A 115,343-nucleotide genomic window follows, 5' to 3' on the forward strand; every position below is an offset into this window, starting at 1 on the left:
GACGGGCGCGAAGTGGCCCCGCGTTGCTTCGTGGGTGTTGGTGGCCGGGAGTCAGCCGGCGTAGAACGCGCTGAGTTCGGCGATGAGCTTGTCCGGTGCCTTGTTGACGCCGTCGTGGCCCATGCCCGGCAGGATCGTGTAGCTGGATCCGGAGAGGACGTCGTGGATCTGGGCGCAGGCCACACCGAAGTAGGCAGGGCTCTTTTCGCCGACGATGATCAGCGTCTCCAGCGGCAGTTCCAGGAACGGCTCCGCCGGCATGTCCGCCGCGATGATCGCCTTGATCTCCCGCACACCGGTCTGCATAAGGTCGCGCAGCTGCTTGCCGATCGGGGTGCCCGCCGAAAGCTTGTTCGCCAGCGTCAGCATGGACAACGGCATCCGGGACAGGGCGCTCCCGGTCTCCAAGCCCTTGAGCAGGACGGCAAGGGCGCGGTCGTCGTCGCCGGCCGCCGTCGCCCGCTCGTACTCTGGCGTCCAGTCCGCCGTGACGCTGTGGTTGACCGACACGGCGGGGTCGTAGACCGCCAGGCGTTCCACCGGCAGGGTGCGGGCCGCGTGCAGGGCCACCGCACCGCCGAAGCTGTGGCCGAAGACGTCCGTGCTGGACGTGTGCTTCATGACGGCGTCGAGGTCGTGGATGTCCACGTCCAGGGTGTAGTCCTCCGGCTGCGGGGATGACGAGCCGCGTCCGCGCCGGTTGAAGGTGTGCACCGGCCGGCCCAGCGATGCGCTGAGCTTCTGCGCGAAACGCGTGTAATCGGCGGCCGTCACCATCGAGGCCGGCACGACGACGATGCCCGAGCCCGCCGAGGCGAGCTCGGCGCCCGTGCTGAAAAGCTCGATCGTTCCGCCGTCGGGGGTTCTGATGTTCTCGCGGGTCATGCTCCGAGCCTAGCCGAGCACACGCCGCCATGCAGTAGACGGTGCACTAAGTCCCGGTGCTAGTTGCCCAGCCGGCCGCCGGAGACCTCCAGGTAGCAGGCGCCGCAGAGCGACTCGTACCAGACGTCCTGGCCGTCGATCGCCACCTGGTCGCCGTCGAAAACCACATGGTCCCCGATCCGGCGGGTGTTGAAGATGGCCTTGCGTCCGCAGCGGCAGATGGTCTTGAGCTCTTCGAGGGTGTGCGCAATTTCCAGCAGCCGCAGCGAACCGGGGAAAGCCCGGGTCCGGAAGTCGGTGCGGATGCCGTACGCCAGCACGGGGACGTTGTCCAGGACAGCAATGCGGAAGAGGTCGTCCACCTGCGCCGGTTCCAGGAACTGCGCCTCGTCCACCAGCAGGCAGGCCACGGGCGAGGTCTCCACGTGCTGCAGCAGGGCATCGGGATCGTCCCCATGGGCCTGGGCCGTAAAGAGGTCGCGGGCTGACGCGCCGGCGGGGATCAGGAAGTCCACCGAACGGGTCATGCCGAGGCGGGACACGACGTCGGCGTCGCCCTTGGTGTCCACGTCCGGCTTGGCCAGAAGCACCCGCTGTCCGCGTTCTTCATAGTTGAACGCCGCCTGCAGCAGCCCCGTGGATTTGCCGGAGTTCATGGCGCCGTAGCGGAAATAAAGCTTGGCCAAGGGGGTCCTTTCGAAAGGGTCGCCCCCGATTCTAACGGCAGGCCGCGCTAGCGGCCCGTCAGCGGTCCGGCCCGGGTCGCCGCGTTCGGCCGGGGATCCGCCGGGGGATGCGCCCGTAGATGCCGGGCATGCCGCCAGCCATTGTTCCGGTAGTGCTGCCTATCCCTCGGCCCGTAGCCGTGGACGCAGCACCGGGCCCGCCGAGGAGGAACCGCGCTGCCCGCAGGGCCAGCCTGTTGCCGGGCCGGATGGGGCCCTCGTGGAGCTGCCCGGGAACGACGGCGAAGGTCAGCGCGGGGACGGCGGCGGCGAGTTGGCGGCCCGTCTCGGCGAAGTACGCCGGGCTCCAGCCGCCGCTGAGCATCAGCGTGGGGGTGGTGATGGAGGTGAAATCGGCGACCTCGGCGTCGGCATCCAGCACGGCCCGCATCTCGGCGACGGCCGTGGGCAGGAGTTCCCGCATTTCGGCGCCCAGGCTGGTCCTCGCCGAGACGATGCTCAGCATGCGCAGCGCGCCCAGCGGCAGCCGGGACACCGGGCCGGCCGTCTCCAGGCCCTGCACCAAATGGGCCCAGGCCTCGTCAAGCTTGCCGGCAGCCACCGACCGCTCAAGCTCGGGCCGCCAGCGCCGGCTGAGGTTCCCCGAAAGGCTGACGGCCGCGTCATAGGTCACCATCCTGCGGATAGGCAGGCTCCGGGCGGCCTGGAGGGCCACAAACCCGCCATAGCTGTGGGCCACGACGTCGCTGGCGCCGGTCTCGCGCAGCACCGCTGCGAGGTCGGCCACCTCCGTGGCCGCCGAATAGTCTGCCGGCTGGGGGGAGGAACCGGCGCGCCCCCGCCGGTTGTAGCAGTGCACCGGCCGGCCCAGCAGCCGGCTGAGCTTTCGGGCAAAGGGCCGGTAGAGCGCATCGGTCACCAGCGTCCCGTGCACGACGACGACGCCGGATCCAGCGCCGGTTGTGGCGCCCGCGGCGGCCGATCCGCCCGGCCCGGGCGTCTCCGGCCGGAACGTATGCAGCTCGAGGTGTCCCTCGCCGTCGTCGGTCTTCACGGTCCACGTCTCCACAGCCCTGAGTCTATTCCCGCACCCGGACTGCGCAGTCAACGCCCGGCCGAACTTGCCGGGACCTGTCCGGGACCTGACCGGGACCTGACCGGGTGGAAATCGACGGTAAACTTGGGGATTGTGACTTCCCAAAACACCCCTGCCCCGCACAACGCCGCCGAGCCGCACGATGCCAGCGAACAGACGCGCATCCGCATGGAGAAGCGCGCCAAGCTGATCGAACGCGGCGTCGAGGCTTATCCGGTGGGTGTCGAGCGTACGCACTCGCTCACGGAAATCCGCGAGAAATACGCCCACCTGCAGGCCGACGAAACCACCGGCGACGTCGTCGGCGTGACCGGCCGCATTGTCTTCGTCCGCAACACGGGCAAGCTCTGCTTCGCCACCCTCCAGGAGGGCGGACTGGACGGCAAGGCGGTCCGGCTGCAGGTCATGCTGAGCCTGGCCAACATCGGTGAGGAGGCGCTCGCGGACTGGAAGTCCCTCGTGGACCTCGGCGACCACGTCTTCATCACCGGCGAGGTCATCTCCTCACGCCGCGGCGAGCTGTCCGTCATGGCGGACTCCTGGACCATGGCCTCGAAGGCGCTGCGCCCGCTGCCCGTGCTGCACGCGGGGCTGAACGAGGAAACCCGTGTCCGCCAGCGCTACGTGGACCTCATTGTCCGTGACGAAGCCCGCGAGATGGTTTACACCCGCGCCGCGATCACACGCTCCATCCGCGAAACCCTGCACCGTCAGGGCTACGTCGAGGTGGAAACCCCCATGCTGCAACTGGTTCACGGCGGCGCCACGGCCCGTCCCTTCGAGACGCACATGAACGCCTTCGACCAGAAGATGACCCTGCGTATCGCCACCGAGCTCTACCTCAAGCGCACGGTGGTCGGCGGGATCGACCGCGTCTATGACATGGGCCGGGTCTTCCGCAACGAAGGCGTCGACTCCACCCACAGCCCCGAGTTCACCACCTTGGAGTCCTACGAGGCCTGGGCCGACCAGTTCGTCATGGCGGACCGGATCAAGGAGATCATCCTGGACGCCGCCGACGCCGCCGGCGTGGGCCGGGTCCTGCAGACGGAAGCGGGGGAGATCAACCTCGACGGCGACTGGGCCTGGATGGCGGTTTACCCGGGGCTCTCCGAATTCGTCGGCCAGGAAGTCACCCCCGACACCACGGTCTCTGAACTGCTGGAACTGGCCGCCAAGCACGAGGTCAAGGTGGACGCCGCCTGGGACGCCGAGAAACTGGTCGTCGAACTCTTCGGCGAGCTGGTGGAGCCCACTCTGCTCAACCCCACGTTCGTCTACGACTATCCGCCGTCCGCCCAGCCGCTGGCCCGCCATCACCGCGAGGACGGCCGCTTGATCGAGGCCTGGGACCTCATCATCGGCGGCATGGAGCGCGGCACGGCCTTCTCCGAACTGATCGACCCTGTGATCCAGCGAGAACGCCTCACCGAACAGTCCCGCCGCTCCGCCGCGGGCGATGTCGAGGCCATGCAGCTGGATGAAGACTTCCTCCGCGCGCTCGAGTACGGCGCGCCGCCCATGGGCGGGATCGGCCTGGGCATCGACCGCCTCGTCATGCTCTTCACCGGCGCCGGCATCCGCGAGACCATCCTCTTCCCCCTGTTGAAGCCTGAAGGGCACTGAGCATGGACTACATCGCCGTATTGGTGCCCCCCATCGTGGTGGGCCTGCTTTTCTGGTTTGCCATGAAATCCATATTCAATGCCGATAAATCGGAGCGCCAGGCAGAAGCCCGCGCTCAGGCCGAAGCGGACGCTCGAGCGGAAGCTCAAAACCCGGGACGGGAATCCGGGCCCGCCAGGGGCTAATTCCCCTGAATGGAGCAATAGTCCCTATTGCTGTGAGCGGGTTTCCTTTGACCGGAGTTATACGCTTTGACTCTCTGCTGTAACCCGGAGGATACTTTTTACAGATACATCCTGCTTTTCTAAACGCTCGTCCTTTTGGAAAGAGAGTCATTTATGGCACAGAAAGTGAAAATCATCCTCGTTGATGATCTGGATGGGGGATCCGCTGACGAAACTGTCCGGTTTGGCCTGGACGGCGTGAGCTATGAAATAGACCTGTCGTCCGGCAATGCGTCAGACCTGCGCTCCGCGTTGGAGCGGTTTGTGGGGCATGCACGCAAGACATCAAGTGGCCGCGCCACGCGCACCAAAATTTCAAGCGGGCGGAATCAGGACTCTGCCCAGATCCGTCAGTGGGCACGGGACAACGGCTATGCGGTAAACAGCCGCGGTCGTATCCAGGCTGAAATTCAGGAAGCCTACCAAAAGGCTAATTCCTAGTCCGGGCCTCCGTGCCAGGGCCAGTATCAATGGCCCTATCAAGTCTGCGCATCAAATGCTAATGCCCCCGTTATCTGACGGGGGCATTGCTATGCCGGCGGCGGCATGCGCGGAACGGCGGCGCGGGCGCTCCCGGCGGGGCGACCGGCGCCGCTGCGAGGGTGCCGCCGGACTGTCTCCCGGGTCCCGCGCCTGCGCTCGTCCGGACGGCTGCAGGCGGGATCCGTGTGGCATCCGGACAGCGTCCGGGCCGGGGAGCGCAACCCTTCGGTTTCCCCTGTGGCGAACAAGCCCCAAATCTGGAACCCGGGCACGTAGCATCAAAGTACGTCGTAGCTAGGAGTGTGGCGAAATGTTTGAGCGATTTACGGACCGTGCCCGTCGCGTAGTTGTGCTTGCCCAAGAAGAGGCACGCATGCTGAACCACAATTACATTGGTACCGAACACATCCTCTTGGGTCTGATCCATGAGGGTGAAGGTGTTGCTGCCAAAGCCCTTGAATCCTTGAGCATTTCGCTCGACGGTGTCCGCGAGCAGGTGCAGGAGATCATCGGCCAGGGCCAGCAGGCCCCGTCCGGACACATCCCCTTCACCCCGCGCGCCAAGAAGGTCCTGGAGCTCTCGCTGCGCGAGGCCCTGCAGCTGGGCCATAACTACATCGGAACCGAGCACATCCTCCTCGGCCTCATCCGCGAGGGTGAAGGTGTGGCCGCCCAGGTGCTCGTCAAGCTCGGCGCCGACCTCAACCGGGTCCGCCAGCAGGTCATCCAGCTGCTGTCCGGCTACCAGGGCAAGGAATCCACCGGAGCCGGCGTCGGTTCCAGCCAGGCCGAGGGCACCCCCGCGGGCTCCGTCGTCCTGGACCAGTTCGGGCGCAACCTGACCCAGGCGGCGCGCGAGAACAAGCTGGACCCGGTGATCGGCCGCGAGCAGGAAATGGAACGCGTCATGCAGGTCCTTTCCCGCCGCACCAAGAACAACCCGGTGCTGATCGGCGAGCCCGGCGTCGGCAAGACCGCCGTCGTCGAAGGCCTCGCCCAGGCGATCGTCCGTGGCGATGTCCCGGAGACCATCAAGGACAAGCAGCTGTACACCCTGGACCTCGGGTCCCTCGTGGCCGGCTCCCGCTACCGCGGTGACTTCGAAGAGCGCCTCAAGAAGGTTCTCAAGGAGATCCGCACCCGCGGCGACATCATCCTGTTCATCGATGAGATCCACACCCTGGTGGGTGCCGGTGCCGCCGAAGGCGCCATCGATGCGGCCTCGATCCTGAAGCCCATGCTGGCCCGCGGCGAGCTCCAGACCATCGGTGCCACCACGCTGGACGAATACCGCAAGCACATCGAAAAAGATGCAGCGCTGGAGCGCCGCTTCCAGCCGATCCAGGTCAAGGAACCCTCCGTTGCACACGCGATCGAGATCCTCAAGGGCCTCCGCGACCGGTACGAGGCGCACCACCGCGTCACCATTACCGACGGCGCCCTCGCCTCGGCCGCGGCCCTGTCCGAGCGCTACATCTCGGACCGCTTCCTGCCGGACAAGGCGATCGACCTGATCGACGAGGCCGGTGCGCGGCTGCGCATCCGCCGCATGACCGCTCCGCCGGAGCTCAAGGTCATGGACGAGAAGATCGCCGCCATGAAGCTGGAGAAGGAATCCGCCATTGACGCGCAGGACTTCGAAGGTGCCGCGTCACTGCGTGACAAGGAGCAGAAGCTCATTGCCGAACGCGCCGAGAAGGAACGCCAGTGGAAGACCGGCGGCATGGACGACATCTCCGAGGTTGATGAGGATCTCATCGCCGAGGTGCTTGCGAACTCCACCGGCATCCCGGTCTTCAAGCTGACCGAGGAAGAGTCCTCGCGCCTGCTGAAGATGGAGGACGAGCTGCACAAGCGTGTGGTCGGCCAGAACGAGGCCATCAAGGCCCTGTCCCAGGCGATCCGGCGCACCCGTGCAGGCCTGAAGGACCCCAAGCGTCCGGGCGGTTCGTTCATCTTCGCCGGCCCCACCGGCGTCGGCAAGACCGAGCTCGCCAAGGCTCTCGCGGAGTTCCTGTTCGGCGAGGAAGACGCGCTGATCACGCTGGACATGTCCGAGTACTCGGAGAAGCACACCGTGTCGCGGCTCTTCGGCGCCCCTCCGGGCTACGTGGGCTACGAAGAGGGAGGGCAGCTGACCGAGAAGGTCCGCCGTCGTCCGTTCTCCGTGGTCCTGTTCGACGAAGTGGAGAAGGCACACGCCGATCTCTTCAACTCGCTGCTGCAGATCCTGGAAGACGGCCGACTGACCGACTCGCAGGGCCGAGTGGTGGACTTCAAGAACACCGTGATCATCATGACCACCAACCTCGGCACCCGGGACATCTCCAAGAGCGTTGCCACCGGCTTCCAGTCGGGCACGGACACGCAGACCGGCTACAACCGGATGCGCGCCCGCGTCACCGAGGAGCTCAAGCAGCACTTCCGCCCCGAGTTCCTCAACCGTGTTGACGACGTTGTGGTCTTCCCGCAGCTGACCCAGGACGAGATCATCGAAATCGTGGACATGTTCGTGGCCCGGCTCGAGAAGCGACTCAAGGACAAGGACATGGGCATCGAGCTCACGCCCGCGGCCAAGATCCTGCTCGCGACCCGCGGCTACGATCCCGCGATGGGTGCCCGGCCGCTGCGCCGCACCATCCAGCGCGAGATCGAGGACCAGCTCTCCGAGAAGATCCTCTTTGGCGAGCTGCACGCCGGAGACATCGTGGTGGTGGATGTCGAAGGCGAGGGCGACGACGCGAAGTTCACGTTCGCGGGCAACGCCAAGCCGCGCATCCCGGAGATCGCTCCGAGCGTCTAAGCAGCAATTCCAAAGGCGCGATAACTCAACGCCACACAGCAAGAGGCCCCGTCCGCTCCCGAAAGAGAGTGGGCGGGGCCTCTTGCTGTGTGATGCCAGCAGGGCGCCAACGGGCGCCCGGCGGTGGCCGTCAGGCGGTGACGGTGATCCAGTCCCCGTCGATGGCGGCGGTCAGGGGCGCGAGGGGGCTGCGCGCCGGACCCGTTATGACACTTCCGTCCGCGCCCTTGAAGGCGGAGCCGTGGCACGGGCATTCGAAATTCTGGCCGGACGGGGCCACCGGGCAGCCGGCGTGGGTGCACGTCGCGTCATAAGCCAGGACCTTCTGGTCCGCGGACCGGAAAATGACGACTGTCTTTCCGTTGGCGGTCCCGGTGGCAGTGGCGCCCACTTTAACCTCGCTGAGCTTGCCGACCCGGACAGGCGTGCCCGCAGGCGCCGATGCGTCGGCGGCCGTCGAGGGGGCCGCGCTGTCCGAGGGTTGGGCGGCGCACGCGGAAAGGGCCAGGCCGCCACCAACCGTGGCGGCCGCACCGAGCAACATGGAGCGTCTGGGCAGGGACTTTTCAGGGTTCATGGACCCATCATGCCAAGCCCCCCTGAAAGGACGCTGCGATTCCGGCGGCAGGCCGACCGGCCGGTGTGTCCCGGAAGGACCCGGGCACTTTGAAACGGCCGGTTCACTCTCAGTGAACTTTTTGTGATCGACGCCACAGGAGGTGTTGAATCGGTGCATGGCTGCCAAGGACTCAGTGACCCTGAGCGAACAACCCGAGACCCCTTTCCATGACCTGGACCATTACCTCGCAATTCCCCGAGTGAGCGGTCTGGCACTGAGCCCCGACGGCGGGCGGCTGGTTACCACAGTGGCCACGCTTAACGCCAAGGGCACCGAATACTGCGCCGCGCTGTGGGAAGTTGACCCGAATGGGTCCAGGCAGGCCCGCCGGATCACGCGCAGCGCCAAGGGGGAAGCGGGCGCGGTTTTTGCAGCCAACGGGGACCTCTACTTCACCTCCGCCCGTCCCGATCCGGAGAGCCCCGAGGCCGACCCCGTCAATGCCCTCTGGATGCTCCCGTCCGGCGGCGGCGAAGCCCGGGTGGCCTTTTCCCGCGCCGGCGGGATCAGCAGCGTCCTGGCAGCCGCGGATGCGGACACCCTGGCGGTCGCGGCCCCGGTCCTCGCCGGCTCCACCGACGAGGACAACGACGAGGAGCGCCGCAAGGCCCGCAAGGACAACAAGGTCGCGGCGATCCTGCACAGCGGCTACCCCGTCCGCTACTGGGACGCCGACCTCGGCCCGGCGCAGCCGCGGCTGTTCGCCGTCGAACCCGGAGAGCCACTGGAGTCCGGAAAGCCGACGACGGTCGACGCCGCGCCGCCGCTGAAGCTCCGCAACCTGACGCCCGACGCCGGCAACAGGCTCAGGGACGCCCAGACGGTGATCAGCCCGGACGGCAGGACCATTTACAGCAGCTTCACGAAGCCGCTGGCGAACGCCGATTCGCGCTCCGTGCTGGTGGCGATCGACGTCGCCACCGGCACCCGGACGGCTCTGCTGGACACGGACGGGATGCACTATTACCCGGGACCTGTCAGCCCGGACAACCGGAGCCTCGTGGTGGTCAGTGAAAGCGATACCACCCCGTTTGCGGCCCCGCAGATCAAGCTCCACCTTCTCGACGTCGCCGTACCGGCAGGCGGGGGCGCGCTGACGCCCCTTGCCCACGACTGGGACCGCTGGGCCCGCCCCGCCGCCTGGCTGCCGGACGGATCGGCCTTGCTGGTCACCGCGGACGAGGACGGCGCCGCGCCGGTCTTCCGGATCCCGGTCGCAGGACCGGGCCAGGCTGCCCAGGTGTCCCGCCTGACAGCCGACGACGCCGCGTACACCGACGTCGTGGTCGCACCGGACGGGCATAGCGCCTACGCCCTGCGCAGCTCCTACGAATTTCCCGCCGAACCCGTGCGGATCGACCTCGCCTCCGGCGGCGTCGTCCCCTTGCAGGCGCCGTCCGAGCGACCGCAGTTCAAGGGGACCCTCGAACGCGTGGAGACGACGGCGGCCGACGGCGCCCGGGTGCCCGCCTACCTGGCCCTTCCGGAGGGCGCGTCCGCCGCGAACCCGGCCCCGCTGCTGCTCTGGATCCACGGCGGCCCGCTGGGAACCTGGAACGCCTGGACCTGGCGCTGGAACCCCTGGCTGCTGGTAGCCCGCGGCTACGCGGTGCTGTTGCCGGACCCGGCCCTCTCCACCGGCTACGGCCAGGACCACATCCAGCGCGGCTGGGGCGAATGGGGCAAGGCACCGTACACGGACCTGATGGCCGTGACCGACGCCGTCGTGCAGCGCCCCGACATCGACCAGGAGCGCACGGCCGCCATGGGCGGGTCCTTCGGCGGCTACATGGCCAACTGGGTAGCCGGGCACACGGACCGTTTCAAGGCCATCATCACGCACGCCAGCCTCTGGGCCCTGGACCAGTTCGGGCCCACCACGGACGCTGCGCAGTACTGGCTCAAGGAAATGACGGCGGAGATGGCGATGGAGAACTCCCCGCATCTGCACGTCGACAACATCCGGACTCCCATGCTGGTCATCCACGGCGACAAGGACTACCGCGTGCCGATCGGCGAGGGGCTCCGGCTCTGGTACGAACTGCTGGCCAAGTCACAGCTCGCGGCCGACGCGAACGGCGAAACCGACCACCGCTTCCTGTACTTCCCGGACGAGAACCACTGGATCCTGCAGCCGCAGCACGCCAAGGTCTGGTACGGCGTCGTGGAGCACTTCCTCGCCCGCCACCTGCTGGACAAGGACCTCCCCGTCCCTGACGAACTGGGTCTCTGACGCCGCGGACCCGGGGGCCGGCCGCGGGCCGGCCCCCGGGGCACCCGTAAGATTGGGCTGTGACTGAGACGATCCGTATCCGCCCTGCCCGCACCGGCGACGTCGCCGCCATCAAGACCTTGGTTGCGCCGCTGGCCGAACAGCGGATCCTCATGGCCAAGGAAACCGTGGCCTACTACGAAAGCCTGCAGGAATTCCGGATTGCCGAGTCGGACGACGGCGAGGTGATCGGCTGCGGGGCGCTGCACGTAATGTGGGAGGACCTCGCCGAGGTGCGCACCCTCGCGGCCTCCGATGCCTGGCGCGGCAGGGGCGTGGGGCACGCGCTCGTGGAGCGCCTGCTGGAGGACGCCCGGGACCTGGGCGTGTCGCGCGTCTTCTGCCTGACATTTGAAGTGGATTTCTTCAAGAAGCACGGCTTTGAAGTCATGGCTGACCAGACCGCCGTCGACCCTGTGGTGTATTCCGAGCTCCTGCGCTCCCATGACGAAGGCGTCGCCGAATTCCTGGACCTGGCGCGGGTCAAGCCGAACACGCTGGGCAACACCCGGATGATCAAGGAGCTGTAGGGCGCGCCCAAAATGCCTGATTTGTAGATCTTCCGATATATCCACTCGATCTATAAACTTCTAAGAGCTCGCTGGGGAGCGATCCGCCTAGCTGAAAGTACCCCATGCACCCTCAGGCATCCGCTCACGAAAGAACCTCCCTCCAACTGCGCGTCCGCGGACTCGTCTACCTCCCCGGAGACTCCGCCTATGACCAGGAAACCGCGGCCTTCAACCTCGCCACCCGCCACACCCCCGACCTGGTCCTCGCCGCTGCCGACGCCGACGACGTCGCAGCAGCCGTCCGCTGGGCCGCCGAACGCGGCATGTCGATTTCGGTCCAAGCCACGGGGCACGGTGCCGCCAACGCCATCACGGACGGGCTCCTGGTCAGCACCCGCAGGCTCCTGGACCTCGACATCGACCCGGACGAGCGCACGGCCCGGGTCGGCGCCGGCATCCGCTGGCGCGAGGTCGTGGCCGCCGCCGCACCCTACGGGCTGATGGGCCTGCACGGATCCGCCACCGACGTCGGCGTCGTGGGCTACACCGTGGGCGGAGGGTTGCCGCTGCTCGGCCGAAAGTATGGCTTCGCGTCAGACCATGTGCTGGCCGTTGAGGTCGTGACGCCCGACGGCGTCCAGCACCGCGTGGACCAGTACAACAACCCCCGGCTGTTTGCGCTCCTGCGTGGCGGCAAGGGCAACTTCGGCATCGTCACCGCCATGGAGTTCAGGCTCTTCCCGGCCGGCGAGCTCTACGCGGGCGGAATCTTCTATCCCGGGGAACGGGCCCGGGAAGTCCTCGCGGCCTTCCGTGAATGGGCGCCGGCGCTTCCTGCGGACGCCTCGGCTTCGCTCGCCTTCCTGCGGCTGCCCGAACTCGAGGACATCCCGGAGTTGCTGCGTGGGCGCTTCGTGATGCACCTGCGGTTCGCGTGGCAAGGGACTGCCGCTGAGGGCCAACGCCTCCTTGACCCGATGCGCGGCGTGGCCCCGGTCCTGGCCGACCTCTCCGGTCCGCTGCCATTCACGCAGGTCGATGCGGTGCACCTGGATCCGGAGAATCCCGTCCCGGTGCGCGAAGGCGGCATGCTGCTAAATGAACTGGACGAGGCACTCGCGGAGGCCCTTCTGGAAGTCGCCGGCCCGGACAGCAACGCACCCCTCCTCCTGGCTGAGATCCGGCTGATGGGCGGAGCCCTCGCAGCCCCGGCGGCGCCTTCGAGCCACGGCGACCACGTGGCCGGGCGGGACGCCGCGTGGTCGTTCTTCGCGGTGGGCGTCATGATGCCCGAGAGCGCCGACGTTGTCCCGGCAGCCATCGCGGCCGCCCGCCGGACGCTGGCACCGTTTGGAACCGGCGGCACCGCCGTGAACATGCACGGCCACGTCGAATCCGCCGACGACGCCGCCAGGGCCTGGCCGGAAGGCTCCCGCCGCCGGCTCAGCGAAGCCAAAGCAGAATTGGATCCGCAGAATCTGTTCCGGCATGGCCACGCGATTGCCCCGGCAGTTCCGGGGCCGGCCCGGGCGTTCTAGGGCCGGCGGCGGGCAGTCGCCGCACCCCGCAGTGCCTCGCCGCACCCCGCGGCGCCTCGCAGGACGGGGGCTTCCATTCAATAAATTTGGTGGATAAACTGATGCCGGCCCAGGGGGTGGGCCGCCATACTTCCGGAGGCAAAAAATTGCATAACGACGTGATTTTTCCCGATTTCTCCGCTTCGCCCAGCAAAGATATGCGCAGGACAGCCGCCAGCGCCCCGGCAGCGCCGCGGGTCCACTCGCTCGATACGCCGGACCAGCCATCGCCGGAACCTGCGAATCAGTTGTCGCCCGATGCCGATGCGCCCGTAGGCGGACGACGGGCTGGCCCCGGATCCGCCTCCGGGCCGCCGGCCGCGTCCCGCACCCGCAAGGGCCGTCTCGCCGCGCCGCCGTTTTCCTGGTTGGGCGGCGATGCCTGGCCGCACTTTCCGGCATGGGCCGACACGCAAGTCTGAATCGTCGTCGGAGCCCAAGAGCCCGCCGCGGCACCGTCCCGCCGGCACGGGCGCTCGCAGCCCCGGCGGGAAGCCTCACAAGGGGAAACGGGAGCCTACCGCCGGCCGTGCCCCGGTAGTAGGGTCTAAGCAAGCAGCCAGGACACCATCCAGGGAGCACCGCCATGAAGAAACTCATCAATGATCCCAAAGCCGTGGTCGACGAGTCAGTGGAAGGGTTCGGGCTTGCACATGCCGACCTCGTGACCGTTTTTGCCGACCCCAAGTACATCGTGCGCAAGGACGCGCCGGTGGCCGGGAAGGTCGGACTCGTCTCCGGCGGCGGCAGCGGACACGAGCCGCTGCACGGCGGCTATGTGGGAATGGGCATGCTCGACGCCGCCGTTCCCGGCGCCGTCTTCACTTCGCCCACGCCCGACCAGATCCTGCCGGCCACGCTGGCCGTGAACTCCGGCGCCGGCGTTGTGCATATCGTGAAGAACTACACCGGCGACGTCCTCAACTTCGAGACCGCCGCCGAACTAGCGCAGGCCGAAGGCGTCGAGGTCCGTACCGTTCTGGTCAACGACGACGTCGCCGTGCAGGACTCGTTGTACACCGCGGGCCGCCGCGGCGTCGGCGGCACGGTCCTGGTCGAGAAGATCGCCGGCGCCGCCGCCGAGCGCGGCGATAACCTGGACGCCGTCGCCGCGATCGGTGACCGCGTCAACCAGAACGTGCGCAGCATGGGCGTGGCATTGTCCGCCTGCACCGTTCCGCACGCGGGCGTCCCCAGTTTCGAGCTCGAGGAGAACGAGATCGAGATCGGGATCGGCATCCACGGCGAGCCGGGACGGCACAAAATCCCCATGGAAAACGCCGACGGCATCACCGACCGGCTTCTGGACCCCGTGGTCAGCGACCTCGGACTGAGTTCCGGGGACAAGGTGCTTTTGTTCGTCAATGGCATGGGCGGCACCCCGGCGAGCGAGCTGTATATCGTTTACCGCCGGGCCGCACAGAGGCTGGCGGAGCAGGGTGTCACTGTGGCCCGCTCGCTCGTGGGCAACTACATCACCTCCCTGGAGATGCAGGGCTGCTCCATCACGGTCCTGCGCCTCGATGACGAAATGACGTCGCTCTGGGACGCTCCCGTGCACACCGCGGCCCTCCGCTGGGGCGTCTGACCGTGGGGCTGGATGTCGGCTGGGCCGTGCGCTGGCTGACCCTGTCAGCGCAGGCCATGGCGGAGCACCGGGTTGAGCTGATCGAGCTGGACCGGCCAATCGGGGACTCGGATCACGGCGAGAACATGGACCGCGGCTTCAAGGCCGTAATGGTTAAGCTCGCCGAGGCGCCGCCGGAAACCCCGGGCGCGGCCCTGAAACTGACCGCCATGACGCTGATGTCCAAGGTCGGCGGGGCCGCCGGCCCGCTGTACGGCACGGCATTCCTGCGGGCCGCCACCGCGCTGGGAGACACTTCCGACGTCGACGCCGCCACCCTGGCCACGGCACTGCAGGCCGCCCGCGACGGAATCGTCGCCCGCGGAAAGGCCGAGTCCGGGGACAAGACCATGGTTGACGCATGGACGCCCGCGATCGAGGCGGCCGCTGCCGCGGCAGGGGACGGCGACGTCCGGAAAGTCCTCGTGTCCGCGGCGGAAGCGGCCGAGGCAGGGGCCGTTTCCACGGATCCGATGCTCGCCCGCAAGGGCCGTGCCAGCTACCTGGGGGAGCGCAGTATCGGCCACCGCGACCCCGGAGCGGTCTCCAGCGCACTGATCCTGCGCGCCGCGGCCGGAGCAGCCGAATGACAGTCCGGCTTGTCGTCGTCTCGCACAGTGCAAAAATCGCGGACGGCGCCGCCGAACTCGCCGCGCAAATGGCGCCTGACGTCCTCATCCTCCCCGCCGGAGGCACCGACGACGGCCGGATCGGCACCAGCCTGGAGAAGGTCATGGCGGCCCTCGAACAGGCCGCCGGTGACGGCGTCGTGGTGCTCACCGACCTCGGATCCGCCGTGATGACGGCCGAGTCCGCAGCGGAGTTCGCGGCGGATCCGGAATCCGTGCTGCTCGCGGACGCACCCCTGGTCGAAGGACTCGTGGCCGCAGCGGTGGCGGCACAGACGGGGGCCGACGCAGCGGCGGTGAAGGACGCCGCCGAAGCCGTCTACCGGCCCCCGGTCCACCCCGCGGAGGCTGAACACGTGCACCAGCAGCCGCCGGACGCCACGGGGGACTTCGAGCTCGTCAACCTGGCCGGCATGCATGCCCGGCCGGCAGCCAAGATCGCCGGGGGACTGTCCGCCATGGATGCCGACGTCACCGTCAACGGGGCGGATGGGGCCTCCATGACGGAGCTCATGATGCTTGCCGCCGGCAAGGGAACCGTCCTGCACGTGGAGGCCAGCGGCCCGGACGCCGCCAAAGCGGTGGGCTATCTGGAGCGCCTCGTCAGCTCGGGGTTCGGCGAGCCGTAGCCGTTGTCAGGCCGGGCGTAGCCCGGGCGCGGAGAGATGTCCGGGCCGGGCACCTCGGAGTCCGGGGAATATGAGCTAGGGCGACGGCCGAAGGCCGGCCGCGTCGAGCACCACGTGGGCCGTGATGAAGCTTCCGCACTGCTCTCCAAACGGATGCGCCACCCGGGGTGTGAAAGCCGCAGTCCGTGCCGGCAGTGGGGCCTCGGTGTTGGACGTGCCCGTGGCCGTCACCTCGATCCGGTTGGCGGTCAACGTCTCCATCATCAGCATCCCGGTCAGGGTGCCGTCGGGGGAAGACGTGGCCGAACAGACGCCGTCGAGGCCCGAGGGGCCCGGTTTGCAGCCCTGGTCCACGGCGACGCTCCCCGGGACCAGTTCCAGGTCCGCTTCCTTACAGCGGCCGTCCTGGCAGGCCAACAGGTGGATGGTCTTCACGGACGGGGCGTACTCCCGGTCCACGGTCAACGACACCACCGGCGCCTGCGCGATCGCCGGACAAACGGCCTCCGGCCGGCACGAGGTGACCAGGACGGCGGTGAGGGCCAGAGCGGCCACAGCCGCCAGCTTGCGCATGCTCCAGCGTAGATCCTCAGGCAGGGAGCCGGAAGCCGCCCTGGTGCAGTTCCGCGAGCCCGTCTCCCAGCAGGCCGGCCAGCGCGCGTTCCAGCTGTTCGGGAGCCGCATTGAGCCGGTGCAGGGCAGCGAGCGGAATCCCGATTCCATCCGGTTCGAAGCCCAGGTCCGCCGGGGCCCGGTGGAACAGTTCCGGCGCCACGGGGTCCTCGGCCACCCGCAGGACAGCCATCACAGCGCCGCGCACCTGCCGGTCCGTGCCATGCCATGACTGGCCCTTTGGCGTGTACGTCGGCGGCGGCTCGCCGGCGGCAAGCCAGGCGCAGGAGTCACGGACCGGGCACTGCCCGCACTTGGGGGCCCGGGCCGTGCAGACCATCGCGCCGAGTTCCATGACGGAGGCGTTCCAGCGGACCGAGGCGGCCGGGTCTTCCGGGAGCAGCGATGCCGCCAGCCGCATTTCGGCTGCGGTCAGGGCCTGCGACGGCAGCGCCGAGCCCGAGACCAGGCGTGCATGGACCCGGCGGATGTTGGTGTCCACCACCGTTTCCCGGCGGCCAAAGGCGAAGGCGGCAACGGCGGCTGCTGTGTAGCTGCCCACGCCCGGGAGTTCCAGGAGTTCGGTGTAGGCGCCGGGGACCGTCCCGGCGTGGCTGTCCCTGATGGCGACGGCGGCCGCGTGCAGGCGCAGCGCGCGCCGCGGATACCCCAGCCGGCCCCAGGACCGGACGGCTTCCCCTGCGGGCTCCGCGGCGAGGGCGGACGGCTCCGGCCAGCGGCGCAGCCACTGCTCCCAGACCGGCAGGACCCGGACCACCGGTGTCTGCTGGAGCATGACCTCGCTGACCAGCACGCCCCAAGGCGTGCACTCCGCCGCCCGCCACGGCAGCTCCCTGGCGTTGGACGCGAACCAGTCATCCAGCGCGGTGTGGAGGGCGGGCAGATCCGCGGCAACGGCCAGCCCGCCGGCGGCAAGCTCGCCGGAGGGAAGCGGCCCGGCGGCCCGGGATCCGGGTGGCGCCACGGCATCGACGGAAGGGGTGTGGGTTAGAGTTTCGATCCATTCAGCGTAATAGATCCGGCGAACCGATCCGGACGGCTGCGGGTCCCGCGGCGTGGTCGGACGCCATAGCCCGCAGGGTTCTCTAGGCTAGAAGAATGGTCAGGCAAGGCAGTTCAGCAACGGGTGGTTCACGGCCGAAAGGACCCGGCGGAGGCCAATCCGCCGGAAGGCCCGGACGGCGTCCGCTCAGCCCGGTGTACCGCCGACGTCGGCTGTTTGCGGGCGTGGTCCTGCTAATCGTCCTCGCCGTCGCCTTCGGCGGCTTTGCCGCTGTCTCCAACGCCCTGGGCGGAGGTCAGCCTTCCGGAGCGGGAACGGCGCCGTCGGGCGAGCCGTCCGGGGCAGGTGCCGCGGCGTCGAACCAGCCAACAGCCTCAGCGTCGGGGAGCCCCGGGGCTTCGGAGGACCCGTCGGCCACTCCCACCCCCACAACATCGGGCGATGGCTGCGAGCAGAATCTGCTGATCGTCACGGCCGCCACCGACCAACAGGTCTATGCCGCGGGGGAGAAGCCGCTGCTAACCCTCAAAGTGACCAACAACAACAAGGTGCCGTGCACGGTCAACATCGGGACGTCGCAGATGGAATACATGATCACCAGCGGTTCGGACCGGATCTTCTCGTCCAAGGATTGCCAGGCGGAGAGCACTGACCTGATGAAGACCATCGCGCCGGGCAAGAGCGAGACCGCGAACTTCCCGTGGCAGCGCAACCGCACGGTGCAGGGCTGCGAACCCGTCGCCGCCAAGCCCGGAGCCGGCGGCGCCTACTACGTCTTCACGGCCCGGCTGGCGAACAAGACCAGCGACAAGGCCGTATTCCAGCTCAACTAGTTCCCGTCGACGGGTGTTGGACGGGTGTTTGGGCGGGCTAGAGGAAGCGGTCCAGCAGGCTGGCCTCGGCCATGCGGCTCAGGCCCTCCCGGACGGTCCTGGCCCGCTGGTCACCGATCCCGTCCACGGTCATGAGGTCATCGATCGTTGCCGCCATCAGGAACTGCAGGCCGCCAAAGTGGTCCACCAGGCGGTCGGCGACAGCCTTCGGCACGGCCTTGAGGCCGGAGAGCAGGCGGTAGCCGCGCGGCTGCACGACGGCGTCGAGGTTCGCTTCGCCGCCGGCGAAGCCGACGATACCTGCGATCTTGCCCAGATCGATCAGCTCGGTGGGGCCCAGGCTCACGAGGGCCTTGACCGCCTTCTCAATGTCCTCGGCGGTTGCCGCCGGGCCGGAGTAGTCGCGGATGATCACGTCGCTGCCCGGGCCCCGTCCCACGGTGAGCTCGTCGAGCTGCAGCGAGAGCAGGCGGCCGTCCTCGCCCAGTTCCAGGACGTACTGGGAGATTTCCTCGGAGATCCTGCGTACCATTTCCTGGCGCTGCAGCGTGACCGCGACGTCTCGGACCGTCACCATGGCCTCGATTTCCAGGGCTGAGAGCGAGCTGGTCACCTGGTCCAGGCGCGAGCGGTAGCGTTCCAGGGTTGCCAGGGCCTGGTTGGCGCGGGCCAGGACCTTCTCCGAGCCCTCCAGGACATGCCGCAGCCCGTTCACGTACAGTGCGATGATCTGCATCGACTGGCTGACCGAAATGACAGGGACTCCGGTCTGGATGGCCACCCGCTCCGCGGTCCGGTGCCGGGTGCCCGATTCCTGGGTTTCGATGCTCGAGTCCGGGACGAGCTGGACCGCCGCGCGCAGGATATTGCTGGCATCTTTGTCGCAGACAATGGCGCCGTCCATTTTGGCCAGTTCGCGCAGCCGCGTGGGGGAGAAATCGATACCGATCTCGAAGCCGCCCGAGCAGATGGACTCGATGGTCCGGTCGATGCCGAGCACAATCAGCGCGCCGGTGCGTCCGCGGAGAATGCGTTCCAGACCGTCTCGTAGGGCGGTGCCCGGTGCCACTCTGGCCAGAGTCGCCTTGAGCGAATCTTCAGGGCTCCGAGCCATAGATTTCCCTTCAAAGGTGCGGGCACTGGCCCGCAGGTACGCCGGTTTCCAGGGTCCACCGGCAGGATCAAAAGTACTCAGTTCCCCGCTCTCCCCATGATAGGGGTAAAGCAGAGCCACTTCCGCACAGGCAAGCCTTAAAGTGGTCCATTGCGACGTGCGCGCGAAGCCCCCGGAATGGCTGTCGCGGGTCCCGTCGGCGGCGGCACTTTGGTCCAGCCGGGCGGCCGCCGCGCGTGGTGCCCTGCGCGGTGTTGGTACAGGTGTTTGGCCGCCACTTCGTGCGGGTCCACGGCCTGCGATAAACTTGGATCCTTGGGTGTACCGCGGGCTCTCCGCGCCGTGACCCGTCCACAGCCGCAGCGAAAGTAGCATCGTGTCTCAAGAAGTCCTCAGCCCCGCCCGAGTCCAGGAGATTCACAAGCAGGCGGCCCGGCGCCGGACTTTCGCGGTCATTTCGCACCCCGACGCCGGCAAATCCACCCTCACGGAGGCCCTCGCGCTGCACGCCAAGGTGATCGGCACGGCCGGTGCCTCCAGCGGCAAGGCCAACCGCAAGGAGACGGTCTCGGACTGGATGCAGATGGAAAAGGACCGCGGCATCTCCATCAGCTCGGCCGCGCTGCAGTTCGCCTACCGGGACACCGTCATCAACCTCCTGGACACTCCCGGCCACGCCGACTTCTCGGAAGACACCTACCGTGTGCTGGCAGCCGTGGACTGCGCCGTCATGCTGGTCGACGCCGCGAAGGGCCTGGAAACCCAGACGATGAAGCTCTTCGAGGTCTGCAAGCAGCGGAACCTGCCCATCATCACCGTCATCAACAAATGGGACCGGCCGGGCCTGGACGCTCTGGCCCTCATGGATGAGATCACCGAGCGCACCGGGCTGCAGCCGATGCCGCTGACCTGGGCCGTGGGCATCTCCGGCGACTTCCGCGGCGTCTGGGACCTGCGCAACGACCGTTTCGCGCAGTTCAAGCGCAACAACGCCGGTGCCAACATCGCCCTCACCGAGTACTTCACCCCGGACGAGGCCGCCGCCAGCCAGGGCGACGACTGGTCCAACGCGGTGGACGAGGCAGGACTGGTCATCGAATCCAACCTCGCGTTCGACGTCGAGGCCTTCCATGCCGGCAAAGCGACGCCGATCCTCTTCAGCTCTGCAGCCCTCAACTTCGGCGTGAAGGAAATCCTCGACGCCCTTGTCGACTTCGCCCCGCCGGCCGCGCCGCGGCCCGACGTCGACGGCGAGCCCCGCCCCGTCGATGCCCCCTTCGCCGGGTTCGTCTTCAAGGTTCAGGCCGGCATGAACAAGGCCCACCGCGACCACGTGGCCTTCATCCGGGTCTGCTCCGGCATGTTCGAGCGAGGCATGGTGGTCACCCAGGGCCGGACGGGAAAGTCCTTCGCCACCAAGTACGCCCAGCAGGTCTTCGGCCGTGAACGCGAGGTTATCGATGAAGCCTTCCCGGGCGACGTCGTGGGCCTCGTCAACGCCTCCTCCCTCCGCGTGGGGGACAGCCTGTTCCTGGACCAGCCCGTGGAGTTCCCCGCGATCCCGCTGTTCGCCCCGGAACACTTCCAGGTGGCGCGCTCCAAGGACCCCAGCCGGTTCAAGCAGTTCCGCCGCGGCATCGAACAGCTCGAGCACGAGGGCGTCATCCAGGTGCTCCGCTCCGACATCCGCGGCGACCAGGCGCCCGTTCTGGCCGCCGTCGGCCCCATGCAGTTCGAGGTGGTTGAAGACCGCATGGCGCACGACTTCAGCGCGCCCATGCGGCTGGAGCGGCTCCCGTATACCCTGGCCCGGATTTCGACGGCGGATGCGATGCCTGCGCTGGCCAACGTGCCCGGCGCGGAGGTTCTCTTGCGGTCCGACGGGGAATACCTGGCCCTGTTCAACGACGTCTGGGCCCTGCGCCGGATCGAAAAGAACCACCCGGACCTCACCCTGGTTCCGATCGGCACGCACAACCCCGCCAAATAGCGGCAACGCGCCGGTGCCGGAAGATTCCCTGGAGAGTCTTCCGGAATCCGGTTTCCGCGTTATCATAAGTAACCTTGCTAATGATGCGGGCGCCGGGTCGGTTTCCGGCTTTGGACTGATCCGCCCGATACTCACCGGCGGGCCCCATTAGAGGGACCACGTAAACCTTTGACAATAACCATGGACCCCGGTTTTCTGCTGAGCGGGCGTTACCGGATCGAAGAACTCATTGGCCGGGGCAGCCAATCGAGCGTGTACCGTGCCACGGACGAGGTCCTGGGACGCGAAGTGGCAGTCAAGCTCTTCAAAGACGGCGCCGTGTACGAAAATGCGGTGGAGGAGGAACGCATCCGCCGGCAAAACGACGAAGTGCGGATCCTCGCCGGGATGGCCCACCATGCCCTCGTGACGCTGTTCGATGCCGGGACGGATCTGAGCAACCCCGACCGCAAGCTCAGCTACCTCGTGATGGAACTCGTCCGCGGCCCCGACCTCCGCCGCCGCTCGGCCGAGGGACCGCTGTCCGCAGCCCACATGGCGCTGATCGGACACGATCTCGCCGACGGACTGGCACACATCCACCACCACGGCATCATCCACCGGGACGTCAAACCGGCCAACATCCTCCTTGTGGACTACAGCGTGGAGGACCGACGTCCGCGCGCCAAACTCAGCGACTTCGGCGTGGCGATCACCATCCGCAAAGGCCACCACGGAGACCCGGACGACAGCTCAGGCACCCCCGCCTACCTGAGCCCCGAACAGGCCGCCGGAGAACCGGCCGGCCCCGCCAGCGACGTCTATTCGCTGGGGCTGGTCCTGCTGGAAGGCCTGACCGGGAAGATGGCCTACCCCGGCGCGCCGGTCCAGTCCGCGCTGGCCCGCCTACTCAACGACCCGGACATCCCCGAAGGGCTCGCGCCCATGTGGGTGGCCCTGCTGACCTCCATGCTGGACAGGGATCCGGCGGCCCGCCCGCCGGCCCGGGAAGTGTCCCTGGCCCTGCGGCAGGAAGTCATCAACGGCGCCGGGCGCCACCGCCGGGACGCGGCTCCTCTGCTGACCGATGAAGACGGGCGCATGCAGGCGGTCGAGCGGTACCGGATCCTGGACACCCCGGCAGACGGAGCCTTCAACCGCATCGCGGCGCTCGCCGCACGCATGTTCTCGGTGCCCGTGGCGATTGTCAGCGTGGTGGACTATGACCGTATCTGGTTCAAGGCCCACCACGGCACGGATGTCAGCGAAATCGGCCGCGATCCCGGACTGTGCGCCTCCGCAGTCCTGCAGGGCGATGCCTGGATTGTCCAGGATGCCACCAAGGATCCCCGGACGCTGTCCAATCCGCTCGTGGCGGGCGATTTCGGCCTGCAGTTCTACGCCGGGGTGCCGCTGCGCACTCCGGACGGCTACAACCTGGGCACCTTCTGCATCCTGGACCGTGAGCCCCGCGAGTTCAGCGATGAGGACACCTCCGCGCTGGAGGACCTGGCGGCGCTCGTGATGCATGACCTGGAACTGCGGCTCCACAGCCGGCAGGCGCTCGCCGGGTAAGCGGCCTACCGCCGGCCGGCGTGCAGGGCCAGCTCAAGCTCGAAGCGCGCCGTCGGGTCCTCGAGGGCGTCGCCAAAGAGCTCGCGCAACTGCGCCGCCCGGTAACCGACGGTCTGCGGATGGATCCCGAGTTCGGCGGCCACGGGGGCCCGCTGGCCCCAGTGGCGCAGCCAGGAGAGCAGGGTTTCGGCAAGCCGCTCCCGCTGCGCCGGCCGGAGTCCTTCCAGCGGTGCCAGACGGCGGTTGGCCAGCTCGGTAATCGCCGAGGGCTCCGCTGCGAGAACCACCTGCGCCAGGTGCTCGTCAGCCCAGATCGGTGGGTCCTCGGGCCCCTCGCGCGGCGGCAGCGCCGCGGCAGCCAGCACGGCCAGCCGCAGTGAATCCGGGACCTTTTCCCAGCCACCGGAGGGCCCCACGGAGGCTCCGCGCCCCTTCAGGGCGCGGTCCAGCTCCTCCCGGGCAGACTGCGACTTCCGCGCCGGCACCAGGGCCACGACGTCGGTCTCGCGTTCAATCACCAAGGCTCCTGGGCCGAGCCGCAGCCGCAGCCCGGCTGCCCGGTCCAGCGGAAGGGTCACCACCGCCATGCGCTGGGGCAGGGACCAGTCCGCCATCGCCGCCGTCTGGCGCAGGGCCGCCTCGTCGGCCTGGCCGAGCAGGAGCAGGTCCAGCAGTTCGGTGCGCCGGCGGTCCACCGCTCCGGCGCGTTCGGACTGTTCGAAGGCGTAGGCCTCGGCGCTCACGGCCGAGAGCTCGTCGATGTAGGCGAGGATCGATTCCCCCAGGTCCACCACGACGCCCTGGCCCAGATGGTGCTCCACCGAGACCCGGGACATTTCCCGGAAGGTCACGCGGGCACCCATGCGGTAGGCGCTCAGCAGGGCGTCCATGCTCCGCCCCTGCCGGAATTCCCCGCTGCCCAGCCCGGCCACCAGATCCCGGCTTTCCTGGGACAGCGCCGGCAGCCGGGTCCCGGGCAGCTGCAGGAACCGGTCCAGCGCCGCGGCCACACCCCTCCTCAGGCCGCGGCCGAACCGCCCCTCAATCGGCCTGGCATACGCCGGAACAAGCTGCGGGACGGCCTCGATGATGGCCTCGACGATGCCGGGCATCCTGGGCCGCAGCATGTCGCTGACCTCCCGGGGCAGCGCCAGCCACGGCGGATCGTAGGCGGGAGCGGAGCCGGCGGGCTCCCGGACAGGGGAGGCGTTCATAGACAATCCAACGAGTTGTTGCGGCGGGATAGTTTTCTACAGTCGATCGTATGCCTTGGGTGAAGAAGTATGGCGCAAACTGACATATGGTTAATGAATGATCCGGCTCCGTAAGCTGGCGCGCGCCGCATCTCTACTGACCACCCCCCTAGCTCCAGAAGACATTCTGTCGCTGTTCAACCCTGTGTTCTCCGCACGCCAATTGCGTGGCGTAGTCACCCGGGTGGTTCCAGAAACGGCCGATTCCGCCACCATTTTCTTCCACCCCGGCCGCGGCTGGCAAGCGCACCTTGCCGGCCAGTGGGCCCGAATCGGCGTCGAGCTCGACGGTGTCCGCCACTGGCGGTCGTATTCGCTCAGCGCCCCCGCCGGGCAGGATCCGGCCATCACGGTTACCGACATGGGAGCCGTTTCCGGCGCTCTTGTCCGCGGCACCAAACCCGGCGACATCCTGTTCCTGGCGCCCCCGCAGGGCGACTTTGTCCTGCCGGAACACCCGCGCCCGCTGCTCATGCTCACCGCGGGCAGCGGAATCACCCCCGTGATGTCGATGATCCGCACCCTCGTGCCGCACCGTCCCGACTCCGACGTCGTCCTCATCCACACGGCCCGCACCGCCGCGGACGCCATCTTCCGTGAGGAACTCGCCGAGCTCGCAGACCAGTTCCCCAACTTCCGCGTCACGCACTGGTTCACCGGGGACCGCGGACGGCTGGACTTCACCTCCGCCGCCGATCTGGACCGGTTGTGCCCGGACTGGCGCCAGCGCGCCGCCTACGCGTGCGGTCCGGAGGATTTCCTCAACGACACCGAGGCGCTCTGGGAGGCCGAAGCCGAGGACGCCGCGCCGGCCGCGGCAGTCCGGCCGGGCACCCTGACCATCGAACGCTTCACCACCAGCCTCGCCGCCGGTGCCGGGCACGACGGCGGCCTGGTCACCTTCGAGGCCTCCGACCGCGAAGTCGAGGCCGACGGCGACACCCCGCTGCTTGATGTCGGCGAGGACGCCGGAGTCCTGATGCCCAGCGGCTGCCGCATGGGCATCTGCCACAGCTGCCTCATCCCGCTGCGGGCCGGCCACGTCCGCGACCTTCGCACAGGCGAAGTGCACGGCGAACCGGGCCAACTAATCCAGACGTGCGTGTCGGCAGCCGCCGGCCCCGTTAACCTCGACCTCTGAGGAGTATTACCGTATGACGATTGTTTCCAACACGCCTGATCTATCCGACGCCGACACCCCCGACGCGAACACCCCCGCCGTAGGCGGTTCAGCCGTCGATGTCGCGGCAGCAAAGGTGCGCACGGCCGCGAAGAAGCGGCCAGGCGCCCTTGCCGAGTCCGGCAGTCCGCTGGTGCGTCCGCCGGCTGCCGCGCACCTCTCTGACGAGCAGGTAGCGGAGCTGGGCCGCGAACTTGACGCCATCAAGGACGACATCCTCGCCAAACGCGGATCCTCCGACGCCGCCTACATCCGCCGCATGATCAAAATCCAGCGAGGCCTGGAAATCTCCGGCCGCGCCGCACTGCTGGTCAGCAAGAACAAGACCGCCTGGGTCGCCGGCACCTCCCTGCTGAGCCTCGCCAAGATCCTGGAAAACATGGAACTCGGGCACAACATCCTGCACGGCCAGTGGGACTGGATGCGGGACCCGGACATCCACTCCACGACGTGGGAGTGGGACTTCGTCACCCCCGCGCGCTCCTGGCAGCACACCCACAACGATCTCCACCACCGCTGGACGAACGTGATCGGCAAGGACAACGACGTCGGATACAACCTGCTGCGCATGGATCCCCAGCAGAAGTGGACGCCGTTCAACCTGGGCAATCCGGTCTACAACGCGCTCCTGGCCCCCGTCTTCGAGTGGGGCATCGCGATCTACGACCTCGAACTCCAGGACTTCAAGGAGGGCAGGAAATCCAAGGAAGCCCTCGTCCGGGACCTGAAGGCCCTCGGCCGCAAGGCTCTCAAGCAGTTCACCAAGGACTACGCCGCCACGCCCGCCGTCGCCATGCTCACCGGTTCAGGCAAGCAGGCCCTCTACGGCACACTGACAGCCAACGCCGTCCGCAATGTGTGGGCGCACGCGGTGATCTTCTGCGGCCACTTCCCCGAAGGTACTGACACCTTCACCGAGGAAATGGTCGAGGGCGAGACCCGCGGTGACTGGTACGTGCGGCAGATGATCGGCTCGGCCAACATCTCCGGTTCCAAGTTCATGCACCTCATGACCGGCAACCTCTCGCACCAGATCGAGCACCACCTGTTCCCGGACCTGCCGTCCAACCGCTATGGGGAAGTCGCGCCCAAGGTGCAGGAGATCTGCCGGCGTTACGGACTGCCGTACACCACGGGCCCGCTCCTGAAGCAGGTCGGCTCCACATGGGCCAAGATCTTCAAGCTGGCCCTGCCTCCCAAAAAGGCCTAGCCACCAAGGCCGGGTCCGCCCGGAGAGCATCGCCGAAAGGGGCGTCCGCCATAGTGGCGGACGTCCCTTTCGCGTGGCGCGTCCTTTTGCGTGCCGTCCCGGGAATGTTGGGCCGGGAACATTGAGCCCGGAACGCGTGGCGGGAGGTTGGGACGGAGACGCTCTGGACGGAACGGAACGGAACGGCACGCCGGCGGCGGGCTCAGGCTTTGCTCGCCGCCCCAAGGACGTGGGCCAGCCGCGGGTTGCCGGGGAGGGCCGAAAAGCCGAAGCGCTCCAGGCCCTCCACGGTGAGGCCGGCCACGGCGATCGCGGCCGCGGTGTCCCGGTTCGGGTGGCATCCGATGCCACGCGGCTCCACAACGGTGTGAGCAGGTCTTCGGCGGCCCCCAGCACCCGGTGCGCCGAACGGACATGTTCATAGAACAGCAGCACGCCGCCGGGCCGCAGGACCCGGACCACTTCCGCCAGGGCGGCCGCCTGGTCCGCCACGCTGCACAGCACCAAACTGGAGACGACCACGTCCACCGAGGCGTCCGCCGCCGGCAGCGCTTCCGCCACGCCGTCCTGTACGGTGACGGGCACCGGCGCCTTGCTGGCAGCAGCGCGGGCCAACCCCCGGAGCGTGGGATCAGGTTCGAGGGCCAGCACGCCCGTTACCGCGGAAGGGTAGAACGGGAAGGTGGCCCCGTAGCCCGCTCCGATTTCGACGACGACGCCGTACGCCGCTTCCACGAGGCGCCGACGGTGCTCCGCCGCCCCACGGGCGTCCATCCGCGGGCCCACGCGGGCAAAGGATCGCCCGAATGATGAATCGCGGGGGTTCGTCTCCGGCATGCCTGGCTTCTTCCGCTCAGCCGGCCGCAGCCGGATTGAGCTTGAGCCTGCGCAGCAATTGCGCGTTCAGGGCCACCACAATTGTCGACGCCGACATCATCACGGCGCCCGCGGCGGGGGAGAGGACGATCCCCGCGAAGGCCAGAACCCCGGCCGCCAGCGGCACCGAGATGATGTTGTACCCGGTGGCCCAAACGAGGTTTTGCCACATCTTCCGGTAACTCGCCTTGGACAGGTCGAGCATCGACAGCACGGCCCGGGGGTCGTTGCCGGCCAGGACCACACCGGCGGATTCCACGGCCACATCCGTGCCGCCGCCGATCGCAATCCCCACCTCCGCCCGTGCCAGCGCGGGGGAATCGTTGACGCCGTCGCCCACCATGGCCACTCTCAGCCCCCGGCCCTGTAGTTCGGCCACCTTCTTGTCCTTGTCCGCGGGCAGGACCTCGGCAAACACTTCGTCGATGGCGAGTTCGGCGGCGACGGCCTGCGCGACCTGCCGGGCGTCGCCGGTGATCATGGCCACCTTGATGCCGCGGGCCTGGAGGGCCCGGACGGCCTGGCGGGACTCGGGCCGTACGGCATCCTCGAGGCTGACAGCGCCCAGCACGGTGCCGCCGTCCACCACGTGGAGCACAGCTGCGCCGCGCTCCAGCCAGGCCCCGGTGGCGGCGGCCAAAGCCGGGGGCTCCTGCAGACCCAGTTCCCGGAGCAGTGCCGGGCCGCCCACGTAAACGGTGCGGCCACCGATCGTGGCACGGACTCCGCGGCCGGTCAGCGAGGTGAACCCGTCCGCCGTCGGAATCTCCAACCCCCGTTCCCGGGCGGCGGCGACGATGGAACGGGCTACGGGATGTTCACTGTCGGCTTCCACGGCGGCCGCGAGGGCCAGGACTGCGTCCTGGCCGGTTGCCGTGCCGGCGCCTGCGGCGCTCACGACTCCCTTGAGCTCCGGCTCGCCCCGGGTCAGGGTTCCGGTCTTGTCGAAGAGCACGACGTCGACCGTCCGCATCCGCTCCAGCGCCATCCGGTTCTTGATCAGGACGCCCGCCCGGGCTGCCCGCTCGGTGGAGATCGCGATGACGAGCGGGATGGCAAGGCCCAGGGCGTGGGGGCAGGCGATCACGAGGACGGTCACGGTGCGGGTGACGGCGTCGGTGACGCTGCCCATCAAGGTCCAGAAGACGAAGGTGAGGAGGCCGGTTCCGGCGGCGAAGTAGAAGAGGAACGCGGCCGCCCTGTCGGCGAGGGCCTGGGCCCGGGAGGACGATGCCTGCGCCTCGGCCACCAAACGCTGGATCCCGGCGAGGGCGGTGTCCTCGCCGATGGCTGACACCCGGACCCGCACGGAGTTGTCCGTTGCGATGGTGCCGGCCACCACGGGATCCCCCGGTGCTCGCAGGACAGTTTTCGATTCGCCGGTGATCATGGATTCGTCGAATTCGGCCTGGCCGTCGCTGACCGTACCGTCGGCCGGCATCCGGCCGCCGGGGCGGACTAGGATGGTGTCTCCGGCGCGGAGCTCGGAGACGCTGACAGTCTCCGTCCCGGCGCCGGTGACGCGTTCGGCTTCGTCGGGCAGAAGAGCTGCCAGGGCATCCAGTGCGCCTTGGGCGGAGCCGAGGGCGCGCATCTCGATCCAGTGGCCCAGCAACATGATGGGGACCAGTAGCGCCAGCTCCCACCAGAAGTCTAGGTCGAAACCGCCCAGGCCCAGGCTGGTCACCCAGGAGGCGATGAAGGCAACGCTGATGGCCATCGCGATCAGCAGCATCATTCCCGGCTTGCGCGTCCTCAGCTCACTGAGGCCGCCCTTGAGGAAAGGCCGGCCGCCGTAAATGAAGATCGCCGTGCCGAACACCGGGGGAATCCAGGCCGAGCCGGGAAAGACGGGCGGCTCGTAGCCGAGGAGATCCGCGAACATGGGGCTGAAGAAGACCACCGGAACGGCCAGGGCCAGGCTCAGCCAGAACCTGTCCCTGAACATCGCGACGCTGTGCCCGGCATGCTGTCCCTGACTGTGCACCATGTGGCTGTCCCCGGCGGGGCCTGCCGTGGCGGGGGCGGCCGCATGCACCCCGTGGCCACCGTGCGGCGTCCCGTGCGGGCCGTGGCTGCGGGTGTGTGGGTCGACACTCTTGTCAACGCCGGGGCCGGTGTGCCGGTGTTCCATGATGCATGCTCCTGAAGGGTGCTCAGTCATTGATGGCTACGCCCCAACATACCCCGGGGGGGTATTTCGCGCAAGAGGTCGAGTGATTCAGCGGACCTCGATGGCGCCCATCATCCCGAGGTCCTCGTGGTCCAGGATGTGGCAGTGATACGCGGATCGTCCGGTGAAGTCCCTGAACGCAATCCGGACGGTCACGCGTCCGTTCGCGGGCACATTGACCACGTCCTGCCAGGCAGGGGAGGCGGGGGCTGCGCCATCGACCGAGATGAGCTGCATCGGCCAGACGTGCAGGTGGAACGGGTGGTCCATGGGACTGGTGTTGACCACGGTCCACTCCTCCACGGTGCCGGCCGCTACGGTGGTGTCCGTCCTGGCCTCGTCGAATTCCCGGCCGTTGATGGTGAAGGCCATCATCCCGGTGCCGCCTCCGCCCATGCTCCCTGCGCCCATGCCGGCTGCCAGCAGGAATTGCCGGTGCGCGGCGACAGGTGCCTGGCGCAGATCCGCGGGGGCAGGTTGGGGCGGCACCCCGGAGGGGCCGGGGACGGATTCGCCCGCTACCTGGAGCGTCGCCAGGGAGATGCCCTGGGAAGGGTCCCCCTGGGCCCGTCCGGCAGGACCCCGGCCCATCATGCCGGGCATGCTGCCACGGTCATAGTAAGCGGACCGGAGAACGGACTCGCCGGCCATCGTCGTCACGAGAAGGTCGGCCCGGTTCCCCGGCGCCAGGAGCACCTCCTCCACGGCTGCCGGCGACTGGAATCGCCCGGAGTCCATGCCGAGCAGCTGCATGCTCTGTCCGTCCAGCTGCAGCCGCAGGTAGCGGGCAGCGCAGGCGTTGACTAGCCGCCACCGCTCCCGTTGCCCGGGAAGGGCGCTGAGCAGAGGGTTGCTTTGGCCATTGACGAGCACCAGCCCGCCTTCCCGGCCGGCCATGCGTTCTGATGGCGGAACGTCCCGGACGTTTCCGGCGGCGTCCAGGTCCGTGTCGGACACCACCAGGACGCGGTCCATGGACACCGGAAGGGGGGCGGCGTCCTCGACGACGATCGCGCCGAAAAGGCCGCCGAAGATCTGCTCCGCGACCATGCCGTGGTGGTGGGGGTGGTACCAGTAGACGCCGGGCGGGTGGTCGGCCGGCAGCCGGTATTCGTAATCAAAGCTGCCGCCGGGGTCCACCGCGACAAACACGTTGTCCCCAGCCCCCGCCGGGGACACATGGAGCCCGTGCACGTGAAGGTTGGTGGGTTCAGCCAAGCGGTTGGTCAGCCGGATGCTGAGCACGTCACCTGCGCGCAGGCGCAGCGTGGGGCCGGGGCTGGTCCCGTTGTAGCCAAGGGCCGTGGCCTGGCGGCCGGCAAGCTGCACGGGACCCCGGGCCGCCTCCAGCTCGAGCGCGAGGCTGCCGCCAGCGCTGCGAAGTTCGGCCGGGTGCGTCAGGGCAGCCCCGGTAACCGGCGCGCTGAGGGACGTCAGCGTCCAGGCGAGCCCCGCTGCTCCGGCCGCGGTTCCGGCCACGCCAAGGCCGCCCAGGAGCAGGGCGCTGCGGCGGCTGAGCGGCTGCACTAGGACTCCTCACCCAGCACCTTCAGGCTCTCGCGGTACTCCTCTGCGGAGAGCTCGCCCCGGGCAAAGCGTTCGTCAAGGATCAGGCGGGCCTGGGACCGTCCGGGCGGCGGGGAAACAGGTCCGTTGGGAGGAGGAAAAGAACCGGGAGGGGTGACCGGCCCCGGCGGCGGATACTGCCCGGGACCATGCGGGCCCGGGCCCGGCGCCACGCCCCCGCCGTTATGGCGAACCCCGCCTGTCGCGAGCCGGATGGCCAGGATGACCAGCACCGCAATCCCGGCGAGCAGCAACACGCCCCAAAGCCACATCCAGCCGATCTGGTACCCGTAACCCCACATCATGACGCATCCCTTCGCCGCGGTCGCGCCGGCCGGGCCGGCCGGCCGCATCCCGTGCGACCGTCCCTGGCCACAATCCAATCGTGCGTCTGTGGGGGCTCCAGTGCTAGGGCCCTAAGTCGTCTTTGTGCCTGTCGCCGGAGGCTCCGGTTGCGGGCGCCACGTTCCAGGGCTGCCCGGGCTTCAGCTGATCAGCAGCCCCAGTGCCTCGGCCAGGTGGCCGACCTCCCGGACCGTGAATCCCGCGGGCACGGGGCCGTGCCCGTTGGGGCTGGACGGCACCACGGCATGGGTGAAGCCGAGCCGGTGTGCTTCCTGGATGCGCTGGTTGATGCCGGGGACTGGACGGACTTCGCCTGCCAGGCCTACCTCGCCGAAGGCGATCAGGCGCTGGGGGAGGGGCTTCTTGGCCTTCGCGGAAGCCACGGCCAAGGCCACGGCCAGGTCCGTGGCGGGCTCGCTGAGCTTGACTCCGCCGACCGTTGCCACATAGGAGTCATCCTTGTTCAGCAGGCAGCCCGCGCGCTGCTGCAGGACGGCGAGCAGCATCGCGACGCGCGAGCTGTCCAGCCCGCTGGTGGCGCGGCGGGGCTGCGAGCTGGCGCTCTCGGCGAGCAGCGCCTGGACTTCGGCGAGCAGCGGCCGGCGGCCCTCGAGCGTCACCGTGATACAGGTTCCGGACACCGGGTCCTTCGTCCGCGAGACGAACAGGCCGCTGGGATCGGCGAGGCCCTCGATGCCGTCCTCGTTCAAGTCGAAGCAGCCGACGTCGTCGGTAGGTCCGTAGCGGTTCTTGACGGCGCGCAGCAGGCGCAGCCGCGAGTGCCGTTCGCCCTCGAACTGGCAGACCACATCCACGAGGTGTTCCAGCAGGCGGGGCCCGGCAATGGAGCCGTCCTTGGTCACGTGTCCTACCAGCAGCGTGGTCATGTTCCGGCGCTTGGCCGCGGCGATCAGGGAGGCAGCAACCTCGCGCACCTGGGACACCCCGCCGGCGCTTCCCTCGACGTCGGCGCTGCTCAGGGTCTGCACCGAATCCACCACGAGCAGTCGCGGTTCGAGTTTTTCCACCTGCCCCAGAGCCTGCCCGAGGTCCGTTTCGGCCGACAAATACAAGGATTCGGCGACGGCGTCGATCCGGTCCGCGCGGAGCTTGACCTGGGCGGCGGATTCCTCGCCGGTGATGTACAGGACGTCCTGCGCGGTGCGGGCGAACTTCGCGGCAACGTCCAGCAGGAGGGTGGACTTGCCCACCCCGGGTTCGCCCGCGAGCAGGATCACGGCGCCGGGCACCAGCCCGCCGCCGAGCACGCGGTCGAGTTCGTCCACGCCGGTGGGCAGGAAGGCCGCCGTGGTGGCGTCGACGTCGGCGATCCGGCGGGCAGGTTCAAGGACCGTGGTGGCCGCCGTCGTCCGGGCGACGGCGGTGCCGGTCTCCTCGACGCTGCCCCACGCCTGGCATTCGCCGCAGCGGCCCACCCACTTGACGGTCGTCCAGCCGCATTCGGCGCATTTGTAGCCCGGTGCCTTCGGCCCCCGGGAAGTCTTTGTAGCCATTGGTCCACACTATCCGGGGGCAGCGACAACGAACGGCGCGGCCGGGGTGAGGGGCCGTGCTTAGAGCGGGGGAAGGATGTCCCGGGCTTCCCCGGAATCCACGCCGGCGGCCTCAAGTAGATCCACCATGAGCGGCCGGAACAGCATGACCACCGTTTCGCCCTCGAGCCGGTGAACGTCCAGGATCCGGGGATGCAGGCGCCCGGCGATCTGCCGCAGCTCGGAGCGGGCCGTGCGCAGGTGGGCGCGGCGGGTGCCGTCGTGCACCTCGGCCAGGCCCAGCGACAGTTCGTCGACGGCGGCGGCCGTCTCCTGCAGGACCTCGGCGATGTTCTGGGTGGCCTCGTCCGAGAGCGCCGCATGGTTGATGGCGCTGGTCAGCCGGCGGGCAAAGACCCGGCTGTTGCGAAGCGCGAGATCTATATAGTCGAGCGACTGATCCATCTGGTCCAGCTCGTCCCGGTGCCGCCGGTAGGCGGGTGCCAGGGTGGCCACCTCGCCGGAAGCGCGCAGCGACTGCCGCATGGCGTCGATGAGTGGCTGGCAGTTCCGCCCGCGGATGAGCGCATGCCAGGCCTGGGTGGCGTCGCTGTAGCTCAGCGCCGAGGCGCATTCCCGCAGCACCTCGGCGAGCTCGTGCAGGAGCTTCTTGACGTCATTGCGGGGTTCACGCCGGGGGTCCTTGGGCACGAGGATGGTCACGAGCAGCGCGAACACTCCGCCCACCACGGCATCGATGCTCCGGGTGAACGGGCCCCCGGCCGGCGCGGGCAGGAGCACCACGAGTACTGACTGCAGACCCAGCTGGGTGGTGAAGATGGTCCCGCTGTCCAGGAACCGGGCCAGCAGGATGGAAAACAGGAGAACGACGGCGGCCTGCCAGATCCCGGAGCCCAGCCAGTGCAGCAGCAAGTCCCCGACCACGATCCCGAGGGTGCAGCCCAGACCCACCTCGATGACGCGGCGAAGCCTGGGGTCGCGGGAGAAACCGAGGGCAATCAGGGATGAGGTGGCAGCGAACAACGGCCCGCTATGCCCCAGGACGTATTCGGCGAACGCGTAGGCGCCCACGGCGCACGCGGTCATCTGGATGGCCGGCATGAGGGAGTTCCGGCTCCGGACAAAGCCGGTGCGGACCCGGCCGCGCAGGAATCGTGCGCTTGCAGAGAGTCCAGTCGCGGAGGCCATGCCCTCCAGTCTATTTGCTGCCCCGCGCCGGCCGTTCACGGCCTTGTCGCGGCCCGGTCACAGCCTTGTCACGGGCCGGGACGGCACAATCGCGGACGCAACGGGCAGGCGCGGCAGTCCGGCACGGCGGGTCTGTCCCAAGGGTCCTTCTTGGGGTTTCACCGATACGACCGTGACGCACAGAACACAATGGAGACCCGGCAGATGTAAACCAATAGTCCGGCGTCGTTAACCAGCCGTTCACCTTGGACCGCAATTCTCTTCATCTGGGCGACCTACCTTCGGTAAAGGTACAAACCGTACGCATCCTTGCGGGCCTTCTCCGGCCCGGCACGCAAAGCCCTGGAAGGGGTACATCTAAGTGAAGGCACTCCGCTTCGGCCGCAACGCGGCTATCGCTGTCATCGCCGTTGGCGCGCTCGCGCTGACCGCTTGCGGTTCGGACAACGCAACCAACGCGGCTACGTCCGCCGCGCCGTCCGCCTCGGGTCCCGCTGTCACCGGCACCCTGACCGGCGTCGGCTCCACCGCCCAGGGCGCGGCCATGGATGTCTGGAAGACCAACTTCGCCTCCGCGAACCCGGGTGCCACCGTGCAGTACTCCCCGGACGGTTCCGGCGCCGGACGCAAGGCGATCCTCGACGGCTCGGCCCAGTTCGCCGGCTCCGATGCTTACCTCAAAGACGACGAGCTCGCCAGCTCCAAGGCCAAGTGCGGCCCCGATGGAGCTCTCGACATCCCGGTCTACATTTCCCCGATCGCCGTGGCGTTCAACGTGCCGGGCATTACGGACCTGAAGCTCGACGCCGCCACCATTGCCAAGATCTTCCGCGGCCAGGTGGCCAACTGGAACGACCCCGCCATTGCGGCCCTGAACCCGGGCGTCCAGCTGCCGGACCTCAAGGTCACCCCGGTGAACCGCTCGGATGACTCGGGCACCACCACGAACTTCACCGACTACCTGGCCGCCGTCGCCCCCGACGTCTGGACCGACAAGGCCGCCGGCGTCTGGCCCGCGAGCCTGAAGGGCGAGAACGCCAAGGGCACCTCCGGCGTCGTCAAGACCGTCACCGACACCCCGGGCGCCGTGACCTACGCCGACGACTCCGCAGTCAGCGGCAAGCTCGGCACCGCGCAGGTCAAGGTCGGCGACTCCTTCACGAAGATCTCCCCCGAGGCTGCTTCCAAGGCAGTCGACCAGGGCAAGCCGGTCGAGGGCCGCAACGCCAACGACCTCGCCATCAAGCTGGACCGCACCACCACGGTTGCGGGCGCCTACCCGATCGTCCTGGTGTCCTACCACATCGTCTGCACCACCTATGACACGAAGGCCACCGCCGACCTCGTCAAGGCGTTTGTGAACTACGCAGCGTCCGACGCCGGCCAGAAGGCCGCTGCCGATTCCGCCAAGTCGGCACCGCTCTCCGCGGCCCTCCAGGGCAAGGTCAAGACGGCCCTCGAGGCAGTCAAGGGCAAGGCCTAGGGAAACGTTGCGCTCAAAGGCATAGTGGAAACACCAGCCTGACGAAGGTTCCCTGTTCCGAAACGGCCGCCACCGGCGGCCGCGACGGGGCAGGGAACCGACGCATTTGTTCGAAGAACCAGGATTTGCCGGACCCCGGCCGCGGAAGCGTCCGCAGCCGTAGCCCGGATTCCCACCCAAACCGAAGGACCATGAAGTGACCACCACCTCCCTGACCAAGTCCCGGGGCGCAGGCCACACCGGTGACAAAGTCTTTTCCGCCGCCACCTTGGCGGCAGGGTGTCTGATCCTCGCCGTGCTCTTCGGCGTGGCACTGTTCCTGGTCGTCCAGGCGATCCCGGCCCTCGTGGCTCCGGCCGACCAGATCCAGGGCGGTGAAGGATTCTTCACCTATATCTGGCCGCTCGTCATCGGCACCCTCATCGCCGCCGTGATCGCCCTGGTGATTGCCACCCCGCTCGCCATCGGTGTGGCGCTCTTCATCTCGCACTTCGCCCCGCGGAACCTCGCCTCCGGCCTCGGCTACGTGGTCGACCTGCTCGCCGCCATCCCCTCCGTGGTCTATGGCGCCTGGGGTGTTGCGTTCCTCGCCAAGGAAATCTCCCCGTCCTACGACTGGCTGGCCAAGAACATGGGCTGGCTGCCGATCTTCCAGGGCCCGGCCTCGGCCACCGGCAAGACCATCCTCACCGCTGGAATCGTCCTCGCCGTCATGGTCCTGCCGATCATCACCTCCCTGACCCGCGAGATCTTCCTGCAGACCCCCAAGCTGCATGAAGAGGCCGCGCTGGCACTCGGCGCCACCCGCTGGGAGATGATCCGGATGACCGTGCTGCCCTTCGGCCGGCCCGGAATCATCAGCGCCGTGATGCTGGGACTGGGCCGGGCACTAGGAGAGACCATGGCCGTCGCGCTGGTCCTTTCCTCCGGCGCCCTCACCGCCAGCCTGATCCAGACCGGAAACCAGACCATCGCCGCCGAAATCGCCCTGAACTTCCCCGAGGCCAGCGGTCTCAAGGTCAACACGCTGATCGCCGCCGGCCTGGTGCTGTTCGTCATCACCCTCGGCGTGAATGTGATCGCCCGCGGCATCATTAGCCGGCACAAAGAATTCTCGGGAGCCAACTAAATGACCTCCACCCTGACCCCGGTCCGGAAGCGCTCGGCCCTCACCAAAGGCCAGCTGCCCAAGACCGCACCGTATATCGTCCTGGCCGTTGCCTTAATCCTCGGCGCCGCTATCCTGGCGCTGATCGGATTCAACGCCTTCGGCTGGGGACTCGTCTCCGCCATCCTCTTCGCCGCCGGCCTGGTGGGCTGGAGCCTCGTTGTGGAAGGCTCGCGCAAGGCCAAGGACAAGCTGGCGACCTGCCTCGTCGTGGGTTCCTTCCTGATTGCCCTGCTGCCCCTGGTGTCGGTGATCTGGACCGTGCTGGTGAACGGGCTCCCCGGGCTCCTGGATCCCGGCTTCCTCACCACCTCCATGAACGGCGTTACCGGCGCCTTCGACAACAAGACCGTGGAACAAGGCGCCCCGTTGCTGGGCGGCATCTACCACGCGATCGTGGGCACTTTGCTGATCACGGTGCTCGCGACCCTCATCTCGGTCCCTGTGGGACTGCTGACCGCGATTTATCTCGTGGAATACGGGCAGGACCGCGCTCTGGCCCGTGCCATCACCTTCTTCGTGGACGTCATGACCGGCATCCCCTCGATTGTGGCCGGCCTGTTCGCCGCGGCCGCCTTCTTCGCCGTGGTCGGCCCGGGCACCAAGACCGGTGCCGTCGCCGCCGTCGCACTCTCCGTGCTGATGATCCCGGTGGTGGTCCGCTCCAGCGAGGAAATGCTGAAGATTGTCCCCAACGAGCTCCGCGAGGCAGCCTATGCCCTTGGCGTCCGCAAATGGCGGACCATCCTCAAGGTGGTCCTTCCGACGGCGATCTCCGGCATCGCATCCGGCATCACCCTCGCGATCGCCCGCGTAATCGGCGAAACCGCACCGATCCTGGTCACCGCCGGCTTCGCAACCACCATCAACACCAACGTGTTCAGCGGCTGGATGGCCTCGCTGCCCACCTTCATCTACACCCAGATCCTGAACCCCACCTCACCGTCCAACCCGGACCCGTCCTCCGAGCGGGCCTGGGGCGCGGCCTTGGTGCTCATCATCCTGGTGATGCTGCTCAATCTGGGCGCCCGCCTGGTTGCAAGCCTCTTCGCCCCAAAGACCGGCCGCTAGGCCAGCGCCGCGCCCGCCGTCAATACCTCCAGCAAGTGAAGGAACACCATGTCTAAGCGCATCGACGTCAAGGACCTGAACGTCTACTACGGCAAATTCCTGGCCGTCGAAGACGTCAACATCAACATCGACGCCAAGTCGGTCACGGCCTTCATCGGCCCCTCGGGCTGCGGCAAGTCCACCTTCCTGCGCACCCTGAACCGCATGCACGAGGTCATTCCCGGCGCGCGGGTTGAAGGTGAGGTGCTGCTGGACGGCGACAACCTTTACGGCCCCGGCGTTGACCCGGTCACGGTCCGCTCCCAGATCGGCATGGTGTTCCAGCGCCCCAACCCGTTCCCCACCATGTCCATCCGGGACAATGTGCTGGCCGGCGTGAAGCTGAACAACAAGAAGATCTCCAAGGGCGAGGCTGATGTCCTGGTGGAGCGTTCCCTGCAGGGCGCGAATCTGTGGAACGAGGTCAAGGACCGCCTGTCCAAGCCGGGCTCGGGCCTGTCCGGCGGCCAGCAGCAGCGCCTGTGCATTGCCCGTGCCATCGCCGTGGAGCCCCAGGTGATCCTCATGGACGAGCCCTGCTCGGCCCTGGACCCGATCTCGACGCTCGCCATTGAGGACCTCATCAACGAGCTCAAGGACCAGTACACGGTGGTCATCGTGACGCACAACATGCAGCAGGCGGCCCGCGTGTCCGACAAGACGGCTTTCTTCAACATTGCCGGTACCGGCAAGCCGGGCAAGCTGATCGAGTTCGGCGACACCCCGACCATCTTCAGCAACCCCACCGAGAAGGCCACCGAGGACTACGTCTCCGGCCGCTTCGGATAGACCAACCCGCTCGTCGATTGCTCCGCAGGTGCCGTTTTGTGCCCTCAAAAGGGCACCTGCGGAGCAATCGAGGAGTCCTACAGCCCTGCCAGCGGCGAGAGCGCCAGCTGAAGGACGAACGCGGCGGCGGCGGTGGCAACCGGGGTCAGGGCCCAGAGCGCCAGGATGCGGATCACCAGCTTGCGGTTGGTGCCCGGGAAGCTCTGGTTGGCGCCGGCGCCAAGGGCTGCCGACGTCACGGTGTGCGTTGTGGAGACGGGCCAATGCAACCCGATCGCGCCCACGAGCAGCATCACCGAGCTGTACATTTGCGAGACAAATCCGCGCAGGGGGTCGATCCGGGTCAGCCGGTAGCCGATCGTGTAGGAAATCCGCCAGCCTCCGGCCAGCGTTCCGGCCGACAGCAGGACGGCGGTCAGCACGGCCACCCACACCGGCACGGAACCGCCGTCGGAGAGCCCGGCCGCTACCAGCGCGAGGATCACCACAGCGCTGGTGCGCTGGCCGTCCTGCAGCCCGTGGCCGAAGGCAACGGCGCCCGCGGCGATGGCCTGGGCGCGCCGCGACCGGGAGTTGACCACGTTGGGCGGCGTGTAACGGGCGGCCCAGCTGGCGGGCCAGACCAGCAGGTACGCCCCGATATAAGCGATCACCGGTGAGAGCAGCAGAGGGAGCGCCACCTGGTACACGAGGGAAGCGTCAACACCGGTGACGGGATGACCGCCGACGGCGACGCTCCCGACCCCTGCCCCGGCGAGACCGCCGACCAGGGCGTGCGTGGAGGAAGTCGGAATCCCGCGCCACCACATGTAGATGCCCCAAAGAATGGCGCTGAGCAGCCCGGCCAGCAGGATCGTAAGGCCGTTCGTGCCTGGCGGAAGCGACACCCACGCCTGGCTGACAGCCAGCGCCAGGGCGGCGCTCAGCCCGGCGCCGATGAAGTTGAACAGGGCGGCCAGCAGGACCGCCACGGTGGGGGTCAGCGCCCGTGTCCGCACGGCCAGGGCCACCGACGAGGACGCGTCCCTGAAGCCGTTGAGGAACGCGAACGCCCCGGCGCAGATCAGCACCAGGGCAAAGAAGAAGATCATCACCTCAGGATTCCTTGACGATGATGCTGCCTACTTGGGTGGCGATCCGGCGCATGTCCTTCGTGACTTCCACGAGCTGGTTCGCGATGTCGCGGTTGCGCGCGTACTGCGTCGACTTCATCTCGCGGAGCATGTCCGCAACCCAGACCCTGTGCGTGCGTTCCGCACGTTTGGCCAGGCGCAGGATCTCGATCCAGTAGTCCTCAAGGTCGTCCAGGTTGTTCAGCTTCCGCATGGCGTCGACGGTGAGCTCGGCCTGCCGGCTGATGATTTCCAGCTGGTCCGCAGCGCGTTTGGGCAGCCGTTCCAGCTTGTAGAGGGAGACGAGCTCGGCGGCGGCATCGAGCTTCTCGATCGCTTCGTTGAGATACCGGGACAGCGCGTACATGTCCTCGCGGGGCAGCGGGTTCACGAAACTGGTCCGCATGTGGGTCAGGAGCGCAAAGTGCAGCTCCGCCGATTTAGCTTCATGGTTGTGCATGTCCTCCACCAGCCGGGCATGCTCACTGGCCGGGACGCCGAGGATCTCCGACAGGGTTCCGGTTGCCAGCACGATCTGGCGCGCCATTTGGGAGAGCAGGTTCAGCCCGGCGGATTCCTGCGGGAACAGGCGCAGCTTCACGTGGTGTCACCGGTCTTCCGGGGAGAGGTTCGCGGGTGGACTCGGCCGGCCGTGTGACTTGACGGAGACCAGCGCATACGCATTACTTTACCGTCCGCCCCGGCCCGGACCGTCCGGACGCGGCGTATGTCGGCGCAGGCAACGCCGCAGTTTGAACCGCAGGCAAAACAGCAGTCAAAGCCGTAGGGAAAGTCACCGTCAAAAGGGCATAAAAATGGTGCCGAACCGGATACGCCTCTCGGCGGTAGGCCGCTCTAGGCGGCTAAATGTTGAAGCCCGGGGGTTTCGCGGTTCGGCACCGCTTTTAGTTTTCTACGTAGGTTCAATCAAGTCAACATTGACAGCCTGCCCCCGCCGTGCGTGCCCGTCGCGGCGCCGGAACTCTGTCCGCAGGCGCACCGCAGCCAGGCAGGCCCGGCTGGCCGCCCTCTAGTCCAGTTCGCCGAGCCGCCACGCGTTGGCGGCGTGTTCGAGGTCCTCCGCCGTCTTGACCAGGAGGTGGGAGTTGCGGGTGAGCTTGCTGGCATGGTTCTCGTTGCTGTGCTCGGCGCCGTCGGCCAGGGTTGCCTGGCCCAGAGCCACAACGCGGCAGAACGCGGCAGAGCGTTCCAGCGCGACGTCGAAGTCGCCGTCGAAGGCTCCGGAGAGGATGGCGTCCGCCATGGATTTCATCTCGTCCGCTCCCGGCGGCTCGGCAGCGCCGGCCACCACATGGGACACCTGGGCCGTGTCCTTTCCCGCCTTGAAGTACACGGAAATCCGCTCCGGATCCTGGATCGTGGCGGCCCGCAGGGCATACAGGCGCCACAGGGCACCGGGGAGTGAGCGTGCGGGGCTCTCGGCCCACATTTCGGCGATCGCTTCCAGGCCCTGCTCGTCGGCGAGCTTCACGAGCCGCTTGGTGACCTTGGGGTCATCGCTGTCGCGGCCGCGGCGCACGAGCGCCTGGGCGGCCAGATGGGCCGCCTCCGAAACGCGGGCGGGATCAGCCCCGCCGGCGAACGGTTCAAAATCGATCGGCGCGAAAGGTTTCGGCTTGTGGTGCCGCGGGCCGGGGGCGCTGGATCCTGCTTGCTCGCTCATGCCACCACGCTACTCCAGTGCCGCCGGGTAATCGAGGATCGGCCGGCGGTCCCCCCGGTGACGGCCGATGCCGGTCCCGCCACGGTGAAAAGCCGGCCCGGGTCTGGGGTACAGTATTAATCGTTCAGAAATGGACTGGGCTGAAACGCGCCGCAGCTACGGATTTGTCCGCTGGCTTGGGCGCTTTTGGCTGGGGCCTTTAGCTCAGTTGGTAGAGCATCGGACTTTTAATCCGTGGGTCGTGGGTTCGATCCCCACAGGGCCCACTCTTTCTCGTGAAGAGTGGAAAATCCCCGGTTTCCTGGCAACAGGAGGCCGGGGATTTTTGCGTGCGCGGCCCCGGACGCACCCGCCAGGGCAGGAAGGGCTTCGGGGCCCGGCACCTCAACGAGGCATCCTGGATTGTACGGCAGGCTAGTTACCAGTTCCGCTAGGATTGCCGGATGGACTCCCACGGCACGCCGGCCTCCGGATATTGGTACGGCCCCGATGACAGGCTGGATCCCCCCGCGGCCATCCTGCAGGCCCTCCGCGACTACAGGGCCTCGGAGGTGGCGACCCGGCGGTCCACCCGCGACTCGATGGGCATGGGCGAGACCGACCTCCTGGCCCTGCGCTACCTGCTGCGGGCCAAGTCCGCCGGCGAGCGGGCGGGCCCCAAGGATCTCAGCCGCGTCCTGGGGATCACCACCGCGTCCACCACCTCACTGATCGACCGGCTGGTTGCCAGTGGACATGTGCGGCGCGAGCCGCACCCCACGGACCGGCGCTCGCTCGTGATTGTGCCGACGGTCGCGACAGACTCCGAGGTCCGCGCCACCCTTGGGCAGATGCACCGCCGGATGATGGAAGTTGCCGAGTCCATGAGCGCTGAAGAGGCTCGGGTTGTCATCACGTTCCTGCGGCGGATGAGCTCGGCCATTAGTGAGGAGCGGCACCAGCCCTAGCCCCCTGGCGAAAACTAGTACGCCAAACTAGTTAGCCGGACTAGTTATATGTATGCTTACTACTTGTTCCTCACCATCGAATGAGAGTAGGCGTCGTGACTGAATCCGCAACTCCCAACGGGGGAGCCGGCGACGGTTCCCTGTCCGCCGGGCACGTGGCCCTGGCCGACGCGGATATGGCGCTGCCCGAGATGAGGTTGGCGCACACGGTTCGGCCCTGGGTGGCGGACAGCCAGGCCCCCCGGCACTGCGGAACTCCCATGGAATGGCGGTCCCCGGAACCGGGTGCGATGGCCTCCTACTCGTTCGAGCCCGCCGGCCACTCCGCGGCCCTGCCCGCCCTGTGGCGCTGCCGCTGCGGCTTCCAGCTGGACGGCGTCGACCAGCGTGGCGCGTCGCTTGCCGCGGCCTACTGGCACAGCCGGTGACCGCTCCGGCGGCGGCCCGCCCGGTGCTCGCGGGCAGCGTCCTTCCGGCACGCCGGCCCACGGGCGAGCCGGGATCCTTCCTGATCCACGAACTCCTGGGCAGGGGGGCCACCGCCACCGTTTTCCGCGGAACTGATCTCGCGAACCAGCGCCCCGTGGCCGTCAAGGTGGCCGAGGGACCCGACGGCCGGCACGCGCGCAGGATCCATGAAGAAGCCCGCATCCTGTCCGGGCTGGATCATCCGGCCGTGGTCGCGTTCGCAGGTGAGGGCCGCGTTCCGGACGGAAGCCCGTGGGCCGGCCGCCCCTTCCTGGTGGAGGAATTCGCCTTTGGCGGCAATCTGGCGGAACGGATCCACGCAGGCCCGGGGGACCCCGGGGAAGTCGCCGGCTGGGCCGCGGCGGCCCTGTCCGGGCTCGGCCACGTGCATGCGCTCGGACTCGTCCACCAGGACATCAAGCCCGCCAACATTCTGCTGAGTTCCCTGCGCAGGTCCCCGGTGCGGATTGCGGACTTCGGCATTGCGGCCCCCGCGGGGACCGTGCTCGAGCCGGGAATGTCGTCCGGCACCGTGCACTACATGAGCCCGCAGCAGGCCAACGGGGGCCCGGCTGATCCGGCGACGGACGTCTATGCCCTGGGCCTGGTTCTCTTAGAGTGCCTGACGGCGGCCAGGGCATTTCCCGGGACGCATGTGGAGTCGCTGGTGGCGCGCACCTTGAGAGGGCCCGCAATTCCGCAGGGACTGGGGCCGCGCTGGGTGTCGCTCCTGGCGGCCATGACGGCCATGGAGGCCGCTGACCGGCCCTCGGCCGAAGAGGCTTCCGCGGCGGCCGCCGCCATGGTGCAGCGGCCTGTACCGCCGCTGCGGGACTACGCCGCCGGGCTGTTCGCCGGCGGGTGGAGGGCGGCTCCTCCCGCTTCCAGACGCCGGCCGCTCACTCCCGTGGCGTGAGCCGGGCCCGGGCCGGCACCAGCGCGGTGGGTGACGCCACTCGCAGCCGGCCCGAGGGGGAGCCCGGCAGCCCGGTTTCCGGGTCCAAGGGGTAGGTCACGACGTCGCCGGACCGTTCGTGGGCCACGTGCAGCCATCCGTCGCGGACCAGGTGATGGCGGGGCCAGTCCCCGCCGCTGGGCACATCGGCCACCGGCCGCAGCGCCGCGCCGCCGGCCTCAACCTCCAGCGCACTGATCCGGTTCGAGCCGCGCACGCCCACGTAGGCGTGCCCGGCGTCGGGCGCCAGCGCGATCTCGGCCGCGGAATCTCCCGGCAGCGCCCCGCCGGCCGTGGCCGGTCCAACGAAGCCGAGCCGGAAGTCCCCCGAGCCCGGCGACATTGCCGCCACGGCCACCTCAATTGAATACTCGGTCACCACAAAGACATGCCCGCCCGGGTGCTGAACCAGGTGCCTGGGACCGCTGCCCTGCGGCAGGACCACCTCGTGGTCCAGAACCAGCCCGGGCACCGGCCCGGGGCGGACGTTCCAGATCCGCAGAAGGTCGTGACCGAGGTCCGTGGTCATCACCCGGCCGTCCGCAAGCATGAGCGCGGCATGGGCACGGCTGGGCCGCTGTGCGCCCCCGGAAGCGTCTCGATAGGGATCTCGGGACCCCGCGGCGGCGGCCCGGTCCATGATCCCGCCGTCGGCGTCGAGCTCGTAATACAGCACCTGGCCGTCGCCCCAGCAGCAGACCACCAGGAATCGGCCGGAGGGCTCGACGGCGACATGGCAGGCCGCGTCGCCGGCCGGCCACGCAGGGCCGGCCGGCTCCAGGCCAAACGCGCCGGCCCTGCGGTAGGCCCTGACCGTCCGAGCGTGCTCGGCAACGGCGTAGACCACAGGAAGTAAGGGGTGGGCGGCCAGGAAGGACGGAGAGTCAGCCGCCGCCGCAACACCCAGCCAGCGCAGGGTGCCGTCCTCCGCCGCGGCCACTGCGCCGATCCCCGTGCCGGTGCCGCCGGAGTCTGCCGTGTAAGAGCCGGTCCAGATGAGGTCGTGTGCCGGGAAGGAGTCCATGGTGACATCCTGCCAGCCCGGACCGGGAAGCCGCGGTCAACCGCCGTCACAAACCCTGGACCCAATGCCGCCGGATTAATCACCGCGCGAAGGTCTGTCCTTGGGTAGCATGGGGGAGTTCGAGCAACTGCAGCAAAAGGAGGTGGGTCCCGTTTACACAAGTTCAGACAGGGTGCCCTCCTGGCGCTGCCGGCCTGCCGGCCGCGGCTAGCTCACGGTGAGGGCGTCTGAGATCAGACCGAAGGGCGCTCCCATGCCAGTAATCCGCCACCATTCCCCGCACGGCACCCTCACAGCCAGGCTCCGGGCCGCCGGCTGTGTTTTCGCCGAGGACGAAGCCCGACTGCTCCTCGACGCAGCTCCGACGCCTGAAGCACTCGAAGCGATGGCACGCCGGAGGATAGCCGGCCTGCCGCTGGAACACATTCTTGGCTGGGCCGAATTCTGCGGACGCCGCATCGCCGTCGGCCCCGGGGTGTTCGTCCCGCGGCGCCGGACGGAATTCCTCGTCCGGGAGGCTGCCGCGCTCTTGACCGAGTGGCGTCTGGAACCGCACGGGGCCGCCCGCCCGGCACCCGTTGTGATCGATCTCTGCTGCGGTTCCGGCGCCGTCGGGGCCGCGCTTTCGGCGCTCGGCGGCCCACTCGAACTCCACAGCGCCGACATCGACCCCGCAGCCGTGGCGTGTGCACGCACCAACGTCGGGCCGCTGGGCGGGGAGGTCTACGAGGGTGATCTCTATGCTCCGCTCCCGGCAGGACTCCGTGGCCGCGTCCGGGTGTTGGCGGTCAACGCCCCCTACGTGCCATCAGCGGAGATTGAAACCATGCCCCAGGAAGCGCGCCTGCATGAACCGCGGACCTGCCTGGACGGCGGTGCCGACGGGCTTCACGTGCAGCGCAGGGTGGCCGCCGGGGCGCTGCAATGGCTGGCGCCTGGCGGCCACGTGCTCATCGAGACCAGCCGCCGGCAGGCCGCGCAGACGGCGGGGATCTTTCGCCGCCACGGCCTGACGGCCCGGGTGCTGGTCTCTGAGGAGCTCGGCGCTACCGTGGTGGCCGGTACCCTGGCGCCTCCCGGTTGAGGGCGGTGCCCTCAACCGGGAGGCGCTGCAGCTGCCTAGGGCAGTTTGTCCGCCTCGACGCTGGTGGCGGGACCGGCAGGGGTGGCGCCGCCTTCATCAGACCAGTCCTGTCCGTCCTGGTCAGTGAGCGCCGGGTCGGATTGGACATCGGCGGCCACCGGCGCTGACATTTCCGGGCCCGCGTCGCGGTGGACGGCTGAGCCAATGACCGTCCCTGCGCGGCGGGCGGCCTCGGTGAGCTGTCCGGAGACCTCGGGGGCCTTATCCTTGACCGTCTCGGCTGCCGCCGTGAGCTTGTCCTGGACCGGTTTGCTGTGCCAGAGGTCGGTGGTCCGGGACTTGAGCTTTTCGTAGGCTTCGCGGCCGGACCGCGAGCCCAGGACATAGCCTGCGGCCAGTCCGGCGCCGAAAAGAAGTTTGCCCTTCATGCTGTACTCCTGTTCGTTAGGGACGTATGAGAACGGTCGTGCGTGAAGAAGTGGAGGTTCCCGGGAAATGGCCGTGCCGCCGAAATGTACGGTCGTGACGCCATTGCGTCCGGCCAAAATTGTGCGAAAAAACCGGCCCCGGGGATCACCCGGGACCGGTTTCCGTTCAGTTTCCGCGTTAGCGGACTGAACGCTTGCTGATCATGCCGTAAACGAGCAGGACGATGATCGCACCGCCGATGGCCAGCAGCCAGGTCGACAGCGAGAAGAACTCGTTGATGCCAACACCGAACAGTGCACTGCCGATGAATCCGCCCAGGAGAGCGCCGACGACGCCCAGGATCAGGGTGATCACGATGCCACCGCCCTGACGTCCCGGGAGGATTGCCTTAGCGATTGCGCCGGCGATGAGGCCCAGAATCAGAAATGCGAAAAAACCCATTTTATCGTTCCTTCTTCTTTCATTGAGGAGGCACCCGGATCGCCGGGTGCGCTTCATCCTTCTGCCCTAATACTAATCATGCTTAGTATAAAAGAGCCACCCGACTACCGGCAGGCTTCGCCGGCAGGTGGCGGAAACGCCTGAAAATGGCTGGAAGGTTCACTCGGGATTCATCCCGGATTAGGAAATCGTTCCAGTGCCCACAGCGTTCCCAGAGGCTGCCACGGCCTACCAGGCGTAGTCTTCGGGTGCCGTGCGGTGTCCCGGGAAGATCTCGTCGAGGCGCTTGAGCGCGTCGGCGTCGAGCTTCAATTTCTGCGCCCGGATGGCACCTTCGAGGTGCTCGAGCGTGCGCGGGCCGATAATCGGAGCGGTGACTGCCGGCTGGTGGAGCAGCCACGCGAGCGCCACATCGCCAGGCTCCTGGCCCAGTTCGTCGGCAAAGTCCTCGTAGCGTCGGATCTGTTTCTGGTGTGCCTTGAGCGCCTCGTGGGCGCGGCCGGCGACGCGGCGGACGCCGTCGCGCTCCTTCTTCAGCACCCCGCCCAGCAGGCCGCCCTGCAGCGGCGACCACGGCAGGAGCCCCAGGCCGTACTGCTGCGCGGCCGGAATCACTTCCCGTTCCACGTCCCGGGTCAACAGGTTGTAGATCGACTGCTCACTGACCAGCCCGTTGTAGTTCCGGCGTGCCGCTGTTTCCTGCGCGCGGGCAATGTGCCAGCCGGCGAAGTTGCTGCTGCCGCTGTACAGGATTTTGCCTTGCTGCACGGCGACCTCGACGGCCTGCCAGATCTCCTCCCACGGCGTGTTCCGGTCCACGTGATGGAACTGGTAGAGATCGATGTAGTCCGTCTGCAGCCGTTTCAGGCTGGCGTCCAGCGCCCGGCGGATGTGGAGCGCCGAGAGCTTGGACTCGTTGGGCCTGTCCGTCATGGTGCCGAACAGCTTGGTGGCGAGCACCGTGCGCTCACGGCGCTCGCCCCCCTGGGCAAACCAGCGGCCGAGGATTTCCTCGGTCCAGCCGCGGTGGCTCGACCCGCCGTACACATTGGCGGTATCGACGAAATTGATGCCGGCTGCCTGCGCGGTGTCCAGGATGGCGAAAGCCTCCGCCTCCCCGGTCTGCGGGCCGAAGTTCATGGTGCCCAGGCACAGACGCGAGACTGTCAGGCCGGAGCGGCCCAGATGCGTATAGCGCATGAAGCGTTCCTCTCCGTCCTGACCTCCTCCGCCCTGACGCGTTGCGGGTTGGCTCCGAAGGCGGCCCGGTGCGCGCCGCTGCCGCTCCGAAGCGGGGTCAGCGTTCCAGTCGGAACCCGAGCTTGATGGTGACCTGCCAGTCGGCGACCTGACCGTTCTCAAGGTGGCCGCGGATTTCCTTGACTTCGAACCAGTCAAGGTTCCGCAGAGTCTTGGCGGCTTCGGCAATGCCGTTCCGGACGGCCGCATCGACACCCTCGTTCGAGGTTCCGACAATTTCAGAAATGCTGTAGGTGTGATTAGACAACTTCGCTCCTCGTGATCGCCATCGATGCCCGGCTGTGGGCCGTTCCTGCAGACTAGCCCACGGAACCCGGCCGGACTAGGGGTGCGGGGCCCGGGCTCCGGGACCCGGGGGGCGGCCCCGGCAGCGGGCGCTTGGCCTGGCGGGGTAGGGTGTCGGCCCGCGGCCTGATCCGGCTCACCATCCAGGGCAACATGTAGTGCGCCATCCAGGCGAGGTCCCCGGCTCTGGTTTCCCGCCAGTTGCCGGGCGGCATGGGCTTGGGTTCCAGCGGCCGCAGCCGGTGCGGCACGCTGAGCGTGTCCAGGACCATGGCGGCAATGGTGTGGTGCCCCAGCGGCGAAAAGTGAAGGCGGTCAGGGTCCCACATCCGGGGATCGCTCAGTTGCCGCAGCGCCCACAGATCGGCGATGACCCCGTCATGCCGGGCGGCGATGACGCGGATATTCTCGTTGAACACCGCGACCTTGCCGCGGATGTGCCCAAACACGGGTGTCTCGCCCCAGTCCGGGCCGGTAAACAGGACCACCGTCGCCCCGGTGGCGGAGAGCGCGGCCACGGCATCGTCAAGGGCGGCGGCCATCCGGTCCGGATCGCCGCGATGGAACACGAGATCGTTCCCGCCGGCCGAGAGGGTGACGAGGTCCGGCTTCAGGTTCAAGGCCGGCCCGAGTTGCTGGTCAAGGATGTCGCGAAGGACCAGGCCGCTGATGGCCAGGTTGGCGTAGCCGAACTCGCGACCCTCGCCGAGTTCTTCGGCAATGCGGTCGGCCCACCCGCGCATGCCGCCGGGGCTCAGCGGTTCCGGGTCGCCGACGCCTGCCGTGAATGAATCCCCCAGGGCGACGTACCGGCTCCACGGCTGTGAATGCCAGGCGCCGTACTGCCCCCGTGCTGAGCCCTGTTTCCCCGGCGGCCATGGCCCCGGGGAGGGGGTGTTGGAGCCGGTATGGCCGGCGTCCGGCTCGGGGAACCTGGCGGCGTTCACATCACCAGCAATACGCCGATAATGCATGCCGCACAAGGTACTTATGCCCCTAGCGACCCGTCGTGGAGACGCTCCCATGGCCGCTCCGGAGCCTGTCCCGGAGCCCGCGTCGCTGTGAGTCTTGACAGTGGCTGGTCCGGGACTGGCTGGCAGGATGGGTGCAGGCCGTTCCGCCCCGTGGATGTGACTCACCGCACAACTGACCCGCACGGTGTCTTTAAGTAGATTTGTCGGTCCATTGGGTGGTCCGGCCGGCACCTGTCCGGCCCACCTCGGTAGCTTGATCAGAAGATTGTCCACCCCTTTTGCGGGCGTGACCCCTCACAGTGCTGTTCCTTGGTGACCTATACCCGGGCTGGCGCCGGCCAGCGACGGCCATGACCGTGTCCGTGAAGAGGAAAGGTACCAATGACCGCCATGTCTATCGTCGCGCATACCCATCCATTCGTCGTCGGTGTCGACACGCACGCCCGCAACCACGTCTACGCGATCCTCGCCGCGAATACCGGCGCCTTGCTGGAATCCCGGGATTTTCCCGCCACTGGTGCCGGGATCAACCGCGCAATAGACTGGGTCGCCCGCCGCACCGATGGTAGTGCCGATACTCTCTGGGTGATCGAAGGTGCCGCATCCTACGGGGCGATCCTTGCCGGCACCGTGGCCACCCACGGTTTCCCTGTGGCCGAGGCACCGCGCATGGATGCCAGGAAGCGCCGTGGAGTGGGCAAGACCGATGCCCCGGACGCCCACCAGATCGCCATCTCGACCCTGCCCCTGCCGGTGGACAAGCTGCGCCGCCCCCGCCTGCATGACGGGATCCGCCAAGGCGTGAGGATTCTGATTACGGCCCGGGGATCCATGAGCAAGGACCGCACCCGGTCGATCAACGCGCTCAACGCCCTGGTGCGCGGCAATGACCTGGGCATCGACGGCCGGAACAAGCTCACCAGCACCCAAATCACTGAGGTCTCAAAGTGGCGGTCCCGCGAGGAAGAACTCTCCTTGTCCATCGCCCGCACCGAGGCCGTGCGGCTGGCTAGACACATCCTGCTTCTCGACGAGCAGCTCACGGCCAACGAGAACCAGCTCGATGAGTTGGTCAAGGTCAGTGAGGCCGCACCCTTGCTGGAGGAAACAGGGTTCGCAGCCATCAGCGCCGCGAAGTGCCTCGCTGCCTGGTCACACGAAGGAAGAGTCCGTAACGAGGCGGCGTTCGCATCCCTGGCCGGGGTGAGTCCCATACCCGCATCATCCGGGAACACGGTCAGGCACCGACTGAACCGGGGCGGAGACAGATCCCTGAACAGTGCCCTGCACATGGTCGCGGTCACCAAAATGACCCATGACACCAAAACCCGCGAGTACGCCGAAAAACGACGCGCCCAAGGGAGAACCAACAAGGAAATACGCCGCTGCATCAAGCGCTACCTCGCACGCCATATCTACCGCACGCTCAACGCCTCAGCAACACAAACGCCTTTGGCTATGGCAGCGTGATTCAGGACCGGTGTGGCGTTGCGACGACAGCTCTCCTTAATCCGGTAGCAGCAGCGTCATCTCCACATTCCGCGTTCTGTGTGCCCGGTAAATGATCCGTCACCGGGCGCTACGAGGTCACATCATGGTCCGGGCGTGGTGCCCATTAAAGGATCCCTAACCGGACTCCAGCTGCGTCGTCCGATATACCCAGCGGAGTGCGGCTAGGCCGGGATCTCGAGGAGCTCCAACGGCCGTCCTGTTAGGACCGGGATGTCCTGGAGTGTCGGATAGAAGTGTGGATCAGTGATGTGACCGTCGAACATAACCGGATTACTGCCCGCATCTGTCAGTACTTCCGCCATGCAGGCTGCGACGTCCTGCCGCGCGGAAGCACTGGTTGGATCGAGGGACTCGCAGATTGCCTCGACTTCGGGATCCTGGTCCGTACCAAACACAAAGCACGCCGCTGTAATCCGGTTGTCCCTCAGGACGAAGACGCTCCGGGACTGGTCCAGTTCTTCTTTGATCATTGGACCAAATTCCGCGAGGAGCGTTTGTCGTCGAGCGGTGGGCGACCAGGTGGCGTGCACGACTGCATACATGTCCGTCCATGCCTCCGTCAGCTGCGGGAGTGTGAAGCGATCGCCCGCACAGACAGCTTCGCCGCGGTTTTCGCTTGCCCAAAGGCGCACCTCCGCATGTGAGGCATCGATCCGCTCGGGCGGGCACAACTGGTAACGCACCGCACCGAGTGATTTGTAGAAGGAATGAGCCACTGTGCCGGGATGGGCCTTGACCGAGAGCGGCACTCCTCTTCGGGTTTTCACGGCATTCACCAGTGCAGTCCCAACACCCTGACGCCGGAATTTGTCGGGAACGAACATGAAAACGAGGTCACGCGTCGGATGAATGGCGTTCGTGGCGGTGACAACGATTCCTGCCAGCTCGTCGCGTACCTTTGCCACCAGCGAGGATCCTCCAGCGCGCCATCCGTCCGCGCGTGCCCATGGCGCGTCGCCTAACAAGCTGTCCGCATCAGCGATGGAGGCCGCCATCAGGCTCAGGCCTGCTGGCGGAGACGCAACCGTCGTCATGGGACCTACCCTAGCTCCCACGACAGGACGCACGGCTCGATCCTTGATGTCACGTCCGTTCAGGGAACCCTCTGCGGGACTCCTCTGTGTAGGGAACTGAGAATACTGCCGTCAGGTGTTTGATGTCCCAGCATGATCACGTTGATCATGCTCGAGTAGGTGGGACTGTCCAGGATTTCAGGATGCCGTCCCAGACCAATTGGCCCCGACCTATAGGATCGAGACCATGAAAATCCGTTCGCTGGCAGCAACCCTAACGGGATGTGTTTTTCTACTTCTCTTGGCTTTATTCCTCAGCGCCTGTACGAGCGGACCGGCACCTGATCCCGGTAAACGCGATGCGGCGGTCGCATCGGTTATGCAGGCACTGAAGGCTCAAGACAAAGAGCAATTGGTCAAGCTTGCACAACCCGGCCCGCAGACTGCGGACTCTAACGCCCAGCTGATGCTTTCGCAGTGGGGCGGGGTCAAGGACTCTGGATACACCATTGCCTATTCTTCGGACTCGCCCCCTGACATCGCTGGGGTGCGAGTAAACACCAAGGACCGGTCCGGAAACCCTGTGGACGTTCAATTTTCACTCAGGTGGAATGACAATTCCTGGTTGTTGAACCTCGGCCCCGATTTCCGCGGATGAAGTGACCAGGCGCTAGCGCCGGCCCTTGACGGAACCAATGGGGCTCCTTCGGATTTCCCGCGGGATACTCCGAGTGATCCCGCTGCCACTTGTAGGAACGGGTGGCACTCCGACCCCGTCCGGTAGAGGGTCGCTCACCGCTCTGCACATTCCAACTTCGGTGTCCGGCTCCCCACCAATAGGGCAATGTACGTTTACCCCGCACGGTGAGCATGCACGCTGAACGGGGGTCAACTGCAACTGTCTGTTCCGTCTCATATCCCTTGGGATACGAGAGGTCTCACAGGCTTGCCCCGCGGGAGTATGTTCCTGTCTAATCCCGGCACTTGCCCAAGGGTAGACAGGCCTCCGTCGGACACAACTCCGCAAGCTTCGCCAGCAACCAAAACAACGGGGAGAAAAAAGCTGGTTGGCAGACTGCCAAGCCTGACTCCTACCGCTTGACAAGACATAGAAGCGTCTACTTATGCCCCTAGCGACCCGTCGTGGAGACGCTCCCATGGCCGCTCCGGAGCCTGTCCCGGAGCCCGCGTCGCCGTCGCGGCGACGAGGTCCTCCAAATACTCAGGGGGGTATGATATAAAAGCTGACGCATCGAACCCGGAGGAACAAATGGAACTCGATCCCACAGACATGAAGCCTGTCATCAACCGGCTTCGCCGCGCCCAGGGCCAGCTTGCCGCGGTCACCCGGATGATCGAGGAGGGCCGTGACTGCAAGAGCGTCGTGACCCAGCTGGCTGCCGTATCGAGCGCCCTGGACAAAGCCGGATTCTCCATCATCGCCACGGGCCTGCAGCAGTGCATGCAACAGGAGGACCCAAGCCTGGGCCGGGCCGAACTGGAGAAGCTCTTCCTCTCGCTCGCCTGAGTGCTTCCACCGGGCGCGTCCGCTGTGGCCCGCCCGGACCGGTGCGTCGGTGTCAGGCGGTACCGTCGCCCAGGACATAGGTCTTCAAGTCATCCAGGGTCTGCTGCATGTGCGCGTCCATGGCATCGCGGGCGCGGTGCGGATCCCGTGAGGCCAGGGCATCCGCGATGTTCTGGTGGTGTCCGATTGCATGCTCCTGGATGTCCGGCACCTTGGACGTTTCCGTCCGCCGCTTCTCCAGGACGCGGTGCAGCGGCTCGAACAACACAGCGACGAAGACGTTGTCCGACGCCTGCAGGATGAGGTCGTGGAAGGCCAGATCCGCCTCCACGAAGGCCGCCAGGTCGTTGCGCTCGTGCGCCAGCCGCATCTTTTCCACGTGCGCGCGGAGGGTCTGGATGTCCGAATCCGCCATCCGTCCGGCGGCCAGCTCGCAGGCGCCCGTCTCCAGCATCCGGCGCAGCTCGATGAGCTGAATAGCGGCGGAGGCGTCGTTGGTGCCTTCCGAGGCCGCCCGCAGCACCGCGTCGAGGGAGCCCCAGCGGTTTACCGGGTTCACGAACGTGCCCCGGCCGCGTTCCACGCTGAGAATCCGCTGGGCTTCGAGGGTCTTCATGGCCTCGCGGACCGTCATTCGGCTGACCTCGTGCCGGGAGCTGAGCTCCAGTTCGCCGGGGACGCTCGCGCCGGGCGGAAATTCGCCGGCAATGATCCGGTCCAGCAGTTCATCGGCCACTACGCCGACCAGCGATTTCCTAGCCAATTCTCCCCGTCCAGCGACTCCGCTTTGCCTGAAGCTCTGCCTGATGTTTTGTCTCACGGCATGTTCCCTGATGGCCAAGTCTACTTGCGCGTCGTTGTGCCATATGCCACACTAACACTCGGAAATAAGATGTCTGACATCTTACATTTAGCCTCAACTCCGGTTCCCTCCCGGGCCGTAGCTTTTCACCGATAGATCCCCACACAATGGAGTGCATAGTGCCCCTCGAAGCAGACGTGCTGGCCGCTTTCCCCGCGGAAGTACAGATCCCCGCCCGGCTAGTGGCAGACAGCGTGGCCGCCTCGTCCGAGGCGTCCCCCCGCGTCCTGGTAGTGCTCGACGACGACCCCACCGGCACCCAGTCCGTGGCGAACCTGCCGGTTCTCACGCGCTGGGACGTGGCGGACTTCGCCTGGGCCTTCGGCTACGAAGTCAACGGCCAGCGCCAGCGCGCGGTCTACGTGCTGACCAACACCCGCAGCCTTGACCCGGCAGAGGCGGCGTCCCGCAACGAGGAGATCGTCCGGAACGCCCTCGCGGCCGCCGCATCGGCTGATCCGGCACTGCGGCTTAGCTTCGTCAGTCGCAGCGATTCCACCCTCCGCGGCCACTACCCGCTCGAACCCGACGTCATCGCCGCCACCGTCACCGCCGTCAACGGCGAGACGACGGACGGCGTCGTGATTGTTCCCGCGTTCCCCGATGCCGGCCGCGTGACCATCGGCGGCGTGCACTTCATGCGCGGCACGGGCGAGGACGCCGGACAGCTCACCCCCGTGGCCGAAACCGAATTCGCCCGGGACGCCAGCTTCGGTTTCGCCAATTCGGAGATGGCCAAGTACGTCGAGGAAAAGTCGAAGGGCCGGTTCCCCGCGGATTCGGTGATCGTGCTGGATCTGGACATCATCCGTGCCTCAAATGATCCGCTGATCTCCGCCAAGGCCATTGCCGACGCCATCGAACCGGCCACCGACTCCACGCCGATCGTGGCGGACATCGTCACCGAAAACGATCTCCGCGCCCTGGCCCTGGGCCTGGAAGAAGCAGAGCGCCGCGGCAAGAAACTGCTCTACCGCGTAGGGCCGCCCTTTGTCCGGGCACGGATCGGCCAGGAAATCCGCACCGAACTCAGCGGAGACGAAGCATATGCCGGCAACACGCCGTCGGAGGCCGGCGGCCTGATCGTCGTCGGCTCCCATGTCGGCGTCACCACCCGCCAGCTCAACGCACTCACCGAGCAGCACAGCGCGGCGCGGATCGTGGAGATCGACGTCGAACAGCTGCTCGGCGACAACGCGGGGGCGTACCTCGACGAAACCGTCGGCACGGTGGTCGCTGCCCTCCGCGCCGGCGACGTGATCGTCCACACCAGCCGGCTGCTGATCAAGACCTCCGACGCCGCCGAAAGCCTGCGGATCGCCCGCACCGTCTCAGCCGCCGTCGTCGCCGTGGTGAACCGCACACTCAAGACCTTCCCGCCCCGCTTCGTGATCGCCAAGGGCGGCATCACGTCCTCGGACGTCGCCGCGCACGGCCTGGAAATCCGCCACGCAATCGTCCGCGGACCCATGCTGCCGGGCATCGTGAGCCTCTGGGAGCCGATGGACGGCCCGGCCAAGGGCATCCCGTACATCGTCTTCGCCGGCAACGTCGGCGACGACCAGTCCTTGGCCCAGGTCACCCGCAAGCTCAGCAGCACCTTCTGAACCCCCGCTTTCCTTCCGCCTCTTTCCCCGCTTCAATTTCAATGGAGAAGATCATGACCACCGATTACAAAGTCACCGTTCTGGGCCTGGGCGCCATGGGACTGCCCATGGCCGCGCGCCTCGCCACCCGGCTGACCGTCCACGGCTTCGACATCGCCGAGCCCCGCCTCGCGCTCGCCCAGGAAGCAGGGGTCCGCACCTTCGGATCCGCCCGCGAAGCCGCCGAGGGCGCCGACGCCCTGCTGCTGGCGGTGCGCAACGGCGAACAGCTGGACGACGTCCTCTTCGGCGAGCACGGCGTGGCCGCCGTCCTGAAGCCGGGCGCCGTCGTGATCCTTGGCAGCACCGTGGGCACCGAAGCCATCCCGGCCACCGTTGCCCGCCTCGCCGAGCACGGCGTGGCCCTGGTTGACGCACCGCTCTCCGGCGGCCCGAAGCGCGCCGGGGAAGGCGACCTCCTGATCGTCGTCGGCGCCGAGCCGGCCGCCCTCGAAACCGCCCGCCCCGTCCTGGAGCTCCTCGCCTCCACCCTGACCGTGGTGGGTGACAAGCCCGGCGACGGCCAGGCTCTCAAGACCGTCAACCAGCTGCTCTGCGGCGTCCACATCGCCGCCGCTGCCGAGGCAATGGCGCTGGCAGACGCCCTGGGCCTGGATCAGGCCAAGACACTCGCTGCCCTCGAGGCCGGCGCGGCGGGCTCCTTCATGCTCTCCAACCGCGGCCCGCGCATCCTGGAGGCCTACACCGAGGACGGCGCCGAGGTTCTCAGCCGCCTGGACATCTTCGTCAAGGACATGGGGATTGTCGGCAAGGCCACCCGCGCCGCCGGCCTCGCCGCCCCCGTGGCCGCCGCCGCCGAGCAGCTCTACCTCCTCGGCCAGGCCCAGGGCCTCGCCGCCGCTGACGACTCCGCCGTCATCAAGGTCGTCGCACCCAGCAAGCGCACCGCCTAGACAGCCCTTCATCAGCCGGCGAGGGCGGATCCCCTCCGCCGTCACCGGCCCCCTCCCCGCCACTTTTCCCGACGACGTATCGACGACCTTCCTGTCAAAGGAGACACTCCCTCATGACCCCCCTGCTCAATTTCCTGATGGTGCGCGCCGCCGACGCGCCCGTCATCAAGCCGGCCGTGCAGCTGGGAACTCCGCTGCTGCTGACCATCGCGGCTGCCGGCGTCGCCCTGCTGCTGATCATGATCATCCGCTTCAAGATCCAGGCCTTCGTGGCCCTGCTGACCGTCAGCATCCTGGTGGCCGTCGCCGCGCAGATCCCGCTCAAAGACGTCTTCACCGTGGTGGCCAACGGCGTGGGAAGCACCATGGGCAAGGTCGCGCTCCTCATCGCCCTCGGCGCCATCCTGGGGCGCATGATCGAAATCTCCGGCGGCGTGCAGTCCCTCGCCGACCACTTCACCGCCAAGCTCGGCGCCAGGCGCGTGGCCGTGGCCCTCACCGCCGTGGGCTTCCTCGTCGCGATTCCGGTGTTCTTCGAAGTCGGCATCATCGTGCTGGTGCCGATCGTCTACGCGTTCGCCAAGATCGCCAACGTCCACCCGGTCAAGTTCGGCCTGCCCATGGCCGGCATCATGCTGGCCATCCACGTGGCCGTGCCGCCGCACCCGGGCATTGTGGCCGGTGCCGGCGTGCTCGGCGCCGACATCGGACTGATCGCCCTGATCTCGCTGACGATCTGTGTCCCGCTGGGCTTCCTGTCCTACTGGGTTGCGTCCATCATGAACCGCAAGAACTACGATCTGCTGCCCACCGTCAAAGCCCAGGTGGACGAGTTCGGCTCCGATTCCCTGGTCCGCGTCGGCCACGAGGGCCCGGGCAGCAAAGCCATGGCCGCGCCCCGCCCCGGACTGATCATCTTCCTCATCGCCACCCCCATCGTGCTGATCCTCCTCGGCACCGTCGGAACCCTCGTGATCGACAAGAACAACTTCTGGTACGGCGTCTCTGCCTTCGTCGGCAACCCCGTCTTCGCCCTCCTCGTCGCTGTGGCGCTCTGCTTCTTCCTCCTGGCCGTCCGCCGCCGGTGGTCGCTGACAGCAACCGGAGAAATCTTCGAAGGCGCCCTGCCCCCGATCGCCTCCATCCTCATGGTGGTCGCCGCCGGCGGCGTCTTCGGCAGCGTCCTGCAGGTGAGCGGCATCGGGGCGGCGCTCTCCGAGTCCCTCGACACCCTCGGGGTTCCGCTGCTGCTGCTCGGCTTCATCATCTCGCTTGCCCTCCGCGCCGCCCAGGGCTCGGCCACGGTAGCGATCGTCACCACGGCCGGCCTGCTCTCCTCGGCCGTCGCCGGCGGCGGCTACACCCCGGCCCAGATTGCCGTGATCGTGATCGCCATCGGCTTCGGCGCCCTCGGTCTGTCCCACGTGACCGACGCCGGCTTCTGGGTGGTTGTGCGGTACTACGGCCTGACCGTCGCCGACGGCCTCAGGACCTGGACCGTGCTCACCACCGTGCTGGGACTGGCAGGGTTCGCCCTGACGTTCGTGGCCTGGATGCTGGTGGGAGGCCTGAGCGCCTGATGCGTACCCGACTCGACGCCCTGGTCAGTGCCGCCCTGCAGCAGGGCTCGGCCGTGCCGGCGTTCACCTGCTACGACTTCACCACCGCGCTCGCCGTTGTGGCGGCGGCCGAAGAGGCCGGCCGGGGCGCCATCCTGCTTGTCGCGCCGAAGACCGCGGCCACGCCCAACGGGCTGCGGCTGATCGCCGCCCTCCGCGGGCTCGCCGACGCGGCCGGAGTACCGGTTGCGGTGCAGCTGGACCACGCCACCGATCCCCAGGTGATCGCCGAAGCCGTCACCGCGGGCGCCGACTCGGTGCTGATCGACGGATCCTCGCTGCCTTACGAGGAGAACATCGCCCTGGTCCGCGGCGTCCGAGCGGACCTCGCCGCGCAGGGCAATGCCGACGTCGTGATTGAAGCAGAACTCGGCGGACTGGCCGGGGACGAGGACCGGGCCTTCGGTACCGGCGCCGCAGACGGCGCAGGCAGCGCCTCAGGGGAAGACCCCTCCGGCCTCACCGACTCCGCCCAGGTGGAGGACTTCGTGGCCCGCACGGGGGCGCAGCTGCTCGCCGTGGCCGTGGGCAACGTCCATGGAAAGTACAAGGGGGAACCCCGGCTGCGCTGGGACGTGCTGCAGGACATCGCCGTGCGGACCCGGATCCCGCTGGTCCTGCATGGCGCCTCGGGCATCCCGGCGGCGGAACTGGTCAAGGCCGCGGCCATGAACGTGGGCAAGGTCAACTTCAACACCGAGCTGCGCACTGGCGTCCTGGCCGTCCTCGAGGAACAGACCGCCGCCCACAGGGCCGACGGCGAGAACCTCCAGGCATTGCTGGGCCTGTGGGATGCCTCCGCCCGGGGTTTCGCGGCCACCGCCCTCGCGACGCTCTCGCGCTGAGCACGCCGGCAGCGCGCCACGGCGTGCGCGACGCCACTGCCCGTCGTCGTCCCGGCCCCCGGGTCCGCACCGCCTGATCGCCGGTGCGGAACCGGGCCGTAGGACCCCTCGCCGATAGGCCTCCCAAGGCCGACAATGGAGGCAACACAGCAGGCCTTCCCAGGGGGCGCCATGGTTCCACAGCAGCGGGCAACCGGCGGCCCGGCCCCGATGCCGGTCCGCGACCCGGTGATTGACCTTGCCAGGTTCTTCTGCCTGACACTTGTGGTGGTCGGACACACCATGATGGTGAGTCCCGTCCTGCACGCTGACGGCACTGTGACCAGCGAAAACACCCTGGGCAATGAGCACTGGTTCGAACCCGTCGTGTGGGTCCTTCAGATCATGCCGCTGTTCTTTGTGGCCGGCGGAATCACCGGGCTGCAGTCCTGGCGGCGGCTGCGGGCCAGGGGCGGCAGCGCCTTCGATTTCATGCAGATGCGGCTGCTGCGGCTGATCCGTCCTGCTGCCGTACTGCTGGCCGTTATGTTCACCGGCCTGTCGCTGGCCCTGCTTTCGGGGGTTGACCCTCAGGTGATCCAGTTACTCACCAGCGGGGCGGGAATGCCGTTGTGGTTCCTCGCCGCGTACCTCGCCGCGCAACTCAACCTTCCCTGGCTGGCGGGCCTGCATGCGCGCGCGCCCTGGCTGACCCTCGCCGGGCTGATTTCCCTGGTGGTGACGGTCGACTGCCTGCGGGGGGTGCTGCCGCAACTTGCCTACCTCAATATGGTGTTCGTGTGGTGCGCTGTCCAGCAGCTCGGATTCATCGTGGCCGACACTCGAGGGCCGAAGCCGGGCGGGCTGGCATTGTTTGGCCTCATGGTCGCCTGCAACCTGCTGCTGGGACTTCTCGTGCTGCTGGGGCTGTACTCCGGGAACATGCTGGTGAACCTCAACCCGCCCAATCTGACGCTGGTGCTCCTAGGGATCTCGCAAGCCGCCGCACTCCAGCTCTTCCGGCCGGTGCTGTCCCGAATCGCGTCCCTGGCCTGGGTGGGCCGGCTGGTGGGCGTGGCTGGCAGTCGATCCATGACGGTCTACCTGTGGCACCTGCCCCTGCTGGCGGCGATGTCCGGGGTGTTGCTGCTGACAGATTTTCCCCAGCCGGCCGGCGGATCCGCGGCATGGTGGTGGGGGCGTCCGCTGGTGCTGATGACCGTCATCGCGCTGTTGCTGCCGATTGTGGCGCTGTTCGGCCGGCTGGAGAATCGGCCGACGTCGTCCGGCCCGTCACCGAGCCGCCCGGCGGCGGCTGTGCTGCTGGCCGCCGTCGCCGTTTTTGTTCCGGCGGTCCAAGCGGCGCTCAACGGGCTCACGCTGGGGCTCCTGGGCGGCGGCGCCGGGTGCTTCGCGCTCGCGGTCGTGCTGCTGGGACGGATTCCGGCCCGGCTCATTACGCCGGCCGAACGGTCCGGCGGACCAGAACCGCCATTGCCACACCCGCCATTAAGTGCCAATGTCGAACCATGACGGAGAACTCGGCAGCCACGGAAGACCCCTTCAGCCCGGACGTTGCCACCACCCGCAACGACGAGCTGCACCGCTACGAGCTCCACGTCGGCGGCAAGCTCGCCGTCCAGGTGCGCTTCATCGACCGGCCGGGTCACATCGACTTCATCCACACGGACACGTCACCGCAGTTCCAGGGCCAGGGGCTCGCGAAAGTGCTGGCGCATTTCGCCCTCGACGACGTGGTGGCCTCCGGCAAGCGGATCATCCCCAATTGCCCGTTCATGTACCGTTATCTGCGCAGGCATGAGACGTACCACCAGTACGTGGACTGGCCGGAACGGGCACCCGAGGGAGCCTAGCCCCTCGGGCAGGGCGGCCCAGGCTGGCAGGGGCCCGGAACTGCCATGGGCGTCGGGCCCGGCTTGTGAGCCGGACAACAACCTCGTAAGGTTTGAGCAGAGTTATGCAGTTGGCTCTTGGACAGGTCCCTTTGGAGAACCCCATGAACCATAAACTGCGTGTGCTTGTCCGTGTCGACGTCGATCCCGCACATGTCACCCTCGAAGTCACCGGCTGCGTTACCCAGTCTGATTCCGCTGCGCTCCTGCATATCGTGCGCCGCGCGTGCCGTCTCGGAGCGGGAGCCGAGGTGGTGATCAACCTCCACGGCGCCTCCCACCTGGATCCGGAAGTGCTGCTTGACCTTCGGCGGCTCGCGGACAGCGGACCCTTGCCGGCCCCTGACGCCAGGGACTCGGCCGTGCCCGTGCTGGTCCGACTCACCCTCGACGAGCCGGCCGTTTTGCCCATCTGCCTCCTGCACGTGGGACCCGACGCCGAAGTCCTCGCCGGACTCGAGACCGATTTCCGAGCGGGCCCTGTCACCGTCTCGGCCGGCACCAGCGAACCGGCCGGACTGCTCGACGTCGGGTTCGGTTCCGGACCCGATTCCGGGCCGGGGGATGCCAACAGCCCGCTGGCCGCGGAAACCGGCGGAGTCAATGACTTCGGCACCATCAACGGGCTGGCGCTCTCGGAGTACTTCGAAGGCACGCTCGATCCAGCCGCCACGGTCCGTGCCTTGTCCGACACCGCGCTGTGCCGCCTCGCGGACGCCCTCTACCGTCACCTCGACACCAGCAGCCCGTCATTTGGCGCGCATACCTGGTACGAGCTCGCGGCCGAAGAGCTCCAGAACCGCCACCTGACGGAGGGGGAAGGCCCCGAGGAGGAAGAACTGGCGTCGGACACGGCCTTGGCCTGAGCCTGCACGAGGCTAGGCTGTCGCTATGAACCCACACACAGCGTCCACACCGGGCAGCACCGCTCTCATCACGGGCGCAACAGCTGGCCTCGGCGCCGAGTTCGCCCGCCAGCTTGCAGAGCAGGGCCACCGCGTCGTGCTCGTGGCCCGCGACGCCGGTCGCCTCGCGGCCACTGCCGCGGAGCTGGAGAACCGGTACGGGTCCCCGGCGGAGACGATCGCCGCGGACCTGACGGACGACGCCGGGATCGCCGCCGTCGTCGCGCGCCTCGCTGATCCCGCCCGGCCCGTGGAAATCCTGGTCAACAACGCGGGAATCGGGTTGCTGCGGTCGTTCGAGGACAACGACATTGCCGAGGAGAAGCGGCACCTGAAACTTCATGTTGAAACCGCCATGGAGCTGACCCATGCCGCCCTGCAGGGCATGCTCGCCCGGCAGTCCGGCAGGATCATCAACGTCGCCAGCGTGGCGGCCTTCCTGCCCCGCGGCACATACTCGGCGGCGAAGGCGTGGCTGCTGAGTTTCTCGCGCTGGGCCAATATGGCCTACGCGGCGCGCGGGGTGCAGGTCACTGCCGTGTGCCCCGGCTTCACCCACACGGAGTTCCACGACCGGATGGGGATGGACAAGACCGTGGCGCCGCGCTGGATGTGGCTCGAGGCCCGCCAGGTGGTCAGCGAGGCCCTGGCCGATAACGCCAAGGGCAAGGCCGTCTCGATTCCCAGCAGGCGCTACAAGGTCCTGACATCGGTTTCGCGGGTGCTCCCGTCGCGGCTCGTCGCCGGACCGCCGCGCCGCGCGAAGTAAGAGCGGCGGGTTCCTCCGGGGCCGGCCGCGCGACCGTGCCGGATCAGTCTGGGCCGGATCAGTCCGGGCCGGATCAGTACGACGACGAGGATCCCGACGGCAGCGCCCACCAGCGTCTCGACGGCCCGTTCGGACACCAGGACCTGCGGGTCGGCCGGCGCCGCAAGCTGTCCGATGAGCAGGATCACCGGGGTGAAGGAGATCATGGCGAGGCCGTAGTGCCGGGTCATGAACAGCTCCGTGCTGAACTGCAGGACGATCACGAGGCAGGCCATGACGGCAGCCGCCTGGCCGGGGAAGGCCTGCAGCGGTGATCCCGGCCAGGGGAACAAGACGGCTGCCACCACCACGAGGCCCAGGAGTGTGCCGACGATCCTGTGGATGCCGCGGTACACGCTGCTGGGCAGATCCGCCCCGGCAAGCGGCACCGCGGCGGCGGCCATGGCCCAGTGCGGGTGGCCGCTGCCGCTGAGGACACCGATGGCCCCGGCTGCGCCGACGGCGCTGACGTAGCGGGCGGCGTGAAGCCACGCGGCCCGGCGGCGTTCCCCGCGCAGTACCGTGACATCCCGCCGCCGGCCGCGCTGCCAGGTCCGGCCCCGGAACCAGCCGACAAAGCCGACGGCGATCGAGAACGCGGCCGACCCGGCGGCGATGAGGACGGCGGCATGCCAGGGGACGGTGGCGGGAACGGACGCGCACGCCCCCAGCGCCAGGATCCCGAAGAAGGGCCCGGCCGGTTTCAGGGTGGTCCTGTCCGCGAACAGCGACCCGGCGCCGGCGAACACGGCCTCCGTGATCACCAGCGCCCACGAGTGGATGTGATGGACCGAGAGAAGGACTCCCGTTCCTACGCCGGTGAGCAGCAGGACAGCCGCCTGGCCTTGGTGCCGCAGCCGGAGCTGATGGGGCTCGGTGCGGCCGTACATGCCGGTCAGTGCGCCGAAGACGGCGTAGGCGATCAGCTCCGGGCGCCCGCTTGCCAGCAGCGCGAGGGACGGCACGGCGACGCTGATCGCCACCCGCCACGCCGACACGTGGTCTTTGTTGGCCGGGGCCAGGCTGTGCAGCGAACGCACGTGGCGCTGCAGGGACATGAGACTGCCTCTCGGCTTTCTCCGGGGTTTCCCCGGGTTCTCCGGGATTCCCCGGGGGTTGATCGGAGGGCGGACACGCCTAAGGCCTGTTCCGTATGGATCCCCAACGGGTAAGCATACGGAACAGGCCTCAAAGGGCGGGGCTGTTACGGAGTCCGGACTAATGCTGCCGGCCCGGGGCGGGCCGGACTAGGCCCGAGCCGGGACTTTCCCGGCGTCGACGCGCCCTGCTGCCGAGTCTGCGGCCGGGGCCGGGACCATCGGCATGTCCATGTGCTCGAGGTCGATCAGCGGGTTTTCGTCCTGTGTCGCGACCAGTTCGCGGGCCTCGGCCTGGGTGTCCACGCTCGGCATGGAGCCCGGGAGCGGCATCTGGGCGGACTCCTTGAGGAAGTAGATCGCCACTGCGCCGATCGCCGAGGTGGCCATCAGGTAGTAGGCCGGCATCATGTCGTTGCCGGTTGCATTGATGAGGGCGGCCACGATGAACGGCGTGGTGCCGCCGAAGATGGCCACGGAGAAGTTGTACGCGATGCCCATGGCGCCGTAGCGGCTGGCCGTCGGGAACTGGGCCGGCAGGGCAGAGGCCAGGTTGGCCACGTAGAAGGTCACCGGGAAGGCAATCAGGGAGAGGCCGGCCAGGGTGGACCAGATTTCGCCGATGCCGATGAGCAGGAACGCCGGGGTAGCCAGGACAACCGTGCTGATGGCACCGATCCACAGCACGGGGCGGCGGCCGATCCGGTCAGAGAGCTTGCCGGTCAGCGGGATGCACAGGCTCATGATGACCAGTACGGGGATGGTCAGCAGCGTGCCGTGCAGCTCGTCGTAGCCCTTGGACTCCGTGAGGTACGTCGGCATGTAGGAGGTCAGGGCGTAGCCGGCGGTGTTTGCCGCCGCGACCAGGATCATCGCCACGATCAGGGAGCGCCAGTACGCCTTCACGATGCCCACCGGGCCCTTGGAGGCTGCGGCGTCCGAGGCGGTGGCGTCCTTGGCCAGGTTTTCCTGGGCATCCAGGGTGGCCTGGAACTGCGGGGATTCCTCGATCTTGCTCCGGAAGTACACGGCGATCAGGCCGAGCGGACCGGCAAGCAGGAACGGAATGCGCCAGCCCCACTGCTCCATGGTGTCCTGGCCGAGGGTCAGTTGCAGCACCGAAACGAGTGCCGCGCCAAGGGCGAAGCCGAGGTAGCTGCCCATGTCCAGGAAGCTGGCGAAGAATCCGCGCCGCTTGTCCGGGGCGTACTCGCTGACGAAGGTGGTGGCACCGGCGTATTCGCCGCCGGTGGAAAAGCCCTGGATGACCTTGAACAGGACCAGCAGGACCGCGGCCCAGATGCCGATCTGGGCATAGCCGGGCAGGAGCCCGACGGCGAAGGTGCTGGCGGCCATGATCATCAGGGTCGCGGCGAGCACCTTCTGGCGGCCTACCTTGTCGCCGAGCCAGCCGAACACGACGCCGCCGAGGGGGCGGGCGATGAAGGTGGCGGCAAAGGTTCCCAGCAGGAACAGGGTCTGGACGGACTTGTCCGCGTCCGGCAGGAACACCGGTCCCATGGTGGTGATCAGGTAGCCGAACACGCCGACGTCGTACCATTCCATGGTGTTACCCACGATGGTGCCGCCGAGCGCTTTCTTGAGCATCGGCTGGTCGACAACGTTGACGTCGGACTCACGGAGTCGACGGCGACGCAGCTTTGGTTTCTTCGCACCGTTGGGTGCCACTTGGTTGGTTCCGCTGGCGTTCAAAACGCCTGCTGAAGAGTCGGTCATGCTTCGGTCTGTGGGCATTTGGGCCACTCCTATGGAGGTCATTTGCTTGCGACTTGTAGCTGCCCCGCTCTGGGCAGGCTTTCAATTTTACGGGATTTCTCTGGAGTTTCCGAGTTCGGTGCCGTATCATCCGGCATTTGAGGTTCTATTTGGGGGCAATTGTCCATATTCTTTTGCCCTGTTTCACCGCGCGGTTACTGGGAACCGGCACTGCCCGCGGTGCCGCGGCCAAAATTTTCCTCACCACCCCCCGCAAACGCTTGTTCTTGGGCCGGATTCAGGCCGAAGGAAAGTCCGCCGGCACCTGCTACAGACATCTCATCCCTGCAGTCCTACGATTGATGAACACTTCATTTCACAGCGGTTATATGCAGCGGAAAGGAAGATCGATGGCGGATCATCAGTTCGGAGAAGAAATCGAGCCCGAGGTTGCGAGCCATCTGGCGCAGTCGATGGATGAGGCTCCCGGACCGGAGGCCTTGCACCACGTTCCCCCGGCGGCAGCGCAAGGACAGCAATGGCCGGACGGCAGCGGCAAACACCGTCATCCCAAGGACCGTGACACCACTCGCGGACGGCAAGGCCAGCAAGTGGCCGACGCGGCAATCCACCGGCAGAGCCGTCCGCAGATGCCCCACCACGACTAAGGTCCCGCGGCAGGACCGGCGACAGGTTCGACCACGACGTCGGCTGGCGTCTTATCCAGGCGCCAGCCGCGCCACACCGGGTGCCGCAGCTTCCCGCCCCCGGTCCAATCCCCGTAGCTGACCTCGCCGACGAGTTTTGCACTCACCCAATGCGCGTCTGCGGCATCGGCGTCCGGCACCTCCCGGAACGGGGATGTCTTCCGGGGCAGGGCGTCCAGTTGTTGCCGGAGTTCCTTCAGCTCGCGGGTGCTGAAGCCGCTGCCCACGCGCCCCACGTACCGGAGCTTCGAGCCATCCGGGATCCCCAGCAGCAACGAGCCCACGGATTCCCGACGCTCGCCGTTTCCGGTCCGCCAGCCGCCCACCACCACTTCCTGGGTCCGCTCAAGCTTGAGCTTGAGCCAGGACCGGCTACGCTGGCCGACATAGCGGCCGTCCGTGCGCTTGGCCATGACCCCCTCCAGTCCCAGCTCAGCGACGCTTTCCAGGATGTGCCTGACGCTGATTTTGTGCGCGTCGCCGGCGTCGATCACGCCGGAGAGCTCGATGTGGGCGCCGGAGGGGCGGAAGAAGCGCTCGAGCCGGAGCCGGCGCTCGCTGAGCGGCAGGGGCCGCAGGTCCTCGCCGGCGTCGAAGAGGAGATCGAACAACATCAGCCGCACCGGAGTCGAGTCCTGCGCTTTTGCGACGTCGGCGGCCTTCGTCAGTTTCATGCGGCCCTGCAGCAGGCCGAAGTCCGGCCGGCCCGTGCGCCCGACGGCTATGATCTCGCCGTCCGCGACGAAGTCCTGTTCCGGCCAGAGGGGCCGGTCCGTCAGTTCCGGGTAGCTCGCGGACATGTCGTTGCCGTTGCGGCTGACGAGCCTGACGGTCGTGGCATCGCCGATGACCAGGGCCCGGACGCCATCCCACTTGAGCTCAACCTGCCAGTCCTTGTCGGCGAGGTCGGCAGCGGTCCCGGCGCTGGCCAGCATGGGGCTGAAGCCGGAGACATCGGGTGCCGGTGCAGGGTCCGGGACCTGTGCCCGGCCTGGTGGCGGATCAAGTCCCGGGGCCGCCGGCTGCCCGGGGGAGCCGCCGGGCGCAGCCTCCTGCCCGCCGTCGGGCGCGGCGTCCTGTCCTGTCTCTTGGTCTGCGGGCGCTGCTGTCCGGTGCCCCGTGTGCGGCCCCGCCGGGTCCATCAGGTGGATGAGCCACTGGTCGTCGGCCTGGCCGGTGTGAATCAGGGCGAACCTGCGGGTGCCGCCGAGGCCGCCGCCTTCCGCGCCGGTCAGCGTGGCAATGACCTCCTTGCCGGCGATCCACTTTTCGCAGTCGTAGTAGCCGCGGTCCCAGACGCTGACCGTCCCGGCGCCGTACTGGCCTTTGGGAATGACACCCTCGAAGTCCGCGTAGTCCAGCGGATGGTCCTCGGTCTGGACCGCGAGGTGGTTGGTGGCCTTGCTGGTGGGGACGCCCTTGGGCAACGCCCAGGACACCAGCACGCCGTCGCGTTCAAGGCGGAAGTCGTAGTGCAGCCGGCTGGCGTGGTGCTCCTGGATGACAAACGACTCCCGCAGCGGACCGGCGCCAGCGACGGTGCCGGCGGCGCGGGCGTCCGCCGCGAAGGGTTCGGGGGTGGAGTTCGCGTCCCGCTTCGCGCGGTAAGACTCAAGCCGGGGATCGGCGGCGCTGCCGCCTGAGACCGCGGCGAACGGGTCCTTGCCGGACTGCACGCGCTTCATGACCTCGTGGTAGTCCAGCTGGCGCAGGGACGCCGAGCTGAGCTCCCGCCAGGTCCGCGGCGCCGCCACGGTGGGCCGCAGCCGCCCGCGCAGCGAATAGGGCGCGATCGTCGTCTTCGCCGCGCTGTTCTGGCTCCAGTCGACCAGGACCTTCCCGGTGCGAAGGGTCTTTTTCATGTCGCTGACCACCAGGTCCGGATGGTCCGCTTCCAGGGCGCGGGCCAGTTCATGGGCGAAGTCCGAGATCTGCTCAGAGCCCCGGGTTCCGTCCAGCGCGGCGTAGAGATGGATGCCCTTGCTTCCGCTGGTCACGGGGACGGGGTCCAGGCCGACGTCCTGCAGGATGGCGCGGGCCAGTTTGGCCACTTCCGCGCATTCGGCCAGCCCGGCCCCGTCGCCGGGGTCCAGGTCCAGCACCATCCGGTCCGGCGGCAGGGCTCGGCCGTGCGAATCCACCCGCCACTGGGGGACATGGATTTCGAGGGCGGCGATCTGGGCGAGCCAGGCGAGGGTGGCGGCATCGTTGACCAGGGGGTACTGGTTCGTGTGCTCTTTGTGCTTGATGGCCGCCCGGGAAATCCAGCCGGGTGCCGATTCGTCCAGATTTTTCTGGAAGAACACTTGCCCCGGCTCCTCGGCCGTTCCCACGCCGTGGACCCAGCGTTTCCGGGTGGCCGGCCGGTTCCGGACCGCCGGGATCAGCACCGGCGCGACGGCGGCGTAGTAGGCCAGAACGTCTGCCTTGGTGGTGCCGGTTTCCGGGTACATGACCTTGTCCAGATTGGTCAGGACGAGCTCGCGGCCCTCCACGAGGACCCGTTGCCGGCCGTTTGCCGGGGGCGTGTTTTCCCGCTGGGCATCCCGCCCGGCGGCCGGCTGCTCGTCCGGCTGCGTGGTTCGCTCAGCCAACAGTCTTCACCTCCGAACCGCTCTGGTGTTCACTAGTCCCATGAGAGCCATCTGGAAGGGCGCGATCGCATTCGGGCTGGTCAACGTCCCCGTCAAGGTCTACAGCGCCACTGAGGACCACGACATCAGCCTGCACCAAGTCCACAACGCCGACGGCGGACGGATCCGCTACCAGCGCCGCTGCGAGGTCTGCAGCAAGATCATCGACTACGAGGACATCGACAAGGCCTATGAAGACGACGGCCGCACAGTGATCCTGACCCGGGAGGAACTGAAATCCATCCCCGCGGAGAACAGCCACGAGATCGACGTCGTGCAGTTCGTCCCGGCGGACCAGCTCGATCCCATCATGTTCGAGAAGAGCTACTACCTGGAACCGGACTCCAAGTCGCCCAAGGCCTATGTGCTGTTGCGCCGGGCCCTCGAGGACACCGACCGGGTGGCGATCGTCCAGTTTGCGCTGCGGGAAAAGACCAGGCTGGGGGCCCTGCGGATCCGCGGCGACATCCTGATGCTGCAGTCGCTGCTCTGGGCCGACGAAGTGCGCGAGGCCAGCTTCCCGGCCCTCGAAACCTCGATCCGCATCTCCGCCCAGGAACGCGAAATGTCCGCCGCCCTGGTGGATTCGATGGCCGCGGACTTTGACCCCGAACAGTTCACGGACGACTACCAGCTCCAGCTCCGCCAGCTCATCGACGCGAAGCTGGAGAAGGGGGAGTCCCTGGACACCGAAGAAACGTTTGGCGCCGCCGCTGCCGAAACCGGCACCGGCGAAGTGATTGACCTGATGGAGGCCCTCAAACGGAGCCTGGAGAAGAAGCGCGGAGGTGGTACGGCGGCTACCGGGAGCGGGTCGAAGACCGCGGTCGAGGCGCCGGCCAAGGCACCGGCCGGGGCCGTCTCCAAGGCTGCCGCCCCCAAGGCTGCCGCCAAGAAGACCCGCGAAGGCGGCGCCACTGAAAGCAGCGCCGGCGAAAGCCGGGCCGCCACTGCGAAGGGCGCGGCGCCTAAGGCGGCTCCCAAAGCGACACCATCCAAGACCACGGCGGCAAGGGCGCGCAAGGGCGCCTGAGACCGTGGACAGGGATGCCGCGGCCATCAGACTCAGGAGTTCCGCAGGGCGGAGATGAGCTCGCTCTTCTTCTTGGCCGAGTAGCCCTTGAGGCCGATCTCCTTGGCCCGTTCCTTGAGCTGCGGGACCGTCCAGTCCTCGTAGTCCCCGGCCTTGCCGCCCTTGCGGCCCACCGCGGACCGGCCGCGCTTCGCCGCCGCATTGGAGATCCGGGCGGCCTTCTGTTTTGATGCGCCGTCCTCGACCAGCTTCTCGAAGAGCTCGGGGTCCTTGATGCTCGGGCTCTCTGAACCGCGGGGTTCGCCCTTCTTCGTCGGCATGGCTACCGCTCCCGGGTCTCGTCAGCGGCCGGTCCGGCGGCGATCTCCCTGAACGGCGGCCGCCGGCGTCGGGTGGCCGGCGCAGCAACGTCCGCCCCGATGCTCTTTTGCACGCGTGTCACGCGATCATCTCCTTCGGCTGGGAACCATTCCGCGACGGCCCGCGGACGCTGCCGCCGCGGATTCCAAACTAGCCGCGCCGCAAGGCGGTGACAAGCACTTACTAAGCCCGCTGACAACGATCGCGGATAGCGCACAGGGCCCCGGCGATGCCCGGGAACACGAAGGCCCGGCGCGCCCCCTCGTCGGGGGCGGCCGGGCCTTCTGATGCTGCTTGTTACTGCCGGGTGTCCGGGCGCAGGCGCCGGACGGTGCGGCTATTCGGCGTCGTGATCCGTCTCAAGGATCTGCACGAGGCGATCCAGGGCGGCGTCGGCGCCTTCGCCCTCGGCACGCAACACCACAACCTCGCCGTGCGAAGCGCCCAGGCTCATCAGCGACAGGATGCTGGCGGCGTCCATGGCCTCGTCCTCCGGCTCGCCCAGGCGGGCGATCGTGATCTCGAGGTGGTCGAACTCGCCCGCAGCCTCGGCGAAGATGGCGGCCGGGCGGGCGTGCAGCCCGACGCGGCTGGCAATGGTGGCGTTACGTTCGGTCATTTCTGCTCCTTGAAGTCAGCTTGGGTGTTTATCAGCTGTGAATATCTGCTTGGAAAGTCGCCCTGGACTGGCTTAGGCGGCTACGGGAACCGTTTCCACCGTATCAACCGGCTTCTTGACTGCCCAGCGCTTGAGCCCGATCACGGCGAAGGCACTCACGACCGTACCGGCCGCGATCGCGACGACGAACATCAGGAAGGGATCGATCGCGAAGAAGACGAAGATTCCGCCGTGCGGGGCCTTCGATCCCACCCCTGCTGCCATCGAGATGGCACCGGTCACGGCACCGCCCAGCATGCTGGCGGGGATGACGCGGAGCGGGTCGGCGGCGGCGAAGGGGATGGCGCCTTCGGAGATGAACGAGGCTCCCAGCAGCCAGGCGGCCTTGCCGTTTTCCTGTTCCGCCAGGCTGAAGAGTCGCTTGTTCAGCACGGTCGAGGCCAGCGCCATGGCCAGCGGCGGGACCATGCCGGAGGCCATGACGGCCGCCATGATCTGCCACGGTGCCTGGTTCGTGATGGACGCGGCTCCCAGGCCGGCGACGGCGAAGGAGTAAGCCACCTTGTTGACCGGACCGCCGAGGTCGAAGCACATCATCAGACCCAGGACAATGCCCAGGGCGATGGCGCTGGCGCCGGTCAGGCCGGCCAGGAAGTTGTTGAGCCCGGTGGTGACGGCGGCGACGTACCTGCCGAGGAAAATGAACAGAATGCCCGATGAAACGAGCGACGCCACGAGCGGGATGATAACCACCGGCATCAGGCCGCGCAGCCAGCGGGCCACGTTGAGCTTGCCGATCGAATGCGCCACGTAGCCGGCGAGCAGGCCGCCCACAATGCCGCCGAGGAAGCCTGCGCCCATGAAGACGGCTACGGCGCCGGACACGAAGCCCGGGGCGATGCCGGGCCGGTCAGCGATGCCGTAAGCGATGTAGCCGGCCAGTGCGGGCACGAGGAAGCCTAGGGACAGGGCGCCGATCTTGAAGAACACGGCACCCAGGTACGCGCCCATCGGGCCCCACGCCAGTTCCGGGTACACGGTGGGCAGATTGAAGAGGCTGTTCTCTGCCAGGATCTTGTCCGCGAAGCCGGTGATGGTGTAGCCGCCCAACAGGAAGCCGAGGGCGATCAGCAGACCGCCGCCTGCCACGAACGGGATCATGTAGCTGACACCTGTGAGCAGCGCCTTCTTCAGCTTCGTGCCGATGTGCTCGCCCTTTTCCTCGGCGTTGTGTTCGGCCTGGTCCTCAGCGAAGTGCGGGACGCGGCGGGCGTGCGGGTTGTCCGCGGCCGCCAGTGCTTCCGCAACCATCTTGTCCGGTTCGTCGATGCCGCGCTTGACCGGTGCGTTGATCACCGGCATGCCGGCGAAGCGCTCCTTGCCGCGCACGTCCACGTCCACCGCGAAGATCACGGCGTCGGCGGCGGCGATCACGGCGGGGTCAAGGGCCTTGGCGCCGGAGGCCCCCTGGGTTTCCACCTGCAGGTCCACGCCGACTTCCTTGGCCGCGGCGACCAGCGAGTCGGCGGCCATGTAGGTGTGGGCGATGCCGGTGGGGCAGGCCGTCACGGCGACGAGGCGCTTGGGGCCTTTGGCCTTCGCCGTGCCCGTGCCTTCCCCGGCAGTGCCAGCTGCGGCCCCAGTGGCTGCGCCAGTGCCAGTGCCAGCGCCAGCGCCTGCGGCGGCAGCGGCCGGCGCGGCAGCGGCGTGGGCGGAGGGCTTGTCCGCCAGTGCGGCTTCGACGAGCTCGACAATCTCCGCCGGGGAGGTCGCGGTGCGCAGGCTGGCCGTGAAGTCCTTCTTGATCAGGGACCGGGCCAGCTTCGACAACAGCTTCAGGTGCTCCTGGTCCGCGCCCTCAGGAGCGGCAATGAAGAAGATCAGGTCCGCGGGCCCGTCCTTGGCGCCGAAGTCGACCGGCTGGGACAGCCGCGCCATCGCCAGGGTGGGCTCGGTGACCGCCGTCGAGCGGCAGTGCGGGATTGCGATGCCGCCCGGGACACCCGTGGCGGTCTTGGACTCCCGGGCGAAGGCGTCGGCGAAGAGGCCTTCGACCTCGGTGGCGCGTCCGTTGGCCGCAACTCTGCCTGCCAGGTGCCGGATCACGTCCTCGGGCGAACTGCCCAGGTTCTGGTCGAGCTCGACCAGTTCGGTGGTAATGAGCTGAGTCACTGTCAATCCTTCCGGAGGGCCGTGATGGTTACGGCATCAGGGGTGGTTTGGTTGACTGCCGGGACAGTGGAGCCCGGCAGGGAAGCGGCGGCGGCACCATGGGCCACCGCCTGACGGAGGCAATCGACCGGGGCGGCGCCCTGGCTGGAGGCGAGCAGGTATCCGGCCAGCGACGAATCGCCGGCGCCGACAGTGCTGACCGCGGTGACCGGCGGATGCGTGGCCAGCCACGCGCCGTCGGCCGTTACAAGAACGGCACCCTTGGAGCCGAGGGTGGCCAGTACGGCACCCACTCCGGAGCGCACGACGGCGGCGGCTGCTGCTGCTGCAGCCTCCGGGTCCGCTTCGAGCTCCTCGGCGGATTTGTGCGTGGCGAAGCCGGCTGCCGCAGCCAGTTCTGCCAGTTCCTCGGCGTTGGGTTTCAAGAGGTCCGGCATTCCCGAGGCGTCGCCGGAGACCGCTGCGGCGAGAGGTTCGCCGGAGGAGTCGACGGCGACCCGGGGTGCGGCCTCGCCATCAAACAGGGAACGCAGCCGCCGGATGACGGTGGCGTAGAAGTCGGCCGGAACTCCGGGTGGGAGCGAGCCGGCCAGGACAACCCAGGCGGCACCGCGGGCGTGGTCCAGCAACAGGCTGATCAGGGCCTCCTGCTGGTCCTCGCTGAGGACCGGTCCGGGTTCGTTGATCTTGGTGGTGACGCCGCCGGGCTCAGTGAGGGCCACGTTGCTGCGCAGCGGTTCGCCGATCGGGAGGGCAGCGAACGGCACCTCCGTGTCCCGCAGGCCGGCGAGGACAGGGTCGGCCTCGGCGCCGGGAAGGACCGCGATGGTCTTGAGCCCCGAGGCCACGAGGGCGCGGGAGACATTGACTCCCTTGCCCCCGGATTCCTGGCGGACGGAGACGGCCCGCTGCACTTCCCCGCGGAGGAGGGGGCCGGGTAACGCCACGGTGCGGTCCAGGCTGGGGTTGGCGGTGAGGGTGACAATCACGCGACCACCACCTCCACTCCGGCTTCCGCAAGGGCGTCGGCGAGTTCCCGGCTAGGTTGCGTGTCTGTGATCACGGTGTCCAGATCTTTCAACGAGGCGAACTGGACCAGCGTCTCTGCATCCAGCTTGGAGGAATCAGCCAGCACCACAATGCGGCGCGCTGATTGGACGAAGGCCGCCTTGACGGCGGCTTCTTCAGGATCGGGTGTGCTCAGCCCGAAGGCTGCATGGATGCCGTTGGTGCCGATGAACGCGATGTCCGGGCGGATCCGGCGCGCGGCCTCCACCGTGGACTGGCCGACCGCGGCCTGGGTCAGCCCGCGGACCTTGCCGCCGAGCAGGTGCAGGGCGATGCCCGGTTCGCCGGACAGCCGGGAGGCGATGGGCAGGGAGTGGGTGATGACGACGAGTTCGGCCTCGGGCCCGGTCGCCGGGAGGCCGCCCGTTGCTGCGACCCCGGCGGCCCGGGCGGCCAGGAGTTCGGCGAGGGCCTCCGTGGTCGAGCCGGCGTCGATCAGGATGCTGCCGCTGAGGCTCTGGGGAATCAGGGCCAGGGCGGCCTCGGCAATGCGAGTCTTTTCGGGCTGCCGCTGGACGGTCCGCTCCAGGATGCTTTCTTCCGTGGTGCTGAAGCGGTCCGGGGAAACCGCGCCGCCGTGCACCCGGCGGACGCTGCCGGCAGCTTCCAGGGCGGCGAGGTCCCGGCGGATGGTCTCGGTGGTGATGCTGAAGCGTTCGGCCAGGTCCGTGACGCTGGCCCGGCCGCTGGCGTAGATGAGCCCCACGATCAGCTGCTGGCGTTCTTCGGCGAACACTTACCCTCCATTGCGTACTGCGTCTGACTTGGTTGTTGTTCTGCGTTCTTAGGGCTTCAGTGACTCCCATCACATGAAGTGGAATTGTTTGACTTTATCTTTGTTCTTGTTGGTTTGTCAATGAAAAACAACATGAACGCAGAAGTGACGCGCGGCCCCTGCGGGACATGTCCAGTGCTCGCGCCGAGGGGTGGGCAGGATGGGAGTATGTCCACTCTTCGCCCCGGGGGCTGGGCATGTGCTGCACTCGGGCCGGGCTCCGGGGGACATGTCCAGTGATGGTGCCGAGGGTTGGGCGTGTGCACTCTGGGCTGACGTTCGGGCTGGGCGTGCGGCCTGGAGATGCCGGGGGACATGTCCAGTGGTCGGGCTTGGCGGTGGGCAATTTGGGAATATGTCCGTTGCTCGCGTCGGGGGCTGGGTATGTGCTGCGCTCGGGCCGGGCCTGCGGGCGGGAGATCCGGGGGACATGTCCAGTGATGGCGCCGAGGGTTGGGCATGTGCGGTCTGGGCGGCTGCTTGGTGAGAAACATGGCGGAAGCCGGGCCCGACATTGAAGTCCGGCCCGGCTTCCGGGTCGTTGGATTCCGCGCCGTGCAGGGTGCGCGGGTAGGGCTCAGATGCCGGCGTCGCGGCTCTCATTGCGGGTGATGGTCTCGCCGGTGTTGGGGTCCACAACCGTGCGGCTTTCGCTGACGCGGCGGGTGCGGCCGCGTCCGGGGGAGGCGAGGACGAGTGATGCGATGAGTCCGATAACTCCCACCACCATCAGGATGTAGCCGATCATGGCCTGGTTCACATTGGGAATCAGTCCCGGGGTGACGGCCCAGGCGAGGATGGCGCCGAGGGCGATGAGGAAGATTGCGGAACCGATTCTCATGGAGTGCTCCTTGGTGCCCTGTGGGGCGGATGGGGGATGATAAGCATGCTGTCCAGCGTCACGCTACAACCCCGCCCCGGCTGTTTCAATGAAACGCAGTCCGCCTCGCCGGGAATTTTCCGCACCGTTTCCGGACCACCGCGCCGCTTTCGGGAGGCCGCACCGCGGATCAGGGGTGCGAGAATCCGGTTTCGTAGCGGAAACCCCTGCAGGTCAGATATCCGAGGAAGTGTCGGCCCCGATCCTCAGGGGCGGGCCCCGGGCCCGGAGCGAGCGGCAGGTCTGGATAGGCTGAGCCCATGGAGACGGTCGTCTGGTCAAAGCCTGAACACGAACGCGCCGGCACGCCGTTGCTGGTGATGCTGCACGGCTACGGCACGGACGAATCCCGCATGGCCAAGCTGTTCGGTGCCCTGCCGCCGGAGTTTAGCTGCGCCGCCCTGCGCGGGCCCAAGGACATCGGAGACTACTACGGCTGGTTCCTGCTGGACTACTTCCTCACGCATGACTTTGCCGACGTCATCGCCTCCACGAACTCGGTGTTCGCATGGATCGAATCGGTCAAGGCCCGGCACAGCAGTGTCAGCCTGCTCGGATTTTCGCAGGGCATGGCCATGGCCAGCACGCTTCTGCGGCTCCGGCCGGAACAGTTCCGCGCGGTCGTGGGCCTCTCGGGCTTTGTCCTGGACAACGAACTCCTAGCCATGAGCGAATCCTTTACCTCCCGGCCGCCGTTCTTTTGGGGCCGGGACAGGGGCGATGTCGTCATCAACGACGCCGCCACCGAACACACCGAGGAGTGGCTCCACCGGAACACCCAGCTCACGGCCCGGACCTATCCCGGCATGGGCCATTCGATTTCGAAGGCCGAGCTCGTGGATGTCGGTGCGTTCCTGCGCCACTACGTCCTGCGCTGACCGGGCCGCTGACCTGAGCTGACCGGGCCGCTGACCTGAGCTGACCGGTCCGCTGACCTGAGCTGATCCGTCCGCTGACCATCCGTCGGGCAGTCCGGATCGTCCACTTGCATGCCAAATTTGTAAGCGTTTACAATCGACCTCGGCCATGAACACCGGGCCCACTACTTCAGGGGGAAGAAAGGGCTGAGCCCGTGCCGCAGGCCAAGACCTCGCGCGTGACCATCCAGGACGTCGCCGCGCTCTCCGGGCTCTCCATCTGCACCGTCTCCCGCGCGCTCCGGCAGCTCCCCAACGTCTCCGAACACGCCAGGGCGCGGGTCAATGACGCGGCGGCCCGGCTCGGCTACAAAGCATCGTCCGCAGCATCCCGGCTCGCCGGCGGAAGCACCGGCTCCGTGGCCATCATCGCCCCGACCGCCACAGCCTGGTTCTTTGCCCGGGCGGTGGAAGCTGCCGAGGAAGTCTTTGCCGACGGCGGCTACGACACCGTCCTGATCAGCCTCAGGAACCGGCCCACTGTGCAGCAGAAACTCTTCGGCGACCTAGCCGGCCTGGCGCAGCGCGTGGACGGCGTCCTGCTGCTCAACATTGCCCTCGGTGAGGCCGAAATGGCCGCTCTCGCGGCATCGGGCCTCGCCGTGGCCAGCGTCGGGATGCACGACGTCCCGTGGGACAACGTGGGCATCGACAACGAGGACGCCGCCCGCGCGGCCACGAACCACCTGCTGGGATTAGGCCACACGGACCTTGCCATCCTCGCCGGCAGCGAAACCGGCGCGCCCTCCCTGGTGACCGCCAGCGAACGGCGCAGGGGCTTCGAACTGGCCCTTTCCGACCACGGCCTCACAGCCGATCCGGACCTTGTGGTCGACGCCGGTTCCAGCATCGAGGGCGGCCGGCTGGCCATGGTGGAGCTCATGGAGAACCGCCGGATGCCGTCCGCGATCTTCGCCGGTTGCGACGAAACAGCGTTCGGCGCGCTCATGGCCTTGCGGGAGTTCGGTTTGTCAGCGCCGGAAAACGTGTCCATCATGGGAATAGACGATCACCAGATGAGTTGGTTCCTGGGCCTGACCACAATGGCCCAGCCCGTGGCCGACCAGGGCGCTTTCGCGGCCAGCCTGCTGATTGACAGGCTTCATCGCTCGGGCCTCCCCAATCCGCCACCGGCCGGGCCGCCGTCGAGCCATCTGCTGGAAACGAAACTGGTAGAGCGCACGAGCACAATCCCCCGCTGAACCGAATGAACCGGCTGAACCGGCTGAACCCGCTGAACCCGGGCCAACCGGATGGCTCCCGGCGCCGGAGGCCCGGTGCCCCCGGCAGAGCACCACAGGCAACGGCCGCCGTCGCGCCGGATGACCTCAAACAACCGGTCTCAGCCAACGCCCGTGAACCGGGCACCTCAAGAGTTTTGAACAAGACCGTCGTGCATGCCCGCCGTCTGAAAGGACTATGACCCATGACTTCAGTTCCCGATACCTCCGGCCTCGCCGGTGCGCTTTCCGGCGCTTCCGCCATTCTTTTTGACCTCGACGGCGTCCTGACGCCCACCGCGGTGGTGCACGAGCATGCCTGGAAACAACTTTTCGACGGTTTCCTGGCCTCGGTTCCCGACGCCGCCCCGTACCGGGAGAGCGACTACTTCGACCACATCGACGGCAAGCCGCGGTTCGACGGCGTCCGGGACTTCCTGGCCTCCCGCGGGATTGTGCTGCCCGAGGGCCCGGCGGACGACGACCCCGCCCACGACACCGTCCACGGACTCGGCAACCGCAAGAACAAGGTCTTCAACGACATCGTCGAAGCCGGCGGGGTCCAGCCGTACGAGGGCTCCGTCCGCTTTGTCGACGCCGCACTGGTCCGCGGGCTCAAGCTCGCCGTCGTCTCCTCCTCCCGCAATGCCCCGGCCGTGCTCAAGGCGGCCGGATTGTCCGACTACTTCCCGGTGGTGGTCGACGGCGTCGTCGCGGTCACCGAGGGCCTGCCCGGCAAGCCCAGCCCGGCCACCTATGAATACGCCGCACGCCTCCTGGGACTGCCGAGCGATCAGTGCGTCGTGGTGGAGGACGCCGTCTCCGGCGTCCAGGCCGGCAGCGCGGGAGACTTCCGCTCGGTGATCGGCGTCGACCGAGGCGCCGGCCGGCAGACCCTGCTCGACGCCGGCGCCACGGTAGTGGTCAACGACCTCGCCGAACTGCTCTAGCCCGGCGCCCGTTCCCGGCCGCCCGCACCGCCTGCCCGCGGCATCCTCCCGCACCGCTCACCCCGTTCACCCCCGAAGGAACCCCTCAACCATGGCTCTCATCACCTCGGACCGCGCCCGGTTCCCCAACGATCCCTGGCAGCTGGTCGAGACCGTCCACCTTCCCGGCAATGCCGGCACCCTGGAGACCCTGTTCAGCCTGGGTAACGGGCATCTGGGGATCCGCGGCGCGCATTGGGCCGCCGCCGATGCCGAGCTTCCGGGCAGTTTCATCAACGGCTTCCATGAGACCTGGGACATCAAGCATGCGGAGAACGCCTACGGGTTCGCCCGGACCGGGCAGCGGATCCTGTACGTCCCGGACGCCAACAACTTCACAGTGATCGTCGACGGCGAGCCGCTGAGCCTGGAGGAGTCCACGGTGCTGGACTACCGCCGCAGCGTGGACTTCGCCACCGGCCTGTACGAATGCCGGATCACGTGGCAGTGCCGCTCCGGCGCCACCGTGACCACCACCGAGCGCCGGGCCGTCGGCTACGAATCCCGCGGCGCGCTGGGCATCAGCCTCGAGGTGGCGGCCGACCGAGACATCTCCGCGGACGTGACGTCCTCGGTGATCAACCGCCAGGACCAGCCGGTGGAGGACCACTCCGCCCACGACCCGCGCCGCGCCGGCCGCCACGCCGGGCGGGTGCTGCTGCCGTTGCGGCTCGACGGCGGCGACGGTTCCCTGCGCCTGTCCTGGGAGGCCGCGGAATCCAAGCAGCGGCTCGGGATGGCGGTGGATCACTGGACCTCGGCCGGGGTGCAGCCGTTCGACACCCTGGTGGACCAGGACGACAGCAGCGTCCGCTACGTCCTCGCCGTCAGCGCGGAGGAGCCGTTCGTGCTGGAGAAGAGCGTCAGCTACGCCGTGGGCCAGGCCGCCGAGGACCTCGCGGACAACGCCGAAGCCGGCCTCAAGCCGGTTAGCGAGATTTTCGCCCAGAGCGAGGCCCACTACCGCGCCTACTGGACGACGAGCGACATCGTGGTGGCGGGCCAGTCCGAGCTTCAGCAGGCCGTCCGCTGGAACCTGTTCCAGCTCGCCCAGGCCACCGCCTGCGCCGATGTGGCCGGCATCCCGGCCAAGGGCGTGTCCGGCTCCGGCTATGACGGCCACTACTTCTGGGACCAGGAGGTGTACCTGCTGCCTTACCTGACCTACACCAACCCGGGCAACGCCCGGCAGGTCCTGGAATTCCGCCACGACCTCCTGCCCGAGGCCAAGATCCGGGCCAAGGAGCTCAGCGTCGACGGCGCCCTGTTCCCGTGGCGGACCATCAACGGGCTTGAGGCCAGCGCCTACTACGCGGCCGGGACCGCCCAGTTCCACATCGCCGCAGCAATCGCCTTCGCGACCAACCGGTACATCTGGGCCAGCGGGGACCGGGCCTTCGAAGAAACCCTCGGCGCCGAACTACTGATCGAAACCGCCCGGATGTGGGTGTCCCTGGGCTTCTTCGGCAAGGACGGGCTCTTCCACATCCACGGCGTCACCGGCCCGGACGAATACACCGCGGTGGTCAACGACAACCTCTACACCAACGTCATGGCCCGCTTTAACCTCCGCGCCGCCGCCGCCCTGGACCACCCCGAGATCGGCGACGCCGAACGCGAGCTCTGGGAACAGGCCGCGAACCGGATGCAGCTGCCCTACGACGAGGACCTTCAGGTCCACTCCCAGGACAACGACTTCATGACCCTGGAGCCGTGGGACTGGACCACGCCCCGGTCCAAGTACCCGCTCCTGCTGCACTTCCACCCGCTGGTCATCTACCGGCACCAGGTCCTGAAACAGGCCGACACAGTGCTGGCCATGTTCCTGCAGTGGCAGGACTTCACGGCCGAGGAAAAGCGCCGCGCCTTCGATTTCTACGACCCCATCACCACCGGCGACTCCACCCTGTCCGCCTGCGTCCAGGGGATCATGGCCGCCGAGGTCGGCTACGGCAAGGCCGCGCTGGACCACTTCACCCACGCTCTGTTCATCGACCTCGACGACACCCACGGCAATACGATCGACGGCGTGCACATCGCCTCCACCGGCGGCGTGTGGAGCTCGCTGGTCAGCGGCTTCGCCGGCCTCCGGGACCAGGGCGCCGTGCCGTACTTCGACCCGCGCCTGCCCGCCGAATGGGACGGACTCGAGTTCTGCCTGAAGATCCAGGGCCGGCTCCTGCACGTCGGGCTCGATCAGGGCTCCATCACCCTGACCGTCCGGGACGGCGCACCGCTTGACGTCGACGTGCGCGGGGAACTGCTCACCGTGGGCACCGAAACCGTCCGGGTTCCGCTGGCCCCGGTCGCGGCCCCCGAGCCCACCATCTTCCCTAGCGGCCTCCCGACGGCGTCGATCCCGGTGGTGCGGGCCGCGGTCTGAGCCGCCGCCACCCGGGCGGTGCGCCCGGGTGGCGTTGCGCCGCCGTGCCGTGAGCGTCGTCTCTCACGGAATAGTCAGCGCGGCGTCGGGGTTGCCGCCTAACGGGACCGGTTCTGCTCATGAGGCAGGCTGGCCCCGTGCACTGGGCGGAGACGGACGCCGGCGCCGTACGGGCGCCCCGACGGACTGCGCCTGATTCGGCTCGACTAGCCACGAAACGGAGATGGTGGATCAATGACTGCCTGCAAGACAGTGAACCCCGCAACCGGAGAAACGCTGAGGGAATTCCCGGTTGCAACCGCAGCCGAGGTGGAGCAGGCGCTCGCCGCCTCGCAGGAGGCCTTCCGCGCCTGGCGCTCCGGCCCTGCCGAAGACAGGGCGAAGATTCTGGCGCGCGTCGCCGAGCTGTACCTGGAACGCCAGGACGAATTGGCCCGGCTGATCAGCACCGAAATGGGCAAGCCGCTGGCCCAGTCCCGCGGTGAAGTGAAGCTTGTTGCCGATATCTTTTCCTACTACGCCACCGAGGGCCCCGGATTCCTCAAGGACGAGCCGCTGAACGTCAGGGGCGGCGGCGAGGCCGTGGTCCGCTCCGCTCCGGTGGGACCGCTGCTGGGCATCATGCCGTGGAATTACCCCTACTACCAGGTGGCACGGTTTGCCGCTCCGAACCTGGTCCTTGGCAACACGATCCTGCTCAAGCACGCCGGAAGCTGCCCGCAGTCCGCCCTGGCGATCGAACAGATCTTCAAAGACGCCGGTCTCCCGGACGGCGCTTACGTCAACCTGTTCCTGACCAACGAGCAGGTCGCGGAAATCATCGCGGATGACCGTCTCCAGGGTGTTTCGCTCACCGGGAGCGAGCGGGCCGGTTCCGCTGTTGCCGAGGTGGCCGGGCGGAACCTGAAAAAGTATGTCCTGGAACTCGGCGGTAGCGACCCGTTCATCGTGCTTGATTCCGAGGACCTGGACGCCACCGTCAAGGCGGCCGTCGGCGGCCGCATGGGTAACGCCGGGCAGGCGTGCACGGCGTCCAAGCGGTTCATTGTGGTGGAGGACCTCTACGACGCCTTTGTGGAGAAGTTCACGGCACGGATGGCCAGGATCAAGCCGGGGGACCCGCTGCAGGCCGACACGACGTTCGGCCCCCTGTCCTCCCAAAGCGCTGCCGACGGCTTCATCGAGCAGATTCAGGACGCCGTGGACAAGGGCGCCAGCCTCCGGACGGGCGGACACCACGTGGACGGTCCGGGAGCGTTCGTTGAACCGACCGTTCTGACCGACGTGACGCCGGACATGCGCGCGTTCTCCGAGGAACTCTTCGGTCCCGCCGCGGTCATCTACAAGGTGGCGAATGCGGCCGAGGCGATCGAACTGGCCAACGGCTCCCCGTACGGCCTGGGCGGCTCGGTGTTCAGCGCCGACGTGACCAGGGCCCAGGAGGTCGCGGACCAGCTGGATACCGGCATGGTGTTCATCAACTCCGTGGCCCAGACCCAGGCGGACCTGCCGTTCGGGGGCGTCAAGCGCTCCGGCGTCGGCCGTGAACTGGGCCGGTTCGGCATGGACGAGTTCGTCAACAAGAAGCTCATCCGCACTCCGCGCTAGCCACCCGGGCCGTCCGCCGCCGGCGGGGCCGGGTCTGCCCGGCGCGTGCCCTAGTGTTAAGTGAACTTACTTTTACGGTTCCGACGAGAGGCGATCATGGCCAAGCGCAGCAACCCGGCAATGAAGATTGCCCAGGAAACAGCCCACAGCGCGATGTTCGACGCCGCCGGCCAGCCCCGGCCCGGCCTTCACAATGTGCTCCTGCGCGCTGTTGAAGTCCAGCGCCCGCTGGTGCTGGCCAATATCCGCAGGCTCCAGCGCAGGCACCCGCAGGCCTCGTCGGCGCAGCTCGCCGCGATCCTGGAGCGCGATTACCTGCTGGCCGTCACCGGTGGCGGGGCGCTGGTCGGCGGAGCGGCTGTGATCCCGGGCGTCGGCACCGCGGCAGCACTGGGACTCTCGGCCGCCGCGGCCGTCGGCTTCCTGGAGGCCACCGCCCTGTACTCCACGGCGCTGGCCGAACTGCACGGCGTGCGGATGGTGGATCCGGACCGGGCGAGCACGCTCGTCATGGCGATCATGCTGGGCGAGGAAGGCACCGAGCTGCTGAGCTCGCTGAGCGGACAGGCAGCCGGCCGGGGCAAGGGCCCGTCCCAGGCCTGGACCGCCGCCTTCACCCGCCGCGTTCCCCTCGCCGGCTTCGGCACCGTGCGCGAGCGGATCCAGACGATGTTCCTGCGCTCCCTGCTGAAAAAGCAGGGCACGGCCTGGTTGGGCCGCGCCCTGCCCTTCGGCGTCGGCGCCGTCGTGGGCGGCGTCGGCAACCGGCTGATGGCCCGCGCGGTCGTCGCCAACGCCAAGGAAGCGTTCGGTCCCATACCGGACACGATTCCGGGAGAACTGCGGGCCCTGGCGCAAACTTCCGGGCCGGCCGCGCTGTACGACGCGCCGGACGATTACCGGGACACGCCGCAGGCCAGCGGCGCCCGGAACGTCTCAGAGAAGGCTTCAACGAAGGATGGCGGCACGTTTTGGATCTGAACGCTGACCTGGGAGACTCCTTCGGGACCTGGACCATGGGTGACGACGCCGCCATGTTCCCGCTTGTCACGAGCGCCAGCGTGGCCTGCGGCATGCACGCCGGCGACCCCGTGACCATGCTGGACACCTGCCGGGCCGCGTACGAGCTCGACGTCCGGGTGGGGGCCCACATCGGGTACCCGGACCTGGCCGGGTTCGGCCTCCGCGCCCTGGACATGACCTTCGATGATCTCTTCGGTGCCGTGCTGTACCAGCTCGGCGCCCTCGACGGCGTGGCGCACGCGGTCGGCGCCTCGGTGGACTACGTCAAGATGCACGGGGCGCTGTATGACCGCACCGTGCGCGACGCCGAACAGTCGTCCGCCGTGATCGCCGCCATCCAGGCCTATGATCCCGGACTGCCCGTTCTCGGCTTCCCGGGCTCCGCGCTGCTCGGCATCGCCAAGGAAGCCGGCCACCCCGTGTTCTCCGAAGCCTTCGCCGACCGCGCCTACCTCCCGGACGGCACCCTGGTGCCGCGCTCACAGGACGGTGCCGTGCTGGACGACGCCGGCCGGATCGCCGAGCGGGCGGTGCGCCTGGCCACGACGGGCGAAGTCGAGGCCGTGGACGGCACCGTGCTCCGGTTGGCGCCGGACTCGCTGTGCCTGCACGGCGACACGCCGGGATCCCTGGCCGCGGCCACCGCGGTGCGTGCGGCGCTGCAGGCGGCCGGCGTCGAACTAGAGAGTTTCGCCTGAACAGCAAGCCCTGAACAGCGAGCCTGAGCGGGACGCCTCCCACAACGTTCCCTGACCTGCGGCGCAGACCGGGCAGCTCCGGCCCGACACCGCTCTGGCGGTGCGGCCCAGTGTCCTAAGGCCCTATCCGGGCCAGATGCTGCACCCTAGCTTGAGGGCATGACTGCCGGAGGCTCCGCGGGGTTGGACGGACCCGCCTCGGATGCAATGTTGAAGCTGGGCCGATTCTTCACGAAATGGGACCAGACCGACGACGGCAGGGCGGTGTTCCGGGAGGGCGGCCGCAAGGGCGACATCTTCTACCGGGACCGCTGGAGCCACGACAAGGTGGTCCGGTCCACCCACGGGGTGAACTGCACCGGCTCCTGCTCGTGGAAGGTGTACGTCAAGGACGGCATCATCACGTGGGAATCGCAGCAGACCGACTACCCCTCCGTGGGCCCGGACAGCCCGGAATATGAGCCGCGGGGCTGCCCGCGCGGGGCCGCCTTCTCCTGGTACACCTACTCGCCCACACGCGTGCGGTTCCCCTATGCCCGGGGTGTCCTCGTGGAGATGTACCGCGAGGCCAAGGCCCGGCTGGGGGACCCGGTGCTGGCCTTTGCCGACGTCGTGGGTGACCCCGAACGGCGCCGCCGCTACCAGCAGGCGCGCGGCAAGGGCGGCCTGGTCCGCGTCTCCTGGCAGGAAGCGATCGAAATCGCCGCCGCCGCGCACGTGAACACCATCAAGGCCTACGGCCCGGACCGCTGTGCCGGTTTCTCGCCCATCCCGGCGATGTCCATGGTCTCGCACGCCGTCGGGACCCGTTTCATCCAGCTGATCGGCGGGGTGATGACGTCCTTCTACGACTGGTACGCCGACCTCCCCGTGGCCAGCCCCCAGGTGTTCGGGGACCAGACCGACGTCCCGGAATCCGGGGACTGGTGGGACGCGCGGTACCTCATGATGTGGGGCTCCAACGTCCCCGTGACCCGCACCCCCGACGCGCACTGGATGGCCGAGGTCCGGTACCGCGGCACCAAGGTGGTGACGGTCAGTCCGGACTATGCGGACAGCACGAAGTTCGCCGATGAGTGGCTCCCAGCCCAGGCCGGAACGGACGCGGCGCTGGCGATGGCCATGGGGCACGTCATGCTCAAGGAATTCTTCGTCGACCGCGACGTGCCGTTCTTTTCCGACTACGTCCGCCAGTACACCGACCTGCCGTTCCTGGTCCGGCTCGAACGGCGCGACGACGGCTCCCTCACCCCGTCCAAGTTCCTCACCGCCCGCGACCTCCCGGCCGAAGCCGGGGCGGAGGACGCGGCCTTCCGCACCGTGCTGTTCGACAAGAAGGCCGGGCGCCCTGCGGTGCCCAACGGCTCCATGGGGTTCCGCTATTCCGGCAGCGGCGAGGGCAAATGGAACCTGGACCTCGAAGGGATCGAACCGGCGCTGTCGCTGCGCGAGGTCTCCGGGGCGAGCGCCGAGATCCTGCTGCCGTGCTTCGAGGCGGCGGACGGCACCGGCAGCGTGCTCCGGCGTGGGGTGCCCGTCCTGGAGGTGGAGGGCCAGCTGGTCACCACCGTGTTTGATCTCATGCTGGCCCAGTACGGGGTGGGCCGCGACGGGCTTCCGGGGGCGTGGGCCGCCGGCTATGACGACGCCGCGACGCCGTACACCCCGGCCTGGCAGGAGGAGATCACCTCCGTCCCGGCGCAGGCGTGCATCCGGGTGGCGCGGGAGTTCGCCCGGAATGCCGAGCAGTCCAAGGGCCGGTCCATGATCATCATGGGCGCCGGGATCTGCCAGTGGTTCCACGGCGACGCCACCTACCGGGCGGTCCTGGCCCTCGTGATGCTGACAGGTTGCATGGGCCGCAACGGCGGCGGCTGGGCGCACTACGTCGGCCAGGAAAAGACGCGCCCCGCCACCGGATGGGTGTCGCTGGCGAACGCGCTGGACTGGGCCCGGCCGCCGCGGACCATGATCGGCACCGGGTACTGGTACATGCACACGGACCAGTGGCGGCAGGACGGCTACTCCGCGGACGCGCTGAAATCCCCACTCTCCACCGGCGCGTTGGACGGGATGCACACCGCGGACGCCCTGGCGCAGTCCGCCCGGCTCGGCTGGATGCCGTTCTACCCGCAGTTCGACCGGAACCCGCTGGACGTGGCGGACGAGGCGGAGGCTGCCGTCGCCGCCGGAACGGCGAAGGACACCCCGGGCTACATCGCCGACGCCCTGAAAAACCGCACCCTCAACCCTGCGATCGAGGACGTCGACGCCCCGGAAAACTGGCCCCGGACCCTCGTGCTGTGGCGCTCCAACCTGTTCGGCTCCTCGGCCAAGGGCAACGAGTACTTCCTGCGGAACCTGCTGGGTACCCACAACAACGTCCTGGGCAACGACCACGCCGAGGGGCTCAAACCGCGGGACGTGAAATGGCACGAGCAGGCGCCGGAAGGGAAACTGGACCTCCTGGTTTCAGCGGACTTCCGGATGACCTCCACCACGCTGCTGTCCGACGTTGTGTTCCCGGCCGCCACCTGGTACGAGAAACACGATCTGTCCTCCACCGACATGCACCCCTTCGTGCATGCCTTCACCCCCGCGATCGACCCGCCGTGGGAGACCAAAACGGACTTCGACGCCTTCCACCTGCTGGCCCGGGAGTTCTCCCGGCAGGCCAAAACCCACCTGGGCATCCGCCGGGACCTGGTGAGCGTGCCGCTGCAGCACGACACCCCCGGCCAGCTCGCCCAGCCCGGCGGCATCGTGCGGGACTGGCGGGACACGTCCATCCCCGCGGTCCCGGGGCAGAACATGCCCGTTTTTTCCGTAGTGGAACGGGACTACACCGCCATCGCGGACAAGCTCGCCGCCGTCGGGCCGCTGGCCGACAAACTCGGCTTCACGGTCAAGAATGTCACCTACAAACTCGCCGGTCCGCTGGACCGGCTCAGCCGCTCCAACGGGGTGATGCTCGGCGGCGCGGCGGACGGCCGCCCCGCGATCGACACCGACGCGAAAATGGCCGAGGCCATCCTGGCCTTCTCCGGCACCACCAACGGGGCGCTGTCCGTGCAGGGCTTCAAGGACCTGGAAGTCCGCACGGGCCGGAAACTGGCGGACCTGTCCGAGGGCTCCGAGGAAAAGTTCATCACCTTCTCCCAGACCCAGGCCGGCCCGGTTCCGGTGATCACCTCGCCGGAATGGTCCGGCTCCGAGACCGGCGGCCGGCGCTACGCCCCCTTCACCATCAACGTGGAGCGGCTCAAGCCGTGGCACACCCTGACCGGGCGCATGCATTTCTTCCTAGACCACGACTGGATGATCGACATCGGCGAGGCCCTGCCGATCTACCGGCCGCCGCTGGACATGCACCGGCTCTTCGGCGAGCCCAAACTCGGCCGGGACGGGAAACTGGAGGTCGTGGTCCGCTACCTGACCCCGCACTCCAAGTGGTCCATCCACTCTGAATACCAGGACAACCTGCTGATGCTCTCGCTTTCCCGAGGCGGCCCGACCGTCTGGATGAGCCCGGCCGACGCGGCGGCCATCGAGGTCAAGGACAACGACTGGGTGGAGTGCCTGAACATCAACGGCGTCCTGGTGGCCCGGGCCATCGTCAGCCACCGGATGCCGGCGGGCGTGGTCTATGTGCACCACGCGCAGGAACGCACCATCGACGTGCCCAAATCCGAGGCCACCGGACGGCGCGGCGGCATCCACAATTCGGTGACCCGGTTGCTGGTCAAGCCCTCGCACCTGATCGGCGGCTACGCCCAGCTCGCCTACGCGTTCAACTACCTTGGTCCCACCGGAAACCAGCGCGACATGGTGGCCACCGTCCGCCGTCGTTCCCAGGAGGTGCAGTACTGATGCGAGTCATGGCTCAAATGGGCATGGTCATGAACCTGGACAAATGCATCGGCTGCCACACCTGCTCCGTGACCTGCAAGCAGGCCTGGACCAACCGTGCGGGCACCGAATACGTCTGGTTCAACAACGTGGAAACCCGGCCCGGCCAGGGGTATCCGCGCCGCTACGAGGACCAGGAGAAGTGGCGCGGCGGCTGGGTGCTGAACAAGCACGGCAAGCTGGTCCTCAAGGCCGGCGGCCGGGTCAAGAAGCTCTTCGGGATCTTCGCCAGCCCGGTCCAGCCCGAGCTCAAGGACTACTACGAACCGTGGACCTACGACTACAAGACCCTTGTGGACGCGCCCCTGGGCGACGACTTCCCCGTGGCCCGGCCCAAGTCCCTGATCACCGGTGAGGACACCAAGATCACCTGGTCCGCGAACTGGGATGATGACCTGGGCGGTTCCCCGGAGAACGGCCACCTGGACCCGATCGTGGAGAAAGTCCGCCGGGACTCCGAAGACAAGATCAAGTTCGCCTACGAACAGACCTTCATGTTCTACCTGCCGCGGATCTGCGAGCACTGCCTGAACCCGTCCTGCATGGCCTCCTGCCCCTCCGGCGCGATCTACAAGCGGGTCGAGGACGGGATTGTCCTGGTGGACCAGGACAAATGCCGCGGCTGGCGCCAATGCGTCACGGGCTGCCCCTATAAGAAGATCTATTTCAACCACAAGACCGGCAAGGCCGAGAAGTGCACGTTCTGCTACCCGCGGGTGGAGGTGGGGCTGCCGACCGTCTGCTCGGAAACCTGCGTGGGCCGGTTGCGGTATCTGGGGCTTTTCCTGTACGACGCCGACGCGGTCACCGCGGCGGCCTCGGTCACCGACCCCCGGGAACTGTACGACGCGCAGATGGACGTGCTGCTGGACCCGGATGACCCCGCAGTCCGGGCCGAGGCCCGGGCCCAGGGCATCCCGGAGGATTGGATCGACGCCGCCCGGCGCTCGCCGGTCTACGCACTGGCCAAGGTCTACAAGGTGGCGCTGCCGCTGCACCCGGAATACCGGACCATGCCGATGGTCTGGTACGTGCCGCCGCTCTCACCCGTGGTGGACCTGCTGCGGGACCAGGGGCACGACGGCGAGGACGCCGGCAACCTCTTCGGCGCCATCGACGCCCTGCGCATCCCGGTGGAATACCTCGCCGAGCTCTTCACCGCCGGCGACGCCGACCGGGTCACCGCGGTGCTGAAAAAGCTTGCGGCGATGCGCTCCTTCATGCGCGGCATCAGCCTCGGCAATGACCCCGACGACTCCATCCCCGAAGCCGTGGGGATGGACAGCCAGACCATGTACGAGATGTACCGGCTGATGGCCATCGCCAAATATGAGGAGCGATATGTCATCCCGAAGGCCCACGTCGAGCAGGCGCACGACCTCGAGGAGATGGGCTGCTCGCTCGATTTCGAGGGAGGCCCCGGCATGCAGGATTCCGCCCCGTTCGGCGAAGCCAGCGGCAGGCCCGTCCCGGTGGCGGTGGAAACCTTCAACGCCCTCCGCGACCGGCAGACCTCCGGCTCCGCGCCCGGCGAAACCACCCTGCGCGGCAGGGTGAACCTGCTCAACTGGGACGGCACCGGAGCACCCTCCGGGCTCTTTCCGGAAAAGCCCAGCCCGCCGGCGGAGGGGCCTCCCGGCTCCGCGGCGGCCCCTCCGCCGGGGGAGCAACCATGAGCCGCCGCCAGCAGGTCGTATACCTCGCCGCGGCGTGGTGCCTGTCCTACCCGGACGAGGAATTGATCGGGAGGGTGCCGCTGATGCGTGCCGCGCTCGCCGAATTTCCCGGCGCCGTGGCGGACTTCGCCGAGGTCCTGGACCGGCTGGAATCCACCCCGCCGATGGAAAGCCAGGCCCACTACGTGCGCGAGTTCGACCTCGGCAAGCGGCACGCCCTGCACCTGTCCTACTGGACCGACGGGGACACCCGGCGCCGCGGCGAAGTGCTGGGCAACTTCAAGAAGACCTACCGGCAAAGTGACGTCCTGGTGGACACCCACGGGGAACTGCCCGACTACCTGCCGATGGTCCTCGAATACGCCGCCCTGGTGGACCTCGGGGCCGGACGCGAATTGCTGACCCGCTTCCGGGCAAGCCTGGAGATGCTCCGGTTCGGGCTGCTCCGGGACGAGCTTCCGCACGCCCGGATCCTGCAGGCCGTCTGCGCCACGCTGCCCGGGAAGTCGCCCGCGGATGAGCAGGCCGTGATGCGGATGGCCGGCTACGGGCCGCCGACCGAAGCGGTGGGCCTGGACCCGTATGATCCGCGCCTGCTGCCCGTGAAGGGGGCCTGAGATGGAAATCCTCGCAGGGGACAGTACTGCACAGGACAACACCGCACTTGACATCGTGCTCTGGGGCGTACTGCCCTACGTCATGGTCGTGGTGCTGGTGGGCGGCCTTATCTGGCGCTACAAGTACGACCAGTTCGGCTGGACCACCAGGTCCTCCCAGCTCTACGAGTCCAGGCTGCTGCGGATCGCCTCTCCGCTGTTCCATTTTGGCCTGCTCGCCGTGATCGCCGGGCACTTCTTCGGCCTGGTCATCCCGATGGCATGGACCCAGGCGGCCGGGATGAGCCAGGAGTTCTACCATTTCAACGCCCTGCTGGTCGGCGGGATCGCCGGAGTGGGAACCCTGGGCGGGATCCTCCTGCTGATCTACCGCCGCCGGACCACCGGGCCCGTCTTCATGGCCACCACCAACAACGACAAAACCATGTATCTGGTGCTCACCGCGGCCATTGTGTTCGGGCTGTGGACCACCCTGGCGGGCGTCTTCGAGGGCGAGCACGGGCACAACTACCGCGAGACCGTGGCTCCATGGTTCCGCTCCCTGTTCGTCTTCCAGCCCGACGTCGGGGCCATGGCCGCCGCGCCCTTTTCCTTCCACCTGCACACCCTCGTGGGCATGGCGCTGTTCGTGATCTGGCCGTTCACCCGCCTGGTCCACGCTTTCACGGCGCCGTTCCACTACCTCTTCCGCCCCTACATCGTCTACCGTTCGCGGGACCGGGACACCGGAGGGGCCGGAGCCAAAGGGACAGCCGGCACCGCTGGCGCCCGCAGCTCCACCGTCGCCACGCGGCGGGGCTGGTCCGCCGTCGGAACCCGGGACCGGGACACCAAGAACCGGTGAACCGGCGCACGGCTGTCCTGTCGAACTGCGTCCCTGACCTGCATTGCCCACTTGCGTTGCTGATCTGAAAAGGAGGCCACCGTGGCCGGAGCAGTGTCCCCGTCCGTCACCGCCCCAGCGGGCCGGGCGCTCAATCTGGCGCTGGCTACCTCGACCTCGGTGGTGTGCTTCTGGGCCTGGAACTCCATCGCCACGCTGAGCGCGTTCTACACCCAGCACCTGCACCTCAACCCGGCCGCCACGGGAGTGCTCGTGGCCATGCCCGTCTTCGTCGGCTCGCTCGGGCGGATCGTCGTCGGTGCCCTGACGGACAAGTACGGCGGGCGCGCCATGTTCACCTTTGTCCTGCTGGCCTCCATCGTCCCGATCCTGCTCGTGGCCGTCGGCGGCAGCCTCGACTCGTTCGCGCTGGTGCTGGGTGCCGGCGTGCTGCTGGGGGTCGCCGGAACTGTCTTCGCCGTCGGGATCCCCTTCGTCAGCGCCTGGTACGAGCCCGCCCGGCGGGGTTTCGCCACCGGCGTCTTCGGTGCGGGCATGGGCGGAACGGCCCTGGCGGCCTTCCTGAACCCGCGGCTGGTCGCCGGAATCGGCTACGTTCCCACCCACCTGCTGATCGCCGCGATCCTCGCGGTCATGGCCGTCATCATCTGGTTCCGGCTGAAGGAGGCACCGGGCTGGACCCGCAGCAACGCACCGGTGGTGCCCAAGCTGCTCGACGCCGCGAAGACCCTGGTCACCTGGAAGTTGTGCTTCCTCTACGCCGTCCTGTTCGGGGGTTTCGTTTCCTTCGCCACGTATCTGCCCACGTACCTGCGGGATGTCTACGCCTTCGATCCCAGCGCGGCCGGCGCCCGCACCGCGGGGTTTGCGCTCGCCGCCGTGCTGGCGAGGCCCGTGGGCGGGGTGCTGGCCGACAAGGTCGGCCCTAAGCCTGTGGTGATCGTCGCGCTCGCCGGCGTCGCCGTGCTTGCCTGGGTGGTGAACCTGCAGCCCGACGGCGACGTCCCCGCCGGCCTGACGTTTGTCGCCATGGCTGCGGCGCTGGGCCTGGGCACGGGCGGGGTGTTCGCCTGGGTGGGCGTGCTCGCGCCGCAGGGCAAAGTCGGCAGCATCAGCGGTGTGGTCAGCGCGGCCGGCGGCCTGGGCGGCTACTTCCCGCCGCTGATCATGGGTGCCACGTACGACGCCGCAACGCACAGCTACTCGATCGGTCTGTTGCTGCTCGTGGCCACAGCGCTCGCGGCGCTGGTCTTCACGATCTTCGCCATGCAGGGCCGGACCAAGGTGAAGGTCGCGCCCGCCTAGCCTGAACCGCGGGCCGGGGCATGCGCGCCGGAACCGACGCCCGGGGGTGCCAGCAGAGGCGCTTGCTAGCCGAACAGCAGGGTCGCCACGGTGAAGATGGCCAGCCCGGCCAGGGCACCCACCACCGTGCCGTTGATGCGGATGAACTGCAGGTCCTTGCCCACCTGCAGCTCAATCTTCTGGGAGGTTTCCTCGGCGTCCCAGCGGGCCACGGTGTCCGTGATGACGCCGGCGATGTCCGAGCGGTAGGTCTTCACCAGGTAGGCCGCGGCGTCGCCGATCCAGGCGTTCACCTTGCCGGCGAGCTCGGGATCGACCACCAGCCGGGTGCCGAAGTCATGGACGGCCGCCTTGAACTTGATGGTCAGTTCGCTGTGCGGATCATCGACGGCGGTGAGCAGCGCCGTCTTGATGGTGTCCCAGGTGCGGGAGGCGAGCTCCCGGACCTCGGGGTCGCCGAGCACCTGGGCCTTGATGCCCTCGGCCCGGGCGATCATGACGGGATCGTGCTGCAGGTCCTGCGCGAGTTCCTTGAGGTATTTGTCGATCGACAGGCGCACCTGGTGCTGCGGATCGGACTGCACGGCGCGGGTGAACTTGAGGATCTCCACGTACACTTTGTCGCCTACCAGCCCGTCCACGAACGACGGCACCCAGGTCGGGGAACGGTCGGTGACCAGCCTGTTGACCGTCTCCTGGTTGTCCCGGACCCAGTCCACGGCGCGGTCCACGAGCAGATCGACCAGGGCGTGGTGGTGCCCGTCGTCGAAGACCCGCTCAGCGAGCCGGCCCACCGGCGGCCCCCACGGCGGGGTAAGCAGGTGCTTGCGGACCATGGCCTCGATCACGGCCTGGACGTCGTCGTCGTTGAGGACCTTGAACGCGCCGCGGATCACGGCGGCACCCTCCTTGGCGACCCGGTCCGGGCCGCCCGGGCTGGACAGCCAGGCGCCGGCCTTGCGGGCAATGTCCGCGGACGCCAGCTTCTCCTGGACCACCTGCTCGGAGAGGAAATTGGTCTCCACGAAGTCGCCCAGCGAGGCGCCGATCTGGTCCTTGCGACGAGGGATAATCGCGGTATGCGGGATCTTGATTCCCATGGGGTATTTGAACAGGGCCGTGACGGCGAACCAGTCGGCCAGGGCCCCCACCATGCCGCCCTCGGCCGCGGCGCGGACGTATTCGAGCCATGGATAGTACTTCTGCAGGGCGAACGCGACGACGAAGATCACAGCCATGACGATCAGGAGCGAGAGCGCCAGGAGCTTCATCCGGCGCAGCGCCGCGGCCTTGTCGGCGTCACTGGACGCAGCGGGACGCCGTCCGGCGGGGCCGTTCGGCTGCACGCCGCCCGGAAGTCCCGCGGCACCGGTCAGGGAAGTTGGCTCAGTATTCACCTGCATGAGCCCAGCCTAGCCCCGCCGGGGAGCCGGCCGTCCGCTAACGTGGCACCATGACGACTGACGTGTCCGCCTCCGCCCGTCCTCTGGTCTATGCCCACCGGGGCTCCAGCGAAGCCTTCGCTGAGCACACCCGGGCCGCGTACCTGCAGGCAATCGCCGACGGCGCCGACGGCGTGGAGTGCGACGTCCACCTGACCCGGGACCAGCACGCCGTGCTGTTGCACGATGCCACCCTGGACCGTACCTCGGACGGCACCGGGCAGGTCGCGGACCGGACCCTGGAAGAGCTCCGGCTTCTGGACTTCTCCTCCTGGAAGGGGGCACGCATCCCGGAAGCCTATGGTGCCAAGTCCGAGCAGTTCCTGACCCTGCCGGACTTGCTTGAAATCCTGCGCGCTGCGGGGCGCGGGATCGGCTTGGCGATTGAGTTCAAGCACCCCAGCCCCTACCATCTCGGACTCGAGGACCGGGTCCTGGAACTCCTGAGGGACGAGGGCTGGGATCCGGAAACATCGATGCTGGACAACATCAGAATTTCCTTCATGAGCTTCAGCCCCGACGCCGTCAAGCACCTGCTTGAGTCGGCGCCGGCGGGGGCCGTGTGCCAGCTTGTGGACGACGTCAACGTGGCAGACATCCGTGAGGAACTGGGCCTGGGTGCACTGACCGGCGGGGCCCTGGCCAATGTCATGAAGGCCGCACAAGCCGAAGCCGAACGGATCCTGGACGCGGCCGAGACCGGCATTGCCGGCCCTGGCATCGGGTACGTCCGTGCGCACCCCGGCACCGTGCAGCGCTGGCTCGGCTCGGGACGAAAGTTCCGGGTGTGGACCGTCGACGCCGAGGACGAGGTCAAGCTGTGCAGGGAACTCGGGATCCACGAGATCACCACGAACTGTCCGGCCCGGGTCCTGTCCCAACTCATGGCGGACAGCCAGCCCCTCCGGTAATCGCCCGGAGTGTCGCGGATCCCCGGCGGATTACGGCCGGCGTGGCCGCTGTGGTTGAGTGGTTGCATGCCATTTCGCTGGTCCGGCCGGGCCTCCCAGACGCTGTCCGCGGCGGCGATGAGCGCGCTGCTGCTCGCCAGTGCCGCCAAGCACTTCCGTGAACCCGAGTTCTTCCACCCGGTGGTCCCGGACATGCTGTGCCGTGACGATTCCGGAGGGCAGTCGAACGGCCCGCTGGCGGTACTTTCACGTGAGGAATGGGTGGCGGCGAGCGGCCTGCTGGAAGCAGCTGCCGCCGTCGGGCTCCTGATCCCGGCCACGCGGCCGGCCGCCGCCGTCGGAGTGACGGCGATGTTCGCCGCGTTCCTGGCCGGCCACGTCGACGCCCTGCGGAAGGCCTACGGCCCGGACGGCACGCCGGGCCGGCGCCGGCTGCACACCGTGCGCCTCCCGCTTCAAGCGCCCCTGATCGCATGGGCCTGGACCCTGACGCGGCGGGACCGGCGGCGGTGAAAATCCTGCAGTCACCGGCAGTACGGATCGGCCTGTCGATCAGCATTGCCACCGGCCTCTACGGCGTTTCCTTCGGCGCGCTCTCTGTCACTTCCGGCCTTGATTTCTGGCAGACCATGGCGTTGAGCCTGCTGCTGTTCAGCGGCGGCTCGCAGTTCGCCTTCATCGGCGTGGTAGCCGGCGGCGGGTCCGGCGTCGCGGCCATGAGCGCCGCGACGCTGCTGGGCATGCGCAACGGTATCTACGGGATGCAGATCAACGCCCTGCTGCAGCCGCGCGGGTGGCGCAGGTTCGCCGCGGCCCAACTGACCATCGACGAGTCGACCGCCACCAGCACGGGACAAACGGACCCGGCAGAGCAGAAGCGCGGATTCTGGACCGCCGGGATCGGCGTGTTCGTGCTCTGGAACCTGTTCACGGCCCTCGGCGCGCTGGCCGGCGGTGCGCTCGGGGACCCCAAACAATGGGGACTCGACGGCGCCGCCGTGGCAGCCTTCCTGGGCCTGCTTTGGCCGCGGCTCAAAGGCAGGGAACCGGTGGCCATCGCCGTGGTCTGCGCGCTGGCCACCGTGCTTGCCGTGCCTTTCGTGCCCCCGGGCGTGCCGATCCTCGTCGCCGCCGTCGTGGCGGCCGGAATCGGCTGGTTCAGCCATGGCCGCAGCGACGAAGGCCTCGAGCCCGACGTCGACCCCTACGCCGAACACCACACGCACCACCACAGCGGCCACTCCGGAGAGCACTCCGGCGGCCGCCCTGAAGACCGCCCTGGAGAGAACGCATGAACCTCTGGATGTGGCTGATCCTCTCCTGCCTGCTGGCGTATGCCTGGAAGCTGCTCGGCTACCTGGTGCCGGCCAGCCTGCTCCGCAATCCGCGGATGTCCAGGATCGCCGGGACCATGACGATCGGGCTGCTGGCATCCCTGACGGTGGTCAACGCCGTCGCCTCCGGCCAGTCACTCGCCCTGGACGCCCGGCTGGGCGCACTGGCAGCGGCGGCCGTTGCGTTGTGGTTCCGGGCACCGTTCCTGGTGGTGGTGATCGCCGGCGCCGCCGCGGCCGCCGGCCTGCGGCTGCTGGGCTGGGACTGACTCCTTCGGCGGCACCCCTCGGCGGGGACGCTCGGCGGGGACGCTTGGCGGGGACGCTGGGCTGTGCCAAGGACCGGCCTGCGTCTGCCCGGGCGAACCCGTTGACGCGAATTTGCCTACGTGACGCGGGGTGGGGCGGGAATGGTCTTTAGTCCCTACTTGCTGCCGGTATCGCGTGGGACCATTCGAACATGAGTGAACATGACGACCCGGAGGCTGCGGAGCCACGCAAAGATCAGCACTCCAAGCAGCACGAGCCGTTTGTTTCCGCAGGGGCTGAATCCACCAGGGAACTGCGAGAGATGGCGCGACGTCGCCGGGAAGCCGAAGAGAAGCTGCAGCACCACCTTCTCGAGGCCAAAGAAAAACCGGTCGAGGAATAGTGCCGGGCGCCCGGCTGTCCGAGCACCTCCAGGATCTGGTGCTTGAAAATGCCAGCATCGACGAGTTCCTGCAGGAATTGTCCGGCGCAATTGCCGAGTTTGGTGAATCCGTGGCAGGCTGCCGGATGGTCAGTTCGGTCCGACTTGTCCGCGACCGGCAGCCGGCCGTCCTGGCCGGCAGCGATCCCGCGGCGCTGGCACTGGAGCAGCTCCAGGAGCGCGCGGCGGGGCCGGCCCTGGATGTCCTGGAGACCGGCCGGGCAGCCCTGTTGGCCGGCGCCCCGACGGAGCCGAGGCTGGACCGCTACCGGCGGACGGCGGCCCGGTGGGGGATCCATAGCGTCCTCAGCGTGCCGGTGGCCCTGGACCAGGGCGCCGCGGCCGCCCTGACGTATCTCGCCGCCGACCCGGACGCCTTCGACGATGGGGCGGCCGCCAGTTGCGAGGCGTTTGCCGCCACCGCCGGGAAGTCCATGCGCCTGGCCGTGCGCCTGGGAACCGTCCAGGACATGAACGCCGATCTGCTCCAGGCCATGAAGTCGCGCACCACCATCAACCTTGCATCCGGCATCCTCATGGCCCAGAGCCGGTGCTCGCAGGCCGAGGCCTTCACCCTGCTCAGCAAGGTCTCGAACAACCGCAACGTCAAGCTCCGGCTCGTGGCTGAGGAGATCCTTCGCCGGTTTGAGTCCGGACCCTACTCCACCGACTTCGGCACCCGGGCCTGAAGGCGGCAGCACCAAACAGCGGGGGCGTGCCCGCCGGCGGGTCAGCCGGCGTCGTCGACTTTCACGATGATCTTCCCCCGGGTGTGGCCCTCCATGTTGAGCCGGAACGCTTCGGCGGCCTGATCCAGCGGGAACGTCCGGGCCACCTCGACCTTGAGCCGGCGTTCGTCCACCAGCCGCGCCAGGCGCTCCAGGTCGGCCCCGACGGGATTCACCCACATCCACGTGCCACCGTGCTGCTCCACCGCGCTGTCCGCGATGGAGGCATGCCGTCCGCCCTCGGCGAGGACCGCCAGGGTGGTGTCAAGGTTGTCGCCCACGAAGTCGGCAACGACGTCGGCGCCGCCGGGCGCCAGCGCCCGGACACGGTCCGCCAGGCCCTCTCCATAGGTGACCGGTTCCGCGCCGAGGGCACGGAGGAAATCATGGTTCTTTTCGGAGGCGGTCGCAATCACGCGGGCGCCGAGCGCCGCCGCGATCTGGATTCCCAGCGAGCCCACGCCGCCGGCGCCGCCGTGGATCAGGACAGTGTCTGCGGCCTTGACGCCCAGCCGGGTCAGGACCTGGTAGGCAGTCAGCCCGGCGAGCGGAAGCCCTGCCGACTCGTCCCAGTCCAGGGATTCCGGTTTCCGGGCCAGGAGCCGCTCCGGCAACGCAATGTACTCGGCGAAGCTGCCGCCGTGGACGAAGTCCTTGCGGCCGTAGGAGATGACTTCATCGCCGGGCCGGAACTCCGGGGCGTCGATGCCCACGGACTCGACGACCCCGGCCACGTCCCAGCCTGGAATGGCCGGGAACTGAAGGTCCATCATCGAGTCGAGGTAGCCCGCCATGATCTTCCAGTCGACCGGGTTCACGGACGCCGCCTTGACCTTCACCAGGACCATTCCGGGCCCCACTTTCGGCAGGGGCTGTTCCGTCAGTTCAAGGACGTCCGGGTTTCCGTACTGGCTGTATGTCATCGCTTTCATGATGTACGACAACCACTTCCCGCGCGATGGTATTCCGGTGGTCAGGCGGCCGTCCCGAGTCCGGCGAGCCGCAGCATGACGGCCAGGCCTTCCGGGGTGCCGGGCCAGTGGCGCCGGACGGCGCCGGCGCCGGCGCGGGCCACCACCGAGCGCAGCACGAGTGCCACGATCACGACGTCGTCCGCGTATCCGATCACCGGTATGAAATCCGGAACGAGATCGATGGGGGAGGCAAGGTAGATGAGCAGGAGAGCCAGCCGAACCCGGACCCCGACCGCCACCGAGCGGTCGGCCAGCAGACGTCGGATGAGCCGCAGCAGGTCCGGCAGCAGCCGCAGGGCGTCCTTCATGGTGACGGTCTCGGGGTGCCGGCGGGCATAGGCCCACAGCAGCAGCAACAGGATCCCGTAGATCACCAGCACGCCGCCGATGACCCCGGCGAGGGTTTCCCATCCCATAGGCAAGAGCTTACCTAGCCAGGGATGCTTCGCTAGCCAAGAATGGCGTCGAACGCGGTGCCCGGCAGCGGAGCCTGGGGCGGGAGCGCCCGGTCCGGCCGCTCCGTGCGGATGGCGTCCTCGACCAGCGCCACGGGACGCCGCCACGCGTCGGATCCTGGCTCCATCGTGTCCACGACGCCGATCAACATGGCCAGCAGCCGGATCATGTCCGTCATGGAAATATCGCTGCGTAGGGTGCCCTGGCCCTGCCCTCGGCCCAGGAGCACGGCGATGGATTCGATCAGGCCCCCGGTGATCCCGGTCAGCAGCCCGCGCCGGCCTGCGACGGCGCCCAGGAGGTTGGCTTCCTCGCTGGCAACCCGCATGGTGGCATCGATGACCCGGAAAAGTCCGGCGGCGGCGTCCGGATCGGCCAGGGCCTGGTCGATGGCAGGATCGACCTGGAGCCGGAGCTGCCGGTTCAGGGCCGCGAGCACCAGTTCTTCCTTATCCGCAAAGTTCCGGAAGAGGGTGGCCGGCCCCACCCCGGCCGTGACGGCGATGGTCTGCAGCGGCACTTCGGGCCCGTGCTCGCGGAAGCATTGCCGGGCCGCGGAGATAATTTTGTCCACGTTGCGCGCGGCGTCGGCGCGAAGCGGCCTGCGGTCTACTGCCCGGTTCATTTGCCTAGGTTAGCAATGCGCGCGGCGAGCGAAGCGGTTACCGCCGGGTAGTGCGTTATGTGACGAGTTCCGCCCCAAATCCGCGCGCCCCGGTGACGGAAGCGCGTGAAAGACTGGTCCGGGCAGCCCGAAAATTCCCCCGGCTGTCCGGACCGAGTGAAGGGACCCATCACATGCTCGTCGCATTCTCCGTAGCACCCTCCGGCGACCCCGCCAGCGGCCAGGCGTCCGGTGACGCCTCGGTCCACGACGCCGTCGCTGCTGCCGTGCGGATCGTCCGGGAGTCCGGGCTGCCCAACCGGACGAGTTCCATGTTCACCGAGATCGAGGGCGAGTGGGACGAGGTCATGGACGTCGTCAAACGGGCCACCGACGCCGTGGGCGCTTACGGCTCCCGCGTTTCGCTGGTCCTCAAGGCGGACATCCGGCCCGGGTACAGCGGCGAGCTGACCGGGAAGGTCGAGCGGCTGGAAAACGCCATCGGCGGGCAGGGTCCAGTAGGCCAGGAACTGTAGCGCCGGGGCGGGCCGGCTGGGACACTGGGGGCATGATCGAGCATCAGCCCGCCCTCGGCTGGGTTGCCGTGGAGAACTTCCTCGCCGACGTCGTGGTCCGCCCGGACAGTGCGCTTCAGCGCGCCGTGACCAGCGCCCTCGAGGCGGGCATGCCGCCTATCGAAGTGGCACCCAACGCCGGCAAACTCCTGAAGCTGCTGGTCCAGCTCTCCGGCGCACGGCGAGTCCTGGAGATCGGCACGCTGGCCGGCTTCAGCACCATCTGGATGGCCCAGGGACTGCCAGCCGACGGCCGCCTGGTCACCTGCGAGTACCTCCCCAAGCACGCCCGTATCGCGCGCGCCAACATCGACAACGCCGGCCTGGGCCACAAGGTGGACATCCGGATCGGGGCGGCGCTGGACACCCTGCACGCGCTGGAGAGCGAGGCCGGGCCACCCTTCGACTTCGTGTTTATCGACGCCGACAAGGAAAACAACCCCCACTACCTGGACTGGGCCATCCGGCTCGGGAGGCCCGGCACCACCATCGTGATGGACAACGTCGTGTGGGAAGGCGCCGTGCTCGACGCGTCCATGGACACGGTGAACGCCCCGGGAATCATCAGTGCGCTGCAGATGCTCGGCGACGACGCTCGGCTGGACGGGACCGTCATGCAGACCGTCGGTTCGAAGGGCTGGGACGGGTTCGCCCTCGCGATCGTCCGCTAGGTAGGGCCGGCCGTGCGAGATGCTCGCCGTGCGAGAAACTGCCGGGCAAGAGGCTGCCGTGGCGTGGCCGGGGCACCCAACACCAAGTGCTAAGTATGCTTAGATTGCTTGGCGGCGGCCCGGCGGGCAGCCGCTGACGCGAAGGACTGGAAATACGCAGCCCGGACGTTCACCTCCCACAATCGCACAGCCCGAAGGAAAACAGGCAGCCGAAATGAACGGGACCCCGACCCCCCCCACCAGCCCCTCCCCGCCAGGACCCGTCCTGTCATGATGGGCCCCGCCACGACAGGCCCCTCCAGGACAAGTCCCGCCACGTTCAGCCCGGTCAGGATCAGTTCCGCTGACCCGGACCTGCACGCGATCGGCCCTTTGCTGACCGGTGCGCAGGCCGCCGTCGGCGATGTCCCGGCCCTGCTGGACCTCGCCAAAGCAGCAGCGGAGACGGCGCCAAAGCCAGGGGAGGGCCGGACCGCGTTCCTGTGGGAGATTCTGGCCTCCGTGACCGCCGTCGACGTCGCCGCAGGCCGGGTCCTGGAACCGCACCTGGACGCCGCCGCGATTCTGCGGCAGGCAGCGGGCGCGGCCGCGGGGGAGGGCCGGGACTGCCCGGACTTCAACGGGATCGGCTTTGAGGGCGCCTGGGGCGTGTTCGCGGCCGAAGCCCCGGGACTCCGGCTGGAGGCAACTGAGGCCGACGGATGCTTCCGGCTCCACGGCTCCAAGCCCTGGTGCTCGCTGGCCGCACAACTTGACCATGCGGTGCTGACCGCTCACGTCGGAGGCGGCCGCGCCGCGTTCGCCGTCGACCTCCACGCCGAGGGTGTGAGCTTCGCCGATCCTGAGTGGACCAGCCGGGGCCTGCGGGAAATCCCCAGCGGCACGGTGCACTTCGATGGTGTCCCGGCCGTGCCTCTGGGAGGAACCGGCTGGTACTACGAGCGCCCCGGCTTCGCCTGGGGCGGCATGGGCGTGGCCGCCTGCTGGCTGGGCGGCGCCGTCGCGGTGGCCCGCAGCTTCACCGCATCCCTACAGAAAGCTGCCGACGGCGGACGGGAACCGGACCAGATTGCCCTGGCGCACCTTGGCGAGATTGACCGGACCCTGGCCGCCCTGACCGGGTACCTGGCGCAGACCGCCGCCCGGATCGACGCGGGGGAACTCTCCGACGCCGGCGCATGGCGCGAGGCCCTGCGGGTGCGGGGAACCGCGGCCGCCGCCGTCGAACGCATCCAGACGCTCGTGAGCCAGAATCTGGGGCCGGCCCCGCTCGCCTTCGATGAGAGCTACGGAAAACGGATGGCGGACCTGGCCCTGTACATCCGCCAGCACCACGCCATGCGCGACGACGCACAGCTGGGCGCCCTCTCACTGAACGGAAACGCCCCATGGTGAGCTTCACCCATGACGACCCCGGGACCAGCGAGGCAGTATGGGCTACCGGCGGTGCGGCGGAGCTGCCGGAGCTGCCACTGGATCATGGGGAGCTCGCCGGCCGGGCGTTCATTGTCCTGGCCGCCCACCCCGACGACGAGACGCTCGGGGCCGGCGGGCTGCTTGCCCGGCTGCACGCCGTCGGCGCCGCCGTCCGGGTGCTGTTGTGCACGGCAGGGGAGGCCTCGCACCCGGGTTCGCCGACGACGACTCCGGAGCAGCTGGCAGCGGTCCGGCTGCAGGAGTTCGGCGGCGCCATGACACAGCTGCTTGGCGGCCGGGAATGGCAGTGCCTGGGCCTGCCCGACGGCAAACTCGCCGAACACCGGGAGCAGATCCGCGCCGCAGTCCACGAGGCGGTCAGCGAGGTGTCAACCGCGTGCGGGGCCGCCGCCGGCGACGTGGTTCTTGTAGCGCCCTACCGCTCGGACGGCCACACCGACCACGACGTCCTCGGATCCGTAGCCGCCGACTTCAGCGCCGCGGAGGGCTGCGCTCTTCTCGAATACCCCATCTGGTACTGGCTGTGGGCCGCACCAGACGCTCCCGTCTCCACCGGCGACCCGGCTGATCCTGCATCCTCCGCTGGCTCCGCCGCTGCGGCGTGGCGCGGCTGGTTCCGGCTGCCGCTGACCTCGGCCGAGCAACAGGCCAAGGCCGCCGCCATGGCGGCGCACAGATCCCAGGTCCAGCCGCTTTCCGGGCTGCCGGGCGACGAGGTGCTCCTGCCGGCGGCTTTTCTGGCGCACTTTGAGCGGCCATGGGAGACGTTCGCCTGGTACCCGGCGAGTGCCCCGTTCGGGCATGTCCCGTCCAGAGTTGTCCCGTCCAGGGATGCCCCGTCCGACGGCGGGTCCCCGCACCCCTACGCCGCGCACGACGCAGAGCGACTCTTCGATGCCGTCCACGCCCGGGAGGAGGATCCCTGGCAGTACACCTCGAGCTGGTACGAGCACCGCAAGCGTGCCCTGACGCTTGCCGCGCTGCCCGCGAGCAGCTACGCGGCCGGGTTGGAGATCGGCTGCTCGATTGGAACGCTGAGCGTGGAGCTCGCGCCGCGGTGCGGAAGTTTCCTGGCCGTTGACGCCAGCAGCACCGCCCTGGACCACGCCGCCCGGCGGCTCGCCCACCTGCCCGCGGCACAGACGCGCCACCTGACAGTCCCTGACGAGTGGCCCGACGGATCGTTTGACCTGATCGTGGTCTCAGAGGTGGGGTACTACCTCTCGCCGGCAGAGCTCGGCGCGCTGCTCAACCGGATCCAGGACGCGCTCCGGCCCGGCGGGACCCTGGTGCTGTGCCACTGGCGGCACCCCGTTTCCGGCTGGGAACTGGACGGCGACTCAGTCCACGCCGCGGCCCGGCGCCAGCTGGGCTGGGCCGGCGGCGGGATCTACCGGGAACGCGACTTTGTCCTCGAGGTGCTTCTTGCGCCGGACACCGTGCCGGACCGCGGCGCCCGCGAACGGGGACGGTGACCGGGGTGGCAGCACTGGCATTGCCGCTGGCGCGCGGGTACGGCATCGAACGGGTTGCCGTCGTCATGCCCGCGCACAACGAGGAAGAGCACCTGGAGGACGCGCTGCGGGCCTTTCAACAGTCCGCGGACGCCCTGCACAGGGTCCGGCCCGACGTCGACGTCCGATTGACGGTGGTGCTGGACAGCTGCACGGACGGATCCGCCGCCACCGTGGCCGGTTTTGTTGGTGCAGACCGGCGCATCGGTGCCCTTGAGGTCAGCTACCGCAGCGCCGGTGCCAGCCGGGCCGCAGGAGCCCGGGCGTCGGGCATCGGAATGCCCCGGCGACGGCCGCCGGGGCAGCGCTGGACGCCGCCGGCTTGGGCCGGCCGGACCTGGCTGGCCAACACCGACGCCGATTCCAGGGTGCCGGAGAACTGGCTGGTCCGCCAGCTTGAGTTCGCCGAGGCAGGCGCCGATGCCGTACTGGGGTCCGTGGAGCCGGACCCGGCCGGAATGGACCCTGAGTTGCTCCGGCGGTGGCGGGAACGCCACCCGTTCCACGAGGACCATCCCCACATTTACGGTGCGAATTTCGGCGTCCGGGCATCCGCCTATCTGGCCGCCGGAGGGTTCGCACGGATCACATCCGAAGAGGACCGGGCCCTCGTCCACGGCCTTCGCAGCCGCGCTTTCACGGTCACGGCGACGGACAGCAACCGGGTGGTGACCTCCGGCCGGACCCACGCCCGGGCACCGCACGGCTTTGGCACCTACCTGCGGAGTCTGGACCGGGTGCCGCCGCCACCAGCCGGCTGACGAGTCACCGACCCCGGGACCCGTTGACGCCGGGACTCATTGACGCAGGGATCGGGCCCCTCCACACTGATAACGTGACCGACGCTGCTAACGAACCCAGCATCAACCAGGTTGTTGACCGCCTGGCGGCCCGTTTCCCGCACGTCCCCCGGGTACACATCGCCGGGATTGTCGGCGAGGAATTCGAGGCCCTGGACGCGGGCCGGATCAGGACGTTCATCCCCACCCTGGTTGAACGGGGTGCCCGCGTGCGGATCCAGAGAGAATTCGGAATGAGCACCGCCGGCGACTAACGCGCCCTGGCAGCCTCGAGTTCGCCGTATGCGCGTCAAATCGCCGTAAAGTTCCGGCGAGCCCGCACCATTCCGGCGATTTCGACGGCGGCAGCCAGGCGGGACCGGCCCGGCGACCGTGGACAGCGGACCTTTGGCCCTTACCGGCCCGGGCCACCGGCAGGATGCTCGACCCATGAGGTACCTGATCAGGGCCGGCGGCCGGCGGTGTCCGTGAGGGGCGGAGCGCGGGCGTGAACCCCGGTGCGGGGCAGGACTCGCTGTCAGCCGTAGCCGGCCTCAGCGCGGACGAGGCAGCCCGGCGGCTGCAGCAATTCGGCGCCAACAAACTGCCCGAACCCCGATCGGTCCCCGGCTGGCGGAGGCTTCTGGCCGAGCTGACCCACTTCTTCGCGATCATGCTCTGGGTGGCGGCCGTCTTCGCATTCATCGCCGGCATGCCGCAACTGGGGATCGCCATCATCGTGGTGATCGTGGTCAACGGGGTGTTCGCCTACATCCAACAGGAGCGGGCCCAGCACGCCGCCGCCAAGCTCCGCGAACTGCTCCCCGCAATGGTGTCCGTGCGCCGGGACCGCCGCGTCATCAAGGTCCACGCCACCGAACTGGTTCCCGACGACGTCGTGGTGCTTGTGGCCGGCGACCGCGTCCCCGCGGACCTCCGGCTGGCCCTTGCCACCAGCTGCGAGGTGGACGAATCGATGCTGACGGGCGAAAGCGAGGCCGTGGTCAAGTCCCCGGGCGACACCGCTTTCGGCGGCACGTTCCTGGTCAACGGGCAGGCCGAAGGCTTGGTCCTGGTGACGGGAGGCCAGACCAGGCTCGCGGAAATCGCGGCCCTGACGGGCAACGTCGAAGCCCCGACCAGCCCGCTGGCACTGGAACTGCAAAGAATCGTCCGCATCACCGCCTCCATGGCCCTGGGCATCGGTGCGCTGTTCTTCGTCATCTCGCTCCTTGTCGGCATTTCCTGGCGAGATGCCTTCCTGTTCGCCATCGGGGTGGCCGTCGCGCTCGTTCCCGAAGGCCTGCTTCCCACGGTCACGCTCTCCCTGGCTGTCGGTGCGCAGCGCATGGCCAAGCGCAACGCCCTGGTGCGCAACCTGCAGGCGGTGGAGACCCTCGGATCCACCACGTTCATCTGTACCGACAAGACAGGCACCCTGACACAGAACAGGATGAACGTCGTCGAGGTCTGGACCCCGGCTGGGCTGCTGACCATCGACGGCCAGGGCTACGGCCCCGAAGCCGATATCACCGGCACCGGCACGGAGGACGCCCGTCAGCTCAGCGTCGCGGCGCGCGCCGCCTCGGTGGGGCGGGCCGTCCTCCACGAGGGCCGGTGGATAGCAGAGGGCGACCCGATGGAGGCCGCGATCGACGCGCTCGCCGCCCGCCTCACGGCCGTCCCCGCCGAAGGGCCCGCTGACCGGGGCGAACACCGGGAGCAGCCGACGCCGTCGCACCGGTTCGCGTTCGACCCCCGCCGGCTGCGGGAATCGGCCATCGTCGGCACCACCCTCTACGTGAAGGGCGCCCCGGAATCGGTGATCCCGCTGTGCACCGGAGACGGCACATGGGCTCCATCCGGGGCGGGGGCTTCGGGCGCGCGCCGGGCGCTGGGCATGGTCGACGAGATGGCCGCGCGCGGCCTGCGCGTGCTCGCCGTCGCCCAGCGCAGCCTGCCCGGGGCACCCGGCGCCACGTTCCGGCTCGAAGACGCGGAGGCCGGGCTGACGCTGATGGGCCTGATGGGCCTGCACGATCCTCCCCGGACCGAGGTGAAGGTGGCCCTCCAGGCCGCCCGCGACGCCGGCATCAAAGTGGCAATGGTGACCGGCGACCACGCCTTCACCGCCGCCGCCATCGCCCGGGAGACCGGGCTGCTCGGCGCCACCGAAACCGTGCTGCAGGGACCGGACCTGCCCGAGGACGACGCCGTCCTGGCGGCCCTGCTGGACCGTGACGGAGTGGTGGTCAGCCGAGTGACGCCGGAACAGAAACTCCGGGTGGCGCGCCTCCTGCAAGGCCGCGGGCACGTCCTGGCCATGACCGGCGACGGCGTCAACGACGGCCCGGCGCTGCAGCAGGCCGACATCGGGGTCGCGATGGGCCTGAGCGGCACCGACGTCGCCCGTGAGGCCGCCGACCTCGTGCTGCTCGACGACGACTTCGCCACCATCATTGCCGCGGTGGAACAGGGCCGGGCCACCTACGCGAACATCCGGCGCTTCCTGACCTACCACCTGACGGACAACGTCGCCGAGCTCACCCCCTTCATCATCTGGGCCTTGTCCGGCGGCCACTTCCCGCTGGCGCTGGGCGTACTGCAGATCCTTGCCCTGGACATCGGCACCGACCTGCTGCCCGCCCTCGCCCTGGGCAGCGAGGCGCCCAGTAAGGGAACGCTGAAGCGGCCGCCCGAGCGCCGGCACCTGATGGACCGGGCCCTCATGTTCCGGGTGTTCGGGCTGCTGGGACCGGTGGAGGCCGTGATGGAGATGACCGCGTACACGGTGGTGCTGCTGGGCGCGGGGTGGCGGCCCGGCACGGAACTGCCCGCCATGGACGTGCTCATGGCGGCCTCCGGTGCGGCCTTCACAACGGTCGTCCTGGCCCAGTTGGCGAACGCCTTCGCCTGCCGCAGCGCCACCGTCCCGCCCTGGCGGCTGGGCTGGTTCACCAACCGGCTGTTGCTGTGGGCCGTGCTCGCCGAGCTGGGTCTGCTGTGCGTGTTCCTGTTCCTCGGTCCGGTGGCGGCGCTGCTGGGCCACGCGCCGCCGACGCCTGGAGGGCTGGCGGTGGCTCTGGCCGCTGTCCCCGCCGTCCTGATCGCCGACTGGCTGTACAAGATCGTCCGCCACCGCCGGGCCGGTTCACCGGCCGGCGGCCCCGGAACGGCCGGCCCCGGAACGGCCGGCCCCGGAACGGCCGGCCCCGGAACGGCCGGGGGCGGCACGCGGGTCCAAAGCCCCTGACCCCGGGACACCGGTCCCGCGCAGTATGGGTCCACCGACAACGCACAGGAGTGCTGACATGGCTGATTCCCCCGTGATGTGGTTTGACGAGATCGGCATGGGCGACGTCCCGAGGGTCGGCGGCAAGAACGCCTCCCTCGGCGAGCTCATCCGGAACCTCCAGAGCGAGGGCGTCCGGGTCCCCGACGGGTTTGCCACCACGGCCGCCGCGTACCGCACCTTCATTGCGGCCAACGGGATTGACGCCGCCATGCGGTCGCGCATCGCGGCCTACCGGTCCGGGGACGCCACGCTGCGCGCCACCGGCGAGGCCATCCGGGAGCTGTTCCTGGCCAGCGAGTTCCCCGAGGACATCGCCGAATCCATCCGCGCCCACTACCGGACCCTGGGGGAGCGCGCCGGCGTGGACCGGCTCTCGGTCGCGGTCCGCAGCAGCGCGACCGCCGAGGACCTCCCGGACGCGAGCTTCGCCGGACAGCAGGAGACCTTCCTGAACATCGCGGGCGAGCACGAACTGCTGGACGCCTGCCGCCGCTGCTACGCCTCCCTCTTCACAGACCGGGCCATCAGCTACCGGGAAGTCAAAGGCTTTGACCACCTGGATGTCGCCCTCTCGATCGGCATCCAGCGGATGGTGCGTTCCGACGTCGGGGCCTCCGGGGTGATGTTCTCCATCGATACCGATTCGGGCTTTCCCCGGGCCGCCGTCATCAGCGCGGCCTGGGGCCTGGGCGAAACCGTGGTCCAAGGCACCATCAACCCGGACAAGTATGTAGTCTTCAAACCGCTCCTCTCAGAGTCCGCGGCCGCGCAAGGCGTCACCCCGATCATCGAGAAATCCCTCGGCTCCAAGGCCCGGAAGATGGTCTACGGCCGCGGCGGGAGCGCCCGCACCCGGATGATGGACACCTCGGCGGCCGAGCGCCGGGCCTTCGTGCTGGGCGACGCCGAGATCCTCGCCCTCGCCCGCTGGGCTGTCAGCGTCGAAAACCACTACGGCCGGCCCATGGACATGGAATGGGCCCGCGACGGCGAGACCGGGGAACTCTTCATGGTCCAGGCCCGCCCCGAGACCGTCCAGTCGCTCCGCACCGGTCCCCACTTCACCATCCACTATCTGCTGGAGCAGGGGACGGTGCTGGCCACCGGGGCCGCGATCGGCGATTCGATCGCGCACGGCACGGCCTGCGTCATCCGGACCGCGGCGGACATTGCGGCATTCCGCGACGGCGCCATCCTCGTGACCGAAATGACCGACCCCGACTGGGTGCCCATCATGAAGCGGGCGGCCGGGATCGTCACGGACCACGGCGGCCCCACGAGCCACGCGGCGATCGTGAGCCGCGAGCTGGGCGTGCCCGCCGTCGTCGGAACCGTCAATGCCACGGCTGTCCTGGCCGAGGGTCGGCCCGTGACGATCTCCTGCGCCGAGGGCGATACGGGGCGGGTGTACGACGGCACCCTGGCCTTCGAAACAGAAGACGTGGACCTCGGCGCGCTCCCCGAAACCCGCACCGCCGTCATGGTCAACATCGCTAGCCCGGCTGCGGCCTTCCAGTGGTGGCGGCTGCCGGCCGACGGCGTCGGGCTCGCCCGGATGGAATTCATCATCAGCAGCCTGATCCGCGTGCATCCCATGGCCCTGGTCCATCCGGAACGGGTCACCGACCCCGCCGAGGCGCAGCAGATCAGGGAGCTGGCGCAGGGGTACGCGGACCCGACCGAGTACTTCGTGGACGCCCTGTCGCTGGGCATCGCCAAGATCGCCGCGCCGTACTACCCGCGCCCCGTGATCGTCCGGCTCAGCGACTTCAAGACCAACGAATACGCCCACCTGCTGGGCGGCGCCGCCTTTGAGGAGCCGGAAGAGAACCCGATGCTTGGCTTCCGCGGTGCCTCGCGCTATTACGACGCCCGCTACCGCGAGGGGTTCGCGCTCGAATGCGCTGCGCTCAAGCGGGTCCGCGAGAAACTCGGGTTCACCAACGTGATCGTCATGGTGCCGTTTTGCCGCACGCCGCAGGAGGCGGACAAGGTCCTTGCCGTGATGGCCGAGCACGGTCTGGTCCGCGGGAGCAACGGGCTGCAGGTCTACATGATGTGTGAAATCCCGTCCAACGTGGTCCTGGCCGAGAAATTCGCCACCCGCTTCGACGGGTTCTCGATCGGCTCCAACGACCTCACACAGCTGGTCCTGGGCGTGGACCGCGATTCCGGCCAGCTCGCGGCGCTCTTCGATGAGCGGGACGAAGCCGTGATGGTCATGATCAGCGAGGCCATCCGCAAGGCCCACGCCGGCGGCATCAAGATCGGCATCTGCGGGCAGGGTCCCAGCAACCACCCGGAGTTCGCGGCGTTCCTGGTGCGCGAAGGGATCGACTCGATCTCCCTGAACCCGGACAGCTATCTCAGGACCGTGCCGCGGATCGCGGAGGCGGAGAAGACAGCGCCAGCCGGGGCAGCGTCAGCCGCGACAGCCTCAGCCCGGTAGCGGTGCCCGGCGCGCGCCTTCCCTGGCCCGCGCCGTGCTGACGGCGCCGTGGCGACCCGGTCCGAGGGACCGCAAGGCGTTCAGGATCGTGGCGAGGTCCACGAGCTCCTGCGTCAGGGCTCCTGCGATGGCCGGCACGTACCCCGCGGCCGCGGCCACCATGAGGGCCACGCTCAGCCCGATGCCGATCCAGATGCTCTGCAGGGCCACTTGCACGGTGCGCTGTCCGATCCGGACGGCCGACGCCACCTTAGAGAGGTCATCTAGGATGATCACGACGTCGGCCGACTCGCCGGCCGCCGTCGAGCCGCGGGCGCCCATGGCGATTCCGACGTCGGCGACCGCCAGGACGGGGGCGTCATTGACGCCGTCGCCGACCATCATGACCGGACGGTCCGGCAGCGACCTGACGGCCTCGACCTTGTCCGGCGGGAGGCACTCCGCCCGGACGTCCGTGAGCCCGGCCTCGTCCGCGATGTGCCGGGCGGTGGCGAGCGCATCGCCGGTCAACATGACCGTCCGATTCACGCCGAGGGCCTTGAGCTCGCTGAGCGTGCGGCGGGTCTCTTTGCGGATGGGGTCGCTCATCACGAGGGAGCCCACGAATTCGCCGCCGGTACCGACGTAGATGGCGAGCTCACCGCTGGCCAGGTCCGTCTCCGCTACGCCGGAGGCCCACTCTGCCACGAACGCGGGCTTGCCCACCACCACGTCCTGGCCGTCAAACCGGGCCCGCACCCCGTGCGTGGCGAATTCCGTGGCCTCGGTGGCAGCGCCAAAAGGCAGCCCCCGGGAACGGGCTGCGTCCATCACCGAGGCGGCGAGGACATGGGAGGAGTACTGTTCCGCGGACGCCGCCAGCCCCAGGACCTCATCTTCCGAGAGGGGCCCGGCGGTCCGAACGGCCACCAATGCGGGGCGGCCGTAGGTCAGGGTTCCCGTCTTGTCGAACGCCACCGTCTTGATCCGGCTCAGCTGTTCAAGCACCCCGGCGTACTTGACGATGACGCCGGAGCGCGCGGCGCGGCTCATGCCGCCCAGGAACGCCACGGGAGCGGCGATCAGCAGCGGACACGGCGTGGCCACCACGAGGACCTCGGCGAACCGTGCCGGGCTGCCGCTGATGATCCAGCCCACGGCACCGAGCGCGTAGGCCAGGGCCGTGAACGGCACGGCATAGCGGTCGGCCAGCCGGACCATGGGCGCTTTGCTTTCCGCCGCCTCCTTCACGAGGGCGACGATCCGGCTGTATTGCGAATCCTCCATACGCGCCGTGACCCGCATCCGGATTGCGGCCTCACCGTTCAACGAGCCGCTCATGAGCCCTTCCCCGGCGGACCGCTCCACCGGCAGGCTTTCCCCCGTGAGCGACGATTCATCGAACGTGCCCGAATCGGAGAGCAGGACGCCGTCCAGCGGGACCACCTCACCGGGCCTGACCAGCAGGATGTCGCCGATGTCGACGTCGGTGGCCGCCACGTCCTCGTGCTGGCCGTCCGTGTGGGCTTCGGCAGTGTGGTTTCCGGCAGTGTTGGTTCCGGCAGCGGAGGTGCCGTTGCGCTCCCGGTGGGCCGTCTGCGGGACGCGTTCCAGCAGTGCCGTCAGTTCGTGCTTGGCCCGGCCGGCGGCGTAGTCCTCGAGCGCCGTGCCGCCGGCGAGCATGAGCACGATGATCATCGAGGCGATGTACTCACCCACGAGGACGGTGGCGACGATTGCGGTGACGGCCAGGATGTCGATGCCCCACTGGCCGCCTGCGAGCCGGCGCACCATTCCGATGGCGAGGTAGGCAGCCACGGCCAGGGCATAGATGCTCGCGGCGGCCTGGGCAATGCCCTCCTGGCCTGCGGCCAGGAGGGCCACCACCGCCAGCAGGACAAGCAGGGTCCCCGCTACGAGCGGATACCGGAGAACGATTTTCACGGATTTTCTGCCTTCGACGGCGTGTCCTGAACTACTTGAATCCTACTGCGCCGCAGCCGGCAGCCACGCAGACTCAGCATGAGAGGCTGGAAGAGCACCCGTCCCGACCAAACGGGCGGCGAGCCGAGCCCGACGGGCCGCGGCCCAGTATCAGTGACACCAGGAGGAATGACGTGCGAAGCAGTTCAGACACCGTCGAAACGCGGTCGGCCCTGGTGGTGGGGGCCAGCGGAATTGCCGGGTCGGCGCTGGTGGACAGGCTGGCTGACGAGGGGTGGGACGTGGTGGGGCTCTCCCGCAACCCGCTGCGCCGCCGCGACGTACGCCATGTGAGCGCGGACCTGAATTCCGTGGAGGATCTGCGCGAGGGTCTGGCCGGCGAATCTCCCACCCACGTGTTTTACACGGCGTGGTCCAGGATGAATACGGAACTGGAAAACATCGAGACAAACGCGGGCATGCTGCGGAACGTCCTCGCGAGCCTCAGCGGCAAGCCCGTGAAGCACGTCGCCCTCATGACCGGGCTGAAGCACTATCTGGGCCCGTTTGAAGCCTATGCGGCAGGGCAAATGCCGGACACCCCGTTCCGGGAGAGCGAGCCCAGACTGCCGACGCCCAACTTCTACTACGCCCAGGAAGACGAATTGTGGGCAGCCGCCGGCACGCAGGGCTTTGGCTGGTCCGTGCACCGGGCGCACACGGTGATCGGACATGCAGTCGGAAACGCCATGAACATGGGACTCACTCTCGCCGTCCAGGCCTCCATCTGCAGGGAACTGGGACAGCCGTTCATCTTCCCGGGCTCCGAGACGCAGTGGAACAGCCTCACGGACATGACCGACAGCGGGCTGCTGGCGGAGCACATGATCTGGGCGGCCACAGCGGACAACGTCAGCGACGAGGCCTACAACATCGTCAACGGCGACGTCTTCCGCTGGCGGCGCATGTGGCCGGCGCTGGCCGCCTACTTCGGTGTCGAGCCAGTGGGCTACGCCAACGAACCCCGCCCCCTGGAGCAGCAAATGCGCGGCATGGAAGGCGTGTGGGCAGGCATCGCCGCCCGCCACGGGCTGGCGGAACCCGACCTCGCACGAGTCGCCTCCTGGTGGCACACGGACGGTGACCTGGGCCGGAACCTCGAAGTGGTCACCGATATGAGCAAGAGCCGACTTGCCGGCTTCACCGGGTACCGCCGAACCGAAGACGCCTTCCTCCGGCTGTTCGACCGGTACCGGGCGGACGGCCTGATTCCGGCAATGCCCTAGGGGACGCCACGGCAGCGGGGGCCTTTCAGCACTAGACCGGCGGTGACCCGTGGGGCCACAGTGAATCATGGGGTCCATGAGTGCTGGCAGCCGGCGCCGGTGGTGGCTGATCGCGGCCGTCGTGGCCGCCGCGGTGCTGCTGCTCGGCGCCGCGGTCCTGCTGCTGCAAGGGGCGCCGACGGCGTCCCCGCCCGCATCTGCGCCCGTCACCTCGCCGGCGTCCGGATCCGCCTCCGAGACCCCGTCCCCTGACTCGCCGACCGCGGCTTCGCCGGCCCCGGGCACCAGCGTGCCTGCTCCGGCCGTTCCCGTCCCGCCAGCCCCTGAACCGACCGCTCCGCCCCCGGTGCCGGCCGTTCCTGCTCCCGTGCCGCCCGCGGCGCCGTTCCCCGCCGCGCTCGCCGGACGCGATGTCGAGACCATCCCGGGCGCGGGCCGGGTGGTGGCCCTGACGTTCGACGCCGGCGCCAACGCGGCCGGACTTCCCAGCATCCTGCAAAGCCTCGCCGCCGCGGGCGTGCGGGCCACGTTTTTCCTCACCGGCAGCTGGGCTGCCGCGAACCCCGGAGGCGTGGCGGCGATCGTCGCCGGAGGGCACCGGGTGGGCAACCATTCCATGACCCATCCGGCATTCACCGGACTGCCGGACGCCGGCATCGCGGACCAGGTTACATCGGCGGAGCGGGCCATCCGGGCGGCCGGCGCGGACCCGCGGCCGCTCTTCCGGTTTCCCTTCGGCGATCGCGACGCCAGGACCATCGCCACCGTCAACAACCTCGGCTACCTTCCGGTGCGCTGGAGCGTCGACACCCTGGGCTGGAAAGGCACCAGCGGCGGGGTGACAGCGCAACTCGTGGCTGACCGGGTCCTGGCGGCACTGCAGCCGGGGGAAATTGTCCTGATGCATATCGGTTCCAACCCCGACGACGGCACCACCCTGGACGCCGATGCCCTGCCCCGGCTGATCAACCGCATCCGCCAGGCCGGCTATGGCTTCACCACCCTCGACGCACTCGTGGGCTAAGGGCGCATCCCGGGCCGAACGCCACTGTCGCGGTGCACCGATCGCTGATAGGACTGGGCCATGACGGAGTCGCCCACAGTTGCCGCCGCGCTGGCCCCCGTCGACGCCGTGATCTTTGACCTCGACGACGTCGTGACCGACACCGGAGAGCTCCGCGCGGCAGCC

General features: G+C 68.2%; 104 protein-coding genes, 1 tRNA gene and 1 pseudogene (1 of these 106 running past the window's edge). 66 read left to right on the top strand and 40 right to left on the bottom strand.

From position 1 onward, the window contains the following. Positions 1-51: 51 nt before the first annotated feature. The 3 genes from C9424_RS02930 to C9424_RS02940 are packed head-to-tail and all read right to left on the bottom strand — an operon-like array spanning position 52 to position 2,640. Complete coding sequence (locus tag C9424_RS02930) at positions 52-885, bottom strand: alpha/beta fold hydrolase (RefSeq protein WP_091255496.1); 834 nt, start codon at positions 883-885, stop codon at positions 52-54. A 59-nt stretch (positions 886-944) separates the two neighbouring features. Then, positions 945-1,571: a thymidine kinase gene (locus tag C9424_RS02935; protein WP_116765451.1), complete on the bottom strand. Its 627-nt coding sequence runs from the start codon at positions 1,569-1,571 to the stop codon at positions 945-947. A gap of 58 nt (positions 1,572-1,629) precedes the next feature. Then, complete coding sequence (locus C9424_RS02940; protein ID WP_116765452.1) at positions 1,630-2,640, bottom strand: alpha/beta fold hydrolase; 1,011 nt, start codon at positions 2,638-2,640, stop codon at positions 1,630-1,632. 120 nt (positions 2,641-2,760) lie between these two features. On the opposite strand from C9424_RS02940, the gene lysS reads away from it, so the two are divergent. The 4 genes from lysS to C9424_RS02960 all read left to right on the top strand — a co-directional run bounded on the left by lysS (position 2,761) and on the right by C9424_RS02960 (position 7,803). Continuing rightward, positions 2,761-4,293: a lysine--tRNA ligase gene (gene lysS, locus C9424_RS02945; RefSeq protein ID WP_116765453.1), complete on the top strand. Its 1,533-nt coding sequence runs from the start codon at positions 2,761-2,763 to the stop codon at positions 4,291-4,293. 2 nt (positions 4,294-4,295) lie between these two features. After that, positions 4,296-4,478 (top strand): hypothetical protein, encoded by a 183-nt coding sequence (locus C9424_RS02950; RefSeq protein ID WP_116765454.1) that lies wholly within the window; start codon positions 4,296-4,298, stop codon positions 4,476-4,478. A 153-nt stretch (positions 4,479-4,631) separates the two neighbouring features. Beyond that, complete coding sequence (locus C9424_RS02955) at positions 4,632-4,958, top strand: histone-like nucleoid-structuring protein Lsr2 (RefSeq protein ID WP_091255487.1); 327 nt, start codon at positions 4,632-4,634, stop codon at positions 4,956-4,958. Positions 4,959-5,310: 352 nt separating this feature from the next. Then, the gene (locus tag C9424_RS02960) at positions 5,311-7,803 is read left to right on the top strand and encodes an ATP-dependent Clp protease ATP-binding subunit (protein WP_116765455.1); all 2,493 of its coding nucleotides are present in this window, start codon (positions 5,311-5,313) and stop codon (positions 7,801-7,803) included. A gap of 130 nt (positions 7,804-7,933) precedes the next feature. On the opposite strand, the gene C9424_RS02965 is transcribed toward C9424_RS02960, so the two are convergent. After that, positions 7,934-8,380, bottom strand: a complete 447-nt coding sequence (locus tag C9424_RS02965) for a QcrA and Rieske domain-containing protein (RefSeq protein WP_161958189.1) — start codon at positions 8,378-8,380, stop codon at positions 7,934-7,936. A 157-nt stretch (positions 8,381-8,537) separates the two neighbouring features. On the opposite strand from C9424_RS02965, the gene C9424_RS02970 reads away from it, so the two are divergent. The 6 genes from C9424_RS02970 (at position 8,538) to dhaM (ending at position 15,668) form a co-directional block, all read left to right on the top strand. Then, positions 8,538-10,655 carry a S9 family peptidase gene (locus C9424_RS02970; protein WP_202615752.1) on the top strand — a complete coding sequence of 706 codons (2,118 nt, stop codon included), beginning with the start codon at positions 8,538-8,540 and terminating at the stop codon, positions 10,653-10,655. Between the two features lie 59 nt (positions 10,656-10,714). Next, positions 10,715-11,224 carry an amino-acid N-acetyltransferase gene (locus C9424_RS02975; RefSeq protein WP_116765457.1) on the top strand — a complete coding sequence of 170 codons (510 nt, stop codon included), beginning with the start codon at positions 10,715-10,717 and terminating at the stop codon, positions 11,222-11,224. A 104-nt stretch (positions 11,225-11,328) separates the two neighbouring features. Further along, on the top strand, positions 11,329-12,744 hold the full coding sequence (locus C9424_RS02980; protein ID WP_116765458.1) for an FAD-binding oxidoreductase: 1,416 nt from the start codon (positions 11,329-11,331) through the stop codon (positions 12,742-12,744). A gap of 625 nt (positions 12,745-13,369) precedes the next feature. Then, positions 13,370-14,371 carry a dihydroxyacetone kinase subunit DhaK gene (dhaK, locus tag C9424_RS02985; protein WP_116765459.1) on the top strand — a complete coding sequence of 334 codons (1,002 nt, stop codon included), beginning with the start codon at positions 13,370-13,372 and terminating at the stop codon, positions 14,369-14,371. Between the two features lie 2 nt (positions 14,372-14,373). Further along, the gene (gene dhaL, locus C9424_RS02990; RefSeq protein WP_091250073.1) at positions 14,374-15,000 is read left to right on the top strand and encodes a dihydroxyacetone kinase subunit DhaL; all 627 of its coding nucleotides are present in this window, start codon (positions 14,374-14,376) and stop codon (positions 14,998-15,000) included. Next, positions 14,997-15,668 (top strand): dihydroxyacetone kinase phosphoryl donor subunit DhaM, encoded by a 672-nt coding sequence (dhaM, locus tag C9424_RS02995; RefSeq protein WP_116765460.1) that lies wholly within the window; start codon positions 14,997-14,999, stop codon positions 15,666-15,668. The genes dhaL and dhaM overlap by 4 nt, the downstream gene beginning before the upstream one ends. Positions 15,669-15,743: 75 nt before the next feature. Here dhaM and C9424_RS03000 read toward each other — a convergent pair whose 3' ends face one another. Continuing rightward, positions 15,744-16,241 (bottom strand): hypothetical protein, encoded by a 498-nt coding sequence (locus C9424_RS03000; RefSeq protein WP_116765461.1) that lies wholly within the window; start codon positions 16,239-16,241, stop codon positions 15,744-15,746. A 16-nt stretch (positions 16,242-16,257) separates the two neighbouring features. After that, entirely contained in the window at positions 16,258-17,094 is an 837-nt protein-coding gene (locus tag C9424_RS03005; protein WP_337189807.1) for an A/G-specific adenine glycosylase, read from the bottom strand. 305 nt (positions 17,095-17,399) lie between these two features. On the opposite strand from C9424_RS03005, the gene C9424_RS03010 reads away from it, so the two are divergent. Then, positions 17,400-18,137, top strand: coding sequence for a hypothetical protein (locus C9424_RS03010; protein ID WP_202615753.1), 738 nt, complete (start codon positions 17,400-17,402; stop codon positions 18,135-18,137). 37 nt (positions 18,138-18,174) lie between these two features. Here C9424_RS03010 and disA read toward each other — a convergent pair whose 3' ends face one another. Next, a complete protein-coding gene (disA, locus tag C9424_RS03015) occupies positions 18,175-19,251 on the bottom strand; it encodes a DNA integrity scanning diadenylate cyclase DisA (protein WP_091250080.1) in 1,077 nt (358 codons plus the stop codon). Between the two features lie 376 nt (positions 19,252-19,627). On the opposite strand from disA, the gene C9424_RS03020 reads away from it, so the two are divergent. Further along, positions 19,628-21,241, top strand: a complete 1,614-nt coding sequence (locus tag C9424_RS03020; RefSeq protein ID WP_116765462.1) for a peptide chain release factor 3 — start codon at positions 19,628-19,630, stop codon at positions 21,239-21,241. 180 nt (positions 21,242-21,421) lie between these two features. Further along, on the top strand, positions 21,422-22,795 hold the full coding sequence (locus C9424_RS03025; protein ID WP_116765463.1) for a protein kinase domain-containing protein: 1,374 nt from the start codon (positions 21,422-21,424) through the stop codon (positions 22,793-22,795). Positions 22,796-22,800: 5 nt separating this feature from the next. On the opposite strand, the gene C9424_RS03030 is transcribed toward C9424_RS03025, so the two are convergent. Next, a complete protein-coding gene (locus C9424_RS03030) occupies positions 22,801-24,009 on the bottom strand; it encodes a PucR family transcriptional regulator (protein ID WP_116765464.1) in 1,209 nt (402 codons plus the stop codon). A 97-nt stretch (positions 24,010-24,106) separates the two neighbouring features. Between C9424_RS03030 and C9424_RS03035 the strand changes: the two genes are divergently transcribed. Continuing rightward, entirely contained in the window at positions 24,107-25,189 is a 1,083-nt protein-coding gene (locus tag C9424_RS03035) for a ferredoxin reductase (protein ID WP_116765465.1), read from the top strand. Between the two features lie 13 nt (positions 25,190-25,202). Further along, a complete protein-coding gene (locus tag C9424_RS03040) occupies positions 25,203-26,438 on the top strand; it encodes a fatty acid desaturase family protein (RefSeq protein WP_237563262.1) in 1,236 nt (411 codons plus the stop codon). 202 nt (positions 26,439-26,640) lie between these two features. Here the strand turns inward: C9424_RS03040 and C9424_RS21840 are convergent, their stop codons facing one another. The 7 genes and pseudogenes from C9424_RS21840 to C9424_RS03070 all read right to left on the bottom strand — a co-directional run bounded on the left by C9424_RS21840 (position 26,641) and on the right by C9424_RS03070 (position 34,100). Continuing rightward, a complete protein-coding gene (locus C9424_RS21840) occupies positions 26,641-26,799 on the bottom strand; it encodes a hypothetical protein (protein WP_237563263.1) in 159 nt (52 codons plus the stop codon). Positions 26,800-26,888: 89 nt separating this feature from the next. Continuing rightward, positions 26,889-27,275, bottom strand: a pseudogene (locus tag C9424_RS21845) (class I SAM-dependent methyltransferase); the annotation flags it as partial. A 16-nt stretch (positions 27,276-27,291) separates the two neighbouring features. Next, positions 27,292-29,448 (bottom strand): heavy metal translocating P-type ATPase, encoded by a 2,157-nt coding sequence (locus tag C9424_RS03050; RefSeq protein WP_116765466.1) that lies wholly within the window; start codon positions 29,446-29,448, stop codon positions 27,292-27,294. Positions 29,449-29,535: 87 nt separating this feature from the next. Next, positions 29,536-31,014, bottom strand: coding sequence for a multicopper oxidase family protein (locus C9424_RS03055; RefSeq protein ID WP_116765467.1), 1,479 nt, complete (start codon positions 31,012-31,014; stop codon positions 29,536-29,538). Beyond that, complete coding sequence (locus tag C9424_RS03060; protein WP_116765646.1) at positions 31,014-31,358, bottom strand: SHOCT domain-containing protein; 345 nt, start codon at positions 31,356-31,358, stop codon at positions 31,014-31,016. The genes C9424_RS03055 and C9424_RS03060 overlap by 1 nt, the downstream gene beginning before the upstream one ends. A gap of 180 nt (positions 31,359-31,538) precedes the next feature. Next, complete coding sequence (radA, locus tag C9424_RS03065; protein WP_116765468.1) at positions 31,539-32,912, bottom strand: DNA repair protein RadA; 1,374 nt, start codon at positions 32,910-32,912, stop codon at positions 31,539-31,541. 60 nt (positions 32,913-32,972) lie between these two features. Continuing rightward, positions 32,973-34,100, bottom strand: a complete 1,128-nt coding sequence (locus tag C9424_RS03070; RefSeq protein ID WP_116765469.1) for an FUSC family protein — start codon at positions 34,098-34,100, stop codon at positions 32,973-32,975. A gap of 361 nt (positions 34,101-34,461) precedes the next feature. On the opposite strand from C9424_RS03070, the gene pstS reads away from it, so the two are divergent. The 4 genes from pstS (at position 34,462) to pstB (ending at position 38,650) form a co-directional block, all read left to right on the top strand. Continuing rightward, positions 34,462-35,583 (top strand): phosphate ABC transporter substrate-binding protein PstS, encoded by a 1,122-nt coding sequence (pstS, locus tag C9424_RS03075; RefSeq protein ID WP_116765470.1) that lies wholly within the window; start codon positions 34,462-34,464, stop codon positions 35,581-35,583. A 196-nt stretch (positions 35,584-35,779) separates the two neighbouring features. Next, entirely contained in the window at positions 35,780-36,712 is a 933-nt protein-coding gene (gene pstC / locus C9424_RS03080) for a phosphate ABC transporter permease subunit PstC (RefSeq protein ID WP_091250109.1), read from the top strand. Continuing rightward, the gene (gene pstA / locus C9424_RS03085) at positions 36,713-37,822 is read left to right on the top strand and encodes a phosphate ABC transporter permease PstA (protein WP_116765471.1); all 1,110 of its coding nucleotides are present in this window, start codon (positions 36,713-36,715) and stop codon (positions 37,820-37,822) included. A 48-nt stretch (positions 37,823-37,870) separates the two neighbouring features. Beyond that, positions 37,871-38,650 carry a phosphate ABC transporter ATP-binding protein PstB gene (pstB, locus tag C9424_RS03090; protein WP_091250115.1) on the top strand — a complete coding sequence of 260 codons (780 nt, stop codon included), beginning with the start codon at positions 37,871-37,873 and terminating at the stop codon, positions 38,648-38,650. 77 nt (positions 38,651-38,727) lie between these two features. On the opposite strand, the gene C9424_RS03095 is transcribed toward pstB, so the two are convergent. The 3 genes from C9424_RS03095 to C9424_RS03105 form a co-directional block, all read right to left on the bottom strand. Next, positions 38,728-39,741 (bottom strand): inorganic phosphate transporter, encoded by a 1,014-nt coding sequence (locus C9424_RS03095; protein WP_116765647.1) that lies wholly within the window; start codon positions 39,739-39,741, stop codon positions 38,728-38,730. Positions 39,742-39,745: 4 nt separating this feature from the next. After that, on the bottom strand, positions 39,746-40,363 hold the full coding sequence (locus tag C9424_RS03100; protein ID WP_116765472.1) for a DUF47 domain-containing protein: 618 nt from the start codon (positions 40,361-40,363) through the stop codon (positions 39,746-39,748). Between the two features lie 429 nt (positions 40,364-40,792). Then, the gene (locus tag C9424_RS03105; protein WP_091250121.1) at positions 40,793-41,446 is read right to left on the bottom strand and encodes a hypothetical protein; all 654 of its coding nucleotides are present in this window, start codon (positions 41,444-41,446) and stop codon (positions 40,793-40,795) included. 193 nt (positions 41,447-41,639) lie between these two features. On the opposite strand from C9424_RS03105, the gene C9424_RS03110 reads away from it, so the two are divergent. The 4 genes from C9424_RS03110 (at position 41,640) to C9424_RS03125 (ending at position 43,777) form a co-directional block, all read left to right on the top strand. After that, positions 41,640-41,712, top strand: a tRNA-Lys gene (locus C9424_RS03110). Between the two features lie 177 nt (positions 41,713-41,889). Beyond that, a complete protein-coding gene (locus C9424_RS03115) occupies positions 41,890-42,393 on the top strand; it encodes a MarR family winged helix-turn-helix transcriptional regulator (RefSeq protein ID WP_116765473.1) in 504 nt (167 codons plus the stop codon). A 95-nt stretch (positions 42,394-42,488) separates the two neighbouring features. Further along, the gene (locus C9424_RS21850; protein WP_116765474.1) at positions 42,489-42,821 is read left to right on the top strand and encodes a hypothetical protein; all 333 of its coding nucleotides are present in this window, start codon (positions 42,489-42,491) and stop codon (positions 42,819-42,821) included. Beyond that, positions 42,818-43,777 carry a serine/threonine-protein kinase gene (locus tag C9424_RS03125; RefSeq protein WP_237563264.1) on the top strand — a complete coding sequence of 320 codons (960 nt, stop codon included), beginning with the start codon at positions 42,818-42,820 and terminating at the stop codon, positions 43,775-43,777. Before C9424_RS21850 ends, C9424_RS03125 begins: the two co-directional genes overlap by 4 nt. Here C9424_RS03125 and C9424_RS03130 read toward each other — a convergent pair. After that, a complete protein-coding gene (locus C9424_RS03130) occupies positions 43,761-44,840 on the bottom strand; it encodes a lactonase family protein (protein WP_202615755.1) in 1,080 nt (359 codons plus the stop codon). The genes C9424_RS03125 and C9424_RS03130 overlap by 17 nt on opposite strands. Positions 44,841-45,093: 253 nt before the next feature. On the opposite strand from C9424_RS03130, the gene C9424_RS03135 reads away from it, so the two are divergent. After that, a complete protein-coding gene (locus C9424_RS03135; protein ID WP_116765475.1) occupies positions 45,094-45,924 on the top strand; it encodes a putative protein N(5)-glutamine methyltransferase in 831 nt (276 codons plus the stop codon). 35 nt (positions 45,925-45,959) lie between these two features. Here C9424_RS03135 and C9424_RS03140 read toward each other — a convergent pair whose 3' ends face one another. The 5 genes from C9424_RS03140 to C9424_RS03160 form a co-directional block, all read right to left on the bottom strand. After that, entirely contained in the window at positions 45,960-46,352 is a 393-nt protein-coding gene (locus tag C9424_RS03140) for a YtxH domain-containing protein (protein WP_116765476.1), read from the bottom strand. Positions 46,353-46,530: 178 nt separating this feature from the next. Beyond that, positions 46,531-46,794 carry a GlsB/YeaQ/YmgE family stress response membrane protein gene (locus tag C9424_RS03145; protein ID WP_091250134.1) on the bottom strand — a complete coding sequence of 88 codons (264 nt, stop codon included), beginning with the start codon at positions 46,792-46,794 and terminating at the stop codon, positions 46,531-46,533. Positions 46,795-47,022: 228 nt separating this feature from the next. Next, on the bottom strand, positions 47,023-47,994 hold the full coding sequence (locus C9424_RS03150; RefSeq protein ID WP_116765477.1) for an aldo/keto reductase: 972 nt from the start codon (positions 47,992-47,994) through the stop codon (positions 47,023-47,025). Positions 47,995-48,091: 97 nt separating this feature from the next. After that, positions 48,092-48,301: a dodecin gene (locus C9424_RS03155; RefSeq protein ID WP_011690139.1), complete on the bottom strand. Its 210-nt coding sequence runs from the start codon at positions 48,299-48,301 to the stop codon at positions 48,092-48,094. Positions 48,302-48,353: 52 nt separating this feature from the next. Further along, positions 48,354-49,313 carry an SGNH/GDSL hydrolase family protein gene (locus C9424_RS03160; RefSeq protein WP_237563265.1) on the bottom strand — a complete coding sequence of 320 codons (960 nt, stop codon included), beginning with the start codon at positions 49,311-49,313 and terminating at the stop codon, positions 48,354-48,356. A gap of 381 nt (positions 49,314-49,694) precedes the next feature. On the opposite strand from C9424_RS03160, the gene C9424_RS03165 reads away from it, so the two are divergent. Beyond that, the gene (locus C9424_RS03165; protein ID WP_116765479.1) at positions 49,695-50,783 is read left to right on the top strand and encodes an IS110 family transposase; all 1,089 of its coding nucleotides are present in this window, start codon (positions 49,695-49,697) and stop codon (positions 50,781-50,783) included. A gap of 203 nt (positions 50,784-50,986) precedes the next feature. On the opposite strand, the gene C9424_RS03170 is transcribed toward C9424_RS03165, so the two are convergent. Then, positions 50,987-51,859 carry a GNAT family N-acetyltransferase gene (locus C9424_RS03170; RefSeq protein ID WP_116765480.1) on the bottom strand — a complete coding sequence of 291 codons (873 nt, stop codon included), beginning with the start codon at positions 51,857-51,859 and terminating at the stop codon, positions 50,987-50,989. Between the two features lie 226 nt (positions 51,860-52,085). Between C9424_RS03170 and C9424_RS21285 the strand changes: the two genes are divergently transcribed. Both C9424_RS21285 and C9424_RS03175 read left to right on the top strand, forming a co-directional pair. After that, on the top strand, positions 52,086-52,496 hold the full coding sequence (locus tag C9424_RS21285; RefSeq protein WP_133247473.1) for a hypothetical protein: 411 nt from the start codon (positions 52,086-52,088) through the stop codon (positions 52,494-52,496). Between the two features lie 612 nt (positions 52,497-53,108). Continuing rightward, positions 53,109-53,366 (top strand): metal-sensitive transcriptional regulator, encoded by a 258-nt coding sequence (locus C9424_RS03175; RefSeq protein ID WP_116765481.1) that lies wholly within the window; start codon positions 53,109-53,111, stop codon positions 53,364-53,366. 52 nt (positions 53,367-53,418) lie between these two features. On the opposite strand, the gene C9424_RS03180 is transcribed toward C9424_RS03175, so the two are convergent. Beyond that, positions 53,419-54,129 carry a FadR/GntR family transcriptional regulator gene (locus C9424_RS03180; RefSeq protein WP_091250148.1) on the bottom strand — a complete coding sequence of 237 codons (711 nt, stop codon included), beginning with the start codon at positions 54,127-54,129 and terminating at the stop codon, positions 53,419-53,421. Between the two features lie 218 nt (positions 54,130-54,347). On the opposite strand from C9424_RS03180, the gene C9424_RS03185 reads away from it, so the two are divergent. The 8 genes from C9424_RS03185 to C9424_RS03220 all read left to right on the top strand — a co-directional run bounded on the left by C9424_RS03185 (position 54,348) and on the right by C9424_RS03220 (position 62,818). Next, positions 54,348-55,835 (top strand): four-carbon acid sugar kinase family protein, encoded by a 1,488-nt coding sequence (locus tag C9424_RS03185; protein WP_116765482.1) that lies wholly within the window; start codon positions 54,348-54,350, stop codon positions 55,833-55,835. A 53-nt stretch (positions 55,836-55,888) separates the two neighbouring features. Further along, positions 55,889-56,788 carry an NAD(P)-dependent oxidoreductase gene (locus C9424_RS03190; RefSeq protein WP_116765483.1) on the top strand — a complete coding sequence of 300 codons (900 nt, stop codon included), beginning with the start codon at positions 55,889-55,891 and terminating at the stop codon, positions 56,786-56,788. A 113-nt stretch (positions 56,789-56,901) separates the two neighbouring features. Next, positions 56,902-58,368 carry a GntP family transporter gene (locus tag C9424_RS03195; protein WP_116765484.1) on the top strand — a complete coding sequence of 489 codons (1,467 nt, stop codon included), beginning with the start codon at positions 56,902-56,904 and terminating at the stop codon, positions 58,366-58,368. Further along, on the top strand, positions 58,368-59,252 hold the full coding sequence (locus C9424_RS03200; protein WP_116765485.1) for a class II fructose-bisphosphate aldolase: 885 nt from the start codon (positions 58,368-58,370) through the stop codon (positions 59,250-59,252). The genes C9424_RS03195 and C9424_RS03200 overlap by 1 nt, the downstream gene beginning before the upstream one ends. A 171-nt stretch (positions 59,253-59,423) precedes the next feature. Next, positions 59,424-60,764, top strand: a complete 1,341-nt coding sequence (locus C9424_RS03205; protein ID WP_116765486.1) for an acyltransferase family protein — start codon at positions 59,424-59,426, stop codon at positions 60,762-60,764. Continuing rightward, the gene (locus C9424_RS03210) at positions 60,761-61,105 is read left to right on the top strand and encodes a GNAT family N-acetyltransferase (protein WP_091250164.1); all 345 of its coding nucleotides are present in this window, start codon (positions 60,761-60,763) and stop codon (positions 61,103-61,105) included. The genes C9424_RS03205 and C9424_RS03210 overlap by 4 nt, the downstream gene beginning before the upstream one ends. A gap of 143 nt (positions 61,106-61,248) precedes the next feature. Continuing rightward, positions 61,249-62,010, top strand: coding sequence for a hypothetical protein (locus tag C9424_RS03215; RefSeq protein ID WP_116765487.1), 762 nt, complete (start codon positions 61,249-61,251; stop codon positions 62,008-62,010). A 25-nt stretch (positions 62,011-62,035) separates the two neighbouring features. Further along, entirely contained in the window at positions 62,036-62,818 is a 783-nt protein-coding gene (locus C9424_RS03220; protein ID WP_116765488.1) for an SDR family NAD(P)-dependent oxidoreductase, read from the top strand. Here C9424_RS03220 and C9424_RS03225 read toward each other — a convergent pair. Together C9424_RS03225 and C9424_RS03230 are read right to left on the bottom strand one after the other, a co-directional pair. Next, positions 62,743-63,915, bottom strand: a complete 1,173-nt coding sequence (locus C9424_RS03225) for an FUSC family protein (RefSeq protein ID WP_116765489.1) — start codon at positions 63,913-63,915, stop codon at positions 62,743-62,745. The genes C9424_RS03220 and C9424_RS03225 overlap by 76 nt on opposite strands. A 189-nt stretch (positions 63,916-64,104) precedes the next feature. Beyond that, positions 64,105-65,709 (bottom strand): MFS transporter, encoded by a 1,605-nt coding sequence (locus tag C9424_RS03230; protein ID WP_116765490.1) that lies wholly within the window; start codon positions 65,707-65,709, stop codon positions 64,105-64,107. 119 nt (positions 65,710-65,828) lie between these two features. Between C9424_RS03230 and C9424_RS21855 the strand changes: the two genes are divergently transcribed. After that, positions 65,829-66,338, top strand: a complete 510-nt coding sequence (locus C9424_RS21855) for a hypothetical protein (protein ID WP_237563266.1) — start codon at positions 65,829-65,831, stop codon at positions 66,336-66,338. On the opposite strand, the gene C9424_RS03240 is transcribed toward C9424_RS21855, so the two are convergent. Beyond that, entirely contained in the window at positions 66,335-68,830 is a 2,496-nt protein-coding gene (locus C9424_RS03240; protein ID WP_237563278.1) for an ATP-dependent DNA ligase, read from the bottom strand. The two genes, C9424_RS21855 and C9424_RS03240, sit on opposite strands and share 4 nt — an antisense overlap. A gap of 181 nt (positions 68,831-69,011) precedes the next feature. Between C9424_RS03240 and ku the strand changes: the two genes are divergently transcribed. Beyond that, positions 69,012-70,043: a non-homologous end joining protein Ku gene (gene ku, locus C9424_RS03245; RefSeq protein WP_116765491.1), complete on the top strand. Its 1,032-nt coding sequence runs from the start codon at positions 69,012-69,014 to the stop codon at positions 70,041-70,043. Between the two features lie 32 nt (positions 70,044-70,075). On the opposite strand, the gene C9424_RS03250 is transcribed toward ku, so the two are convergent. The 6 genes from C9424_RS03250 to C9424_RS03275 form a co-directional block, all read right to left on the bottom strand. Continuing rightward, positions 70,076-70,363, bottom strand: coding sequence for a DUF7218 family protein (locus tag C9424_RS03250; protein ID WP_116765492.1), 288 nt, complete (start codon positions 70,361-70,363; stop codon positions 70,076-70,078). Positions 70,364-70,740: 377 nt separating this feature from the next. Continuing rightward, on the bottom strand, positions 70,741-71,022 hold the full coding sequence (locus C9424_RS03255) for an HPr family phosphocarrier protein (protein WP_091250185.1): 282 nt from the start codon (positions 71,020-71,022) through the stop codon (positions 70,741-70,743). 72 nt (positions 71,023-71,094) lie between these two features. Next, positions 71,095-73,194 carry a PTS fructose transporter subunit IIABC gene (locus C9424_RS03260; RefSeq protein ID WP_116765493.1) on the bottom strand — a complete coding sequence of 700 codons (2,100 nt, stop codon included), beginning with the start codon at positions 73,192-73,194 and terminating at the stop codon, positions 71,095-71,097. A gap of 2 nt (positions 73,195-73,196) precedes the next feature. Then, the gene (locus tag C9424_RS03265) at positions 73,197-74,183 is read right to left on the bottom strand and encodes a 1-phosphofructokinase family hexose kinase (protein WP_116765494.1); all 987 of its coding nucleotides are present in this window, start codon (positions 74,181-74,183) and stop codon (positions 73,197-73,199) included. Further along, positions 74,180-74,998 (bottom strand): DeoR/GlpR family DNA-binding transcription regulator, encoded by an 819-nt coding sequence (locus C9424_RS03270; protein ID WP_116765495.1) that lies wholly within the window; start codon positions 74,996-74,998, stop codon positions 74,180-74,182. The genes C9424_RS03265 and C9424_RS03270 overlap by 4 nt, the downstream gene beginning before the upstream one ends. A 616-nt stretch (positions 74,999-75,614) precedes the next feature. Next, positions 75,615-75,878, bottom strand: coding sequence for a DUF6458 family protein (locus C9424_RS03275; RefSeq protein ID WP_091250195.1), 264 nt, complete (start codon positions 75,876-75,878; stop codon positions 75,615-75,617). A 299-nt stretch (positions 75,879-76,177) separates the two neighbouring features. On the opposite strand from C9424_RS03275, the gene C9424_RS03280 reads away from it, so the two are divergent. The 12 genes from C9424_RS03280 to C9424_RS03335 all read left to right on the top strand — a co-directional run bounded on the left by C9424_RS03280 (position 76,178) and on the right by C9424_RS03335 (position 93,106). Beyond that, the gene (locus tag C9424_RS03280; RefSeq protein WP_116765496.1) at positions 76,178-76,795 is read left to right on the top strand and encodes an alpha/beta hydrolase; all 618 of its coding nucleotides are present in this window, start codon (positions 76,178-76,180) and stop codon (positions 76,793-76,795) included. Between the two features lie 194 nt (positions 76,796-76,989). Further along, positions 76,990-78,036, top strand: coding sequence for a LacI family DNA-binding transcriptional regulator (locus tag C9424_RS03285; protein ID WP_116765497.1), 1,047 nt, complete (start codon positions 76,990-76,992; stop codon positions 78,034-78,036). Positions 78,037-78,260: 224 nt separating this feature from the next. Beyond that, on the top strand, positions 78,261-79,004 hold the full coding sequence (locus C9424_RS03290; protein WP_116765498.1) for an HAD family hydrolase: 744 nt from the start codon (positions 78,261-78,263) through the stop codon (positions 79,002-79,004). Positions 79,005-79,095: 91 nt separating this feature from the next. Then, positions 79,096-81,426: a glycoside hydrolase family 65 protein gene (locus tag C9424_RS03295; protein WP_116765499.1), complete on the top strand. Its 2,331-nt coding sequence runs from the start codon at positions 79,096-79,098 to the stop codon at positions 81,424-81,426. 234 nt (positions 81,427-81,660) lie between these two features. Next, the gene (locus C9424_RS03300) at positions 81,661-83,034 is read left to right on the top strand and encodes an NAD-dependent succinate-semialdehyde dehydrogenase (protein ID WP_116765500.1); all 1,374 of its coding nucleotides are present in this window, start codon (positions 81,661-81,663) and stop codon (positions 83,032-83,034) included. A 96-nt stretch (positions 83,035-83,130) separates the two neighbouring features. Then, positions 83,131-84,015, top strand: a complete 885-nt coding sequence (locus tag C9424_RS03305) for a hypothetical protein (protein ID WP_116765501.1) — start codon at positions 83,131-83,133, stop codon at positions 84,013-84,015. Continuing rightward, positions 84,006-84,755, top strand: a complete 750-nt coding sequence (locus tag C9424_RS03310) for a LamB/YcsF family protein (protein WP_116765502.1) — start codon at positions 84,006-84,008, stop codon at positions 84,753-84,755. Before C9424_RS03305 ends, C9424_RS03310 begins: the two co-directional genes overlap by 10 nt. Positions 84,756-84,914: 159 nt before the next feature. Beyond that, a complete protein-coding gene (locus tag C9424_RS03315; protein WP_116765503.1) occupies positions 84,915-88,625 on the top strand; it encodes a nitrate reductase subunit alpha in 3,711 nt (1,236 codons plus the stop codon). Beyond that, a complete protein-coding gene (narH, locus tag C9424_RS03320) occupies positions 88,625-90,340 on the top strand; it encodes a nitrate reductase subunit beta (RefSeq protein WP_116765504.1) in 1,716 nt (571 codons plus the stop codon). Before C9424_RS03315 ends, narH begins: the two co-directional genes overlap by 1 nt. Beyond that, positions 90,337-90,957 (top strand): nitrate reductase molybdenum cofactor assembly chaperone, encoded by a 621-nt coding sequence (gene narJ, locus C9424_RS03325; RefSeq protein WP_116765505.1) that lies wholly within the window; start codon positions 90,337-90,339, stop codon positions 90,955-90,957. Before narH ends, narJ begins: the two co-directional genes overlap by 4 nt. 1 nt (position 90,958) lies before the next feature. After that, positions 90,959-91,801 carry a respiratory nitrate reductase subunit gamma gene (gene narI / locus C9424_RS03330; protein WP_116765506.1) on the top strand — a complete coding sequence of 281 codons (843 nt, stop codon included), beginning with the start codon at positions 90,959-90,961 and terminating at the stop codon, positions 91,799-91,801. 81 nt (positions 91,802-91,882) lie between these two features. Then, a complete protein-coding gene (locus C9424_RS03335) occupies positions 91,883-93,106 on the top strand; it encodes an MFS transporter (protein WP_116765507.1) in 1,224 nt (407 codons plus the stop codon). A gap of 65 nt (positions 93,107-93,171) precedes the next feature. Here C9424_RS03335 and C9424_RS03340 read toward each other — a convergent pair whose 3' ends face one another. Continuing rightward, positions 93,172-94,509 (bottom strand): DUF445 domain-containing protein, encoded by a 1,338-nt coding sequence (locus tag C9424_RS03340; protein ID WP_116765508.1) that lies wholly within the window; start codon positions 94,507-94,509, stop codon positions 93,172-93,174. 50 nt (positions 94,510-94,559) lie between these two features. Between C9424_RS03340 and C9424_RS03345 the strand changes: the two genes are divergently transcribed. The 6 genes from C9424_RS03345 (at position 94,560) to C9424_RS03370 (ending at position 98,173) form a co-directional block, all read left to right on the top strand. After that, positions 94,560-95,459 (top strand): glycerophosphodiester phosphodiesterase, encoded by a 900-nt coding sequence (locus tag C9424_RS03345; RefSeq protein WP_116765509.1) that lies wholly within the window; start codon positions 94,560-94,562, stop codon positions 95,457-95,459. A 66-nt stretch (positions 95,460-95,525) separates the two neighbouring features. Further along, positions 95,526-95,972 (top strand): DoxX family protein, encoded by a 447-nt coding sequence (locus C9424_RS03350; protein WP_116765510.1) that lies wholly within the window; start codon positions 95,526-95,528, stop codon positions 95,970-95,972. Next, positions 95,933-96,754: an AzlC family ABC transporter permease gene (locus C9424_RS03355; protein ID WP_116765511.1), complete on the top strand. Its 822-nt coding sequence runs from the start codon at positions 95,933-95,935 to the stop codon at positions 96,752-96,754. The genes C9424_RS03350 and C9424_RS03355 overlap by 40 nt, the downstream gene beginning before the upstream one ends. After that, positions 96,751-97,062, top strand: coding sequence for an AzlD domain-containing protein (locus C9424_RS03360; RefSeq protein ID WP_091250245.1), 312 nt, complete (start codon positions 96,751-96,753; stop codon positions 97,060-97,062). Before C9424_RS03355 ends, C9424_RS03360 begins: the two co-directional genes overlap by 4 nt. Positions 97,063-97,253: 191 nt before the next feature. After that, on the top strand, positions 97,254-97,445 hold the full coding sequence (locus C9424_RS21610) for a hypothetical protein (RefSeq protein WP_091250248.1): 192 nt from the start codon (positions 97,254-97,256) through the stop codon (positions 97,443-97,445). Beyond that, entirely contained in the window at positions 97,445-98,173 is a 729-nt protein-coding gene (locus tag C9424_RS03370) for a GAF and ANTAR domain-containing protein (RefSeq protein WP_116765512.1), read from the top strand. Before C9424_RS21610 ends, C9424_RS03370 begins: the two co-directional genes overlap by 1 nt. Positions 98,174-98,214: 41 nt before the next feature. Here the strand turns inward: C9424_RS03370 and C9424_RS03375 are convergent, their stop codons facing one another. Genes C9424_RS03375 through C9424_RS03385 form a run of 3 tightly spaced genes read right to left on the bottom strand, consistent with a single transcriptional unit; the run spans position 98,215 to position 100,267 of the window. Then, positions 98,215-99,144 carry an NADP-dependent oxidoreductase gene (locus tag C9424_RS03375; protein ID WP_116765513.1) on the bottom strand — a complete coding sequence of 310 codons (930 nt, stop codon included), beginning with the start codon at positions 99,142-99,144 and terminating at the stop codon, positions 98,215-98,217. 41 nt (positions 99,145-99,185) lie between these two features. Next, the gene (locus C9424_RS03380; protein WP_116765514.1) at positions 99,186-99,602 is read right to left on the bottom strand and encodes a YkvA family protein; all 417 of its coding nucleotides are present in this window, start codon (positions 99,600-99,602) and stop codon (positions 99,186-99,188) included. A 32-nt stretch (positions 99,603-99,634) separates the two neighbouring features. Further along, positions 99,635-100,267: a TetR/AcrR family transcriptional regulator gene (locus C9424_RS03385; protein WP_116765515.1), complete on the bottom strand. Its 633-nt coding sequence runs from the start codon at positions 100,265-100,267 to the stop codon at positions 99,635-99,637. A gap of 173 nt (positions 100,268-100,440) precedes the next feature. On the opposite strand from C9424_RS03385, the gene C9424_RS03390 reads away from it, so the two are divergent. The 8 genes from C9424_RS03390 (at position 100,441) to ppsA (ending at position 110,966) form a co-directional block, all read left to right on the top strand. After that, positions 100,441-100,782: a thiamine-binding protein gene (locus C9424_RS03390; protein ID WP_116765516.1), complete on the top strand. Its 342-nt coding sequence runs from the start codon at positions 100,441-100,443 to the stop codon at positions 100,780-100,782. A 32-nt stretch (positions 100,783-100,814) separates the two neighbouring features. Continuing rightward, positions 100,815-101,492: an O-methyltransferase gene (locus C9424_RS03395; RefSeq protein ID WP_116765517.1), complete on the top strand. Its 678-nt coding sequence runs from the start codon at positions 100,815-100,817 to the stop codon at positions 101,490-101,492. 273 nt (positions 101,493-101,765) lie between these two features. Continuing rightward, complete coding sequence (locus C9424_RS03400) at positions 101,766-102,887, top strand: acyl-CoA dehydrogenase family protein (RefSeq protein ID WP_116765651.1); 1,122 nt, start codon at positions 101,766-101,768, stop codon at positions 102,885-102,887. Then, positions 102,881-104,404, top strand: coding sequence for a bifunctional PIG-L family deacetylase/class I SAM-dependent methyltransferase (locus tag C9424_RS03405; RefSeq protein ID WP_116765518.1), 1,524 nt, complete (start codon positions 102,881-102,883; stop codon positions 104,402-104,404). The genes C9424_RS03400 and C9424_RS03405 overlap by 7 nt, the downstream gene beginning before the upstream one ends. Further along, positions 104,401-105,204, top strand: a complete 804-nt coding sequence (locus tag C9424_RS03410; protein WP_237563268.1) for a glycosyltransferase — start codon at positions 104,401-104,403, stop codon at positions 105,202-105,204. The genes C9424_RS03405 and C9424_RS03410 overlap by 4 nt, the downstream gene beginning before the upstream one ends. A gap of 74 nt (positions 105,205-105,278) precedes the next feature. Beyond that, on the top strand, positions 105,279-105,497 hold the full coding sequence (locus C9424_RS03415) for a three-helix bundle dimerization domain-containing protein (RefSeq protein WP_116765519.1): 219 nt from the start codon (positions 105,279-105,281) through the stop codon (positions 105,495-105,497). 233 nt (positions 105,498-105,730) lie between these two features. Further along, positions 105,731-108,475, top strand: a complete 2,745-nt coding sequence (locus C9424_RS03420; protein ID WP_237563269.1) for a cation-translocating P-type ATPase — start codon at positions 105,731-105,733, stop codon at positions 108,473-108,475. Between the two features lie 58 nt (positions 108,476-108,533). Next, a complete protein-coding gene (gene ppsA / locus C9424_RS03425; protein WP_116765520.1) occupies positions 108,534-110,966 on the top strand; it encodes a phosphoenolpyruvate synthase in 2,433 nt (810 codons plus the stop codon). Here the strand turns inward: ppsA and C9424_RS03430 are convergent. After that, a complete protein-coding gene (locus tag C9424_RS03430; protein WP_116765521.1) occupies positions 110,955-112,889 on the bottom strand; it encodes a heavy metal translocating P-type ATPase in 1,935 nt (644 codons plus the stop codon). The genes ppsA and C9424_RS03430 overlap by 12 nt on opposite strands. Before the next feature lie 173 nt (positions 112,890-113,062). Between C9424_RS03430 and C9424_RS03435 the strand changes: the two genes are divergently transcribed. The 3 genes from C9424_RS03435 to C9424_RS03445 form a co-directional block, all read left to right on the top strand. After that, entirely contained in the window at positions 113,063-114,154 is a 1,092-nt protein-coding gene (locus C9424_RS03435) for an SDR family oxidoreductase (RefSeq protein WP_116765522.1), read from the top strand. Between the two features lie 76 nt (positions 114,155-114,230). After that, positions 114,231-115,178 carry a polysaccharide deacetylase family protein gene (locus C9424_RS03440; RefSeq protein WP_337189805.1) on the top strand — a complete coding sequence of 316 codons (948 nt, stop codon included), beginning with the start codon at positions 114,231-114,233 and terminating at the stop codon, positions 115,176-115,178. A 60-nt stretch (positions 115,179-115,238) separates the two neighbouring features. Next, positions 115,239-115,343, top strand: the 5' end (the start) of a protein-coding gene (locus C9424_RS03445) for an HAD family hydrolase (RefSeq protein ID WP_116765524.1). 3,114 nt of this gene lie beyond the right edge of the window; the window shows 105 of its 3,219 coding nt (coding positions 1-105); the start codon lies at positions 115,239-115,241; its stop codon lies off the right edge, out of view.

Source organism: Arthrobacter sp. H-02-3 (assembly GCF_003097355.1).
GTDB classification, from domain to species: Bacteria; Actinomycetota; Actinomycetes; order Actinomycetales; family Micrococcaceae; genus Arthrobacter; species Arthrobacter humicola.

Coding starts and splice junctions, on each gene's coding strand:
- C9424_RS02930 (WP_091255496.1), bottom strand. CDS start 885: ATGACCCGCGAGAACATCAGAACCCCCGACGGCGGAACGATCGAGCTT.
- C9424_RS02950 (WP_116765454.1), top strand. CDS start 4,296: ATGGACTACATCGCCGTATTGGTGCCCCCCATCGTGGTGGGCCTGCTT.
- C9424_RS02955 (WP_091255487.1), top strand. CDS start 4,632: ATGGCACAGAAAGTGAAAATCATCCTCGTTGATGATCTGGATGGGGGA.
- C9424_RS02960 (WP_116765455.1), top strand. CDS start 5,311: ATGTTTGAGCGATTTACGGACCGTGCCCGTCGCGTAGTTGTGCTTGCC.
- C9424_RS02965 (WP_161958189.1), bottom strand. CDS start 8,380: ATGAACCCTGAAAAGTCCCTGCCCAGACGCTCCATGTTGCTCGGTGCG.
- C9424_RS02970 (WP_202615752.1), top strand. CDS start 8,538: ATGGCTGCCAAGGACTCAGTGACCCTGAGCGAACAACCCGAGACCCCT.
- C9424_RS02980 (WP_116765458.1), top strand. CDS start 11,329: ATGCACCCTCAGGCATCCGCTCACGAAAGAACCTCCCTCCAACTGCGC.
- dhaK (WP_116765459.1), top strand. CDS start 13,370: ATGAAGAAACTCATCAATGATCCCAAAGCCGTGGTCGACGAGTCAGTG.
- dhaM (WP_116765460.1), top strand. CDS start 14,997: ATGACAGTCCGGCTTGTCGTCGTCTCGCACAGTGCAAAAATCGCGGAC.
- C9424_RS03000 (WP_116765461.1), bottom strand. CDS start 16,241: ATGCGCAAGCTGGCGGCTGTGGCCGCTCTGGCCCTCACCGCCGTCCTG.
- C9424_RS03010 (WP_202615753.1), top strand. CDS start 17,400: ATGGTCAGGCAAGGCAGTTCAGCAACGGGTGGTTCACGGCCGAAAGGA.
- disA (WP_091250080.1), bottom strand. CDS start 19,251: ATGGCTCGGAGCCCTGAAGATTCGCTCAAGGCGACTCTGGCCAGAGTG.
- C9424_RS03025 (WP_116765463.1), top strand. CDS start 21,422: ATGGACCCCGGTTTTCTGCTGAGCGGGCGTTACCGGATCGAAGAACTC.
- C9424_RS03030 (WP_116765464.1), bottom strand. CDS start 24,009: ATGAACGCCTCCCCTGTCCGGGAGCCCGCCGGCTCCGCTCCCGCCTAC.
- C9424_RS03035 (WP_116765465.1), top strand. CDS start 24,107: ATGATCCGGCTCCGTAAGCTGGCGCGCGCCGCATCTCTACTGACCACC.
- C9424_RS03040 (WP_237563262.1), top strand. CDS start 25,203: ATGACGATTGTTTCCAACACGCCTGATCTATCCGACGCCGACACCCCC.
- C9424_RS03050 (WP_116765466.1), bottom strand. CDS start 29,448: ATGGAACACCGGCACACCGGCCCCGGCGTTGACAAGAGTGTCGACCCA.
- C9424_RS03060 (WP_116765646.1), bottom strand. CDS start 31,358: ATGATGTGGGGTTACGGGTACCAGATCGGCTGGATGTGGCTTTGGGGC.
- radA (WP_116765468.1), bottom strand. CDS start 32,912: ATGGCTACAAAGACTTCCCGGGGGCCGAAGGCACCGGGCTACAAATGC.
- C9424_RS03070 (WP_116765469.1), bottom strand. CDS start 34,100: ATGGCCTCCGCGACTGGACTCTCTGCAAGCGCACGATTCCTGCGCGGC.
- pstA (WP_116765471.1), top strand. CDS start 36,713: ATGACCTCCACCCTGACCCCGGTCCGGAAGCGCTCGGCCCTCACCAAA.
- pstB (WP_091250115.1), top strand. CDS start 37,871: ATGTCTAAGCGCATCGACGTCAAGGACCTGAACGTCTACTACGGCAAA.
- C9424_RS03095 (WP_116765647.1), bottom strand. CDS start 39,741: ATGATCTTCTTCTTTGCCCTGGTGCTGATCTGCGCCGGGGCGTTCGCG.
- C9424_RS03105 (WP_091250121.1), bottom strand. CDS start 41,446: ATGAGCGAGCAAGCAGGATCCAGCGCCCCCGGCCCGCGGCACCACAAG.
- C9424_RS03115 (WP_116765473.1), top strand. CDS start 41,890: ATGGACTCCCACGGCACGCCGGCCTCCGGATATTGGTACGGCCCCGAT.
- C9424_RS03130 (WP_202615755.1), bottom strand. CDS start 44,840: ATGGACTCCTTCCCGGCACACGACCTCATCTGGACCGGCTCTTACACG.
- C9424_RS03135 (WP_116765475.1), top strand. CDS start 45,094: ATGCCAGTAATCCGCCACCATTCCCCGCACGGCACCCTCACAGCCAGG.
- C9424_RS03140 (WP_116765476.1), bottom strand. CDS start 46,352: ATGAAGGGCAAACTTCTTTTCGGCGCCGGACTGGCCGCAGGCTATGTC.
- C9424_RS03145 (WP_091250134.1), bottom strand. CDS start 46,794: ATGGGTTTTTTCGCATTTCTGATTCTGGGCCTCATCGCCGGCGCAATC.
- C9424_RS03150 (WP_116765477.1), bottom strand. CDS start 47,994: ATGCGCTATACGCATCTGGGCCGCTCCGGCCTGACAGTCTCGCGTCTG.
- C9424_RS03160 (WP_237563265.1), bottom strand. CDS start 49,313: ATGCATTATCGGCGTATTGCTGGTGATGTGAACGCCGCCAGGTTCCCC.
- C9424_RS03165 (WP_116765479.1), top strand. CDS start 49,695: ATGACCGCCATGTCTATCGTCGCGCATACCCATCCATTCGTCGTCGGT.
- C9424_RS03170 (WP_116765480.1), bottom strand. CDS start 51,859: ATGACGACGGTTGCGTCTCCGCCAGCAGGCCTGAGCCTGATGGCGGCC.
- C9424_RS21285 (WP_133247473.1), top strand. CDS start 52,086: ATGAAAATCCGTTCGCTGGCAGCAACCCTAACGGGATGTGTTTTTCTA.
- C9424_RS03175 (WP_116765481.1), top strand. CDS start 53,109: ATGGAACTCGATCCCACAGACATGAAGCCTGTCATCAACCGGCTTCGC.
- C9424_RS03190 (WP_116765483.1), top strand. CDS start 55,889: ATGACCACCGATTACAAAGTCACCGTTCTGGGCCTGGGCGCCATGGGA.
- C9424_RS03195 (WP_116765484.1), top strand. CDS start 56,902: ATGACCCCCCTGCTCAATTTCCTGATGGTGCGCGCCGCCGACGCGCCC.
- C9424_RS03200 (WP_116765485.1), top strand. CDS start 58,368: ATGCGTACCCGACTCGACGCCCTGGTCAGTGCCGCCCTGCAGCAGGGC.
- C9424_RS03205 (WP_116765486.1), top strand. CDS start 59,424: ATGGTTCCACAGCAGCGGGCAACCGGCGGCCCGGCCCCGATGCCGGTC.
- C9424_RS03210 (WP_091250164.1), top strand. CDS start 60,761: ATGACGGAGAACTCGGCAGCCACGGAAGACCCCTTCAGCCCGGACGTT.
- C9424_RS03215 (WP_116765487.1), top strand. CDS start 61,249: ATGAACCATAAACTGCGTGTGCTTGTCCGTGTCGACGTCGATCCCGCA.
- C9424_RS03220 (WP_116765488.1), top strand. CDS start 62,036: ATGAACCCACACACAGCGTCCACACCGGGCAGCACCGCTCTCATCACG.
- C9424_RS03225 (WP_116765489.1), bottom strand. CDS start 63,915: ATGTCCCTGCAGCGCCACGTGCGTTCGCTGCACAGCCTGGCCCCGGCC.
- C9424_RS03230 (WP_116765490.1), bottom strand. CDS start 65,709: ATGCCCACAGACCGAAGCATGACCGACTCTTCAGCAGGCGTTTTGAAC.
- C9424_RS03240 (WP_237563278.1), bottom strand. CDS start 68,830: ATGTACCCGGAAACCGGCACCACCAAGGCAGACGTTCTGGCCTACTAC.
- ku (WP_116765491.1), top strand. CDS start 69,012: ATGAGAGCCATCTGGAAGGGCGCGATCGCATTCGGGCTGGTCAACGTC.
- C9424_RS03250 (WP_116765492.1), bottom strand. CDS start 70,363: ATGCCGACGAAGAAGGGCGAACCCCGCGGTTCAGAGAGCCCGAGCATC.
- C9424_RS03255 (WP_091250185.1), bottom strand. CDS start 71,022: ATGACCGAACGTAACGCCACCATTGCCAGCCGCGTCGGGCTGCACGCC.
- C9424_RS03275 (WP_091250195.1), bottom strand. CDS start 75,878: ATGAGAATCGGTTCCGCAATCTTCCTCATCGCCCTCGGCGCCATCCTC.
- C9424_RS03280 (WP_116765496.1), top strand. CDS start 76,178: ATGGAGACGGTCGTCTGGTCAAAGCCTGAACACGAACGCGCCGGCACG.
- C9424_RS03290 (WP_116765498.1), top strand. CDS start 78,261: ATGACTTCAGTTCCCGATACCTCCGGCCTCGCCGGTGCGCTTTCCGGC.
- C9424_RS03295 (WP_116765499.1), top strand. CDS start 79,096: ATGGCTCTCATCACCTCGGACCGCGCCCGGTTCCCCAACGATCCCTGG.
- C9424_RS03300 (WP_116765500.1), top strand. CDS start 81,661: ATGACTGCCTGCAAGACAGTGAACCCCGCAACCGGAGAAACGCTGAGG.
- C9424_RS03305 (WP_116765501.1), top strand. CDS start 83,131: ATGGCCAAGCGCAGCAACCCGGCAATGAAGATTGCCCAGGAAACAGCC.
- C9424_RS03315 (WP_116765503.1), top strand. CDS start 84,915: ATGACTGCCGGAGGCTCCGCGGGGTTGGACGGACCCGCCTCGGATGCA.
- narH (WP_116765504.1), top strand. CDS start 88,625: ATGCGAGTCATGGCTCAAATGGGCATGGTCATGAACCTGGACAAATGC.
- narJ (WP_116765505.1), top strand. CDS start 90,337: ATGAGCCGCCGCCAGCAGGTCGTATACCTCGCCGCGGCGTGGTGCCTG.
- narI (WP_116765506.1), top strand. CDS start 90,959: ATGGAAATCCTCGCAGGGGACAGTACTGCACAGGACAACACCGCACTT.
- C9424_RS03340 (WP_116765508.1), bottom strand. CDS start 94,509: ATGCAGGTGAATACTGAGCCAACTTCCCTGACCGGTGCCGCGGGACTT.
- C9424_RS03345 (WP_116765509.1), top strand. CDS start 94,560: ATGACGACTGACGTGTCCGCCTCCGCCCGTCCTCTGGTCTATGCCCAC.
- C9424_RS03350 (WP_116765510.1), top strand. CDS start 95,526: ATGCCATTTCGCTGGTCCGGCCGGGCCTCCCAGACGCTGTCCGCGGCG.
- C9424_RS03355 (WP_116765511.1), top strand. CDS start 95,933: ATGGGCCTGGACCCTGACGCGGCGGGACCGGCGGCGGTGAAAATCCTG.
- C9424_RS03360 (WP_091250245.1), top strand. CDS start 96,751: ATGAACCTCTGGATGTGGCTGATCCTCTCCTGCCTGCTGGCGTATGCC.
- C9424_RS21610 (WP_091250248.1), top strand. CDS start 97,254: ATGAGTGAACATGACGACCCGGAGGCTGCGGAGCCACGCAAAGATCAG.
- C9424_RS03375 (WP_116765513.1), bottom strand. CDS start 99,144: ATGAAAGCGATGACATACAGCCAGTACGGAAACCCGGACGTCCTTGAA.
- C9424_RS03380 (WP_116765514.1), bottom strand. CDS start 99,602: ATGGGATGGGAAACCCTCGCCGGGGTCATCGGCGGCGTGCTGGTGATC.
- C9424_RS03385 (WP_116765515.1), bottom strand. CDS start 100,267: ATGAACCGGGCAGTAGACCGCAGGCCGCTTCGCGCCGACGCCGCGCGC.
- C9424_RS03390 (WP_116765516.1), top strand. CDS start 100,441: ATGCTCGTCGCATTCTCCGTAGCACCCTCCGGCGACCCCGCCAGCGGC.
- C9424_RS03395 (WP_116765517.1), top strand. CDS start 100,815: ATGATCGAGCATCAGCCCGCCCTCGGCTGGGTTGCCGTGGAGAACTTC.
- C9424_RS03400 (WP_116765651.1), top strand. CDS start 101,766: ATGGGCCCCGCCACGACAGGCCCCTCCAGGACAAGTCCCGCCACGTTC.
- C9424_RS03405 (WP_116765518.1), top strand. CDS start 102,881: ATGGTGAGCTTCACCCATGACGACCCCGGGACCAGCGAGGCAGTATGG.
- ppsA (WP_116765520.1), top strand. CDS start 108,534: ATGGCTGATTCCCCCGTGATGTGGTTTGACGAGATCGGCATGGGCGAC.
- C9424_RS03440 (WP_337189805.1), top strand. CDS start 114,231: ATGAGTGCTGGCAGCCGGCGCCGGTGGTGGCTGATCGCGGCCGTCGTG.